This is a genomic window from Pseudoalteromonas sp. bablab_jr011, from assembly GCF_016464045.1.
Taxonomy (GTDB): domain Bacteria; phylum Pseudomonadota; class Gammaproteobacteria; order Enterobacterales; family Alteromonadaceae; genus Pseudoalteromonas; species Pseudoalteromonas lipolytica.
This window is the reverse complement of the sequence record NZ_JACDWU010000167.1, coordinates 1-115343: the sequence shown is the minus strand read 5'-3', so window position 1 is coordinate 115343 and position 115343 is coordinate 1. Positions and strand designations below refer to the sequence as shown.

Below are 115343 nucleotides of genomic sequence, written 5' to 3'. Positions count from 1 at the left end.
TGCAGCGCAGCAATATTTTGATGATTTAGTTGATAAAGCAACCGATGATGAGTTATTTGCTGGTGGCTATTTACGAGGCCATTTTGATTTGGCTGTAGGGTATGCGCAAGTTGAAGAATTAAACTTATCAACCGACGAGCTTAATAACCAAGTCGAGTCGAGCCTGGTTAAAGCATACCGTAATGGTGAGCTTAACGAAGATGATAAAGCATTAGTGGTTCGTTTATGGGATGAAGTAAAAGCATTAGCCTAATCGGTGTTGATGTTATTTAAATAAGCGGCTTTGGCCGCTTTTTTTATATAGTTTAAGTACCCAAATCGGATAGCTTAGTTAACTTAAAATTTACCTCTTAACGCGGATGCGATAAGGTAAGCAAGAAATTTTTCTAGGGAATTCGAAAATGAATAATAACAATGATGTGCAGGCACCAAGCGGAGCAATCGCACGTTTTTTAAATACCATTGAAAGGGTAGGCAATAAGCTTCCTGATCCGGCCATTATCTTTTTAGTGGCCATGTTACTTATTTGGCTGCTGTCGTGGCTTTTTTCGGGCATGACATTTGACGCCATAGACCCACGAACAGGCGAGGCCATTGTTGTCCATAATTTGTTGGCGGGTGATTCCTTAGCCACCTTTTTATCGTCGATGGTAAAAACCTTTACAGGCTTTGCTCCTTTAGGTGTTGTGCTTGTTGCAATGTTAGGTGTTGGGGTTGCTGAGCATTCAGGCTTTATCAATACGGGCTTAAAGCTAATGCTAAAAGTCACTCCTAAGCAGCTATTGACCCCGTCTATTATTTTAGTGGCGATTGTTAGCCACACCGCAACTGATGCTGGCTACGTGTTAGTTATCCCGCTTGCGGGGGTTATTTTTTATGCGATGGGTCGTCATCCTCTTGCGGGTATTGCTGCGGCTTTTGCGGGCGTGAGTGGGGGCTTTAGTGCCAATTTTATTCCATCAGGTATCGATCCATTACTGCAAAGCTTTACCCAAAGTGCAGCACAAATTATTAATCCTGATATGGCGATTAACCCGTTAAATAACTGGTTTTTCACCTCAGCTTCAAGCTTATTCATTATTTTATTAGGCTGGTACATTACCGATAAAATTATTGAACCACGCTTACAAAATACCCCACTTGATGGTGACACCGAAGACTTACCCGCTTTTGATGAAGCGCGTAGCGATGAAAAGCGTGCGTTTTATATTGCAAGCACAGTGATGGTAGCAGGCCTTGCTTTACTTTGGTTTGTATCCGCTCCCGCAGACTCAGCTATGCGCAGCCCCGATGGCTCGCTGACTAACTTCCGTTCACCTTTGATGCAGTCTATCGTGCCACTAATTTTCCTACTGTTCTGGATACCTGGTGCAGTTTATGGCTTTGTGGTTGGCACGTTCAAAAGCTCTAAAGACATGATTGATGCCATGAGTAAAGCAATGGGCGGCATGGCGTATTATATTGTTATGGCGTTTTTCTGTGCGTTATTTATCGCGGCATTTAGTAAATCAAACCTTGGGGCATTACTGGCAATTGAAGGTGCACAGCTGTTAAAAGCCATGCAATTACCCAGTTCTGTAACCGTGATTGGTATTATTTTCTTAACTGCATTCGTAAACTTGTTTGTGGGTTCAAGCTCGGCAAAATGGGCATTACTTGGGCCTATTTTTGTGCCTATGTTAATGCAATTAGGCATATCGCCAGACTTAACCCAAGCAGCGTACCGTGTGGGTGATTCAAGCTCAAACATTATCACCCCGTTAATGCCTTACTTCCCATTGGTTGTCGTGTACTGCCAGAAGTATGTTAAAGGCACAGGTATCGGCACCTTAATTGCCATGATGCTGCCGTACTCTATCGCGTTCCTAATCGGCTGGAGTATCTTCTTACTAGCATATTGGGGCTTAGGCATCCCACTCGGCCTACAGTCAAGCTACGTGTACCCAGCGGGTTCATAACGATTAAGTAATAAAGCCTCAGCCATGCTGAGGCTTTTTTATAGGTTATTAGGAATCTATGGTTTAATCATATGGGGTTGAGTGATTAATTAATTATACAATCAGAATTTAGTAAATATTTACAAAAAGTAGGAAGGATTATGTTGGAAGAGCTAGAAGCTAAAATCGAGAGTTTAGAAAATACAATTGATCAAGCAAGTGAATTGTTGAAAATAACTACTGGTTTAAAGAAGTCTGAAATAGAATCAACAAGCAAAATTACAGACATAATTTCTTCAACAGGCTCTTTTGATGTGTTAGAAGGACCTTCATATTTACTGAGAACTAAACCTATAAATTTAAAATTATCAAAGCCATTAGTTGTTTCTAAAATTGAACTAACTTTGAATTTAGAAAAAGATATAAAGTTAACTTATACAAACACCTCAGGTCATAAAATAAATCAAATTTCTGATAATTTTGAGAAGGATAAAAAATCAGGGTTATATAAATTAGTTTTTAGTATCTTAGCCCCAATTTCTGAATTTTCGATATCTACACTAGATGGAGAAGTAAATATAAAGTGTTTACAAGGATTTGTATTTAATGAGTCTACTACATCTAAAAGCTCTCACAATTCAATATATAAGCAAATCGATAAGCTTTACCTAATCCAAGAGGAGTCTTATGAGCTTTTAAGTAACCTAAAAGATGAATTTCATGATTTATCGAAATTTAAAAATAGCTTAGATGAACTCGAAACTGATCATCAAGAGCATTTAAGTTCTTTAAAAGTTGAAATTGATGAAAAAGATAATTTATTGAGTGACGTTAATGAGAAACTTAAGTCAGTTAACGTAGAGCTTACAGAAAAGAAAGATCTGCTTGCGGAAACAACAGCAACTTTGAAATTAACTAGAGATAAGAATGGTAGTTTAGAACAATCAAATAAAGTATATAGTGAAAATTTAGAGATATTAAAAAAAGACGTTAGAGACCAAACAAACTTAAAACATTACAAGATGATGTAGATATTTTTAGCGAGGACTTCAAATCCTTCACAGGTGAGACCCGAAAACAACAATTATTCTATGGTGCTATTAGCATACTTTTTTTAGGTGTTTTATTTTTTATTACAATTTCTTTGTTTGAAAAAGCTGGTGATTTAATAACCTTTTTTGATCAAGGTAAGATAGAAAGTGTTTGGGATGTATTTTTAAGTCGTATCCCATTTATGTTTGCTGTTTTAGGCATTGTTGCTTTTATCGCAGAAGGGATGAGAAGGTGTATAAACCAAATTATAGAGTTGCATGATCAACGCCTAAGTTTTTTAAGGTTATCGATAGTTTCTAGAGAGGTGATAGAAAGTGCTACAGCTGATATTTCCTTAGAAAGAGAAGAAATAGTTAAACTTAGAACAAAGCTGAAGCTAGCGATGTTGAGACAACATATGGAAAAAGATTTAGGGACGAAAGAAATCAATTTGGGTCAAGATTCACAGAATGTTATTCAAATGGAAGTTAATGAGAAGGATCAAGGTGCTGCCTAAGGCTTAACCACAATTTCAAGGCTTATAAAAAGACACAAAAAAACCTTGTCACTCTCATGACAAGGTTTTTTTAGTCGTTAGCTTTAAACGCTTAGTTTGCTGTGAAGCTTACTGGACGACGCTCTTTACGAGGGCCGCTACGTTTTTCACCACGGTCTTTGTCTTTGAAGCTACGCTTTTTATCACTGCGCTCACCTGCTGGGCGTTCGCTGCGCTCTGGGCGCTCAGAAGCGGCTTCAGCTTTGGTGAGTGTCATTCCCATTGGGCGTTTACAAATAAACACTTTTTGGAAGTGATCAAGCACATCTTTAGGCATGTTTTGCGGTAATTGTACCGTACTGTGACTGTCGTGCAGACGAATGTCACCAATAAACTTGCTTGAGATATCTGCTTCGTTAGCAATCGCACCAACGATATTTTTAACTTGTACACCGTGCTCACGGCCTACTTCGATACGGTATGTATCCATAGGACCCATGCTGCGGCTGTTACGTTCACGCGGCTCACGCGGTTTACGTTCGCGAGCAGGGCGATCACCACGGTCAGCACGTTCGTTACGACGGCGATCACCACCGCGTTCTGTACGTTCGCCACGCGGTTGAACTTTAACTTCTTCAACCTTGATTGGTGATTGTTGCTGCGCTAAACACAGTAAGGCACCTGCTAAGTCTTCGAAGCTTAGTTCAAGCTTTTCAGCCATGTTGGCCGCTACTTGGTTAAAGAACGTGATGTCTTTATTTTCAAGTGCAATAGTCAACTTGTCTTGCAATGCTTTGATGCGTTTTTCTTCAACAACTTTCGCTGTTGGTAAATCTACTTGTGCAATTTCAGACTTCGTATGACGAATGATATTTTTAAGTAAATAACGCTCGTTGTGTTTTACGAAAAGAATCGCTTTACCTGAACGACCCGCACGACCTGTACGGCCAATACGGTGAACGTAGGCTTCAGAGTCTTGTGGAATATCGTAGTTAATTACCAAGCTTAAACGGTCAACATCTAGACCACGTGCTGCAACGTCGGTTGCAATTACGATATCAAGTAAACCACTTTTCAAACGCTCTACAGTGCGTTCACGTGCTTGTTGGTTCATGTCACCATTAAGTGGTGCGGCAGAGAAACCTTCGCGCTCAAGTAATTCAGCTAATTGAACTGTGTCATTACGTGTACGTACGAAAACAATCGCACCATCGTATTCTTCAGCTTCTAAGAAGCGCACGATCGCTTTGTTTTTGTGTACGTGTGCATTCCAAAATACTTGTTCAACAGTCGATACTGTTGAGTTACGCGCTGAAATATGAACTTGCTCAGGCTCGTTCATGTATTTGCTGCTGATATTTTGGATTTGCTTAGGCATGGTTGCAGAGAAAAGACATGTTTGCTTTTCACGCGGTGTTTTTTCCATGATGCTTTCTACATCATCAATGAAACCCATGCGTAACATTTCGTCCGCTTCATCAAGAACAAGGGCTTGTAAGCTCTCGAATTTGATTGTGCCACGGTTAATGTGGTCGATTAAGCGGCCTGGCGTTGCAACAATGATTTGCGCGCCACGACGAAGTGCACTTAATTGGATGCTGTAGCTTTGGCCACCATAAAGGGCTAAAACTTCTACACCACGAGTATGCTTAGCATATTGTTCGAATGCCTCAGCTACTTGGATCGCAAGTTCACGCGTAGGCGTTAGAACAAGGATCTGTGGCTGTTTCACAGACGGGTCAATATTATTTAGTAATGGCAGTGCAAATGCTGCTGTTTTACCTGTACCCGTTTGCGCTAGTCCCAGTACGTCCTTTCTTTCTAGCAATAACGGTATACATTGAGCTTGGATTTCAGATGGAGTCTTGTAACCTAGCTCTTCAACTGCTTTTAAAATTGCAGGAGAAAGATTTAAAGATTCAAACGTGACTGGTTCTGACATTAATACGCCTCAACGAATTTAAAGAGGCGCGCATTGTATAGGAAATACAATGCAATTGCTTGTATAAATTACAACTAATTTGTATGTGGTTGATGTTGGTCATAATTTAATCAGTTGTAATTTACCAAAATCAACCATGTTTACAATTTATTGATATAACCCTAAATTTTCTTTAGCGTATGCTTCGAATTCTGTGAAGCCACCAATGTGAGTTTGGTCAATAAAAATTTGTGGAACGGTTGGGCAAGGTTTGCCAGCAGACTTTTCTAAATCTGCTTTGCTGATACCTTCTTTAATGATATCGATGTAGCGAAATTTAAAATCCTCACGCTCGTTCGCTAGTTTTTCTGCTACGTCTTTTGCGCGTACACAGTATGGACAGCCCTCACGGCCAAAAATTACAGTCAACATATCGCTCTCCTCGATGTAAGTGTGTTGGTCTGGTTATCATATTAACGAATTAGATTCATAAAAACAGTGCATAAAATCGATTACTCTATTCTGTTTTTTCTCTGAGTGCCTCTTAAGTCACTTTCGTGTTCGTATGCGCAGCCCAAGTTCTGTGGAATACCCCATAGAATGAGCTGTAATCGCGAGTTGCTCATTAATAACATAATACGTTGGGTAGGCACTGACTTTGTAATCTTGTCCTGTATACCGCGTCCCTAATAAAACGGGCATCGTTAAGTCTAGTGAATCTGTAAACTGCGTTATCTCGTCAATATTTTCATAATCAAGGGCAATGGCAACCGCGTTCAGTTCGCCTTGTTGATAGGCTTTTTCGAGATTAGGCATACTGTAGCGACAAATACTGCACCAAGGGGCAAAAAAATACAGCACTGTGTTTGTGCCTTTTAAATCGGCAATGGTGACGCGTTGCTGTGGGTTGTCGAGTGTCGCTAAATTGAAATAGGGGGCGGGAGTGTGGTCTGTTGGTAATAAATTTCGTTGCTGAAATAGCGTAACGGCATACAAGATGATAGCCATCAACAGCAGGTTTTTAGTCAAAGCGACTATTTTTTTTAAAACTGAGGGTATTTTTTTCATTTTTATTTTGTACGTGCTTAGCCCTTTAAAATCAACTTATTAAGACCAGAATAAGCCTCAATAAATTTCAAAAAGAGAAAAAAATTGCAATTTTTTTTGTAAAAAATCTTGAAAAGATTTTGCTTGCCCATAAATCGTTTAGTGAGGACGCCTGATGGGTCCCAAACAAACCAAAGTAATTGAAATTTATATAATTAATTTAACTTTGTTAGCACTTGTTCAAAAGAAGAGTACTAACAAAATATCGCTTAAATATGAGGATATTATTATGCGTACAGTAGACTTATCACCACTTTATCGTTCATTCATTGGCTTCGATCATTTAGCATCATTAATGGATGCGGCAGCACGCACAGACAAGCAGCCAAGTTTTCCTCCATACAACATCGAAGCATTAGATAAAGACAAATACCGTATCACTATGGCCGTTGCCGGTTTTAGTGAAAGTGAACTGACCATTGAGTCAGAAAACAATACATTAAAAGTCAGCGGCACAAAAGCTGACAAAGAAGACAATGCAGAGCGTAAGTTTATCCATCAAGGAATTGCTGAGCGCAACTTTGAACGTAAGTTCCAACTAGGTGACCACGTTAAAGTACTCGGTGCAGACCTTGAAAATGGACTTTTAAGCATTGATTTACAACGTGAAATTCCTGAAGCACTCAAACCACGTAAAATTGAAATTGGCAGTGGTAAATTGCTTGAGAATAAGTAATTAAGCTGTAATCAGCATTGTTTCCCCTTGTTATTTGTTAGAAGTAGGCCGCCTCATTTGAGGCGGCCTTTTTTATAATTTCTCTAAATTATCGACGCACCACTTTGCGCGTTTGAGAGTGGCTTGTTGCTGCGATTCGTCTTGTTTATACCAGGTGTTATAAATCATGCCTATACGCGGATTTTTGCTAAGCAATTGTTCGTGCTCTAACATGAAGTTCCAATATAAACTATTGAAAGGGCACGCATCATCGGTGGCTTTTTCTTTCACGTTGTAATGGCAATCCTTACAATAGTCACTCATTTTATTAATGTAATTACCGCTTGCGGCATACGGTTTAGTGGCAATTAAGCCGCCGTCTGCAAATTGACTCATGCCGCGAGTGTTGGGCATTTCAACCCATTCGATAGCATCAATATAAATACCTAAATACCAAGCATCGACTTCATTTGGGTTTATGGCTGTAAGCAAACAAAAGTTACCCGTTATCATCAAACGTTGAATATGATGAGCATAGGCGGTGTCTAAACTTTGCTTAATTGCATGGTGCATACATTTCATTTTAGTGTTTGCGTGCCAAAAATAGTCGGGCAGGGCACGCTTTGCGTCAAGGGCATTTTTGTTGGCGTAGTCAGGCATATTTTGCCAGTAAATACCACGCACATATTCGCGCCAGCCCAGAATTTGTCTAATGAATCCTTCAACTTGGGCAATATCAATTTTTTGCTGTTGTTGTTCAAAGGCCTCAATCACGCGCTTAATAACCTGCATTGGGTGCAGCATTTTAGTGTTGAGAGCAAACGACAAGCGGCTGTGATATAACGACCATTGGTGCTCAGATTGACAGGTCATCGCATCTTGAAATTGCCCAAAGTGAACTAACAAATGATCGCAAAAAAAATCAAGAAGCTGCTTTGCTTCATAACGTGTTGTTGGCCAAAGTATCGAATGATTGCACTCTCCAAATGTCGTTATGTTATGTTTTTTTATGCGTGAAAGAATGTCCTTAACATCGTGCCCAAAGCACAATGGTTCAGGAATTGCGTTGAGATCATGTTGTTTTAACTTGTTTCTATTTTGTTGATCAAAGTTCCACTTGCCTCCGACCGGTTCATTGTTTTCGTCCATTAATATATTAAATCGTTTACGCATTGCGCGATAAAAGAATTCCATTTTTACATGCTTGTCTTTTTTAAAGTGTTGGCATATATCATTAAAGGGAAGTAAAAAATGCTCTGTGTCGTATGCGTTAATCGTACACTCACTGTTTTCTGAGAATGCCTGTAATTGCTGTTTGAGTCGGTATTCATCGGGATACTGGTATTCAATGCGTTTACATTGGTAGTGTTTCGCTAAACGAGTAAGAAGGGCGGGTAATGATTCGTCATCTTTTGTGTCATCTAAGGTAAGATGTAGCACATTAAACCCCGCGCTTTTGAGCGCCTTTGCAAAGTGTTCCATTGCTAAGAAAAAGGCGGCAATTTTTTGTGTATGATGTTTTACGTAATCGGTTTCTTGTTTTAGCTCAGCGATGACATAGAGAGTGGTGTGCTGATCTTCGTCTTTATACCAGCTGTGGCTAGCATTGAGTTGATCGCCAAAAATAAATCGCAAAGTAGAGTAATGCACAATAGTAAACCCATGATAATTGATTTAAATTACTACGTAATACCGCTGAATTTAGATCGTGTTGGCCCACAACATGCTTACAGAAACACAGGATAAACAACAGGGACGATATTATGAAACCACGCTTCTTTACTTTATTTACACTGGTTTTTTTAGGGGTCACTTTGAGCAAGGCGGCCAACGCGGCAATTTATCAATGTGAAAAAAATGGCATTGTTGAGTTTAGCCAACAACCTTGCGGCAAAGATGCAAAGTTGATCACCGTTAAAGAGCAAAACCCCACATTATTAGGCTCGCCAAAACCTGTTTCTGAATCAAGCGATGTAACAGCAGAGATTGATAACTATATTCGATTAAAGCAAATAGACGCCAAAATTGCAGAACACAATAATAAAATAGACTCTTACTCAGAACGGATGAACAATGAAATTGCGGCATTAAGCAGTCAAGCCGATGCGCAACTGCACAATTTGGTCGGAGCAAAAAAAGAAGCCGCCATAGCTAAACAGATGTCTGCCGTTTCAGAACGTTATAATTTATTGATCAACAATGAGCAGCGTAATATAGACAGGTTAAGCACAGAAAAAAGCCAGTTAGTTTTGCAAAGTAACGATACAGAACAGAATGAAATTGACCATTTTATTCGTAGTGAACAGATTAAACGTGAAATCGCAGAGCACAAAGACAAAATTGACCGTTATCATGTTGAGCTAAATCAACAGATTAAGCGCCTTGAGCAACAAGCCTCTACCAGACCGACTAATCTAGTCGATGCGAGTAGCGACCAGGCTTTATCAGACAAAATGTCTGCGGTGACCAGTAAATTTAATACTCTCATTGCTGTTGAGCAGCGCCAAATCGATAGATTGAATAATGAACTTACTCAACATTAATTAGTGTCAGCCCTCAACTACGAACTAAGTCGAGTAGCGCAACGTGTATTGATTGAAATCACATTACTGTAAGCAAACAAATAGCTTTTAACAATGTTGGAAAATATACGAATTGCCTGTGACCACGCTTGTTTTAGGTGGCTGTTTAAGCCTCTTTGCTGGGACTCCAGCGTGTCGAAAAATGCGTCACACAAATGGTCTATATCGTGACTTGATACATTCAAAAAGCTTAGGTTGTTTGCTATATATTGAATGAAAGGCATCACCAAAGGTAAGTCATCAAGGTGTGACACAACCTTATTAAGCGCACAAAATAGTATATAGCTTCGTTTGCTTACACTCTCTTCGCTTGGCATCGTCATTGTTAGATTACGCTGGCTCAAATTGTGGTAAAAGGTGTGCGTAAATTGATGGAAATCAGGTTTTAGCAATTCAACATTCTGTTGTAAAAGCCTTTTTTGAAAAATAGATAGACTCATAGGAAAATCGCTTAATAGCCAACACTATAGTTTGTTCTTCTTATAGTGTTAACTATAGACCTATTTTTCCGGAAATAGGAAATTTTATGACAAGGTTGTCATTATTTTTTTTCGTAAAAAATTGTCCAACTAATTCATGCCCGAAGGTTGCTAATTGAGCGCTACATGCTTATAATAGCCGCCATTGACTTGATGTGCTTGCCACTCAAGCAAACGATATTAAGTAATTTACTTGATATCCATTGGCGCGGGATGGAGCAGCCTGGTAGCTCGTCGGGCTCATAACCCGAAGGTCGTCGGTTCAAATCCGGCTCCCGCAACCAAATTCATGTTAAAACATCGTAAGTTGTCTTTAACATGCACAGTAATTTTTTACTGTATGAAGTCGCGCATTCTGGGTAATGCGCGTTTTGCGTTTAGGCTATTTAGTTTAATTTAGTCAGGTAATTGACCGCAACCAAGCTTGGCCCTAGGCCACACAGTTTTATGCTTTAGGTGTGACGCCCCGCTTGGTTCGGGGCGTTGTTGTATCTGATCTAGCATGATTTTATGAATCATTATTAAACTCAGTATTTCAGGGCTATATGCCCTTTTTTTGTTTGTATGGAGGATTTTCGTGACAAAACTTGAGCAAGATTTAGTAGCCATGCTCTCACCAGCCGTTGAAATGTTAGGCTTTGAGTTACATGGTCTTGAGTTTGTGCAAGCTGGTCGCCACTCTACATTACGTGTTTACATCGATCATGATGCAGGGATCACGGTAGACAATTGTGCCGACGTAAGTCGTCAAGTTAGCGCAATCTTAGATGTCGAAGACCCAATTACAAACGAATACGATTTGGAAGTGTCGTCTCCTGGTGTTGATCGTCCATTATTCAAACAAGATCACTACGAGAAGGCACAAGGAGAAGAAGTACGCGTGCGTACTAAGCTTCCACAAGATGGTCGCCGTAATTTTAAAGGCGATTTAGTATCAGTTAGCAGTGATATGATCACACTTTCAGCAGATGGGACTGAGCATATGATTATGCTAAGTAACATTGAACGTGCGAACATCATCGCAAAGTTTTAATTCGAGTGCGAAGGAATAGGGCAAGCGAGGCATAACCCATGGCAAAAGAAATATTATTGGTTGCTGAAGCCGTCTCCAATGAGAAAGCGGTTCCAAAAGAAAAGATTTTTGAAGCGTTAGAGTTCGCATTAGCGACTGCAACAAAGAAAAAACACGATGGTGAAATTGACGTTCGCGTATCAATTGACCGTAAAACAGGTAATTACGATACATTCCGTCGCTGGAAAATCGCTCCTGTGCAAGAAGATGGTTCACTTGAGCACCCGTATAGCGAAATCACGCTTGAAGCGGCACAAGTTGAAGACCCTGAATTGCAAATGGGTGATTACGTAGAAGAACAAATTGAGTCAATTAAGTTTGACCGTATTACAACACAAATGGCTAAGCAAGTTATCGTACAAAAAGTACGTGAAGCTGAGCGTGCACTTGTTGTTGAAGAATACAAAGACCAACAAGGTGAGTTAGTAACGGGTGTTGTTAAAAAAGCAACGCGTGATGCTATCGTACTTGACCTTGGTAACAATGCAGAAGCGGTTATTTACCGTGATGACATGCTACCGCGTGAAAACTTCCGTCCGGGCGACCGTATTCGTGGTCTTCTTTACGAAGTTAAACCTGAAGCGCGTGGCGCACAGTTATTCGTAACGCGTTCTAAGCCTGAAATGCTCATGGAGCTATTCCGCATTGAGGTGCCAGAAATTGGCGAAGAAATGATTGAATTACGTGCAGCAGCGCGTGATCCAGGTTCACGTGCGAAAATCGCTGTTAAGTCAAATGACAAACGTATTGACCCAGTAGGTGCCTGTGTAGGTATGCGTGGTGCGCGTGTTCAAGCGGTGTCTACTGAACTTGGTGGTGAGCGTGTTGATATCGTACTTTACGATGATAACCCAGCGCAATTCGTAATTAACGCGATGGCACCTGCTGAGGTAGCATCTATCGTGATGGACGAAGACACACACTCAATGGATATCGCTGTTGAAGCTGATAACCTAGCGCAAGCAATTGGTCGAAATGGTCAAAACGTTCGTCTTGCTAGCCAGTTAACTGGCTGGGAATTAAACGTAATGACGGTTGATGAAATGCGTGCGAAAAATGAAGCTGAGTCAGACAAGTTAATCAACTTATTTACTGAGTACCTAGATATCGATGATGAGTTTGCAACATTACTAATCAACGAAGGTTTCTCAACCCTTGAAGAAGTTGCTTACGTACCAGCATCAGAGTTTTTAGAAATTGATGGCTTAGACGAAGAAACAGTTGATGTTTTACGTTCACGTGCGAAAGACGCACTGACAACCAAAGCACTTAAAACTGAAGAAAGCCTAGAAGGTGCAGAACCTGCAGAGGACTTATTAGCCCTTGAAGGTTTAGAGCGTCACCTTGCATTCGTTATGGCAAGTAAAGGTGTTATAACATTAGAAGATTTAGCCGAGCAAGGTATCGACGAGTTAGTTGATATCACTGAGCTTTCAGAAGAAGAAGCTGGCAAACTAATTATGGCTGCGCGTAACATTTGTTGGTTCGCAGACGAGTAATTTATTAACGGAGGTATTACACACTATGGCAGAAGTAAATGTTGAAAAACTAGCCGGAGATATTGGTACAACTGTTGATAAGTTACTACAGCAGCTTGAGCAAGCCGGTATTTCTAAAAAAGCAGGTGATATGGTGAGCGAGGCTGAAAAGTCAACGTTACTTGATCACCTTAGCAAGCAGCATGGCGGCACGGGCTCGGAAGGCCCTGCTCGCATGACTTTGCAACGTAAAAGCAAGAGCACACTGAGTGTGACTGGCTCTACAGGTAAAGCAAAGTCTGTACAAGTAGAAGTACGTAAAACACGTACTTATGTTAAGAAAAGCGCCATTGAGCAACAGCAAGAAGAAGAGCGTTTAGCTGCAGAAGAAGCTGCACGTAAAGCAGCAGAGCTTAAAGCCCAGCAAGAAGCTGAGGAGCTAAAAGCGAAACAAGAGGCAGAACGTAAAGCGAAAGAAGAAGCTGAGCGTAAAGCCAAAGAAGAGGCTAAACGCAAAGCTGAAGCTGAGCGTAAAGCGAAACAGAAGCAGATGACCCCAGAACAAAGTGCTAAGTCTGAAAAAGATCGCGCCGAAGCTGAGCGTCTGCAAAAAGAAGCAGAAGAGGCCGCATTGAGAAAAGCTGAAGAAGAAGCGAAACGTCAAGCAGAAGAGGCAAGAAAGCTAGCTGAAGAAAATGAAGCTCGCTGGAAGAAAGAAGAAGAAGAGCGTAAGCAGCGTGAAGAAAGCGCTGATCACCACCTTACGACTTCAACTTATGCACGTGAAGCAGAAGATGAGTCTGATGCTCGTGAAGAGCAAACTGCTCGCCGTGCTAAGAAAAAGAAAAAAGGTCCAGCAAAAGAAAAATTTGTTGCACCTAAAGGTAAAAAAGGCAAGCTTAAAGCGCCTACATCGTTACAGCATGGTTTCCAAAAACCAACCGCAGACGTTAAAAATGAAGTTCGTATCAGTGAAACTATCACTGTTGCTGAACTTGCATCGCGTATGGCTGTTAAAGGTGCCGAAGTTGTTAAAACAATGATGAAAATGGGTGACATGGTTACCATCAACCAAGTGATCGACCAAGAAACAGCACAGCTTGTTGCTGAAGAAATGGGACATAAGGTTATCATTGTTAAAGAAAATGAATTAGAAGAGAAAGTGCTAAACGACCGTAACGAAGAAGGCAAAGCGCTTCCTCGTGCGCCGGTTGTGACAGTAATGGGTCACGTTGACCATGGTAAAACGTCAACACTTGACTACATTCGTTCAGCGAAAGTGGCATCAGGTGAAGCGGGTGGTATCACTCAGCACATTGGTGCTTATCATGTTGAAACAAATGGCAACATGATCACGTTCTTAGACACACCAGGTCACGCCGCATTTACCTCAATGCGTGCTCGTGGTGCAAAAGCCACTGATATCGTAATCCTTGTTGTTGCAGCAGATGATGGTGTAATGCCACAAACTAAAGAAGCGGTTCAGCATGCGCGTGCAGCTGGTGTGCCTCTAATCATTGCTGTAAACAAAATGGACAAAGAAGGCGCAGATCCAGATCGCGTTAAAAACGAATTAGCACAGCTAGACGTTATTCCTGAAGAGTGGGGTGGCGACACGCAATTCGTCCATATCTCTGCAAAAACAGGTTTAGGCATTGATGACTTACTTGAAGCGGTATTAATGCAAGCTGAGATCTTAGAACTAACTGCACCATCAGAAGGGATGGCTGCGGGTGTTGTAATCGAATCACGCTTAGATAAAGGCCGTGGTCCAGTTGCATCTATCTTAGTTCAGTCTGGTACGCTTAACCAAGGCGATATCGTACTATGTGGCCTTGAATACGGCCGTGTACGTGCAATGAAAGATGAGAACGGTAAAGACATTAAGTCTGCTGGCCCATCTATTCCTGTAGAGATTCTAGGTCTTTCTGGTATCCCTGCTGCAGGTGATGAAGCAACGGTGGTTAAAGACGAGCGTAAAGCCCGTGAAGTTGCTTTATATCGTCAAGGTAAGTTCCGTGAAGTGAAACTAGCGCGTCAACAAAAAGCGAAGCTTGAAAACATGTTTACTAACATGACTGAAGGCGATGTTTCTGAAGTTAACGTGGTACTTAAAGCGGACGTACAAGGTTCAATTGAAGCAATTGCTGATTCATTAACTAAACTATCTACTGATGAAGTTAAAGTGAAGATTGTTGGTTCAGGCGTAGGTGGTATCACCGAAACTGACGCAACACTTGCAGCAGCCTCTAATGCAATCGTTGTAGGCTTTAACGTTCGTGCCGATGCATCAGCACGTAAAGTGATTGAATCAGAAAACCTAGACCTACGTTACTACAGCGTAATCTACAGCCTGATCGAAGAAGTTAAACAAGCCATGTCTGGTATGCTTGCACCAGAATTTAAGCAAGAGATCATTGGTCTTGCTGAAGTTCGTGACGTGTTTAAGTCACCTAAGATTGGTGCTATCGCAGGTTGTATGGTGACCGAAGGTATCGTTAAGCGTAGCGCACCTATCCGTGTACTTCGTGATAACGTGGTTATCTATGAAGGTGAGCTTGAATCATTACGTCGCTTTAAAGATGACGTAGCTGAAGTTCGTAACGGTATGGAATGTGGTATCGGCGTTAAGAACTATAACGATGTTAAAGTTGGCGACCAAATCGAGGTGTTCGAGACGGTTGAAGTACAACGTTCACTTTAATTTCGTCTAAGTCACTATTATAAATGGGGGCTAAGCCCCCATTTGTGTATTCGTAATTAAATTAACTTATTTATATACATCAATAAGTTATAATTTTAGAGTGAAGTATAATGAGAGAATTTTCTCGCACTGATCGTGTTGCACAGCAAATTCAAAAAGAGATTGCTGTTATTCTTCAACGCGAAATTAAAGACCCGCGCTTAGGTATGGTAACGGTGTCTGCAGTTGAGGTATCTCGCGATCTTTCGTACGCAAAAGTATTTATTACAGTATTCAATACTGATGATGAAGATAAAGCCAAGCAGAGCGCTAAAATCCTGAATGAAGCAACGGGTTATATTCGTTCTTTATTAGGTAAACGCATTCGTGCGCGCATTATGCCAGAGTTACGTTTTGTCATTGATAACTCACTGATGGAAGGTATGCGTATTTCAAATTTAGTGGACTCGGTTATTCGTGAAGATAATGCAAAGCATGTCAACGAAGATGATAGCGAAGAAGGCACTAAAGACTAATGGCTAGACGCAGTAAAGGCCGTGCAATTGACGGCATTTTATTACTTAACAAGCCGAAAGGTATCTCGTCTAATAAAGCATTGCAGCAAGCAAAGGGCATTTACTTTGCACAGAAGGCCGGGCACACCGGCGCGCTCGATCCGCTTGCAACAGGCATGCTGCCGATTTGTTTTGGTGAAGCAACTAAGTTTACCCAGTTTTTGTTAGACACGGACAAAACGTATGTCGTACGCGCTAAACTTGGGGAACGTACAACCACCTCAGATTCGGATGGCGAAGTTGTTGAAACGCGTCCAGTAGCGGTAACTCGTGCTCAACTCGAGCAAGAGATCGCAAGTTTTTTAGGTGAGTCGGACCAATACCCATCAATGTACTCAGCATTAAAATATCAAGGCCAGCCTTTATATAAATATGCACGCGAGGGCATTGAGGTACCGCGTAAATGCCGAAAAATTAATGTGTTTAGTTTAACGCTTGATGAGTTTGATGAAGCAAATAACGAAGTGCAAATGACCGCCCATGTATCGAAAGGGACGTATATTCGCACTATTGTGGATGACCTTGGTGAAAAGTTAGGGTGTGGCGCACACGTTATTATGTTGCACCGAAGTGCTGTTGGTCATTATCCGAGTGATAAAATGGTGACGCTTGAGCAACTTGAAGAAAAATTGCAACAAGCTAAAGCCGATGACGTTGCACCGTCTACTTATTTAGATGCGCTTTTGTTACCCATGGATACCGCGTTGGTTGACTTACCTGTGATTGAAATTAGTAAAGAACAAGGTATGGCATTTAGCCATGGTCAAACCGTGGTGATTGGTAAGCCCGTGCCTGATGGTGTGGTGAAAGTAATGGCTGATGGTATATTCATTGGCACAGGCGAGCGTCATAAAGACGGTCACCTAAAATCAAAGCGTGGTTTATCGAATCAACTGCCTGAGTAAAGATTACCTTGTAGTTATTGCTAAAGCTGGTAGAATACGCCCGCTCAATCGTTTTGGCTGAATTAGTGATCGGCTAAGACACAATTTAAATTAATTTTTGGAGTTACTATGTCACTAAGCAATCAAGAAAAAGTTGAAATCATTGCTAAATTTGCACGCGCTGAAGGCGACACTGGTTCACCTGAAGTACAAGTTGCACTTCTAACGTTCGATATCAACAAGCTTCAAGGTCACTTTGCTGATCACAAGCACGATTTCCACTCACGTCGTGGTCTTCTTCGCAAAGTAAGCCAACGCCGTAAACTGCTTGATTACCTTAAAGGTAAAGACATTGCACGTTACACTGCGTTAATCCAAGAGCTTGGCCTACGTCGCTAAGAACTAGATTACGAGAAAAGGGGCTATATAGCCCCTTTTTTTGTGCGCGTATGAAAGGTATACTAGCGCACAACTTAGTAGCACAGGTTGCTAAGTGTTTGAAAAATCATCATTGCCAATTGTAGTACTTAATTGATTTTACTTAAGGTTAATTAAGTACTGTAATTGGTACTTTGATGGACTATTTTTACCAATTCAGAGATGCAGCCTACGGGCTAATTTTTCTGAGTTGCTTCTACATTTAAAGGACATTTTTAAGTGCAAGCAATTATTAAAGAATTTCAACTAGGTCAACACACTGTGACACTAGAAACAGGTGCTATCGCTCGTCAAGCTGACGGCGCTGTACTTGCAAGCATTGGCGACACTTCAGTACTTGTTACTGTTGTTGGTAAGCGTGATGCACAACCAGGCCAAGACTTTTTCCCACTAACAGTTAACTACCAAGAGCGTATGTACGCAGCGGGTCGTATCCCAGGTGGTTTCCTTAAGCGTGAAGGTCGCCCTAACGATGGCGAAACACTTATTGCACGTTTAATTGACCGTCCAATTCGTCCACTTTTCCCGAATGGCTTCGTAAATGAAGTACAAGTTATCGCGACAGTTGTTTCTGTAAACCCTGAAATCCAACCTGATATGGTTGCAATGATTGGTACATCAGCAGCGCTTGCAATTTCTGGTATTCCATTTAATGGTCCTATCGGTGCATCACGTGTTGGTTTCATCAACGGCGAATACGTTCTAAACCCAACGTTAAAAGAACTTGAAGAAAGCCAACTTGATTTAGTGGTTGCGGGCACAGACAACGCGGTATTAATGGTTGAGTCTGAAGCGAACGTGCTATCTGAAGATGTTATGTTAGGCGCTGTTGTATATGGTCATGAGCAATCTCAGGCTATCATCAACGCAATCAATGAGTTCAAAGCAGAAGCGGGCAAGCCTACATGGGATTGGACTGCACCAGAAAAGAACGTTGCACTTGAAGAGAAAGTAGCTGAACTTGCTGCTGATAAAGTGGGTGAAGCATACCGCATCACTGACAAAGTAGCGCGTAAAGAAGCGTTAGGCGCAGCTAAAGACGCTGTTATTGAAGCGCTTTCTGCTGAGCTTGCTGAAGACGAAACACTTGATACTCAAGAAGTAAGTAAAGTATTTGGTTCTTTAGAGAAGAAAATTGTTCGTGGCCGTATCACTGCCGGTGAAAAACGTATCGATGGTCGTGAACCAGATATGATCCGTGCACTAGACGTAATGACGGGTGTATTACCGCGTACTCACGGTTCTGCTATCTTCACACGTGGTGAAACACAAGCACTTGTTACTGCAACGCTTGGTACAGAACGTGATTCACAGTTAATTGATGATTTAACGGGCACGCACAAAAACCACTTCATGCTTAACTACAATTTCCCTCCGTTCTGCGTAGGTGAAACAGGTTTTGTTGGTTCACCTAAGCGTCGTGAAATCGGCCACGGTAACTTAGCTAAGCGTGGTATCCAAGCTGTAATGCCAACACTAACTGAGTTCCCTTACTCAATCCGTGTTGTATCTGAGATCACCGAGTCTAACGGTTCATCTTCAATGGCGTCTGTATGTGGTACTTCTCTTGCGTTAATGAACGCGGGTGTGCCTATTAAAGCCTCTGTTGCAGGTATTGCGATGGGTCTTGTTAAAGAAGAAGAAAACTTTGTTGTTCTTTCTGACATCTTAGGTGATGAAGATCACTTAGGTGACATGGACTTTAAAGTTGCGGGTACTTCAGACGGTATCACTGCACTTCAAATGGATATCAAAATCGAAGGTATCACACAAGAAATCATGCAAATCGCGCTTAAACAAGCAAAAGCTGCACGTTTACACATCTTAGGTGTAATGGACGAAGCGATTTCTGCTCCTTCTGAAGAGTTATCTCAGTTCGCTCCACGTATCTACACGATGCAAATTCCGGCGAAGAAAATTGCTGAAGTAATTGGTAAAGGTGGCGCAACGATTCGTCAACTTACTGAAGAAACAGGCACAACGATTGAAATCGAAGACGATGGTACAATCAAAATTGCAGCAACTGACGGCATTAGCGCAAATAATGCAATCAAGCGCATTGAGCAATTAACAGCAGAACTTGAAGTAGGCACAATCTACACAGGTAAAGTTGTTCGTATCGTTGATTTTGGTGCATTCGTTAATATCCTTCCGGGTAAAGATGGCCTAGTGCATATTTCTCAAATCAGCACTGAGCGCGTAAACAACGTTACTGATCACTTAAGCGAAGGCCAAGAAGTACAAGTAAAAGTACTTGAGGTTGACCGCCAAGGTCGCGTACGTTTAAGTATCAAAGAAGCGATGGCACCGGCTGCTGAAGAAACAGCAGAAGCGCCTAAAGACGCTGAATAAGGTTTGATTTTCCAGTAATTTACTGGATACAAGAAAAAGGGGCTGTTTAGCCCCTTTTTTTATGCTTTAATGAAACTCAATCGCTTCAACTTTGTCTACAGAGAATTCAGGTATTAAGGACTTTAATGATTTTTAAACACTTAGCATTGACAGCTGTGGCTATTTTTTCTTTAAGTGCATGTCAAACAACTTCTCAGCCTGAGTCAGTCCCTATTGTTAATGTGCCGTTCACCGCACCATTAGCGTCTGATTTTCGAAATGAAATTACCATAGCCCGTTATTCAGAGCTGCTTAATCGCACCGATTTAAGTGCAGAACAACAAGCAAAACTTTATTATGATCGCGGTGTGTTATTTGACAGTTTGGGCATGTCGACATTAGCGCGTATAGACTTTAATCGGGCCATTAAACTAAAGCCTGATTTAGCAGAAGTGTATAACTTTTTAGGTATTCATCACACGCTTATGCAACAGTATGAGCAGGCGTATGAGCTTTTTGACTCGGCGCTGGAACTCAATGAACAGCATGAATATGCTTACTTAAACCGCGGAATTGCGTTGTATTATGGAAATCGTCCATTATTAGCACAAGACGACTTACAGCAGTTTTTAGACCGCTCACCCAGTGACCCTTATCGTGTTTTATGGCTTTACCTAGCACAAGCAGACGCTGACAAGCAGCAAGCGCTGATTGATTTAAAAGCCAATTCACAAGGGGTTGACGAATCCCAATGGGGTTATCAATTACTTGCATTGTATTTAGGCGAAATCAGTGAGTTTGAATTCTTATCAGGTATTATTGAAGGGGTTACTTCTGAGCAAGAGTATGCGCATCGTTTATGCGAGGCGTATTTCTATTTAGCTAAATTACATCAAGCAGCAGGTAATGATTACATTGCGGCTGATTATTTTAGGCTTGCCCTTGCAACAAATGTGCATGAGTTTGTTGAATATAAATATGCGCGTCTAGAGCTTGAGTTAATGGCTGGTGAAGACGCGAGCTAATGTTTACCTGATAGGCGGGTTATTACTGAGCTTGAGCACTCTCTCAAGCTCAGTATCTGACTTCACGCCTTCGTATCTTTATTATTTTAATAAAAATCCAACACGTGCTGTGGCCATTTTCTATTTGGCTCCCACTGTTGTGAGTTCAAACCTTACCCTTGTTGATAATGTTCAATTACGGCAACTCGCTGAACTAGGTGAGTTAGATGCTCATTACCAACTCGCATTACGCTTTCTACAACAAGGTAACCCTGCGGCAGCTAAGCTGTGGTGGCAATCCGAGTTTGATAATTATGCTGTGGACCAGCAACAAGCCTTAGCAGACAACTTGATTGCTCAGCAGCAGTGGCAGTCAATTGAATGGTTGTGGCAAACGAATCGTTTGCCACAAGGCGATGCGAGGCAAGCTTGGTTGTTACGCCAGCGCTCGGATGCAGAGTATATAAAGGCCGATTTTGCAAAACGTCACAATTTTTCATTGTCATTACACACAGTGAGTGTCATGCCACAGTGTAAATTTAATGTGTTGATGTTGACTGATCATCATGCAGGAATTAATGCACTGAAATCATTTAAACGTTTTTACCAAGCTAAACCAGAGCCAGAGAAGAATAGTTTTTGCTTTAGTGAAATTGTCTACGTTGGCGATCAGTTTTCTTGCCGTAATCATGATATGGCAGTTCAGTGTAATTGGGAAAACGCTGTTGCATACAATTGGCCTGCAGGCTTTGACTTTATCGTAATGATGTCAGAGTCGGGCGCGGCAAATGTGGTTGGGGGGATTATGCATATTAATTCTCAACAGAGCTATCAAGTGTTTTTACATGAGCTAATGCACTTTAATGGTTTTGAGGATGAATACCCACTTCCAGAGAAAAAACAGCAGTGGTTGTGTAAACAGCAGGGTAAAGTGGCGCCTAATTTATTCATTGCCAATGATGTATTGCCACCAAGTGGTTGGCAGAAGAGCCGCGCATGCAAGAATTCAATGGCGTATAAACCCAGTCCTAATTGGTCAATTATGCAATACCAAACAATGGCGTTATCACAGCAATACAGACAACTTTGGCAAAAACAAATTAACCAGCCCTTAACAAAGCCGATAAGGTTTATTGATTACTTCACGTTTTTAGGTGTAAAGCCAACGATAACAACAACTTCAAGCTTGGATAAATTTTCTGACTAATCGTAGAATTATTGCTATTTTAACACACAAAGCGGTTAAAAAATGTGCAAATAGGCTGCTCTCCTATAGACAAAATAGCACCTGATCAGTATAACTATACGTACTGTAAGCTTTTTTTGAAGCCAACTTTTAACCATCCAAATGAACAGTACGCACCTAACTATAACTAGCAGCGGTATTGATATTCTTATGACACAAAAAGGCTCCTTATTATGACTTTGCTCTGGATACCCCTGTTATCCTTAATCGGCAGTGTTATTTCATCCTGCACTTCAAAACTAACGCGAAATCAAAGTACGGCTTTGACCATGTTAGCGCCTTTGATTGCCCTTGGAATTGTATTCTCGTTTACGCCTGCGGTTTTTTCTGGCGAAATAATCCGTTATAGCGCGGACTGGATCCCGCTACTCAACATGCAAGTTTCATTTAGGCTTGACGGCCTAACCTTGCTGTTTCTGTATATGATATTAGGCATTGGTGTCTTGGTCATATTCTATGCTCGCTATTACCTGAGCAAAGATGACTCTTTACCGAAGTTGTACTGCTATCTAATGCTATTCATGACAGCCATGGTTGGCATTGTTATGTCAAATAACGTGATTCAATTATGGCTATTTTGGGAGCTAACCAGCATTAGCTCGTTTTTACTAATTAGCTATTGGTGGGATAAGTCAGAAGCACGTAAAGGTGCGCGCATGGCATTGGCAATTACTGGTGCAGGTGGTTTAGCGTTATTAGCGGGTTTATTACTCATCGGCGATATTGTTGGTAGTTATAATTTAGATGTTATTTTAGCCAGTAAGACACTGATTCAATCGCATGATTTATATGAAGTGGCATTGGTACTTGTGCTGTTGGGGGCGTTTACTAAATCGGCGCAATTCCCATTCCATTTTTGGTTACCGCATGCCATGGCAGCGCCAACACCTGTGAGTGCGTATTTACACTCGGCAACCATGGTTAAAGCAGGGATCTTTTTACTCGCCCGTTTTTATCCTGCCTTATCAGGAACCGATACGTGGTTTATTTTGGTTGCTATGACAGGGTTATCAACGTTGCTTGTTGGTGCTTACGTTGCGCTCTTTAAGCATGATCTAAAAGGGCTGCTTGCCTACTCAACAATTAGTCATTTGGGCCTTATTACCTTATTGCTTGGTTTAGATACAGAGCTTGCGACTGTGGCCGCTATTTTTCATATTATTAACCATGCGACATTTAAAGCGTCTTTATTTATGGCCACCGGTATTATTGACCATGAAACGGGCACACGCGATATGCGTAAACTCAATGGTATGTGGCGTTTTATGCCATATACCGCCACATTAGCAATGGTCGCAGCAGCGGCAATGGCGGGTGTGCCACTACTGAACGGCTTTTTATCGAAAGAGATGTTTTTTGCAGAAACACTGCATCAACAAGTGCTTGGTTCAATGTCATGGTTAATCCCTGTTTTAGCGACCGTTGCAGGTGCGCTCTCAGTCGCTTATTCGGCGCGATTTATTCATGATGTCTTTTTTAATGGTGACCCAATTGATTTGCCAAAAACGCCTCATGAACCGCCGCGCTATATGCGAGTACCAATCGAAATATTAGTCGTAGTGTGCATATTAGTCGGTATGTTCCCGCATTTTGCGGTCAGCGATATTTTGGCTTCAGCGTCATTTGCCGTTTTAGGTGATGCGGCGCCAGCCTATAAGTTGTCTGTTTGGCATGGTTTAAACCTTCCGCTGTTAATGAGCTTTATTGCGACCTGTTGCGGTATCATCATTTATGTGCAGCGCAAACACCTGTTCCATTTCCAAGCATCGCTCCCCACGCTGAATGCTAAAAAAGGATTCGACCTTGGCTTGTACAGTGTTATTAAGTGGTCGCAACAGAAAGTTAATCGTATCGAAAATGGCTCGCTGCAACGCTATGCTTTTGTGATGATTGCGGTGGTTCTTTTATGTGCAGGTTGGCCACTGTTTGAAATGCGCCAACTAGCAGGGGCAAGTGAACTAACGCCGATTGATTTTCATAATGCGATAGGGGCTGGCTTATTAATTATTGGTGCGCTGGCAACTGTTATTTGGCATCGCTCTCGTATGATTTCACTGATCATGATTTCAATCGTGGGCTTAATGGTATCGGTCGCATTTACTCGATTCTCGGCACCTGACTTAGCATTAACTCAATTAACGGTTGAAGTAGTGACTGTTATTCTACTGATGCTTGCGCTGTTTTTCTTACCACAGCGCACACCAAAAGAATCAAGCTCATTACGCATGTTACGTGACCTAGGTATATCCTCTGCATTTGGTGTTGTTATAGCAAGTATCTGTTATGCACTCCTAACTAGACCGCTTGAGTCTATTTCAGACTTTTTTGTGGCAAATGCAAAAACAGGCGGTGGGGGAACCAACGTTGTAAATGTGATCCTTGTTGATTTTAGGGGATTCGATACATTAGGTGAAATCACCGTGTTAGGTATCGCTGCACTGGGTATTTATAAACTATTAATTAACTTGCCATTATTTATGCCAGCAAGTGACAGTGAAGGGCGACCTTGGGCACGTGAACGATACCCCATTTTACTTGCCAGTATTTCACAAAGCTTATTACCGCTTGCGTTATTGGTGTCTGCGTACATTTTCTTGCGTGGTCATAACTTACCAGGAGGCGGTTTTATAGCGGGGTTAGTGACTGCGATTGCCTTTATTTTGCAATATATGGCTAACGGTTCTAACTGGATTGCGGCACGTTTTGATGTGAATTACCGTAAGATTATCGCTTCCGGTATTGCCATAGCCTTATTCACGGGGTTAGGAAGTTGGGTGTTTGGGCGTCCATTCTTAACAACATGGTTTGATTATTTTGATATACCGCTAGTCGGCAAGACAGAACTTGCCAGTGCTATCATGTTTGATTTAGGTGTGTATTTAACTGTTGTAGGTGCAACGCTGATGATTTTAGCAAGTTTAGGAAAACTCACTGCTGATACACCCAAGCAAGAGGTAAATATTTAATGGAAGTATTGTACGCATCATGCGTGGGCGTGCTTGTCGCGTGTGGAATTTACTTAATTTTAAGAGCACGAACCTTTCCGGTGGTGCTTGGTTTAACCATGTTATCGTACGCGGTAAACCTATTTTTATTCTCATCAGGCCGTTTAACAATCAATAAAGCGGCTGTGCTTGGCAGTGGCAGTGAATATGCCGATCCGTTACCGCAAGCGTTAGTATTAACGGCCATTGTTATTGGCTTTGCAATGACGGCATTTGTGGTGATTTTATCTATTCGTGGTCGCGCAGATTTAGGTAACGACCATGTAGACGGACACCTGGTTAAATCGTCGAAGGAGCAAAAATGATCCAGCATTTAGCTTCATTGCCTATTTTAATCCCTATGCTAACAGGCGTTATACTTTTAATGCCGCCCTGTGGGAAAAACCTCTATATTCGCCGTGTTATGTCGGTGATTATGGCTGTGATCACCGTGCTCATTAGCGCTGGTTTATTAGTGTATGTGAATGATACTACGCCACTTGTGTATGCTATTGGCGATTGGTCAGCACCGTTTGGCATTGTATTAGTGGCCGACAGATTAGCGACATTGTTAGTGCTTTTAACCAGTTTACTGGGGGCTGTTGTTGTACTTTATAGCTGTGCCGGAGATGACAAAAAAGGCAGTTTTTTCCACCCATTAGTGCACTTTTTGATCTTAGGTGTGAATGGCGCGTTCTTAACGGGAGATGTCTTTAACCTGTTCGTCTTTTTTGAAGTATTGCTCATCGCTTCATACTCATTATTAATGCATGCTGGCGACAAACACAACACCCGAGCTGCGTTGCAATATGTGATTTTAAATTTAATTGGTTCAAGCGTGTTCCTGATAGCATTAGGCGTGCTCTACGGTGTACTAGGCACATTGAATATTGCTGATTTAGCCCAAAAAGTGCCTTTGCTTACAGGGGATGATGTTTATTTAGCAAAAGTAGGTGGTTTGTTGCTTATTGTCGTGTTTGCGTTAAAAGGTGCGTTATTACCGCTGCACCTATGGCTGCCGAACACCTACGCAAGCGCATTACCGGTTGTGGCTGCACTCTTTGCTATTATGACTAAAGTGGGTGTATACGCCATGCTGCGTGTATACACCGTTATTTTTGGTGATAATGCAGGCGAGCTTGCGCACATGGCTCAACCGTGGTTATGGGGTTTAGCACTTGCTACCATTGTAATGGGGGCCATTGGTGTCCTTGCCAGCCAAGACTTTAGAAAACTGGTGGCCAACTTAGTCATCGTATCAGTCGGTACGTTAGTGGCACTTGTTGCGCTTCAAAATGTAGCGGCAACTGCGGCATTACTCTATTACTTAGTGCATTCGACTATCGTGTGCGCCGTGTTGTTTTTACTTGCTGACTTGGTCGCGCTTCAGCGTGGTAAAGTTGCAGACCGTTTAGTTGCAGGACGCGCTGTCGCTCAGCCGTTTTTGTTGGGGATTAGTTTTGTGATAGCCGCACTTACAGTTGTGGGTATGCCACCGCTGTCGGGCTTTGTGGGTAAAATTTGGATTTTAAAGAGTACCCTAGATAGCGAAAAAGCCATGTTATTTTGGCCTATTTACCTTTTAGCGAGTTTGGCTGTTTTGGTGGCTATTTCTCGTGCAGGTACAAGCTTGTTTTGGGATCATAAACACAAAGACAGCGATGCAATAAAAGGCGTCAATGCACACCCACTGAAAGTAATTGCATTAATGACGCTATTAATTTGCTCGCCGTTGATGGTTATTTTTGCTGGGCCAGTGTCTGAATTTATGTTGGCGACCTCAGAGCAACTGTTCGACATAAACAGTGGTATCAATGATGTTTTACATGGAGGCCAGTAAATGCGGTTAGAAGCTCGTTTTCGTTGGCTACCTACGCCATTTCGCAGCGTATTATTATTTATTGTGTGGCTGCTATTAAATAATAGCGTGTCACCTGGGCACCTATTGTTGGCTGCTTTCTTTGCTATCACGATCCCGTGGATTACTTTTCCATTTCGTGACCCGCAACCGTTAATTGTAAGACCGGGGCTGGCATTTAGACATTTATTGTTAGTTTTATACGATATTGTCACAGCCAATTTGCAAGTTGCACTTTTAATTTTGGGACCAACTAAAAAGTTGCGTCCGGGGTTTGTTAAAGTGCCTCTCGATTTAAGTCATGAAATGCCAATCACAATTTTGGCAAGCACCGTGTCGCTAACCCCAGGTACGGTAAGTGCTGAGGTGTATCCTATTCCTGAATCACTTGCGGAAGGGGAAGAAGTACAGCAACGCTATTTGTTAATTCATGTCTTGGACTTAGCAGATGAACAGGTGTTAATTAATACGATTAAGCAGCGCTACGAAGCACCGCTTAAGGAGATTTTTCGATGCTAGACACGGTTTTTTTAATTGTTTACGCCATGATCGCAATATCGTTATTGCTTAACTTGTGGCGTTTGATTGCAGGGCCATCAGTGCCTGATCGCATTTTGGCTCTTGATACTATGTTTATCAACACCATCGCATTGATTATTCTGTATGGGATGAGCATGGATACAGGGCTTTATTTTGAAGCGGCTTTACTTATCGCCATGTTGGGCTTTGTGAGCACCGTCGCTGTATGTAAGTACCTGCTACGCGGCGATATTATTGAATAAGGTAACAGATGATGAGTGAGTGGATTGTATCAATCTTATTATTAATTGGTGGTTGCTTTATTTTAATAGGCTCAATAGGGTTAGTTAAAATGCCTGATTTTTTCATGCGTTTACATGGGCCAACGAAAGCAACAACATTAGGTATGGCATCGTTACTCATTGCTGCCATGGTTTATTTTACTTACACCCACGATGGCGTGAGCGTAAAAGAAATTTTAATTTCTATCTTTTTATTAATTACCGCACCTATCAGTGGCTACATGCTCATTAAGTCGGCAATACATCATAAGCTACGGGCTAAAGAAGGCACGAAGGGCTTAGATAATATTGAAGACGATTAATATCTGAGCACACAGCATTGTGTGATCTGCGATGGTGGCTTTTATTGCGCTCGTAGATCGCATAAAATGCCCCGTCATTAAGCACACTAGGTAAATATGTCATTATGCGAGTAGCACTTGGAGTAGAGTACAACGGCGCACGTTATAGTGGTTGGCAGCGCCAGTCACATGTTAATAGCGTACAACAAGAAGTAGAAACTGCGTTGTCGCGCATTTGTAATCACCCCGTTGAAATAGTCTGTGCTGGCCGAACTGATGCTGGAGTGCATGGCACTGGGCAAGTCGTGCACTTTGATACACACGCAGAACGTGAAATGGTCGCGTTTACGATGGGCATGAATACCTTACTGCCTAAAGATATTTCGATACGTTTTGCAAAGCCTGTTGATGAAGATTTTCATGCTCGCTTTAGTGCGACGGCGCGTCGATATCGTTACGTGATTTACAATTACACTTATCGTGGCGCAATTATGAGCGAAGGGGTGACGCACTTTCATCACCCACTAGATGAAACTAAAATGCAAGCAGCCTGTCAGTATTTAATAGGTGAGCATGACTTTACTTCGTTTCGCGCACTGCATTGCCAAGCGAATACGGCAAATAGAACGATTCATCACTTGTCTGTAAAACGTCAGGGTGACTATGTCGTTATTGACATTAAAGCCAATGCATTTTTGCACCATATGGTGAGAAATATCACGGGCTGTTTAATGGATATTGGCTTACATAAGCATGAGCCAGTGTGGTTAAAAGAATTACTTGATTTAAAAGAGCGTGCAAAGGCAAGTGCCACTGCAAAAGCGGCGGGACTGTATTTAGTGGACGTGGATTACCCTGAGCATTTTGGTATTCCTAAAACCCCATTAGGACCTTTGTTCTTACCTGATTCAGATAGTTAACTGCGAAAGGCTCACTACTAAGACCAGTTTTTTATATCGTCTGCGGGTAATTCATGTTTTAATTGAAAAAATCTGTCTGCTTATTTCTTGTGTAAATTACTAAGTGGTATTTCACTTTAGCAGACTGCGACACAGAACAGTATTAAGAGAGTTGCAAATGAGTTGGTTAGAAAAAATCTTACCTAAAACGACTAAATCGTCAGGTCGTAAAGAAATCCCTGAAGGGGTTTGGGCTAAGTGTACAGACTGTGATTCAATTTTATATAAAGCAGAATTAGAAAAAGCACTCAATGTATGCCCTAAATGCGATCACCACATGCGTTTAAGTGGTCGTAAGCGTCTTGAAAACTTTTTAGATGACGCTGACCGCCAAGAAATTGGTGCACAGCATGAGCCAAAGGACGTTTTAAAGTTTAAAGACTCTAAAAAGTATTCAGATCGTATCACGCAGGCGCAAAAAGTAAGCGGTGAAAAAGACGCACTTGTTGCAATGAAAGGCCGTTTAAAAGGTATTCCAGTCGCTGCTGTTGCATTTGAGTTCTCATTTATGGGTGGTTCAATGGCGTCGGTTGTAGGTGCACGCTTTGTTGATGCTGTTGACCAATGTTTAGAGCACAACATGCCGCTTATCTGTTTCTCTGCATCGGGCGGTGCGCGTATGCAAGAAGCATTAATGTCATTAATGCAAATGGCTAAAACAAGTGCAGCTTTAGCTAAAATGAGCGAAAAAGGCTTGCCATTTATTTCAGTATTAACAGACCCAACGATGGGCGGTGTATCTGCATCACTTGCCATGTTAGGTGACGTTAATGTCGCTGAGCCAAAAGCATTAATTGGTTTTGCAGGCCCACGCGTTATTGAGCAAACAGTACGTGAAACGCTTCCAGAAGGTTTCCAACGCAGTGAATTCTTGTTAGAGCACGGTGCAATTGACATGATCGTTGACCGTCGTGAAATGCGTGACACCCTTGCTCGCATCCTCGCAAAATTTATGAACTTGCCTTCTACCGAACAAGAGCATAGAGTAGCGTAAATTTCAGCTTAACTGATTACACGCTATGACAGAAATCCTTCCTAGCCAATCATCGAGCCTTGATGATTGGCTTTGTTATTTAGAAAGTATCCACCCTGCAAATATTGAGATGGGCTTAGAGCGCGTTGCACGCGTTGCTAATCAAGTCGATTTACTCAATAGCCCTAGCAAAATTATCCTTATCGCAGGTACGAATGGTAAAGGCACGACTGCGCGTTGTCTTGAAAGCCTTCTTCTGGCGCAAGGCTTTAGTGTTGGTACGTATGCTTCTCCTCATTTAATTCGATATAACGAGCGAGTGCGTATTAACGGACAAGAGCTGGACGATCAATTTCATGTTGATGCGTTTGATATGCTCGAAAAAGGCCGAGGTGACACGTCACTGACTTATTTTGAATATGGCACCTTAGGCGCGTTAGCTATCTTTAAACGCCATGCTGTTGATTACGTGCTGTTAGAAGTCGGGTTAGGTGGACGATACGATGCAACAAATATTGTTACACCGCATGCCTGTGTGATTACTACCATCGACCTTGATCATAAAGAATACCTAGGTGATACACGTGAGCTTGTCGGTTACGATAAAGCCGGTATTTTTCGTAACAATACTCCCGCAGTTGTTGGCGATTTAAATATTCCTCATACGGTTACCGATTACGGTAATGAAATTAACGCGGATATGGTGTTATCTGGCCGTGATTTTACTTTTGCCGAGGACGCTGACGGGTTTAATTGGCAGTATCAGGGAAATAACTGGCGCTTTGCAAAGCCTGCCATCCCTTGTCAAAACGCTGCAACTGCACTGACGTTATTAAGCAAGCTTGCACTTTTACCACGTGAGCAGCAGGTGCGTGAGTGCTTGGCAAATTTAACGGTAGAAGGGCGCTTTCAACAATTAAGCGACACACCACGTGTTTTTACCGATGTTGCACATAATCCTGAGTCAGCACGTTATTTAGCGCGCAAATTAAGCGTGTATAAAGATCAAGGGTTTAAAATTCATGCATTAGTCGCTATGCTTGCAGATAAAGATAAAGTGGCTGCGATGTCGGCCGTGGCAGATGTGGTTGATGAGTGGTCATTAGCGAGCTTAGATTGTTTTCGTGGAGACACAGTTGAAAATCTAGCGAAGGCACTGGCTGAGACACCATCGACAGCACCCAGCACGCATTACCCTAATGTAGAAGCTGCGTTGGATAAAATAGTGCAAACAGTCGATGCGAATACCTTAGTGATTGTGTTTGGTTCGTTTATCACTGTGGCTGCAGCCATTAACTACTTTAAAAAATAGAGAGGAATTCGGTGAACGCAGGGTTTATTAATCGCTTAGTAGGGACCACCATTGTGGTTGTAGCGGCTATTGTCTTTATTCCAAATATTTTGGATGGAGAGAAGGTTCATTACACAGACGGCTTTAAAGCGATCCCTGAACGCCCAGAGTTCACGACGATTGACTTACAAGAGGCGATTGATAATAAGGTCGCCTCAACAGAGCAGCCCTTAGCAGCGCAGGTAGAAGATATTCAGGCTGATGACGCAAAGCTTGCTTCAGACCACGTTAAACAAATCGATGAACCCGCCAAAATGGTCGAAGCATCGACAGACGACACCGTGACTATTGCTAAAATAGAGCCTAAAGCGGAAGTTAAAACGCAAGTTAAAGCGCAGCCTAAGCCTGCTGAAAAAACAGCAGAACCGGCACGCAAAGCCGAAGAAAACTTGACGCAAATGGCTTATGTGATTCAACTCGGTAGCTTTTCGCACGCTCCAAACGTTAAATCACTGCAAGAAAAGCTAAAAGCAAACGGCTTTAAAACCTTCACTCGTCCAATTAAGACCCCTAATGGCACTTTAACAAAAGTCTTTGTGGGTCCGTCACTGAATAAGAAAGAGCTTGAGAGTAAACTGCCCGAGTTAAAACAGCTAACCAAGTTAAATGGCAAAGTTACTCAGTTTGAAGTAACAAAGTGATCTAACCTAAGTTGCACGCTTTCATACCAATGCGCTTATTTAGTTCCTTAAAGTGATTTAGTCTAATTGCGGATTGGTATAACCCCTTAACCCCTTAACCCCCTAACGAATCCTGTAACAGCGACAAGGGGGCTTTCACCGAACGGGTGGCGATACAGCTCAAGTATCATTTAAGTTGCCACAACACCGTATAGCCCCCCTTGTAACGTGCCAAAGGGCATGGCTAAAACATGTTTTTACTGCCTTGTTGATTTAGCCAAGATATCACTATTGCCTGCAATCAATGCCTTGTCTAAATACGTTTTATATCATGCTGAAATCTTGCATCTACAGGTGGTTTGGGTATAGAATGCGCCCCAAATTAACGACTAGTTGGTTATTATGATCTGGGTTGATTACGCCATACTTGGCATCATTGCACTGTCTACCATCATTGGCTTAATACGTGGCTTTGTAAAAGAAGCAATGTCATTGGCTGTATGGGCTGGCGCATTTATCATCTCTAGCTTGTTTTACCAATATTTAGCATCCTTCCTAACAAGTATTTCAGAACCCCTTTTAAGAAATGCTGCCGCAATAGCCATATTATTTTTTGCGACACTCCTGTTAGGTGGATTACTAAACTATATTTTAGGTGAGCTTGTACAACGTACTGGTTTATCTGGCACCGACCGTGTTTTTGGCATAGTGTTTGGTGCGCTTCGAGGCGTGTTGGTCGTGAGCGCGTTACTCTTCTTTCTTGATGCTTTTACCGGTGCACCTAATACGCATTGGTGGGGCAACTCTATTTTGATTCCAGAATTTGGCTTTGTTGTTGAGTGGTTCTTTTCGTACCTCGAAAACAACTCAAGTTTTTTAAATTCTGTAAACCGTTAATCGGCGAGGATAAATTTAATGTGTGGTATCGTTGGCATAGTCGGAACTTCTCCTGTTAATCAGGCGATATATGATGGCTTAACTGTTTTGCAACACCGCGGTCAAGATGCAGCTGGCATCATTACCATTGAAAACAACACGTTTAGCTTACGTAAAGCCAATGGCCTAGTTAAAGATGTATTTCATACCCGTCATATGAAGCGTCTACAAGGAACGATTGGTATTGGCCATGTTCGCTACCCGACAGCTGGTTCATCTAGCTCGTCTGAAGCGCAACCTTTCTATGTTAACTCGCCATTTGGTATTGCACTTGCGCACAATGGTAACTTAACAAATGCAGAAGCATTAAAGCAGCAATTATTTTCAGAAGCTCGCCGTCATGTTAATACAACATCAGACTCTGAGATCTTACTTAATATCATGGCGCATGAGTTAAGTAAGCCAAATAAATTAAAGCTTGAAGCACAAGACATTTTTGATGCTGTCACTGAAGTAATCAATAAAGTAAATGGTGGCTATGCAACAATTGCAATGATCATCGGCCACGGTATTGTTGCTTTTCGTGACCCGAATGGTATTCGTCCGTTAGTATTTGGTAAGCGTGAAACGGCAAACGGCACAGAATATATGTTTGCATCAGAAAGCGTCGCATTAAAAACAGACGGTTTTGAGTTTGTACGTGATGTTGCGCCAGGCGAAGCGATTTATGTGACTGAAGACGGTCAGCTTTTCTCTCAACCTTGTGCTGAAAAAACGAGTTACTCGCCTTGTATTTTTGAGTTTGTTTACTTTGCACGCCCAGATTCAAACATTGACCGTATGTCAGTGTATGCAACGCGTGTCAACATGGGTACCAAGCTCGGTGAAAAAATTGCACGTGAATGGGCCGATAAAGACATTGACGTTGTTATCCCTATTCCTGAAACATCATGTGATGTCGCACTGGAAATTGCCTCTGTACTTAACTTGCCATACCGCCAAGGTTTCGTTAAAAACCGTTATATTGGTCGTACATTTATCATGCCTGGCCAAGAAATGCGTAAAAAGTCAGTTCGCCAGAAATTAAATGCGATTGACCGTGAGTTCAAAGGTAAGAATGTACTGCTTGTAGATGATTCAATTGTACGTGGTACTACCTCAGCGCAAATCGTTGAGATGGCACGTGAGTCAGGTGCTAAAAATGTATACTTTGCTTCAGCAGCGCCTGAAATACGCTTCCCGAACGTGTATGGTATTGACATGCCTTCGGCTGCTGAGCTGATTGCGCATGGCCGTGAAGTAGAAGACATTAATGCAAGTATTGGTGCAGATGGCCTAATCTATCAGTCACTTGATGACTTAATCTCGGCAGTAAGCCAAGAGAACCCTGAAATCACACGTTTTGAAACATCGGTATTTGATGGTCAGTATATTACGGGTGATATTGATCAGGATTATTTAAACCGCATTGACCGCTTACGTAATGATTCAGCGAAATCAACGCGTGAAAATGCAATGTCGTCAGGTTTAGAGTTACACAATCAAGAAGAGAATGGTGCTGATTAATTAGCAACTCGCTTGAATAATAAAAAAGGAGCTTGCGAGCTCCTTTTTTGTTTGTGGAAAGAAAGGATTTAATTCTCGTTAGGTAAACATAGGATGGACAATGCCGTTAGTCCACAAAATAGCGGTTGCAGCTAAAATAATGACCAATAAAATCAGTCCGCATGTGACCACTGAACTGGCATAAATAAAACCTCGCTCCTCAGGGATATGCATTAAAATGGGCACCCCTGTGTAGAGTAAATATACCGAGTAAGCAAGCGCGACCAAGCCTACACACACGACAAACCACAGCTCGGGTAGAAATGCAGCAAGCGATGACATAAACACCGGTGTTGCCGTATACGCAGCAAGTTCCAAAGTTTGTGTAAAGGTCGGTTTTGCACCAAACGTAACGGCCATCCAATGCGCAAGGTAGGCCAGCGCAAATACGCCTACTATTAGTGCAAAATACATCGCAACCGCGATAAGCAATGCACTATCATGGGTCAAAAAGACTGCCTCACCTGAGCCAATGCTCCAACCCAAATGAACTGAAGAGTAATACCCCATAATAGAGGGGATACACGCGATAAGTAAGATATGTGATAAGCTGTAACGCAAGCTTTCATGCCGATTATCAATGGTTTGCCACTCTTCGAGTGGATGAGCATATAAGCCCCATAGATGGTTTAGAATCATAATTGTTGCCCCTGTAAAAAAGGAATATGAGCTGTTTTATTTTTGTACAGCTTTGATTAAGTTATGGTTCACTTATTAAATCTTGTCAAGAAGCTGAAATAATCGAATACTCAGTTAAGATGTAACTCTTTAGTGCATATAAGAAATTACTTTTGCCCTGATTTGGGTCATGGAGTGAAACGATATTTATGTGGTAAAATGCACGCTTGTTTGACGATGAGAATAGAATCAGTGCCTTACTCTGCATTATTAGCCCCGATACAGTCATTTTTGCAATGCGAAACACCCGATGAGTGGATTGTTGCGGCAACCAAAAAAGAAAACTTAGATATCGTATTAATCGATCACTTAATTTGTGAATTAAAAGCGGCACAGAGTGCGATGTTTTTAATTCGTAAGTATGCGGTTGATAAAGAAAGTGCGGATGCGTTACTTGAGTGGTTAAAGCCCTTTGAAACACTTATTTATAAGCGCGACGGCGATTGGCGTGAGCTTGCAGATAAAAACAAGCTGACTAAGTCGATGATCCCAAAATCGGATTCACCTTATGGGCAAGATCTCATTGATAAAATGGTGATGCTTATTAAAGAAGAGCTGCATCATTTTTATCAAGTGCTTGAGATTATGGATGAATATGGCATTGAGTATAAAAGTATTACCCCATGTCGTTATGCCAAAGGGATGCTGCGCCACGTAAAAACTTACGAGCCAGATGCCTTAGTTGATAAGTTAATTATTGGTGCCTACATTGAAGCACGCTCGTGTGAGCGTTTTGCTAAATTAGCGCCGCATGTTGATAAACGCTTAGGTGATTTTTATATTTCATTGCTGCGCTCAGAAGCGCGTCATTACCAAGACTATTTAACACTTGCGCAAGAGATCAGTGAGTTTGATATCAGCGAGCGTGTCGAATTTTTTGCGCACATTGAAGCTGAGTTAATTTCAACGCCTGATGACGATTTTAAATTTCACAGTGGGGTGCCTGCTTAAGGCATCTCAGTGCGAATAAATGGTGAGTAGAAGGCTTGTTTTTCTTTGTCACTTAGATGATAACGATTAAGGATTATTTCTGCTTGGCCATTGTTAATTATTTCGACCAAGCCTTTTTCTAATTCGTTTTGAAATTCAATTGATTGAGGATGGCTTTTAGCTGAAATGATATAAAGTTGATGAGTCGCAATATTGGGTTTTAACGCGGTAATAACCACATCGCTGTTTTGTAATTTACTATTATGTGCGAGCCAGTATTCAGCCACTTCTTGCGTACCTGCTACGAGGTCAACCCGTTCTTGCTGAAGTAAGTAAAGGCTTTCAACTAAATCACGTGTGGTTGTAATACCTAATGTTGTGTTGTTCGTAAATTCTTCACTACTTACATAATCTTCTCCTTTACTTATCGTGTAAGGCAGGAGAGATTCGAGAGAGCCATCGTATCGAATTACGGCATCTTGGCGCTTAAACAAAACAACATTGGCAAAGCCAAGAGGTTTTGAATAATAAAATACTTTGGCTCGCTCTTCTGAGTAAAAAGCACCTAGAACAGCAATGTGCTTATGTCGTTTGGCTAATTTAAGTGCCCGAGCCCACTGTGTATATTCAATGACGGCTTTTTTATTTTGACTTTTTAAAGCGGCAATAACCACCTCATGAACCCAACCCGGTTTTTCACTATTATCGATTAGAAAAGGTGGGAAAGGCTCTGTGACTAACCGCCAAGTTTGGCTATTGAGTGTAAAGCAAACTAGTAAGCAGCACAGGCATGTTAATCGTGTAATCATAAAACGGCACGCTTTAAACGGAGACTCTGTTCAAGCATAGCTAAAATTCTTACGATTTAAAGGGGGTGTGGACGAGTTCTTGATTGTTGGGGGTTACTCTTAAATATGAGCCTTGTTCATACCAGTCACCTAACACAGTACGAATTAACGTTTTACCATTAACAGTGTATTGATGAACATTTGGGCGGTGTGTATGACCGTGGATCATATTAGCAACGTGGTGCTTTTTGAACATGGCAAGAACAGCTTCTTCGGTTACATCAAGAATTTCGAGTGCTTTACCTGCTTGGCTTTGTTTTGACTTTTCGCGGGCGTTACGGGCAATTTTCTTTCTGTACCATAGTGGCATCGCTAACATGAGCTTAGGCCACCACCAACCACGACTTTTTTTACGAAACTTTTGATATTCAATATCTTGAGTACACATTTCATCGCCATGCAGTAGCACCGTCGGCGTGCCATATAAATCAATAACAACCTGTTCAGGCAGCAACGTCATATTGGCGCTGTTGGCATAGCCGTCACGCATAATAAAGTCTCGATTGCCGTGTATGAAAAAAAGCTCAGTACCACTTTCAGCTGCTTGTCTTAAGTGTGCAGCCACACGTTCTGAAAGTGTCGTTTGATAGTCATCACCAACCCAAACTTCAAAAAAATCACCCAGAATATATAACGCATCTACGTCATCATTAATAATCTTGTCATCAAGAAAATCAAAAAATGCCGTGGTGATATCAGGGCGGTTTTCTGTTAAATGGAGGTCGGCAATAAAATAGCTCTGTTTCATAGTCACTCGCAAAAAAGCGGGCTTAAGCCCGCTTATAAAGACTCACCGTTAGCTTAGCTAACAGTTACTTTTTCGATAATTACATCTTCAAGTGGTACGTCTTGGTGGAAGCCTGCGCTGCCAGTCGCAACACCTTTGATTTTGTTTACGATGTCCATACCTTCAACTACTTCTGCAAACACACAATAGCCCCAGCCTTGTGAAGTTTCGCTGCTGAAGTTTAAGAAATCATTGTCGTTCACGTTAATGAAGAACTGTGCAGTCGCTGAGTGTGGATCAGGCGTACGTGCCATGGCTAATGTACCAACTTTGTTTGCTAGGCCATTGTTTGCTTCATTTTGAATAGGGTTATTAACTTCTTTTTGAACCATACCTGGCTCAAAACCACCGCCTTGAACCATGAAACCATCAATTACACGGTGGAAAATAGTGCCGTTGTAAAAGCCTGCGTTTGCATACTCTAAAAAGTTTTTAACAGTGTTTGGTGCATCGCTTTCGTGCATTTTGATGGTGATATCACCAAAGTTTGTGTGTAGAACAACCATGAGGTTTCCTATATCTGGTTTAATAATGCCGTTATTTTATAGCACTTAGCTAAGATTAACAAAGTGCTTGTTGAGAAGATTAACAAAGTGCTTGTTCAATTGATAAAGCGCTAGAGCAGTGGCTTTGCAAGTGTTACCATAGAGAATCTCGAAACACCGTTAAGGACATTTTATAAATGGTACAAATTTACAACACACTTACACGACAAAAAGAACAGTTTAAACCCCTTGTTGATGGCAAAATCGACATGTATGTGTGTGGTATCACTATTTATGATTACTGTCACATTGGACATGCGCGTACTTTTGTTGGCTTCGACGTTATTGTCCGTTACCTGCGCCATATTGGTTACGACTTAAAATATGTCCGCAATATTACGGACGTTGATGACAAAATAATCAAGCGTGCTCATGAAAACGGTGAGTCTATAAATGACTTAACAGTCCGTATGACTAAAGCGATGCACGAAGACTTTGATAGTTTAAACATGCTTCGTCCTGATGTTGAGCCAACGGTAACCAACCACATGGATGAAATCATCGCCATGGTTGAGCGTTTAATAGCGAAAGGTCATGCTTACGTAGCAGCTGACGGCGATGTATTGTTTGATGTATCAACATTTGAGCAATACGGTGCACTTTCACAGCAAGACTTAACTATGTTGCAAGCGGGTTCGCGTGTTGAAGTTGCGCAAGATAAGCAAGATCCGCTTGATTTCGTACTTTGGAAAAGAGCCAAGCCAGGTGAGCCTTCGTGGTCATCGCTATGGGGTGAGGGTCGTCCTGGTTGGCATATTGAGTGTTCGGCAATGAGCTCTAAACATTTAGGTGAGCATTTTGATATTCATGGGGGAGGATCAGATTTACAGTTCCCTCACCACGAAAACGAAATTGCTCAATCATGCTGTGCAAACAACGGTAAGTACGTAAATACCTGGATCCACACAGGCATGGTGCAGGTAAATAAAGAGAAGATGTCTAAGTCATTGAACAACTTCTTTACCGTACGTGACGTACTAACAGAGTACGATGCTGAGTCGGTTCGTTATTTCTTAATTTCGGGTCATTACCGCAGCCAACTTAATTACTCGCAAGAGAACCTTGAGCAAGCACGCTCTTCATTAGAGCGCATTTACACGGCATTACGCGGTGTAACACCTGTTGAGTGTGAATTAGCCGACAATGAATACGTTACAAAATTCAGAAAAGCAATGGACGATGACTTCAATACACCTGAAGCATTACCTGTGTTATTTGAATTAGCAAAAGAGCTTAACCGTGTGAAAGACAGCGATGCAGAGCAAGCTGGAAAATTAGCTTTTGTACTTCGTAGTATTGCCGAAGTATTAGGTGTTGCGCAGCAAGACCCAGAAGCTTTCCTGCAAGGCGGTCAAGACGATGACGAAGTAGCACAGATTGAGGCCTTAATCATGCAACGTAATGAAGCCCGCGCTAACAAAGATTGGGCCGCTGCTGATGAAGCACGTGATGCGCTAAATGCGTTAGGTGTGGTGCTTGAAGACTCTGCTGGAAAAACAACGTGGCGTAAAGCGTAAACACTAAGCTAAAATTGAAACCGACAAAAGGTTGCCATATTGGCAGCCTTTTTTGTTTTTAGTTTTTTATTTTTAAGTATTGACCTCAATAAAGGTTGAGGTTTTATTTTATCGCTATTGTGCATTTACAAGGACTTACATTGAATATTTTTCTTGCCATGATCCCCGCTTTTTTATGGGGTACAACTTATGCGGTGACAAAATATGCGACCCCTGATTGGCCGCCGTTATTATTAGGTGCGTTACGCGCATTACCCGCAGGGTTACTTTTATTATTAATAAAACCAAGCTTTCCTCGCGCGCGTCAATGGCCCAGCTTACTCGTTTTAGGCGCTATAAACATCGCCCTGTTTTTTGCGTTTATCTTTATTATGGCGATTAATCTTCCTGCAGCAATTGCTGGTGTTGGCATGGTGTCGGTCCCCGTGGTCGCACTTTTATATGCATGGATAGCAAAAGGACAGCGACCCGCAAAGCCTCAAGCTATTAGTGCAGCCGTATTAGTCGTGCTTGCATGGTTATTGTTCGACCCCGCTTATGTCGCTTTAAATGCACTGGGTGTCGGTGCTTTATTGGGGGCATTACTGACGATTGTGATTGGCAGTACCCTTGTACAAACCTTATCAGTCAGTATTCATTGGTGGGTGGTGCTTACATGGCAGTTAATTATTGGCGGTACTATTTTATTACTCGCTGCGGTCATAGACGGCAGCTTCATTAATCCAACAAATTACCACAGCGTTTTTGAGCCTATTTCAACGCTACAATACAGTGCATTATTTTGGCTTATTGTGCCCAATACAGCGATTGCCTATATTTTATATGTATGGTTACTTGGGCGTATGAGTGTGGCTGAATTTTCATTTGGCACGATTGCGAATCCAATTGCAGGGATCATCTGTGCAATTATTTTATTAAATGAGCAATACCAACCATGGCAGTATTTGATTATGTTTACGATGATTATTTTTTCGGTGTTGCCGCAAATGCTAAAACTTAAACGCGTGTAAACGTATTCGTTTCACAATAAAAAAGGGTTGCCATGTGGCAACCCTTTTTACAATCAATCATTATTAGCTGTGATATTTTTCACATGCTTCAAGGGTGTTCTCAATGAGGCTTGCAACAGTCATCGGGCCGACACCACCTGGCACAGGCGTGATGAAGTGCGCTTTTTGTTCGGCAATATCATATTGAACATCACCCACAAGTTTGCCAGATTCAAGGCGGTTAATACCTACATCAATGACGATAGCGCCTTCTTTAACCCAGTCACCAGGAATAAATTCGGGTTTACCTACAGCCACCACCAATAAGTCTGCACGACGCACATGAGTTTCTAAATCCTGCGTGAATTTATGACACACCGTTGTTGTACAACCGGCAAGCAGTAACTCAAGTGACATAGGACGACCAACAATGTTCGATGCACCAACCACAACCGCATGCATGCCTTTATAACGCACACCCGTAGAGTCGAGTAGGGTAATAATCCCTTTAGGTGTACAGGGGCGAAGTGCTGGCATACGCTGTGCTAAACGGCCAATGTTATAAGGATGGAAACCATCAACATCTTTATGAGGGGTAATACGTTCAAGAATCTTCTCTGCATCAAGACCTTGCGGCAAAGGAAGTTGAACTAAAATGCCGTCTACTTCTTTGTCTTCATTAAGTTGATCAATTAATGCGAGTAAGTCTTGCTCTGTCGTGTCGCCAGGTAAATCGTAAGATTTAGAAACAAAGCCGACTTCTTCACAGGCTTTGCGTTTTGAACCTACATATACTTGGCTTGCTGGATCTTGACCAACTAACACGACTGCGAGTCCTGGAGCACGTAAACCGTTTGCAACACGCGCTGCAACTCGTTCTGCCACATTACTGCGTACTTGTTTAGCTATTGCCTTACCATCGATGATGTTTGCCGTCATGGGTGACCTTTCATTGGGGTTAGTTAACTTGATACTGATACATCAAAATATGATCATCCGAATAAGGGGCATGGATATAACAAACACGTTTGTTTGATCATATTTTATTATGCTGCGTATTTTCGCAGAAAAGCTGCATAGCGCCAAGATGCAATATGATATAAAGCGTCTATTTATAAAAAAGAGTTCAAATTTTAGCTTATATTTGCAATATTTAACCATTATGAACTAAAAGTGACCGATTGAATTATTTTCTTAAAAAAATGTTTGACCTGACTCGGCCAAATCACTATTATGCACCCCGTTGTTAACGAGGTCACTCGCAAACAATAGTAAGCATCGGCGATTAGCGCAGTTTGGTAGCGCACTTGGTTTGGGTCCAAGGGGTCGCAGGTTCAAATCCTGCATCGCCGACCACTTCTTCTTCAAGAAGCGGTTGCTTACAGGCAAACTTTTGAAGTTTTCGATGCGCCCGTAGCTCAGCTGGATAGAGCAACGCCCTTCTAAGGCGTTGGTCGAAGGTTCGAATCCTTCCGGGTGCGCCATTTGAAAATATGTAAATGCCGTGGTGATTGTAGCTCAGTTGGTAGAGCCCCGGATTGTGATTCCGGTTGTCGTGGGTTCGAGCCCCATCAGTCACCCCAATTTACACACAGTATCGGCGATTAGCGCAGTTTGGTAGCGCACTTGGTTTGGGTCCAAGGGGTCGCAGGTTCAAATCCTGCATCGCCGACCACTTTCACTGTGGTTGTATTTTTAAAACTTCTCTTTATATCGGCGATTAGCGCAGTTTGGTAGCGCACTTGGTTTGGGTCCAAGGGGTCGCAGGTTCAAATCCTGCATCGCCGACCACTTTCTACTAGTATATTCATCTTGGTAATCTGAGCGTTTCATGCGCTAAATTAATACCGCTTAGTCATTCCCTTTTTAAACATTCTGATTTAATTAATCACCTTACTTTGCTGATGATTTTTACGTTCGTTTTTTGTTCGTTTAAACGCAGATTGCCGCTATATAGACCAAATAATTGCCCCCTAGACTCGACTATCAAAAATATTAGGTTATAATGCCGCGTCTATTGTTTAACATAGTGCCCATAGGGGCAGAGCAGCAATGGTATCTCATGGTTACAATGCGCCGTTTTAAGTTGAATTTTTCAGCGTTAAAACTTGCTATCACTCATGGAGATCACCTTGTTTGTAAGGAAGGCGAACAGTCGCCAAAATTGAAGATTGAGGTAAATCATGCAAGTTTCTGTTGAGACGACTCAAGGCCTTGAGCGCCGTCTGACCATCACCGTTCCTGCAGAGAACGTTGAGACTGAAGTAAAAAAACGCTTACAACAACTGTCTAAAACCCAGCGTATCGATGGTTTCCGTCCTGGTAAAGTTCCAGCGTCTATCATCAACAAACGTTACGGTGCTGCAGTACGTCAAGAAGTTGCGGGCGAATTAATGCAACGCAACTACATCGAAGCAATCGTTTCTGAAAAAATCAACCCAGCGGGTGCACCAACTTTCGCACCAAAAGCGTTAGAAGCAGGTAAAGATTTAGAATTCGATGCAACGTTTGAAGTGTACCCTGAAGTTGAAATTCAAGGTCTAGATAAAATTAACGTTGAAAAACCAGCTGTTTCTGTTACTGACGAAGACCTAGCTAACATGCTAGAAACGTTACGTAAGCAACACGCATCGTGGACTGAAGTTGACGCTGCTGCAGGTGAAAAAGATCGTGTAACTATCGACTTCGTTGGTTCTATCGATGGTGAAGAGTTTGAAGGCGGTAAAGCTGAAGACTTCCCTCTAGAACTTGGTCAAGGTCGTATGATCCCAGGTTTCGAAGACAACATCGTTGGCAAAAAAGCGGGCGAAGAAGTTGTTGCTGAAGTAACATTCCCTGAAGAATATCACGCTGAAAACCTAAAAGGTAAAGCGGCTTCTTTCACTATTACTGTGAAGAAAGTTGAAACTCAAGAGCTTCCTGAGCTTAACGAAGAGTTCGCAACTAAATTCGGTGTTGCTGAAGGCGGCGTTGATGCACTGAAAGAAGAAGTTAAGAAAAACATGTCACGTGAGCTTGACCAAGCGGTTAAAGCTAACGTGAAAGACCAAGCTATCAAAGGTCTTTTAGCGAACAACGAAATCGACGTGCCAAAAGCACTAGTAGATCAAGAAATTGATGCTCTACGTCAACAAGCGGCACAACGTTTTGGCGGCAACGCTCAAAACATGCCTGAGCTTCCAGCTGAGTTATTCCACGAGCAAGCTGTAACTCGCGTTAAAACTGGCCTATTACTAGGTGAAGTGATTAAAGCGAACGAGCTTAAAGTTGATGACGCAAAAGTTGAAGCGTTAATTGCAACAGTAGCTTCTGCATACGAAGATCCAACTGAAGTAGTAGAATACTACAAAGCAAATGATCAACTAATGCAGCAAATGCGCAACGTAGCGATGGAAGAGCAAGCAGTTGAAGCTATCCTAGCTAAAGCAAACGTGACTGACGTTGAAAAAGCATTCGACGACATCATGAATCCACAGCAAGGTGCTTAATAAGTCATTGACTTAAGCTCTCGCTAGCGATTAAATGGCTCGTGTTACACTGTATTTATACAGCGTACTCGGGCCATTTTAGTTTGTGGTGGCCAGTTTCACCAAAACCAACAATACTTATGTTAATGCGCAACATTAAACATAAAGGATTGAAAATACATCTTTGTGTTCGCATATACTTAAATAGATTGAAAATACGCGTAAATTAACATTAGTATAAATGTGCTTTCCTTATAGTAAGGATGAGTCGCAGCGGATAAGGAATTAAATAAGAATGAACAGCGGTATGATAGACCCTCTAAACGCATTAGTCCCTATGGTTGTTGAGCAAACAGCAAAGGGTGAGCGCTCATATGATATTTACTCACGTCTTTTAAAAGAGCGCATTATTTTCTTAACAGGCCAAGTTGAAGATAACATGGCAAACTTGATTCTTGCGCAAATGCTGTTTTTAGAGTCAGAAAATCCAGAAAAAGATATTTATCTTTATATCAACTCGCCAGGTGGCTCGGTCACTGCGGGCATGGCGATTTACGATACAATGAATTTCATTAAGCCAGATGTCAGTACTATTTGTGTTGGTCAAGCGGCGAGCATGGGAGCCTTCTTGCTATCAGGTGGCGCTAAAGGCAAACGTTTTTGTTTACCTAACTCGCGTGTGATGATTCATCAACCACTTGGTGGTTTCCAAGGTCAGGCGTCTGATTTCGAAATTCATGCTCGTGAAATTTTATCAATTAAAGATAAGCTAAATCGCTTGATGGCTGAGCATACGGGTCAGCCGTTAGACGTGGTATCACGCGATACCGACCGTGACAACTTTATGAGTGCAAGCGAAGCGGTTGAATACGGTCTCGTTGATTCAGTATTTTCTAGTCGCGAAACAAAGTAATCTGAATAGCTAATGATATCGTATTATTAGCTATCACCCTTTACTATGCGAAAACTTATATTCTTTGGTATAGTTAACCATAGTGAATTAGCAGCAGTTGCGTGCTGCTGCCAACGTAAAAAATGAGGTAGCTGAATGTCTGACACTCCTACAGACGGCGACAAAAGTAATAAATTGTTATACTGCTCTTTTTGTGGCAAAAGCCAGCATGAAGTTCGCAAATTAATTGCAGGCCCTTCAGTATACATTTGTGATGAATGTGTTGAGCTGTGTAACGATATAATCAGGGAAGAGATCAAAGACATTGCGCCGAAACATAGCGCGTCTGATAAACTGCCTGTGCCGAAAGAAATTCGTAATCACTTAGATGATTATGTGATTGGCCAAGACCACGCGAAAAAAGTACTGTCGGTTGCGGTATACAATCACTATAAACGTCTTCGTAATCAAACCATCAACGCTGATATTGAACTTGGTAAAAGTAATATCTTGTTAATTGGTCCAACAGGTAGTGGTAAAACATTACTTGCAGAAACGATGGCTCGTTTACTTGATGTGCCATTCACTATGGCTGATGCCACAACACTAACCGAAGCCGGTTATGTGGGTGAAGACGTCGAAAATATTATTCAAAAATTACTGCAAAAATGTGATTACGACGTCGAAAAAGCGCAACGTGGTATTGTTTATATTGATGAAATTGACAAGATTTCTCGTAAATCAGACAACCCGTCAATCACCCGCGATGTATCAGGCGAAGGTGTACAACAAGCACTTTTAAAACTGATTGAAGGCACGGTTGCCTCTGTACCACCGCAAGGCGGTCGTAAGCATCCGCAGCAAGAGTTTTTACAAGTTGATACGTCGAAAATCTTATTTATCTGTGGGGGTGCATTCGCAGGCCTAGATAAAGTGATTGAGCAGCGTAGTCACAAAAATACGGGTATTGGCTTTGGTGCTGAAGTTAAACAATCATCTGGCAGCCGCAGCTTAAGTGAGACATTTAAAGATGTTGAGCCTGAAGATCTGGTGAAGTACGGTTTAATTCCTGAGTTCATTGGTCGTCTACCGGTTGTTGCAACGTTAACAGAGCTGGATGAAGCCGCACTGATTCAAATTCTAAGTGAACCTAAAAATGCTTTAACCAAACAGTTCTCTGCATTGTTCGCAATGGAAGATGTTGAGCTTGAGTTCCGTGAAGATGCCTTATCAGCGATTGCGCACAAAGCAATGGAGCGTAAAACAGGTGCACGTGGCTTACGTTCAATCGTAGAAGGTGTATTACTTGATACCATGTATGAACTTCCTTCGATGGATGATGTAAGCAAAGTGGTAATTGACGAAACGGTTATTAAAGGTGAGTCAGACCCAATTTTGATTTACCAAAGTGGTAATCAAGACAAAGCGGCATCTGAATAAATTTGAAATAGTTCAAAATTTAAGCAGTTAAACATAAAAAAGGAGCCAATGGCTCCTTTTTTTATAAATATGTTGAACTTTCCCTTACATATCCCCATATACTTGAGTAATCTTTAAAATAAATGAAGTGCGAAGAGAATATAATGACGCTTGAGAGAACAGATCGAGTTGAAATCCCCGTGTTGGCACTGCGCGATGTAGTGGTATACCCGCACATGGTGATCCCGCTATTTGTTGGTCGTGAAAAATCAATAAAATGCTTAGAAGCGGCGATGGACAAAGATAAACAAATTTTCCTAGTGGCGCAAAAAGACGCCTCTGTTGATGATCCGCAACAAGATGATATCTACCGTGTTGGTACCATAGCCACAGTACTTCAGTTATTAAAGCTACCTGATGGCACCGTTAAAGTGCTTGTAGAAGGCACGCAGCGTGCGAGCGTCGAAACGTTTTTAGATAACGATGATTTCTTCGTTGCTGAGGCGCAGTTCATTGAATCAAGCCACATTGATGAGCAAGAGCAAGATATCTTTATTCGTAGCGCTATTAGCCAATTTGAAGGCTATGTGAAACTCAATAAGAAAATCCCACCTGAAGTACTTACTTCTGTGTCGGGAATCGATGAGGCTGCACGTTTAGCGGATACAATGGCAGCGCATATGCCACTTAAAGTGCCAGAAAAACAAAAAGTACTTGAGATTTCTAATGTAACAGAACGTCTTGAGTACTTAATGGCCTTGATGGAAGGTGAGATAGACTTACTGCAAGTTGAGAAGAAAATTCGTACTCGCGTTAAAAAGCAGATGGAAAAATCGCAGCGTGAGTACTACCTCAACGAGCAAATGAAAGCGATTCAAAAAGAGCTTGGCGAGCTGGATGATGTACCAGATGAATTCGAAGCAATTAAAAAGCGTATCGAAGAATCGGGCATGCCAAAAGAAGCGCAAGAGAAAGCAAGTGCTGAACTTGCGAAGCTGAAAATGATGTCGCCTATGTCGGCAGAAGCCACCGTGGTTCGTTCATATATTGATACGCTTATCAATGTGCCATGGAAAAAACGCTCTAAAGTGAAAAAAGACTTAGCGGGTGCGCAAAAAATTCTTGATACCGACCATTACGGTTTAGACAAAGTCAAAGAACGTATTATTGAGTATCTTGCAGTCCAACAGCGTACTAATAAGTTAAAAGGCCCAATTTTGTGCCTAGTCGGTCCACCGGGTGTGGGTAAAACATCACTAGGGCAGTCTATTGCGCGCTCTACGGGTCGTAAATATGTTCGTATGGCTTTAGGTGGCGTACGTGATGAAGCTGAAATACGTGGTCATCGTCGTACTTACATTGGTTCAATGCCAGGTAAGTTGATTCAGAACATGACCAAAGTTGGGGTTAAAAACCCACTGTTCTTATTAGACGAAATCGACAAGATGTCTTCTGATATGCGTGGTGACCCAGCCTCAGCATTGCTTGAGGTATTAGACCCAGAACAAAACAGCCATTTTGCTGATCACTATTTAGAAGTCGATTACGATTTATCTGATGTAATGTTTGTTGCTACATCAAATAGCTTTAATATTCCGGGTCCATTATTAGACCGTATGGAAGTAATTCGTTTATCGGGCTACACCGAAGATGAGAAGCTAAATATTGCCAAGCAGCATTTAATTCCAAAGCAAGTTAAGCGTAATGGTCTTAAAGATAGCGAAGTTGAGATTGAAGATAGCGCCATCATTGGCATTATTCGCTACTACACCCGCGAAGCTGGTGTGCGTAATCTTGAACGTGAAGTGTCTAAGCTGTGTCGTAAAGCAGTGAAAAATATTTTGCTTAATAAAGACATTAAGAAAGTCACCATTGACGAAGACAACCTAGAAGAATTCTTAGGTGTGCAGCGCTTTGATTACGGTAAAGCAGAAGATGGCGATCGTATAGGCCAAGTAACGGGTTTAGCGTGGACTGAAGTAGGCGGAGATTTATTAACGATTGAGTCAGCCGCAGTGCCTGGTAAAGGCAAACTAACGTACACGGGATCGCTGGGCGATGTGATGCAAGAGTCAATTCAAGCAGCAATGACTGTGGTGCGTAATCGCGCGGATAAATTGCGTATCAATAGTGACTTTTACGAAAAACGTGACATACATGTTCACGTGCCTGAAGGTGCAACACCCAAAGATGGCCCAAGTGCGGGTATTGCCATGGTGACAGGTTTAGTATCGAGCTTAACGGGTAACCCGGTACGTTCTGATGTTGCCATGACGGGTGAAATCACTTTACGTGGTGAAGTACTTCCAATAGGTGGCTTAAAAGAGAAACTTTTAGCTGCCCACCGTGGCGGTATTAAAACCGTTATTATTCCAAAAATTAACGAACGTGACTTAAAAGAGATCCCTGATAACGTTTTAGAGGGTCTTGAAATTCACCCAGTTACATGGATTGATGACGTTTTAAAGATAGCTTTGAAGCACCCAGTAGAGAGTTTTTCAGTCGAAACTGAAAAAAACCAGTAAAAAACAGCAAAAAAGTGCTTTTAGGGGCTTTTCAAATACAAAGGGTATGATAAGTTAAGCACTAGTTTTCAAGCCTAGGCCTTATGTGGCCTAGGGTTGAGAAAAATATAATAACCTGAGCATAAACTTAACTTGCTCATAAATTTTCAAAACAGTGATGTTAATTAAAAAAACAATCGCTCTTGATAATAACAATGAAAGAGGATGATATTGTGAATAAATCTCAATTAATCGATCAAATCGCAGCTGATGCTGACATTTCTAAAGCGGCTGCTGGTCGTGCACTAGATTCATTCATCGAGGCTGTTTCAGGCGCTCTTAAAGATGGCGATTCAGTGGCGCTAGTTGGCTTTGGTACTTTCTCAGTACGTGAGCGTGCAGCGCGTTCAGGTCGTAACCCACAAACTGGTGAAGCTATCCAGATTGCAGCAGCAAACATTCCTTCTTTCAAAGCAGGTAAAGCGCTGAAAGACGCAGTAAACTAATCAGCAAAAGATTAGTAAGGTGAGAGATACCTAATCACACTTAAATTGAATTAGGTAACTTAGCACCAGTTACTTCAAGTGAAAAAGCGTATCTGGTAAGATACGCTTTTTTTACATGAGCAGGGTTAATTTGTACCTGATCAGAATAGAGATAGATAAATGCTTGAGAAAATCAGAGAAGGTTCGCAGGGACCTGCAGCCAAAATTATTTTAGGCGCGGTGATTTTATCTTTTGCTTTAGCTGGGATCGGTGGTTATTTAGGACAAACCACAGAGCAACCCGTTGCAGAAGTAAATGGAGTTAAAATTAGCCAAACCGAATTCAGCCGTGCTTATCAAAATGAGCGTAATCGTTTAGAGCAACAATTTGGTGAATATTTTGCGCAAATCGCAGCCGATCCAAATTACATGGCACAAATCCGCCAAGGTGTAATTGACCGTTTAGTACAACAAGAATTGCAAACTCAACTAGCGGCAGAATTAGGTCTTCGTGTTAGTGACGAAAGTGTTCGTAAAGCTATTTTAGAAATGCCTTACTTCCAAGTGGGTGGCCAGTTTAATAACGACCGCTATCTACAAGTGCTTCGTCAAATGAACTTTCAACCAGATACTTTTAGAGAGTATCTACGTGAAGATATGACGCGTAGCCAACTTGTGGGTGCTGTTGCCGGAACTGATTTCGTATTAGAAAACGAATTAAACAACAGTGTTGCACTTCAACAACAAACGCGCAGTATCGATTACCTTGTTGTTACTAAAGAGTCGTTACAAGAAGGCGTTGAAGTAAGCGAACAAGAAATTGCTGATTACTATGACCTAAATCAACCGCAGTTTTTAGCACCTGAGCAAGTATCAGTGAGCTACATTGATTTAAATGCGGCGAATCTGAGCCTAGATTCAAGCGTGTCAGAAGAAGATGTAAAAGCGTATTACGATCAAAACAGCGCGCAATATATTGAGCCAGAAAAACGCCGTGTTTCACATATCTTAATTGATAATAGTGAAGACGATGATGCTGCAAAAGCGAAAGCAGAAGAGTTACTTGCACAACTTAAAAATGGTGCAGACTTTGCGCAGCTTGCTGAGTCGTCATCAGACGATGTCGTGAGTGCTGAGATGGGCGGTGATCTTGATTGGATAGAGCGCGACATGATGGACCCTGCGTTTGAAGAGGCAACATATGCACTTGCAAACAAAGGTGACATTTCTGATGTTGTAGAATCTGAGTTTGGTTATCACATCATCAAACTGACAGATATTCAAACACAGCAAGTAAAACCTTATGCTGACGTAAAAGGCGAGTTACGTGCTGAGCTGGAGCGTTCTAAGAAAGTGAATGCTTTCTATGAGAAGCAAACAGAAATGGGTGAATTAGCGTTTGAAATCTCTGACACATTAAACGATGCAGCAGAAGCGGCAGGTGTTGAAGTTCAAAAAACAGAGCTAGTAACGCGTAACGCATTACCAGAGCCACTTAATAACCCACAAGTTATTGCGGCAATTTTCTCTCCAGAAGTGTTAGAAGATCGCATGAACTCAGAAGTGATTGAAGTGGGTGATGAGCATGCTGTTGTTGTTCGAGTGAATGATCACAAACCAGCAACGACGAAGCCACTTGCAGATGTTTCAGAGCAAATCAAAGCGACGTTAGTTGCGCAGAAAGCATCTGAACTTGCTAAAGATAAAGCACGTACTCTGTATGCAGATATTGAAGCAGGTAAAAGCTTAAGCGATATTGCGGCAGCTGAAGGCTTAGAAGTTCGCCAAGAAGCGGCGTTAGCACGTCAAGCGTACACCGTTTCACCCGCTATTGTTCAACAGGCATTTAGAATGGCACACCCACAAGGTGCACCCGTGACAGATGTTGTTGATTTAAATAATGGTGACTCTGCGATTGTTGCGCTTAAAGCGGTGAATGAAGCTCAAAGCAGTGATATTAATGAACAACAAAAACAAAACATCACGATGGCGCAAGTAAATAAAAACTATATGGTATTTATTGCTGCACTAAAAGCGCAAGCTGATGTAAAAGTACCTAAAGCTGCTCAACCTACAGAGTAAGCTATTAGTTAGCTAAATGAAGAGGCGCCTTATGGCGCCTTTTTTGTCGTTTAAAAATACCTATAACAAACGCTTTGCTATGAAATACAGTCTTTAGAGTAGGAGGGCGTATACCATTGAGGTTGATGGCCAAGTCCACATTCTTAGCGCACAGCAAGGTTTACATGTCAGCGCAGGCAAAGTTCATCAATTAAGTAATCAAGGCTCTGAAGCGCTTCATTTTATTGTCACTTCAACACCCCCCAGTCACGGTGATAGAGTCGAAGTGTCGCTCAGATGAGGCTTGTGCTGTTACTTAGCCTTGATGGGGCAGGGTTGCGCGTTTTCTTTATACCAAAGTGCATTAGCGAATGCTGCATTCATGGCTAAAGCCATTCCTACCTCGATTTGAAATCGTGCCAAGTGTAGGAGGCGTTTTAACGCCGAATAGCAACTTCTTCGTGACTAAAACCATTCTGGCCGCGATTTGAAATCGTGCCGAGTGTAGAAGGCTTTTAACACCGAATAGCAACTTCTAAGTCGTGCCGAATGTAGGAGGCGTTTTAACGCTAAATAGCAACTTCTTCATGGCTAAAGCCATTCCTACCCCGATTTGAAATCGTGCCGAGTGTAGGAGGCGTTTTAACGCCGAATAGCAACTTCTACGTGGCTCACGCCATTCCTACCTCGATTTGAAATCGTGCCGAGTGTAGGAGGCGTTTTAACGCTGAATAGCAACTTCTTCATGGCTCACGCCATTCCTACCTCGATATAAAATAGTGCCGAGTGTAGGAGGCGTTTTAACGCCAAATTAAGCGTAAAGCGTTAAGGTAAATCAACAACTCAGCAATTTCTGTGTTACGGATGATTGCGGGTTTTGGAAAATCGTTTCAGTTTGGCCGTATTCGACAATCTCGCCGTGATCAAGCACCACAAGTTGATCGCTAATATGGCGTACTAAACTTAAATGATGAGTGATCAGGACATAGCTAAGGCCCGTTTCTTTTTGTAAACGTAGTAATAAGTTTACCGTTTGAGCACGCACAGAGGGGTCTAGCGACGATAAAGCCTCATCAAGCACCACAACCTTAGGATCTAGAATTAAAGCGCGTGCAAGCGCTATACGTTGCAATTGACCACTACTGAACATATGCGGGTAATAATGACGATGGTCTAACAAGAGCCCGACTTTTGCTAACGTTTGTTTAATTTTCTCTTCGCGAGCGGCTTTGTCTAGATCAGTATTATATTGTAAGCAGTCGTTTAGCATGTCACCAATAGTGAGGCCGGGGTTGAGTGAGGCTTCAGAATCTTGGAATATAAGGCGAATATGACGACAGTCATTATCGCGAAGCCCATCATTTTCAATGATGTTACCATCGAGTAAAATTTGCCCTTTATCTGCGTTGTCTGCACCTGCTAATAGTTTTGCAAGGGTGCTTTTACCTGAGCCTGTTTCACCAATAATGGCGATAGTTTCACCTTGGCCTAAACAAAATGAAATGTCTTTCAGCACCGTAAAACGCTTGCGTGAAAAGAGTCCTGCACGCAAATTAAAACTTTTCGATAGGGCTTGCACTTTTAGCAGTGGTTGCATTATTTCATCGCCTTAATTAATGGGAAGTGACACGCATAACTATGACCATGATGTTTCGTCAATTTAGGCGTTACCACACACGCTTTTTGTGCTTGTGGGCAACGGGGGCCAAGTCGGCAACCTATCGGCAAATGTTGCAAGGTTGGAATCGTGCCTTTGAGCGCATAAAAGGGTTCTTTATGTGCCAAACCTTGCTCGTAGTCAGGTAAGCTCTTTAATAATGCTTGTGTATAAGGGTGGTGTGGCTGACTAAAAATACGGCTTGTAGGGCCTGCTTCAACCATTTGTCCGCAGTATAAAACATGCATCCCATGCGACCAGTCTATGATCTCTTCAAGCTCATGAGAGATCATTAAAATTGACATGTTTTTTAACAGGTTCAAACTTTTTAATAACCTAAAAACTTGTGCACGAGTCGTGCTCTCAAGGGCTGTGGTTGGCTCATCGGCGATAAGTAATTTAGGAGTACGAGCAATCGCCATCGCTATCATCACTTTTTGGCAGATACCTTCTGAAAGCTCATGAGGATAGCTGTCGAGCACTTTTTTGTGATCTTTAATTCCCACTTTATGAATAAGTGCTTTTACGCGGTCTTTACGTTGGCGATTTCGTTTTAAGAAAAAGCCACTGGTTGCTTCAACGGGTAAGGTTTCGGCAATTTGATCAAATATTTTTGCTGTGGGGTCCAAACAGCGGCTTGGATCTTGGTAAATCATAGCAATATCTTGACCAACTAATTTACGGCGTTGCTCATTGGATAGACGCATTAAGTCAACACCGCGCCAGTGCATTCTGTCGGCAGTGATATGCCAGCGCTTATTCAACACCCCAACAATGGCTTTCGCAATTAAGCTTTTGCCAGAGCCTGACTCACCAACCAGCGCATGAACCTCACCTTCTTTAAGGGTTAGGCTCACTTTATCAACCGCACGAATTACCGTATCAGAGGTGCGTAACTCTATCGTGAGATTGCGAATATCGAGTAATTGCATAACTAGTCGGCCTTACGTTCTTTAAGCACTTGGCGTAAACCATCACCTACTAAATTGGTAGACAGCACAGCTAAAAATAATAATACGCCGGGTAAACCCACAGTCCAAGGGGCAAGGTAAATTAAACCAAGGTTTTCGGCCAAAATCGCACCCCATTCTGTGGTTGGCGGCTGTGCACCGAGCTTTAAAAAGCCCAGTGCTGAGATATCTAATATTGCTGTAGAAAGTGCCATTGTGAATATAACCACGATATGTTCGTAGATATTCGGGAAAATTCCTCGGGCTAATATGTGCCAGTTAGACGCACCATCTAGTTTAAAGGCGGTGATATAATCTTTATTGAGCTCTTCAACAATCAGATTTCGAACAGAGTGGATAAACTGTGGCAGTAGAGCAAGGATAATTGCCCACACGGTGTTCATTAAGCCAGGACCAAGAATCGCGATAATAATTATGGCTAAAAGTAACGAGGGAATCGACAAGGTAATGTCGAGTAAGTGATTTAAAAAGCTTGAACGAATACCACGACTAATGCCCGCAAAAGTGCCTACCAAAACCCCAATAACCGTGGTGATAAGGGCTGCTACAACAGATAAGCCAAATGTGTAAGTTGCGCCATTCATTAATCGCGACAACACATCGCGACCTAAATCATCGGTGCCTAATAGAAACCGAACATCACCGGCATCATGCCATGATGGCGGCAATAATAACGCATCGCTGTGCTGCTGGTTTACGCCATAAGGGGCAAGTAAAGGGGCTGATGCAGCCAGTAAAGCAAAGGCAATAAATAACCATAAGCCAACAAGTGCAGGGTGGTTGGTTTTAAATTTACGCCAAAATCGCGCCAACGGCGATTTATTCGACTCTTCAGAGAATAAATTAAACTTTGCCATGAGCTTGGTTCCGCGAGAGTGGGTCGAATAGAGTGTAAGTGAGCTCTGCGACAATCGTTGCTAAAATTACGAACATAGACACAGCCAATAAGCCGCCTTGAATAGCGGGGTAATCGCGTTGATAAATACTGTCAATTAACCATCGGCCTATGCCGGGCCATGAGAAAATGACCTCGGTGATCATCGCAAGGGTGATCAGCGTACTAAATTGTAAGCCGATTTGCTTTATCACAGGCAATAACGCATTTCTAAGGGCATGATGAATAATGAGCTGGGCGCGGTTTAACCCTTTAGCACGTGCTGTTTTAATGTAACTTTGATCAAGCACTTTGAGCATTGAATCGCGCGTAAAGCGCACCAACACGGTTGTTGGGTACATAGCCAAAACGATAGTTGGCAATGTTAGGTGGTGTAATGCATCCACAAAAGCCATGCCATGATACGGAAAGTCTCCCGCAATGATATCTATCAAAATGAACCCTGTGACAGGTTCAATCTCGTAAAGTAACCCCATACGACCCGACATCGGAAACCAGCCTAACTGCAGTGAAAACACCATTATTAACAGCAGTGCTAACCAAAATACGGGCATTGAATAGCCAATGAGTGTGCCTGAGTTAATGAATTTATCGGGCCAACGTCTGTAATAAGCAGCGGCTAAAATACCGCTTGGCACGCCGACGACCACTGACACGATAAGCGCATAGGTACTCAGCTCGAGTGTGGCAGGAAATAGGTCAACAATATGCTGAAATACACTTTCACCAGAGGCGAACGATACCCCCCAATCTCCTTGGACGATGCGCTCTAAAAACGCGAAGTATTGCACGGCATAATTTTCAGTAAAGTGGAACTTTTCTTCAAGCACGCTGGTTTGCGAAAAAGTGCTGTTGGTAATACCACTTAAATTGGTTAAGGCATCACCGGGGAATAAATAGCTTAACGAAAAAGTAAAAATACTTAATGTCAGCATCATAAACATTAACAGCGCTAAGCGGCGAAGAATATAATCAAGTATCATTATTCTTTCCTCGCGTTAGCCAGTGAAATACCGCCAAACGGGCTTAAACTTATCCCTTTCACATCGCTGCTAGATGCTTGAAAACGCATGCCGTGGGCAATTGGCAGAATCGGCAACTCTTGTACAATAATGCGCTGAGCTTGATTGTAAAATTGCTTCCGTTTTTCTAAATCGGTGGTGTCGAGCGCTTGAGTGAGTAATAAATCAAATTCAGGGTTACACCAGTTTGCCGGATTTTTACCACTAAAAGTTGCTGTGCAACTTAGCAATGGGCTCATAAAGTTGTCGGGGTCGGGCGTATCGGCTGCCCAGCCGAGTAACACGCTATCGTGGCGGTGTTCACCAACGCGTTGTAAAAAGGTATTCCATTCGTATTCCACAATACTCACGTTAACCCCGATTTTGCGCAGATCACTTTGCATCAGCTCCGCCATTTTACGGGCATTTGGGTTATAAATTCGGCTGACTGGCATGGCCCAGATATTCATATCAAAGCCATTTTTATAGCCGGCCTCTGCAAGCAGTGTTTTCGCAAGTTCAGGATTGAATTCAGGCATCGCTTTTTGTGCTTCAAAAGCCCAAGAGGCTGGTGGCAGTAACGATTGCGCCTTAATACCATTACCGTAGTAAACTGCTTGCATGATTTTGTCGACATCAATCGCGCTGGCCAGTGCTTGGCGCACACGAATATCATCAAACGGTGGACGCTCAGTATTAAATGCCCAATAACCAATATTAAGGTTTTGCTCTTTTTGAACGTTAATATCGTCTCGTTCAGCTAAAATACTTAATTGTGCGCTGCTAGGGTGAGCGGTTACATCGCATTCTTTGGTCAGCATTTTGGCGACACGGGTGGTGCCATTTGGCGTTATGTCGTAAACCAATTGCTCAAGCACCACAGGGTGTTTCCAATAATCAGGATTACGGTAATAGCGAATTAAGCGATCGCGACGGTATTCTCTGTACACATAAGGGCCCGTGCCAACGGGGTACTGGTCAAAGAGGTTTTCTTGCTTTCGCTCTTTTAATTGCATGGCGTATTCTTTTGATAGCACCACGGCAAAATCGGTTGCAAGGTTCGCTAAAAAGCTGCTTTCAGCATTATAAAGTTCAAAGCGCACCTGGTAGTCAGAAACACGCACAATGCGGCGAATTAATTGATCAATACCGACACTTTGAAAATACGGGTAATTGGCATCACCCACAAAATGATAGGGATTGTATACATCAAATAAGCGGCTAAAGGTAAAAATGACGTCATCGGCATTAAAATCACGGCTCGGTGTAAAGTACTTGGTAGTATGAAACTTCACCCCTTTTCGTAAAGTAAAAGTGATGGACTTGCCGTCTGGACTGATTTTCCAATCGGTGGCAAGTTCCGCCTGAAATTCAGCAGACACAGGGTCGATACTCAATAGGCGGTCATAAAGCTGATTAGCAATAATATCAATGGTTGAGCCCGTGGTCGTTACTTGTGGATTAAACGACACCGGGTTAGCCTCAGCGCAATACACTAAGCCCTGATTTTTTTGTTCAGTGGTTTTTTCTTCGCTATCTAGGCAGCCTACTAAGCATACCAAAGACAAAGCAAGTAACGGTTTATACACCTGATTAGCCTCTAACTATTGCTGCTGGTCTAATAAATTGTATTTTTTCAAATAGCCACGTAATTGATGATACGTTAATTCGAGCTGTTCTGCAGTTTTCTTTTGATTAAATTGACTGTGTTCCAATGCTTTTTTTATGACATCAATTTCAAAGTCATTGGAAAGTTGTTTCAAGTTACAAGGAAACTGAATTTCAGGTTTGCTTAGTGATACTGACTCTTGCGCCTGTGAAGGGGGTGTAACCGCATGTTCTATATGTGCAATTGGTGCACTGTTACTACTGCCTTTAATACGTTGCTTAGGTCTGAATTTGCTGGCAAATGGGTCTAAAATAATCTGGTGAACGGGAATATGTTCATTGCCGTGACGATACAAACTTCGTTCAACAACATTTTTTAATTCACGAATATTACCCGGCCAGTCGTATGACTGCAGTGTTTCGGTAGCGCTGCGAGTAAAGCCACTAAATAGCTCCCACTCAAGATCACGCGCCATATTAATCGCAAACTGTTCTGCAAGTAACATAATATCTTCTTGGCGTTCACGAAGCGGGGGCAGGGTAATAACATCAAAAGCGAGACGATCAAGTAGGTCGCTTCTAAACTCACCTTGCTCTGCAAGACTTGGTAGGTCTTCATTTGTTGCGCACACAAGGCGAGTATCTACTTTAACGGTTTGCTTACCGCCGACACGCTCAAACTCACCATATTCAATAACGCGTAACAGTTTTTCTTGCACCATCGCTGAGGTGTTGGCTAATTCATCTAAAAACAGCGTGCCACTGTTGGCGCGTTCAAAGCGACCTTCATGGCGTTTACTTGCTCCGGTAAAAGCCCCGCTTTCATGGCCAAATAATTCACTTTCGAGTAGGTTCTCGTTAAGCGCCGCACAGTTGAGCTTGATATAGTTCTGTTCCCAGCGTTTCGATAAAAAATGTAAACGCGCTGCAATCAGTTCTTTACCTGTACCGCGTTCACCAATAATAAGCACTGGTTTATCTAAACTAGCCAGCTGTGATACTTGATCCAGCACGCTTAAAAAGCTGTCAGATTGGCCGAGTAAATTATCCTGTTGGCGAAATTGGCTCATATTCCCTAACTCTTAGTCATTTTTACTAAGATCTAGTGTATTTCATTATCTGAGAGAACTAAAGAAATTTATAAATTTAGTTTAACTGTTTGAATATATTAAGTTATTCTAGCTTTATAAAAGTTGGCAAGCATATTGATACTAGATATACCAACTGATTAAGTTAAAACACCAAAGAGGTAAATGTTATGGGAATTTTTTCACGTTTTGCAGACATCGTTAATTCTAATATCAATGCCATCTTAGATAAAGCAGAAGACCCAGAAAAAATGGTTCGTCTGATCATCCAAGAGATGGAAGATACATTAGTAGAAGTACGCTCTACGTCAGCAAAAACACTTGCTGAGAAAAAAGAATTAGTACGTCGCGTTGATACATTAAAAGTACAGGTTGCTGATTGGCAAGAAAAAGCGGAGTTAGCACTAAGCAAAGACCGTGATGACTTAGCGCGTGCAGCACTGATTGAAAAGCAAAAGTCTGCGGATGCTGTGGCTGCTGTTGAATCTGAGCTTGAGCATGTTGAATCTCATATTGCAAAGCTTCAGCAAGAAGTAAGCACGTTACAAGAGAAGCTGGCTGATGCTAAATCACGTCAAAAAGCGATTATTTTACGTCAACGTTCAGCTGAGTCACGTTTAGAAGTGAAAAAAGCGCTTGATAGCTCAAAAGTGGAAGATGCGCTAAACCGCTTCGAACGTTACGAAAACAAGATCGATGGTCTAGAATCTCAAATAGAGTCTTATGATCTTGGTAAAAAATCATTAGCTGACGAAATTGCGGGTCTACAGCAAGACGAAAAGATTGATGATGAGCTTGCTGAGCTTAAGAAAAAACTGGCAGATAAAAAATAAAAAATGGGGGCAAGTCCCCCAATGCTTAAACACATAACGGATTGACAGGAGAGAATCATGTTCGACGCAGAAGTTTTGATGGCACCCATTATTGTATTTATGGTGGTTGTTGCCCCACTTTGGCTTATTTTACACTACCGTAGTAAAAAGCAAGTGAGTCAAGGTTTAAGTGAACACGAACATCGCCAGCTGTTAGAGCTTGCACAAAAAGCAGACAAAATGGCAGAGCGAGTTGAAACATTAGAAGCCTTACTTGATCAAGAGGCTCCACAGTGGAGACGTAAAGTATGAGTACCAAACGCGAATTATTCAGAGACGCAGAGCGCGGTAAAATAGCCGGTGTGTGCGCGGGTATCAGCGACTACTTTAATATGGAGCTTTGGCTCGTACGTATTCTTGTCGTCACCGCAGTGTTGTTATCGGGTGGGCCATTTATTGTTGTTGCTTACATTGCTGCGTGGTTTATTTTAGATAAGAAACCATCAGAGAAAACAATGAAAACTGGCGACAGTATTCACCAAGACCCGCTTGAAGTGAAATTTAAAGTATGGCAAAAAGGGGAACCACCTCGCCGTGCACTGCAAGATTTAAAAGAGCGTCTTGCGCGAGTTGATGGTCGTTTACAAGAGATGGAACGCTATGTCACCTCAACAGAATTTACGGTTAGCCGTGAAATTAACAAACTTTAAAGGATTTTAAAGCACCTTGTTTGCAATGTGAAACCAAGCGCAAATAGGGTGCTAGACACTGTATGAGCCAATCATTTGCAAAGAACACCTTTAATAAATTAAAAAACAAAGCCGAAAAAGCGCTGCATCGTGGTTTAGATCAACACGTGAAACTTGCTGTAACAGGATTAAGTGGCAGTGGTAAAACGGCGTTTATAACCGCACTTGTTAAGCATTTAACCAGTCAAGCTGATGATAAAAACCTACCATTTTTTAATGTAATGCGTGAAAAACGCCATATTGCAACCAAAGTGGTGCCTCAGCAAGCTCTCACCATTCCAACGTTTGCATATAATCAGGCTTTGTCATCATTATTGCCCCTGGAAGATGAACCGGCATGGCCAGCATCAACTGAGCGTATCAACACACTGCGACTGGCAATCAAGTATCAAAGTAATGCCGGGCTTCGTGGTCATTTTGCACCGCAATCCACTTTGTATTTAGACATCATTGATTACCCAGGTGAATGGTTACTCGACTTGCCAATGCTTGAGCAGTCATTTGCTGATTGGTGTGAGTTACAATATTCATTGCTTATGCAAACGGCGCGCAATGAAAAAGCTCAGCCATTTTTATCTGCACTTGCAGAGCTCGATTTATCGTCCAGTGTTGATGAAAGTTTACTTGCTGAGGTGGCAGCACTGTACCAGCAGTTACTCACCAGTTTAAAGCAAGATACCAAACTTGCCATGTTACAACCCGGGCGAATGTTGATGCCGGGTGAACTTAAAGGTGCCCCCTTACTGCAGTTTTTCCCGGTCGCAAACGTACCAGAGGAAATCGCTGAAGGGTCAAATTTAGCGCACCTTAAAAAGCGCTATAAGGCCTACGTAAAAGAAGTTGTGAAGCCATTTTATGAGCAACATTTTCGCCATTTTGACCGACAAATTGTGCTGGTGGATGTCTTGAGTGCATTGAACGAAGGGGCCGAAACGTTACATGAGCAAAGTCGTGTAATAAACCAATTGCTTGCACACTTTAATTACGGTGAAGCCAGTTTCTTTAAACGTTTGTTTAAACCTAACATCGACAAGCTGTTGTTTGCTGCAAATAAATCAGACCATATTAGCGCGCAGTATCATAAAGATTTAGCATTATTGCTTGATTCAATCGTGCATGATCAAAGCAACCATTTAAAGTTTGAAGGCGTACAAATTGAAACCATGGCTATGTCGTCAATTTGTGCGACAGAGCCGCGCCAAGTTGTAGAAAAAGGCCAGCAATTAGCCTGTATTTACGGTAAACCATTGGGCGAGCATGAGTGGGTCACTTATTTACCCCCCCAGCCACCTTCACGACTATTGAATAAACACGAGTGGCCAGCACAAGGCTTTGAGTTTTTGTCGTTTTCGCCATTACCATGCCCTGATAAACGGTTAAAGCATATTCGTTTAGATCATGTCATGCAGTATCTGATAGGAGATAAACTAACATGAGTAAACAGCCGAACGAGGTTGATTTTCAAGCTGGGCGCCGTATTGCGAGCTCGGCTGCAAATGAAGCACCGACTGAGGAGCTTACAGCTGCGAAGGTAATTGAAAATGCAGAGTTTATTGAAAACGATGACGAATTAACTGACGACATAGAACTGGCACCGGTATACAGAAAGTCAAAATGGCAAACATTAAAAAGCCTTTTTGTTGTGAGCTTTTTAGTCTTGGTCTTGCTTGAATTTGGTATGTCGCTGTATGTGGCGTTTCAGCAATCGATTATTGTCGGTTCAGTGTATTTAACAGCGGTACTAAGTGGCGTGCTCTTGATTAGCCGTGTTATTTGGCGTGAGTATCGCATGCTGCGTAGCTTAAAGCGCAATCAGCTACATCGTACAGAGGCTGATCGATTACTTAATAGTGAGCAAGTAGGTGAAGCGCTGCCTTGGCTTGAAAAACTCAATAAACATCAAGCACTCACAGGCTTTGATGACTTTAAAACACAAATAGCCAGTCATCATACCGACAAAGAAATCATGACGTTATATGCAGACAGCTTATTAGTCAGCCAAGATCAGCAAGCAAAGAAACTGATTAATCGGTTTGCCACAGAATCGGGCTTATTGGTGGCATTAAGCCCACTTGCACTGGTTGATATGATGGCGGTACTTTGGCGTGGCACTAAATTAATTGAGCAAATTGGTCGTATTTATGGCATTGGTTTTGGTTATGCAAGTCGCATAAAATTGTATCGCTTGTTGATCAAACAAGTGCTTTTTGTGGGCAGTGCTGAACTGGTGTCCGACCTGGCTGCAACGGCACTCAGTGCAGAGCTGTTGGGTAAATTGTCGGGCCGTGCCGCGCAAGGGCTTAGCGCCGGTATTTTTACTGCTCGCATTGGCTATAAAGCCATGGAGTTAAGTAGGCCATTGCCACGTTTAGAGCACAAACGTAGCCTATTAAAAGAAACGGCTAATAGTATTGCGCGAAAAATAGCCTCGCGCAGCAGCGATAAAGACACCGAAAAGACTCAATGACAACATTTGTGTACAGTTAATAAAAACGGTTGAGTGATATTTAGCCATCTGAGCATCCGGCATGCTTGTGGTTAGGCTGTATGTGCGTTTTATTTATGAGTATGAAGTACTGATAATAAAAACGAGAACAGACAATGACTAAGCATCACTTACATACACAATGTATCCATGGTCCAGAAAAGCCAAATGATCCTCACGGCGCACTGAGTGCGCCACTTTATCAAACCTCAACATTTGCGTTCACGAATGCAGCACAAGGGGCTGCACGTTTTGCTGGTGAAGAGCAGGGGTTTATTTACACTCGCTTAGGTAACCCAACCACGCAAGAGTTAGAGCAAAAAGTTGCACAACTTGAAAATTGTGAAGCGGCTGCAGCAACAGCAACGGGAATGGGCGCAGTATCAGCCTCAGTATTAAGCTTTTTACAGCATGGTGACCACCTTGTGGCATCAAGTGCACTCTACGGTTGTACTTATGCTTTTTTTGCTCACATGCTGCCTCGCTTCGGTATAGAAGTCAGTTTTGTTGATATGAGCGATGAAGCCGCGTTACGTGCTGCTGTTAAACCAAACAGTAAAATGATTTTTGCTGAGACGCCGATAAACCCAACCATGACGGTGCTTGATTTAAGCTTAATTGCAGAAGTCGCGAAGCAACATAAGTTGCTCAGTGTTATTGATAATACTTTTTTAACGCCTTTACTTCAGCAACCCACTTCATATGGCATCGATATTGTTATTCACAGTGCGACTAAATATTTGAACGGACATGGCGATGTGGTTGCTGGCATTGTGTGTGGTTCTAATGAGCACATTAATTTAATAAAAATGACCGTGCTTAAAGATATTGGCGCAACGATTAGTCCGCATGATGCCTGGTTAATAAACCGAGGGTTAAAAACGCTTGCAGTACGAATGGAGCGTCATTGTGCGAGTGCCCAAGTGGTTGCTGAGTTTTTAGAGCAGCACCCGTTGGTGAGCAAGGTTTATTATCCTGGCCTTAAATCACATCAAGGTCATAAGTTTATTGGTACACAAATGAAAGCAGCGGGTGGTGTGATCGCGTTCGAAATTAAAGGCACCCTAGAACAAGGTGAAACCTTCATTAATAATACCCAGCTTTGTACGTTAGCAGTGAGTTTAGGTGACGCTGAAACCCTCATTCAGCATCCCGCGTCTATGACTCACTCTCCCTATACACCAGAAGAACGGGCTGCGGCTGGTATTAGTGATGGATTAATTCGCTTATCAGTCGGTTTAGAGAATGTTAACGACATAATTAACGATCTTAAAACTGCATTTACATCTATTGGGTAGGGTGTGAATTTAAGTTTACACCAAAGTGGTGTTTTAGCCCTTATTTAACGGGTTGTGTAAACATTTAGATCTTTTGGTGTAATTTTTTATTTACAGTAGAGGTGTTTCTGCAAACAGTAGAAACACCCAAAACTATTAAAATCTCGCTTACTTTTACATAGTATCGACTTAACAAGTTAAAGTGATTCTTATCGTGCTGATCAAGATTTAACGAAGAAGGTTATTATGGCTAAAGCAAGTAATTACACCTCCAAGCAACCCGATGAAAATGGGGTGATCCATTGGAGCGAAGACGAAAACAAAATATGGTCTGAGCTGGTTGCTCGCCAACTCGCTTGCATTGAAGGCAAAGCCTGCAATGAATACCTTGAGGGTTTAAAAAAAATAAACCTTCCTTCAGATCGTATTCCCCAATTAAGTGAATTAAACGAAGTACTGGAAAAAACCACCGGCTGGCAAGTTGCGCCTGTGCCTGCGTTAATTGATTTTGACGAGTTTTTCCGTTTGTTAGCTAATAAGCAATTCCCCGTGGCTACGTTTATTCGCACACGTGAAGAGTTTGACTACTTACAAGAGCCAGATATTTTCCACGAAATTTTTGGTCACTGTGCAATGTTAACAAACCCTGCATTTGCTGAGTTTACGCATAAATACGGTCAATTAGGGTATGCAGCAGAGAAAAAAGATCGCGTGTATCTGGCACGTTTATATTGGTTTACTGTTGAGTTTGGTTTAATGCAAACAGACCAAGGCTTGCGTATTTATGGTGGCGGTATTTTATCAAGCCCAGGTGAAACGCAATACGTGTACTCTGATAAACCAGAAATCAATGCAATGAATGTACTGGATGTGCTTCGCACACCGTACCGTATTGATATAATGCAGCCTGTGTACTACACCATTAATTCGATTAATGACTTATTTGATATCTCACAAATGGATATCATGTCATTGGTAAGTAAAGCAAAAGAATTAGGGCTTCATGAGCCAAAGTTTCCACCTAAAGAAAAATTAGCAAGTTAAGGATTTATAATGTCTTCATTAAGCACACAAAAGTGTGAAGCGTGTCGTGCTGATGCGCCGAAAGTATCTGATGCTGAGTTAGCAGAATTAATTAAAATGATCCCTGATTGGGTACCAGAAGTGCGCGACGGCATTATGCAATTAGAGCGTGTGTATAAGTTTAAAAACTTTAAACAAGCACTTGAATTTACAAATAAAGTAGGTGATATGGCTGAAGAAGAAGGCCATCACCCAGGTTTACTTACAGAGTGGGGCAAAGTGACTGTTACGTGGTGGAGCCACTCAATTAAAGGCTTACATAAAAACGATTTTATTTGTGCTGCAAAAACTGACGATGTCTTTGCTGCATTATAAAACGCAATAAGTTCTGCCCAGAAGGTGTGACCCAAGGTCGCGCCTTTTTATTTTTGTTGAAAAGAAAAAGCCTATATAGTGTATTTGCGTTATGAAACAACACGGTAGAAAACAATGAAGAATAAAAGCCTAATCATAGCCTCATTACTTATTTTATTGCCGCTTATCGACAGCCTTTTTGTACCTCCTGTATTTGGCATTCAATGGCATAGCCCAAAAATGATGTATCAAATAGGCGTTGCGTTACTCATTATGAAGCTGTTTATGGTCATAACGGGCATTTATTTATTACTCAAAAATAACAGGTGTGACACAGGCAGAGCAGCGCTAGAGACTCAACCAACCGCTAGACGACATCTTTTATTATTCATTGTCGCAGGGCTTCAACTTGTGGTTATGGTGAGTCTGTGTTTTTGGTACCTTGTTGCAGGGACACAGGCAAAGTATTTTAAGCAGCAACAGCATATTAGTGTATTTACAGCCGATTATGGCGTTTTTACAGATGTTTACCATCATATTTCATATATTTGCTATGACCGTTATGGTTTTTATCGCCAGATCCCGGTTGCTTCATTACCGTGGGCAGGTGAATTTAGTTTTAAAGTTCATCAAGATAGTTTACAGATCTATCAAAAAAGTAATGTCGATGAGCAAACTAAACAGATTTCCTTAGAGGGGTTTAATTGTTTATAAAACTAGAATAATTAGGACGATTTTTACTTACATATCAGATATTTCTTAAATTCCCCCCTATTTCCCCTCATAACATATCATTCTCACTGTTGTTTCCTATACTTAATGAGATTTTTAGTAAGGAAGCCATCACGCATAGGGTACTGCAATTAAACAGAGAGAACATTATGTTTACGAAGTTCAGGTTAAATACACAGCTGTATCTTGCATTTGGCGCAATGATTGTTCTGCTAGGGGTAGTCAGTATAGTTGCCTTGTTAGCGCTTAACTCAGGCTATGATAATTTTGTTGATTATCGCGTAAATGCACGCGATAGCAATATCACGGGACGAGTCCAATCAAACGTATTAACTTTACGCTTAAATGCACTCAAATATTTGAAAGATCAAGAACCTCAAGCCATTTCCGATTTTAACGAGCGTCATAATTTACTCAGTGAATTAATCACTCAGAGCAAAAAACAGTTTACTGATGCCGAGAAAGTAAAAGCAATGACAGCGATAGAAAAAGGAGCAAGTAATTATAAGAATGGTTTTGAAGACATCGTTAAGTTAGTAGAAAAACGCAATGATGTAGTCGAAAATAAGCTCGATGGAAACGGGCCGTTTATGCGTGAGGCCTTAACAGAAATTATGCTGCTGAGTAAAAACAAAGAAAACAGCGCAGCATTATTTTTAAGTGCACAATTGCAAGAGTCGTTATTACTTGGGCGATTGTATGCTGCAAAGTTTTTAGTCAGCAACTCGCTGGCTGATTTTGACAGAACAATGAAAGAATTTAAGAGCGTTCAAGCTAAAACTCAGCAATTGTCAGCGGGCCTTTTTGATACAAAAGAGCAGACATTATTGTCTGATTTCAAAACCAGAACGAATGACTATATTACAGGGCTTGAGCTAGTAAAGTCCTTGATTACAGAGCGTAATAATATAATTAGCGGGACACTTGATAAAGTAGGCCCGCAAATAGCTGAGGAAATTGAACGTATTAAACTCGCCAGCCAAAACCGCCAAGATGAAATTGGTCCCATGATACAAGCCAGCAGTGAAAATGCGATTACCACCATTTTAGTCTTTGCCATCATAATTATTACTGTGGGCATTTTCTTAAGTATCTTTATCTCGCGTTTAATAAAAGCGCCTATTGGCGGGGAGCCGAGCGAAATAGCGACCATTGTGCAATCGATAGCTGAAGGTGATTTAACATATCGTTTTAGTCAGAACGGCAACGAAACGGGCATATATTTAGCAATGCGCGAAATGGTGTCAAAGCTTAACGAAATGCTGACTCAGATCAGTGAATCTACCACGCAAGTTTCGCGCACATCACAAGATTTAACAACGATAACGGCGAGTTCTAAAACAGGTGCAGAGCATCAATCTGACCAATTAACACAAACAGCCACTGCAATGCATGAAATGTCAGCAACCATTAATGAGATTACGCAAAGTGCACAAATGGCTGCTGATGCAGCAACAAAAGCCGATAATGAAGTACTGACGGGCACGCAAGTAGTTTCACAAACGCATCTCGCAATGGGCGAGTTGGTTGAGACCATGATGAACGTGAGCAAAACGATTGAAAACTTAGAAGCAGAAACTGAGTCAGTGGGCTCCATTTTAGATGTGATAAGAGGTATTGCTGACCAAACTAACTTATTAGCATTAAATGCGGCCATCGAAGCTGCCAGAGCTGGAGAGCAAGGACGCGGTTTTGCAGTAGTTGCAGATGAAGTGCGCTCTTTAGCAAGTCGGACACAACAAAGTACTGAAGAAATTCAAGTGATGATTTCTAATTTACAGAATGAAGCGAAGCGCTCAGTCGATTCGATGAAAATGAATATGCAAAATGTGGAGCAAACCGCAGAGAAAACTGAGCAAACCGGTGAAGTCCTCGAGCAAATTTCACAATCGGTAGGCACAATTAAAGATATGAATGTACAAATTGCCAGTGCGTCTGAAGAGCAAAATGTCGTGAGTATGCAAATAAGTGAAAGTGTTCAACATGTTAACGAAAAAGCACATGAAACGATGGATGGTGCAGAGCGCGCAGCAGCGATTGCTGATGGCTTAGCGCAAACAGCGCTTGAGCTAGACCAAATTGTGAAGCAATTTAAAGTCAGTTAAAAACCTAGGAGTATAAAGCCAGTGACACTGGCTTTATACTTTACTCATTTTTCATTCGGGCTTTATTTGTACATCAACCTTTTGGCCTGTTTGCAATTGTTCAGCCCCCCTTATTGCCACTTTATCGCCCGCACTAAGAGACGCAGGAGTGAGGGGACTCACCTCAACAAGCTGACCCTTGCCACTGCCAACGATAACGGGAATTTGTGTTGCTGTACTGGCGTTATCAATCTTTACGATATGCGTGCCATTTTTACGTAAAATGAGGGCATCTCGGTTCACTAATAACACATCGCCTTTACTTGTTAATGGAACAGTAACATCGACAAGTTGACCTATCGCCCATACTTGCTCTTGAGATACGTGCAATGCGGCACGTACTTCGAGCGTTTGTGAACGCGGGTCTGTGGATGGGATCACTGCTGTAACTTTAGCGGTTGTTGTTTCAGGTGCTGATAAATCGCCTGCTTTGACCGGCAGTGCAATGTCTTTATGTAAAAACTTAAGGTATTTAACAGGGACATATAAACGCACTTCTAAATGAGTGATATCGAGTAAGGTGACTAATTCATCGGCGCGGTTTATTTCACGTCCAGCACGTTTATAGCGCTCGCTGATAACACCTGAAAAGGGGGCGCTGATGGTCGCACGGGATAGTTTATCGTCGATTACCTTTAACTCTACCTCAGCAAGGGCAATATCAGACAAAGCGAGGTCGTGTTTATTTTGCATTCCATCAACTTGGCTTGCCGCTGCACTGCTCGCTTTAGCGAGTTTTTGTAAACGGGCTAACTCTTGTTCGTATAAACGCAGGTTTATTTTTGCACGGTTAAGCATTTCTTGCTGACGGGCTTTTTCAAGTTCCAGTGGTAAAGTGTCCATGCGCACTAGCGTATCACCTTGGTTGACCAAAGTGCCGGGCTCTACCACATAGAGTAAACGTCCACTAATTCCTGCGGTAAGCGTGACATCGTCTTTGCCGTATAAAGTGCCACTTACTTCAATTTCACTGGTTAGCTGTGCTTTACTCACTGTATCGACCGTGACAGGAACGACCGCGAAAGCATGAAAGGCGAAGGCACATAATACCGCGGTTACAATACGTATATTTTTTATCATCGTTTTATCACTCATTGATTCGATACCAAGCTTAAAGGCGTTTTTTCGGGTTGTTGATTATTGTTTATTGGTGGTAATTGCCTGCCAAGCTGCAATAAACTCGGCATTAAAATAAGCGTAAATAGCGCGCTAATAGCCATGCCGCCTACAATGACAGTCGCAAGACCGCGATAAATCTCTGAGCCAACACCTGGCATTAACATCAGCGGTAACATGCCAAATAAACTCGTTAAGGTACTTAAATAAACGGGGCGTGCTCTAAGTAGCACTGCTTGGCGAACTGCAGCCTCTCGGCTAAGCCCTGCAGACATCGCAACACGCGTTTGGTCGACCAATAAAATTGCATTATTGACCACTAATCCCAGCAAAATGATAAAGCCAATCATGGTCAATAAATCGAGTGATTGGAAAGTGAATAAATTCAGCACAAACAAGGCCAGTACCCCGCCAGCTATCGCCAGTGGCATAACTAACAGTACCAAGACACTGTCTTTTGCAGATTTAAATAATGCTGTCATCAGCAGGAATAAAATAAACAAGGCTAGTAAAAAGTTGAGAGTCATCTCTTGCATAGCTGAATTCATTTTTTGTGCGTTGCCAGCCAAAATCGCGCCAGCACTTTCGGGTAAGCTGGCACGTACTTTTGGCATAACGTGTTCGGCTAAAATAGCTTGTGCTTGTTGCAAACTCATATCGGCAGGTGGTGTGACGACAATACTCACTGTGCGACGTCCGTTAACACGGCGTAATTGTGTAGGGCCAACAGTGCGTTTTATTTGGGCAAGCTCGCCCAGAGTTTGAATGCCAGAGAGCGGTGTAACAATGGGCAAGGCTTTTAGTTCTTCAGGGGTTTGCCATGGAGTGCCTCGCAAAATGACATTCATACGCTCGTTGCCGTCAAAGTATTCGTTAACAAATAAGCCGCCTGTATACGCCTGTACCGCTTGTGAAACGTCACGGCGAGTTAGCCCTGCTTGAGTAATACGGCGGTCGTTAGGTGTAAGCCTGAGCTCTGGTTCGGCCATATCTAAACGCGGTTGTGGTCTTGCTGTGGCATTTGGCATTGCTTCTGTGACTGCTTGCAAGGCGACATTAGCACCTGAAATCAGGTCATCCATGTTCGGACCGGTTAGATCAATATTGATATCTCGGCCATCTCCCCCATTCGCGACTTGGATCATAGAACCTCGAAAGAAGAATACCTGCGTGTCGGGTAAGTCGATGAAAATTTCTTCTCGAGCAACTTTCATCAATTCTTCAACGCGTTGTGGATCAGCCGAATAAATAAATCCGCCAGCGTTGGAGCCAAATGCATAAAAGTTAAAGTCTTTTATTCCTGGCTCTTTCTCGCCTGTGTAGTAAGGCATTAAGCGTTTTTTGATACGCATTAATAACTCTTCTTCCATAAATTGCACATTGCCACCCGGTGGGGTATTCAAGTTAAAGAAAAAGCCATCAGTTGGCGCTCTGGGCATAAAGTCAGTTTTTGGCAGCATAGTCATGGTGGCAATTAATGAGCCGCCTAATAACGAGGCAATCCAGAGCAGTTGCTTAGTGCGGGTGTTAGTGAGTGCCATGATGAAGTTAGTTAGTTTTTGCCAATAAGCACGATAAGGATCGGGTTTTAGTTCAGTGTCAGGCCAAACATGGTTCGCTAATGGAATAAGTGTAATGGCACAGACCATTGAGGCAATGACCGCAATAGAGAGGGTGAGTGCAAGGTCTGAAAACAGCTGACCTTCAATGCCTGCCATAAAGAGAATAGGGAGAAAAATAGCAACGCTGGTGGTGGTTGACGCAAATAAGGCACCGGTGACTTGCGCTGCCCCTTTTAATGCCGCTTTTTTAGTATCAAAGCCTTCGCTTCTGAGTCGGGCTATATTTTCTTGGACTATGATAGCAGCATCTAAAACTAAGCCGACAGCAAAGGCTAGGCCGGCAAGGGAAATAACATTTAAGCTGCGCTCAAAAATATTAAGGGCTAAAAACGCCACCATCAACGACACCGGGATTGTAGCGGCAATCACAAACGTGGCTTTTAACCCGCGGAAAAACAACCATAAGATCAAGCATGATAAAAGTACACCTAATCCTAAGTTACTTTTCACTAATGATAAGGCGTTACGAATATGCACTGAGGCATCAAAGCTTAACTCAATCGATAAGCCATTTTCAGCAAGAGGGCCTTCGTTTAGCTCTTTAATCGCTAAATTTATGTCATCAAGAAGTGCGACAGTATTGGCTTCGTTGGCGCGCGAAATTCGAATGTAATACGCCGGTTTACCATTTCGGCCACTCATGCCTAAACGGTCAGAAAAAGTGCGTTCTACGCGTGCAATATCGCCAAGGTAAATTGGCCTGTCGCCAGAATAACCAACGCGCATTTGTGCCATGCTCGACAAATCATACTGACCCGTAAAGCGCACGGTATATTGACGGCGTCCGACATTAGCAAGGCCTCCTGAGGTATCGCGTGAACTGGCTAATACGTTACTTATTTGGTCAAGGCTTACGCCAAGGGCAGCGGCTTTGTGAGGATCAAAGGTGATGCGCAACTCTTTTGGTCGTTCACTGGCTAAATCAACGCGGGCAACACCGGGAATACGGGCTAAACGTGGCTCAACAAATTCGTCGATTTGTTTTTGAAACTGTGCCATATCAAGATCTAAGCTATCGGCGTTGTAGTGCGTCGGAGTCACTAATAAAGTGGCAGCGGCTTCGCCATTATTGCCGCCTGCAAATACCACAGGGTCGAATGCATCTAAGGGCAGTGGCGGTGCTTGGTTTAGACTTGTGAGTACATCGAGCATGGCTTGCTGCATATTTTGCCCGACTGCAAAAGTAAGGGTGATAGAGCCATTACCTCGGTTGATATTGGTATTCACCTCTAAAGCGCCTGGCGTGTTTTTTACTGCGTTTTCGAGCGGCTCAATAATCACTGATTCTATTTCTTCTGGTGCGGCTTGGCGCCAACCTGAAAAAATAGTGATTTGCGGTTGTTCAATATCGGGTGTAAGTTGAATTGGCAGCTTGAAAATACTCAACATGCCAAACAGCATAATCAGTACTAAGATGACAATAACACTCGCTGGGTTCTTCAGTGAACTGCGCGTCAAATTCATTGTGTGTGTTCCAAAATCAATTTGTGTGCATTGTAATGCGACGTAAAAAAAGTGCCAGTAAGTTTAATGGGATGTATGTCAAAGTAGACGCTGGGTTGCTGTATATACGCGATAAAGTGTGTTTTTGAAATAAGATGTAACAATTTAATAAAGTTGATGAAAATTAACAGGTATAAAAAAAGCGCTATTCCTCATTAAGGAAAGCGCTTTTTAGTCATAACAGACTGTGTAAAATCACTGATTACTCATCAATCGAGCGAAGTAGTGCATTAATGCCTACTTTTTCGCGCGTTTGTTGATCTACTTTTTTTACGATGATGGCAGCGTATAGGCTGTGCGAACCATCTTTAGAAGGCAGTGAACCCGGTACAACAACGGCACCCGCTGGTACGCGGCCGTAGTGAACCTCGCCGGTTTCACGGTCATAAATGCGCGTACTTTGGCTGATGTATACACCCATTGAAATAACGGCGCCTTCTTCAACGACAACGCCTTCAACAATTTCAGAGCGTGCGCCAATAAAGCAGTTGTCTTCGATAATGGTTGGGTTTGCTTGAAGTGGCTCAAGTACACCACCAATGCCTACGCCCCCTGATAAATGAACGTTTTTACCAATTTGTGCGCACGAGCCAACGGTTGCCCAAGTATCGACCATGGTGCCCTCGTCAACGTAAGCACCAATGTTGACGTAAGAAGGCATAAGCACCACGTTTTTACCAACAAAGCTGCCTTTGCGCGCCACAGCGTTAGGGACTACGCGCATGCCGCCTTGTTGGAATTGATCTGGCGTATAGTCGCTAAATTTTAGTGGTACTTTATCGTAGAATTGATTAACACCATCGTTCATTGGTTGGTTATCACGAATACGGAATGACAGCAGTACTGCTTTTTTCAACCATTGATGAACAACCCACTCACCACTGATTTTTTCAGCAACACGAGCCGCGCCGCTATCAAGCAGTTCAAGCGCATCAATAATGGCCTGTTTTACTTCGCTTGATACTGTGCTTGGGCTGATACTATCGCGGTTTTCCCAGGCGTTTTCGATCATGGTTTTTAAATCTGACATAAGATCCTCTTATTCGGTTTCTGCGTTGAGTTTTTTACGCAATGCTTGATGAATTTTTGCTTGTTCTTCGTCTGTTAATGCTTGGTATTCATTATTCGATACCACGAAGAAATCTTCTGCGCGTTCGCCCACTGTGGTGATCCGTGCAGCATGAATATGCAGTAAATGTGCTTGGAATACTTCGGCTATTTTGGTCAGTAACCCCGGAATATCCACTGCTTGAATTTCAATTAGACTGCGGTCTTTTCGTGCATGCGGTCTAAGCACAATTTTTGGTTTAATATTAAAGTCTTTAAAGCGCTGCGAACGATTCTTTTTAAAGCGAATTTTCTTTTTAGGATCATTAATAGCGAGATCCAATGCACGCTTAATCGACTGTGCACGACCACTGGCGATAGGGTCGCCATTCACTTCTAAAATAACAAAACTAAACAACACATAACCGTCTTTGGTCGTTAACACTTGCGCATGTTGGATCTGTGCTTTTTTAGAGCCTATAACACTCACAAGGCGTGCAAATAAGCCACCAGAATAGGGGCTGTAAGCAAATACCTGTGTGCCACCATGCATTGCTGTGTCAGACACCATGACACTGGGTTGGCTTAAGTCTGCACTGTTTAACAGGTGCTCTGTGTGCCATGAAATCTGCTGCTCGCTAAAAGCGGTAAAATAATTAGCTTTAAAGCGACTCCAAATTAAATCAATCTGATCCTCGTTACAGCCAAGATTAAGCAAGCGCTGTTTTGCTTGGCGCTTTTTGTCTCGAATTTGATCTCGTTGGTCCATTGGATTTTCAAGCCCCAAGCGCAGTGCGCGCTGGGTGTGTAAATACAGCTCTCGCAGTAGGGTGTTTTTCCAATCATTCCACAAGTTATCATTTGTAGCACGGATATCAGCCAGTGTTAAACAATATAAATAATCGAGCTGGCGTTCATTTTTAACCTTGCTGGCAAAGTCTTTAATTACATCAGGGTCGTTAATGTCTTTGCGTTGCGCGGTGACCGACATAAGTAAGTGATTGCCAACCAACCACGCAATGAGTTTACCATCTGATGCAGGAAAACGGTGCAGTTTGGCAAACGCTAAGGCATCGACCGAGCCAAGCTCTGAGTGATCGCCACCACGTCCTTTGGCAATATCGTGAAAAATACCGGCTAAATATAACAGTTCAGGTTTATCCATGCGGGTGACGATTTCACTGCACAGAGGAAACTCACTGACTCGAGACTTATCAAAATATTTGTAAATATTATTAATAAGCTTGTGCGTGTGCTCATCCACAGTGTAGGCGTGGAATAAGTCAAATTGCATTTGTCCGAATATATTTCGCCACTGCGGTAAGTAAGCCGCAATAATGCCGTGTTTGTGCATGAGCGTGAATGCTCGGCCCATGCCATTAGGGTGTTTAATTAACCGTAAGAATGCTTCACGACACGCAGCGTAATCTTGTAAATCACCTAATAAACGGCGACGTACTTGGCGCATTGTACGAATCGTGCTTGGGTAAATATGCGTAATTTCGGGGTTGTCGGCAATGTGCTCAAACAACACAAAGAGTTGGTCGCGACGGAAAAATACAGAAGGGTTTTTAACCCGAATCTGATGACCAATACGCTCAAAGTTCCGGTCAAGCTCTACAACGGGTAACTCGCCTGCACCTGGCAAAATGCTTTGCTCAAAGTAAGACAGCAACATTTGGTTAAGCTCTCGTACACGGCTCATAATGCGAAATAAACGTTTCATCATGCGCTCGACCGACGCTTTACCGTCGCTACCAAAACCTAAAATTTCGGCAGCATGAGGCTGGTGATCAAACAATAAACGGTTTTCAGAACGTCCCGCAGCGATGTGCAAGGCAAAGCGGATATTCCACAGGTTTTCTAAACACTCTGAGAGTTCTTGGTATTCTTCATGAGTGAGGTAACCATGATTAATGAGTTCTTGTAATGTTTCAGCCCTAAAGTGCTTTTTTGCGACCCAAATAATGGTTTGTAAATCGCGCAAGCCACCTGGGTTTTCTTTAATATTAGGCTCAAGATTATAGGCGGTTCCATGGCATTTTTTATGGCGTAATTGTTGTTCTTGTACTTTTGCCAAAAAGAATTCATCAGAGCGCCAAATTGGCGTGTCGATTAAGTGCATTTTGAGTTTTTCAAACTCAATGTGATTGCCAAATATTAAACGGCTTTCGAGTAAGCTGGTGGCAAAAGTAACGTCTTCACGTTTTTGCTCCAGTGCTTGTTCAATAGTGCGAACACTGTGACCAATTTCGAGATTGAGGTCCCATAGCATCGTCACGAACTGGCCAATTTTTTCGCATACAGCGTCACTTGGTTGTTCACTAACCAGCAGCATAAAGTCAATATCGGAGTAGGGGTGTAGCTCGCCACGCCCATAACCACCGACAGCAATAAGTGCTAAATCACTTTCGTGGGCAAGGTCAAAGTCGTGAAACAGTTTAATCAATAAGCGGTCAATAAACTCAGCGCGGGCATTGATTAAGTTGCTGACGGGTTGTTTAGAAAATTCGTTCTGTAGCCACTTATAAAAATAACCAGAACAGTCGCGATAATCGCTAAGTTGCTCAGCTTGGCTGAGCAACTTTTTTACTTTGTTGGGTAATGCCACAGGGGCTGGCTCCTAGTGTTCGATGATCCTGTCGATAGTATCATCTGATCGGAGCGTTAAAATTTCAACACCATTTTCAGTCACTAACAGTGTGTGTTCCCACTGAGCAGACAATGAACGGTCTTTTGTAACGACAGTCCAGTTATCTTTTAATAACTTACATTGGCGTTTTCCTGCGTTCACCATTGGCTCAATTGTTAAACACATTCCTGCTTTTAACACCTCGCCTGTACCTGGTTTGCCGTAGTGCATTACTTGAGGTTCTTCGTGGAACTCAGCGCCGATACCATGACCACAATATTCACGTACAATCGAATAATTAAAGCTTTCTGCGTACTTTTGAATCGCGGCACCAATGTCACCTAAGCGAACACCTGGTTTTACCATTTTTATGGCAAGGTAAAGGCTTTCTTGGGTTATATCAGCAAGGCGTTTGCCTTGAATATTGGGTGTGCCTACATGGAACATCTTTGAGGTATCACCATGAAAGCCATCTTTAATTACGGTTACATCGATATTAACGCTGTCACCTTCTTTGAGAGGTTTGTCGTTAGGAATACCGTGACAAATAACATGATTCACTGAGGTGCAGATTGATTTAGGGAAACCGTGATAGTTTAGCGGCGCTGGAATCGCGTCTTGCACATTAACGATGTAATCGTGGCAAATTGTATTCAATTCATCTGTGGTTACACCAGGCACCACATGCGGTTCTATCATTTCGAGTACCTCAGCGGCTAAGCGCCCGGCAACACGCATTTTTTCGATTTCTTCAGGGGTCTTGATCACAGCACTCATTGAGGCTCCAAAGTTGTTTTTCAGGTCATTTTTCAGTGCACAATTTTTGCACTGAATGTTGAGTTTTCAATTTTAATATGGTATAAAGCGCGCCGTCTTTTTACAAATAAATTCTTTACTGATTTTTTGTATTTAAGACAAACACAATTTTATTTTAACACACACACGTATCGTCACATACACTTGGGTGCACATAAGTTACAAATTAACTTAGGTGTTGGTGCTATGGGATATGTGGAGGCCTAACCCTAAACTATTAGAGGAATTTACAAATGGCAAACGTTTCAATGCGCGATATGCTTCAAGCTGGTGTTCACTTTGGTCACCAAGCACGTTACTGGAATCCTAAGATGAAGCCTTTCATCTTCGGCGCTCGTAACCGTGTACATATCATCAACCTAGAGCAAACTGTACCAATGTTCAACGAAGCACTTAAGTTCTTATCGAACGCAGCTTCTAACAAAGGTAAAGTACTTTTCGTTGGTACTAAGCGCGCAGCAAGCGAAGCAGTTAAAGAAGCAGCTCTTCAAAGCGATCAGTTCTACGTAAACCACCGTTGGTTAGGTGGTATGTTGACTAACTGGAAAACAGTTCGCCAATCAATCAAGCGTCTTAAAGACCTTGAAGCACAAAGCCAAGACGGTACTTTCGAGAAATTAACTAAGAAAGAAGCGTTAATGCTTACTCGTGAAATGGAAAAGCTTGAAAAGAGCCTTGGTGGTATCAAAGATATGGGCGGTCTTCCTGACGCACTTTTCGTTATCGATGCAGACCACGAGCACATCGCTATCCGTGAAGCTAACAACCTAGGTATTCCAGTTGTTGCTATCGTTGATACTAACTCTAACCCAGACGGTGTTGATTACATCGTACCTGGTAACGACGATGCGATCCGTGCTATCAACCTTTACACAAGTGCTGTTGCAGCTGCGATCACTGAAGGTCGTGAGAACAACATCGTTGCTCAAGCTGAGAAAGACGACTTCGTAGAAGCTGAATAATTAGCTGTCATCAAGTCTTCATCTTACTTAAGGTGAAGACTTGTTATTCTTGTAAAGCGGCCTATACCGCTTCCCTAATAACAGAATTCAATTGAGGATATTCTAATGGCTGTAACTGCTGCCCTAGTTAAAGAATTACGCGAGCGTACTGGCGCTGGCATGATGGATTGTAAAAAAGCGTTAACTGAAACTAACGGTGACATTGAGTTAGCGATCGAAAACATGCGTAAGAGCGGTGCTGCAAAGGCTGCTAAAAAAGCGGGTAACATCGCTGCTGAAGGTACAATCCTTATCAAAGAAGGCAACGGTTTCGCTGCACTTCTTGAAGTTAACTGTCAAACTGACTTCGTTGCTAAAGACTCAAACTTCCTTGGTTTTGCTAACGAAGTTTTAGATGCTGCTGTTGAATCAAAAGCAGACATCGATGCACTTAAAGCACAGTTCGAAGAAACACGTGTTGCACTTGTTGCTAAAATCGGTGAAAACATCAACGTTCGTCGCGTTGAGTACATCGACGGTGAAAAACTATCTGCATACCGCCACGGCGACCGTATCGGTGTTGTTGTAGTAGGTGATGCTGACGAAGAAACACTTAAGCACGTTGCAATGCACGTTGCTGCGTCTAAGCCTGAGTTCGTAAACCCAGAAGACGTTCCAGCTGACGTTGTTGAAAAAGAAAAAGCAGTTCAAATCGACATCGCGATGAACGAAGGCAAGCCTGCTGAAATCGCTGAGAAAATGGTTGTTGGTCGTATGAAGAAATTCACTGGTGAGATCTCTCTTACTGGTCAAGCTTTCATCATGGAACCTAAGAAAACTGTTGGTGAAATTCTTAAAGAGAAAGGCGCAACTGTTACTAACTTCATCCGTTTAGAAGTTGGTGAAGGTATCGAGCGTAAAGAAGAAGATTTCGCTGCTGAAGTTGCTGCACAAATCGCTGCTGCAAAAGGCGAGTAATTTTCAACGTAAGTGACGCAACGATAATTAGATGAAATTAATCTGCTATTAGCTTTTGCGTCACTGACGAAAATTCTTTAAAATAACCGCGTTTTATGTGTAACCATAAGCGCGGTTATTTTTTATCTCATTATTAAGGCTGGCCCAAATACTATGACTATCAATCGTAAACCTATTTTTAGACGTGTTCTTCTTAAACTTAGCGGTGAAGCATTAATGGGAGACGAAGGCTTCGGCATCGACCCGAAAGTACTTGACCGTATGGCGCAAGAAATTAAAGAACTTGTAGAGCTCGACGTAGAAGTAGGTTTAGTTATCGGTGGCGGTAACTTCTTGCGTGGTGGTTCATTAGCCGAAGCGGGTATGAACCGCGTTGTAGGTGACCACATGGGTATGTTAGCGACTGTAATGAATGGTTTAGCGATGCGTGATGCGCTTCACCGTGCATTTGTTAATTGTCGTCTAATGTCTGCTATTCCACTTAATGGTGTGTGTGATGCATACAACTGGGCTGAAGCGATTAGCTTATTAAAATCTGGCCGTGTTGTTATTTTTGCTGCGGGCACAGGTAATCCATTCTTTACAACAGATTCTGCTGCGTGTTTACGTGGTATTGAAATTGAAGCTGACACCGTGATCAAAGCAACGAAAGTAGATGGTGTTTATTCTGATGACCCAGTTAAAAACCCAGAAGCTACACTATATCGCCACTTAAGCTACAATGAGATCATCGAAAAAGAGTTAAAGGTGATGGATTTGGCGGCATTCACACTTGCACGTGACCACAAAATGCCTTTAAGCGTTTTTAATATGAATAAATCAGGCGCGCTTAAGCGTGTTATTATGGGCGAAGATGAAGGAACGCTTATCTCTTCACAAGCCTCAGATGAAATTGTTAAATAGATTAGGATTGAACCGTGATTAACGATATCAAAAAAGATGCGTCAGAGCGCATGCAAAAAAGTGTTGCGGCACTAGGCAGTCAATTATCTAAAATTCGTACAGGTCGTGCTCACCCAGCATTACTAGACGGCATTCAAGTGTCTTACTACGGTGCAGACACGCCATTAAACCAAGTTGCAAATGTGACGATTGAAGATTCTCGTACTCTTGCAATTAGTGTGTTTGATAAGTCGCTTGCACAAGCGGTAGAAAAAGCAATTATGGCATCTGACCTAGGTTTAAACCCTATGTCAGCAGGTACTGTAATCCGTGTACCACTTCCTCCACTCACAGAAGAGCGTCGTAAAGACCTTATCAAAATTGTGCGTGGTGAAGTTGAAGGTGGCCGTGTTGCCATTCGTAATATTCGTCGTGATGCTAATGGCGATATTAAGAGCTTATTGAAAGATAAAGATATTTCTGAAGATGAAGCGCGCCAAGCTGAAGATGAAATTCAAAAGCTAACGGACAAATTCATCAAAGAGATGGATACACAGCTGGCTGCGAAAGAAGCAGAGTTGATGGAAATCTAAGCAACTAAATTTATTAGTTTTGAAACGCCGTCTGGGGTATACTAGACGGCGTTTTTTTATGGAATACTCGATATTTATGGTTCTTAACGCTGATAAAATTTCCCAGCAAAGTTTGCCTAAGCATGTCGCTATAATCATGGATGGCAACGGTCGTTGGGCGCAAGCGAAAAATCGCCCACGTGTATATGGGCATAAAAAGGGCGTTGATGCGGTTCGTCAATCAGTGCAATTTTGTACTCGCTTAGGTATACAGTCGTTAACACTATTCGCATTTAGTAGTGAAAATTGGCGACGTCCAGAAGACGAAGTAAATACACTCATGGAACTGTTTTTATTCGTACTGGGCAAAGAAGTTAAAAAACTTCATAAGAATAATGTAAAGCTCACTATTATTGGTGATTTATCGCGCTTTTCAGAAAGTTTGCGAAACAAAGTTGATGCAGCCCATGAATTAACTCGTAATAATACGGGTCTACAGTTAAATGTTGCAGCTAACTATGGCGGTCGTTGGGATATAACCAACGCAGCAACCGCACTTGCAAAAAAAGTCGCTGCAGGTGAATTAGCAGCTGAAGAGATTACAGAAGACCTCATGAATGAACACATGAGTATGGCAGGTCAAGGTGAGCTTGATTTAATGATCCGCACTGGTGGTGATTTACGCATTAGTAATTTTCTTTTATGGCAAGCTGCCTATGCTGAGCTTTACTTTACCGATACGCTTTGGCCAGACTTCAATGAAGCTGCTTTTGCTGATGCTGTCGCATGTTACGTTGCCAGAGAGCGACGATTTGGTTGTACCGGCGAACAAATAAAACAATTACTCGCCGAGACCTAATTACTAGTTGAAGGTACACACATTGCTTAAACAACGAATTTTAACCTCGCTGGTGCTGGCACCGCTTGCACTTGTACTGGTTTTTTATACCCCACTAACATTATTTAGTTATATCGCCGCTGGTATTGTTTTACTTGGTGCGTGGGAATGGTCAGCTTTTATGGGCCTGTGCGATAAAATTAAACGTTTTTCATTTGTGGCAGCCACGGCGGTCATTCTTGCTCTTTTCAATTGGCATTGGCCTATTGAAGCGTTGTGGCAAAATGGTCAGCTTGTTGGTGACGCGAACTATTTATTTACCCTTTCATTTGCATGGTGGATTGTTGCGACGTACTTAGTATGGCGCTACCCAGCCATGGCAAAAGCATGGAATGAAGGCATTCTCATGCGCGCGATTGCAGGATTCCTTACTTTAGTACCGTTGTGGCTTGCGCTCAATACCTTAAGAAGTGCAGGGTATACCGAGTCGACGCATTTTGGATCAGTGCTTATTTTAGTCGTGCTAGGTATTGTATGGAGCGCAGACATCGGCGCTTATTTCACCGGAAAAAACCTAGGTAAACGCAAGCTCATGCCGAAAGTCAGCCCAAATAAGACGATTGAAGGTCTATTGGGTGGCATTGTTGCCGCGGTTATTTTTGTTTTGGCGTTTTGTCACTTTACCAATGTAGACATGGCAGTATGGCCTATCTACGCCGTAATGACCGCGTTTATCGCCTTGTTTTCAGCAGTCGGTGATTTATTAGAAAGTATGTTTAAACGTGAAGTCGGCTTAAAAGACAGTGGCTCATGCCTACCCGGTCATGGCGGCATTTTGGACCGTATTGACAGTTTAACAGCTGCGGCGCCTATTTTTGTGCTTTGTTATGCATGGACGTTAAGTTTATGAGCAAAATAGAACAGCTTGTCGTACTTGGCGCAACTGGCTCAATCGGTTTAAGCACCTTAGACGTTGTTTCTAGAAATACAGATCGTTTTGCTGTTTTTGCATTAACCGCCGGGCAAAATGCAGAAAAAATGGCAGAGTTGTGTATTACGCATCAGCCTAAATTTGCAGTGATGGCGGATGAGAACGCTGCAAATAAATTAAAATCGTTGTTAGCTAATACCGCTTGTACAACAGCTGTGCTCGCGGGTGTCACTGCTATGAGTGAGCTGTCGGCGCATGTTGATGTTGATACAGTTATGTCGGCCATTGTCGGCGCGGCAGGTCTATTACCCACGTTAAGTGCGGTTGAAGCAGGTAAAAAAGTACTGCTTGCCAATAAAGAATCGTTAGTTATGTCGGGTCAGTTGTTTATTGATAAAGTAAAACAACACGGTGCAACCTTGTTGCCGATTGACAGCGAACATAATGCTATTTTTCAATGTATGCCAGCAAAACTGCAAGCCTCTGTGGGGTTACTGTCGGACAACGGCGTGAGTAAAATATTACTGACAGGTTCTGGTGGGCCATTTTTGACGCGTGACTTAAAGAGTTTGTCATCGGTGACTGTGGCAGAAGCTGTTGCGCACCCAAATTGGTCTATGGGACAAAAAATCTCAGTCGACTCAGCAACCATGATGAATAAAGGGCTTGAGTTTATCGAGGCTAAATGGCTGTTTAATTGCCATGCTAGCGATATTGAAGTGGTGATCCACCCACAAAGTATCATTCATTCTATGGTGCAATATCAAGATGGTTCGGTGCTTGCGCAAATGGGGAATCCTGATATGCGTACACCGATAGCGCATGCACTGGCGTTTCCTGAACGTGTTGATGCAGGGGTTAAGCCGCTTGATTTTTCTCAGATTGCTGATTTTACATTCACCAAACCTGATTATGCTCGTTACCCTAACCTTAAACTGGCGATTGATGCGTGTGAAATGGGACAGGGTGCAACAACAACAGTCAATGCTGCGAATGAGATTGCCGTTGCTGCATTTTTAAATGGGCAAATCGGTTTCACTGATATTTACCGTATAAACTCACAGACACTCAACGCGACTGAGGATGTGAACGTACACACGCTGGAAGAGATTTTAGCGTGTGATGAAGCTGCACGTATCAAAGCGAGTGAGTTTATAAAAAGGGGTCTGAACTAACATGTTTGATTTTTTCTGGAACCTTGGTTCGTTTATCTTGGCACTGGGTATTTTAGTGACTGTCCATGAATATGGGCATTTTTGGGTAGCCCGTAAAGCGGGTGTAAAAGTGCTACGTTTCTCAATAGGTTTCGGTAAACCACTGATTAAGTGGTACGACAAACACAAAACAGAATATGTTATTGCTGCTATTCCCCTTGGTGGCTACGTTAAAATGCTGGATGAGCGTGTCGATGAAGTACCTGCTGAAGAGCGTCATTTATCATTTAATGCTAAGTCAGTGAAAGCGCGAATTGCGATTGTAGCAGCAGGTCCTATGGCCAATTTTTTGTTCGCTATTTTTGCACTTGCTGTAATGTACATGGTCGGTGTGCAATCATTAAAGCCTGTGGTGGGGTCTGTAACCGAGGGCAGTCGTGCTGCAGCGGCTAAGATCGAACCTAATCAGCAAATTATCAAAATTGGTGAAGATGATATCAGCACTTGGCAAGATGCCACATTCTCATTAATGAGCCGTTTAGGTGAGCAAAGTGTGGTCGTCACATTACGTGATCAGAATTACCAAAAACATGTCCGCACTTTAAATCTAGATGGTTGGAAACTTGATCAGCAAGATGTCCCACCATTGACCTCAATCGGTATTGTGCCCTTTAGACCTGAAGCAACATTAACCGTTGCGCAAATCACTAAAGACTCAGCCGCTGAGCTGGCTGGTTTACAGGTTAATGACACAATTGTGGCTGTGAATGGCGAAAATATCAGCAGTTGGACCCAGTTAGTTTCAGTTATTCAGCAATCACCTAACAAATCCTTACAATTTAGTGTACAAAGGCAAGATAGTATAAGAAAGTTGACTGTGACACCTCAGAGCAGAACCAATGCAGATGGTGTAGCGCAGGGCTTTTTGGGTGTGGCTCCTGTAGTTGAAGCATGGCCAGAAAATTATATTGAAACTAGACATTATGGCCCTGTCGATAGTATTGTGCTGGGCATACAAGAAACATGGCGTTTAATCACCCTAAGTTTTGACATGATTGGTAATTTAATTACAGGTCAAGTCTCGGTTAAAAATTTAAGTGGCCCTGTAGGCATTGCAGTTGGAGCGGGAACTAGCGTAAGCTATGGCTTGGTTGCATTTTTAAGCTTTTTAGCTTTGATCAGTGTAAACCTTGGCGTATTTAACTTGTTACCGTTGCCAGTGCTTGATGGTGGGCACTTAATGTATTACATAATTGAACTTTTTCGCAAAAAGCCGGTCTCTGAAAAGACGCAAGAATTTGGTTTTAAAGTGGGTGCCTTGCTACTCATATTTTTAACATGTTTCGCTTTGTTCAATGATGTATCGCGTTTATAACAAATAAGTGAAAAATTCCAATTTGAACACGATTGTAAAACACCGCAAAAGTTTAATTTATAAGGTGTTGAGCGGTAATACAGTTGTAAAGGATAAAGATAACAAAATGGCTATAAAAAAACATTTGGCAGTTTCAAGTTTATTAGGTGCAAGCTTTGCAGCCCTAGGCCAAAACTCCTTTATTGTAGAAGATTTAAAAGTTGAAGGTTTACAACGTGTTGCTCTAGGTGCAGCGCTAACCCATATTCCGATCAACGTGGGCGATAATATTGATGAGTACACAATTTCAAGAACCATAAAGGCTCTCTATCGCTCTGGTCACTTTGACAATATTAAAGCGTTACGTGACGGTAATAACGTCATTTTTCGAGTAACTGAGCGCCCTACGATTAGCCTCATTGAGTTTGATGGTAACAAAGACATCAAAGATGAGCAGTTAAACGAGTCGCTAGACCAGCAAGATATTCGTACTGGTGAGCCGCTTGATAAAACGGTACTTGATAACATTGAAAAAGGCTTAGTTGAGTTTTTCCACAGTATTGGTAAATACAATGCAAAAGTGGAAGTTAGCATCACAAAGCTGCCACGTAACCGTGTAAAATTATTATTTAAGTTTGATGAAGGTGACGCCGCGTCAATTCGTCAAATAAACCTCGTGGGTAACGAATTATTCTCTGACGAAGAATTGCTAAAACTTGCTGAGTCACAACAAGACTTGCCGTGGTGGAAGTTTATGTCGAGTGACCGTTATCAAAAGCAAACTATCGAAGGCGATTTAGAGAAAATTCGTAGTTACTACTTAGACCGTGGTTACCTGCGTTTTAATATCGATTCAACACAGGTATCGGTTAGCCCTGAGCGCGACTCTGTTTATGTAACCGCTAATATTAGCGAAGGTGTAAAATACACCGTAAAGGGTTTTGACTTCATCGGTGATTTATTAGGTCGAGAAGAGCTAATTAAGAGTGTTATACCGCTAAAAACTGGTGAGCTTTATAATGGCTCAGTGGTTACGTCATCTGAAGAATTTATCAAAAGCTACTTAGCACGTTTTGGCTATGCAAACGCAGAAGTGCGCACCATTCCTGAGATTGATGATGAAAAGAAAGAAGTGCAACTGACACTGTCTGTTAATCCAGGTAAGCGTGTGTATGTTCGCCGAATCATTGTTGGTGGTAACCAAAATACTGCGGATGAAGTTGTTCGTCGTGAGATGACACAGCTTGAAGGTGCATGGCTTTCAAATCAAAATCTTGAGCGTTCAAAATTACAAATTCAACGTCTTCCATACATGGAAAGTGTTGATTTTAATGTGGTGCCAGTTCCCGGTGTTGACGACCAAGTTGATGTAGACTTTACGGTTAAAGAACAATCTGCTGGTAGCTTTAATGCGGGCCTTGCGTATGGTTCATACTTGGGTTTGCAATTTAATATTGGTGTGAGTGAATCAAACTTCTTAGGCACCGGTAACCAAATTGGCTTTAACATTAATACCTCACGTGGTTCTGAGCGTATCAGCTTGTCGTATACCGACCCTTACTTTACGCCGGATGGTGTATCGCAAGGAAGTAGTATCTTCTATAGCAACTATGATGCGAGCAAATTTAGTCTTATCGACTATAAATCGAAGAGTTATGGTATTGGTACCAATATTGGTTTCCCAATTGATGCGGTGAACCGTATTAACTTTGGTTTCCGTTGGATTCAAGAAGAACTGTCTGATATTGCAGAATATGAGCAAACACGTGTAATGCGTGAAACCTTCTTAGACCCAGAAAATCCAGATGCAGGTTTCGACTTTACCAAGTTTGAGCTGAGTGCAGGGTGGTCGCGTGTTACTGTAAACCGTGGTTTATTCCCAACAGCGGGTTCGCGTCAGTCACTGAACTTAACTGGTACAACGCCGAATTCAGATTTAACTTACTTTAAGCTAAATTATGATTCACGTTTTTACTGGCCAATCAGTAATGACCATCGTTGGGTATTCTCAACGCGTGCAGCCCTTGCTTATGGTAATGGTTATGGCACGACAAATGGCTATGACCAAACGCTGCCTTTCCAAGAGTTCTTCCGTATCACCGAGATGGAACTGCGTGGTTTTGACCGTAATACAATTCTACCGCGCGCGGTATCTCGTGAGCCACAAAGTATTCCGGGCACACCACTGCCAGATGGCACAACAACAGGCAGTATCGGTGGTGCATCAGAATTTGATGTATTAATACCTCGAGGCCGAATTGGTGGTAACGCCAAAGCTGTTGCAGGTATGGAGCTTATTGTTCCTACGCCTTTCTTAGATGAAGAAAACACCAGCTCTGTACGTACAAGCTTCTTCGTGGATGCTGCGAACGTATGGGATACAGAGTTTAACATTGACCGTTATCAAAACTTGTTACCTGATCAACGCGCTAAACTAGAGGATTATTCAGATCCTATGCGCTTTAGGGTGTCAACCGGTCTATCACTACAATGGATCTCTCCAATGGGTCCAATGCTGATCAGTTTTGCGTATCCATTGCAAAAAGAAGAAGATGACGATACGAAGACCATCAGCTTTAATATTAGTAATACATTCTAAAGGAGTTTTTTGTGAAAAAATCATTTAAATCAACAGCGTTTGCACTTCTTGCTACATTGTCTATGGGCCTATCTACTAATGCTTTTGCGCACAAGGTAGGGATTGTAGACATGCAAGAAATCTATAAACAAATCCCTCAAATGGCGAAAGTTGAACAAACACTTGAAGCTGAATTCTCAGAGCGTCGTCAGGAGCTTGAAAAGCTGCAAGGTGATATCCGTTTTGAAGCTGAAAAGTTCAAGCGTGAAGCAACGACAATGAGCGACAAGCAAAAAGAAGAATTACGTACTAAGATTCAAGGTATGCAACAACAACTTGCAGAAAAAGGCCGTCCTTTAGAGCAAGAAATCAAAATGCGTCAAAACCAAGAATTAGCGAAAGTACAAAAGCTAATCTTAGATGCAATTGAAGAAGTTGCTAAAGCTGGCAAGTTTGACGAAGTAAAAGTGAAAGAAACCACAATTTACGTTAACTCTAAAACAGTATCTGATTTATCAGATAAAGTAGTTGAAAAAGTAAGTAAGCAATAGAAACCATATATGCAAAACTACACGCTTTCGCAGATTGCGGATCTTCTGGGCGCCGAACTTCAGGGTGATGGCGCTACAGAGATTAAAAAAATATCAACACTTGCAAATGCCCGTACTGGGCATATTGCATTTTTAGCGAACAAGAAATATCGCTCGCAGTTAGATGATACACAAGCCAGTGCGGTGATCTTATCACCTGCCGACGCTGAGTATTTTGCGGGTAACAAGATTATTGTTGCTAACCCGTACGTGTGCTACGCCAAGCTAGCTCAATTAATGGACACGACGCCACGCTCTGCTACGACAGGTGTTCATCCGAGTGCAGTCATTCACGATTCAGCCTCAATTGGTGATAATGCCGCGATTGCTGCTAACGTCGTGATTGAAGCCGGTGCCGTGATTGCAAATGATGTGCAAATTGGCCCAGGTTGTTTCATTGGCGAAAATGCAAAAATAGGTCAAGGCACTAAACTTTGGGCTAATGTCACTATTTACCACGACGTTGAAATTGGCAGTGACTGCTTATTTCAGGCGAATACCGTGGTCGGCAGTGACGGGTTTGGCTATGCAAATGAGCGTGGCGAGTGGGTGAAAATTCCGCAGCTGGGTCGCGTTATTATAGGTGATAAAGTTGAAGTTGGGGCATCGACCACCATTGACCGTGGTGCACTTGACGACACACTCATCCATAGTAATGTAATTATCGATAATCAATGTCAAATAGCGCATAATGTCGAGATCGGTTCAGGTACAGCCGTTGCTGGTTGCACTGTTTTTGCTGGCAGTACCGTGATTGGTAAGAATTGTCAGATTGGTGGCATGGTCGCAATTAATGGTCACATTAGCGTATGCGATGGTGCTATAATCACGGGCATGAGTATGGTGACAAAGGCAATCACTGAACCTGGGATCTACTCATCTGGTTTACCGCATCTAACCAATAAAGAATGGCGACGCAGTATCGCCCATATCCGTAATTTAGGTGATATGAAAGACCGCATTAAAGCACTTGAGTCACTGACAAAGTCACTCAATATTGAAGACAAATAAGGAAGCTATTTTGGCAAATGAATTAAATAGTCTTGATATCCAAGATATCTTGAGTTTACTTCCGCATCGTTATCCGATGTTGCTTGTTGACCGTGTACTAGATTACACGCCAGGCGAGTCGTTACATGCTATTAAAAATGTAACAGTGAATGAACCTATTTTTACGGGACATTTTCCTAATCAACCAATCTTCCCAGGTGTGTTGATTTTAGAAGCAATGGCTCAAGCGACTGGTTTACTTGGTTTTAAAACAGTTGAAAACCGCAGCGAAAATGAACTTTATTTATTTGCTGCGATTGATAATGCGCGATTCAAGCAACCCGTTTTACCTGGCGATACGATGCATTTGCATGTAGAGTTTGTAAAAGAGCGCCGCAATATATGGAAATTTGCAGCAGAAGCAAAAGTTGACGGCAAAGTAGTGTGTACTGCCGAAATCATGTGTGCGAGAAGAGAGTTTTAACAGTGATCCATCCTACGGCGATAATCGAACCAGGTGCGAAGCTTGGAAATAATGTTTCAGTTGGCCCATACAGCTACATTGGTAATGATGTAGAAATTGGTGATAACTGTATCATTGAGTCTCATGTGGTTGTTAAAGGCCCATCGACAATAGGTTCTGGTAACCATATTTTTCAATTTGCATCGGTTGGTGAAGCTTGCCAAGACAAAAAATATGCTAATGAGCCAACTACGTTAATTATCGGTGATAACAACGTAATTCGTGAATGTGCAACAATCCACCGCGGTACTATCCAAGACCAAGGTGTTACTAAAATTGGTAGCAATAACTTGTTTATGGCGTACACCCATGTTGCGCATGATGCCGTTATTGGCGATAACGTTATTTTTGCTAATAATGCATCTGTTGCAGGCCATGTACACATTGGTGATTGGGTTATTCTTGCTGGTAACTCGGGTATTCATCAATTTTGTAAAGTGGGTGCACATGCATTTGTTGGCATGTATTCAGGCGTTAACAAAGATGTTCCTCCGTTTGTTACAACGATTGGTACCCCAGCAGGACCCGTTGCTATCAATACAGAAGGCATGAAACGTCGTGGCTTTGATAGTGATGAAATAATGGCAACACGCCGTGCGTATAAAACACTTTACCGTAAGAGCCTAGGTGTAGAAGAGGCAATCGCTGAACTCAGCGAAGATGCAGCAAAATACCCAGCCGTTCAGCTTATGATCGACTTTGTGAAAAGTTCTGAGCGCGGAATCATTCGCTAATCAATAGCGATAGACGAAAAGCCACCGACAGGTGGCTTTTTTGTATCTGTAGTTCAGGTTTTACTAAGCAAGGATTTGCTAAATTTATTGATTAAAAAGGACAATCAATATGAACAAACTCTTTATTTTAGTGTTAGCGACCTTGCTAATGAGTGGCTGTAGTAGCGCACCTTCCGTACCAAAGGGCGCGATAGAAAAAGGTAAAGCGAGTTATTACGCTGACAAGTACCATGGTCGAACGACAGCAAGCGGGGAGGCTTTTAATCAACAAGCCTTGAGTGCTGCTCATAAAACACTTAGGTTTGGCAAACGGGTCAAAGTGACGAACCTTGCCAACAACAAAAGTGTGATTGTTACCATTAACGACCGCGGCCCATTTATTCGCGGTCGCATTATTGATTTATCTAAGCAGGCGTTTTCAGAAATTGCTTCCTTAAAGCACGGTGTGATTGACGTTACCGTTGAGCAGCTCGATTAAAAGCGCGTGATCAGCTCAACATAATCAGCTTCGTTTGCAAGCAACTCTGCATGAGTGGCCACTGCTCTTATTTTCCCTTGCTCTAACCAAATGACCTTATCAACCCGGCTAAGCATGGCTGGGTCATGGGTAATAGTGAGCATCGTTTTATCTGCCCAAACTGTCTCAAGTGTATTAAGCAAATGGTATTTAGTGTGGTTATCTAAGCTTTCTGTCGGTTCGTCAAGAATGACTAAATTACCGTGCCTTAATATGGCTTGAGCAATTGCAATACGGCGTGATTGACCGTGCGACAGCTTTCTACCTGCTATGCCTAAACGGGTATTGAGCCCAGCCTTTAAATTGTTAAGCCAAGAGCTGAGTTCTGCTTGTTCGCAGGCTTGAATAAGCATTTCATCTGTTGCATCAGGCGCTGCATAGAGTAGGTTTTCACGCAGAGTGCCATCAAAAATATGATGCTGCTGCGCAACAATTGTCAGTTGTTTAAAGCGTGCTGAAGGTGTCATGCTCTCAAGCTCAAAACTGTGCTCGTCTGTGGTCAGCTTTAAAGAGCCTGATTGCAGTGGCCAAAGACCGGTGAGTAAATTAACAAGCGTGGTTTTACCACTGCCACTGGCACCAACCAGCGCAACCTTGCTTGCAGCACAGACAGACACGTTGATGTTATTAAGTGCCTTATGTGTGCTTCCAGCGTATTGATAACTGACATTACTTAACGTAAGACCGAGCGCTGATTGATTGTCTATTTCATTTTGCTGTGTATTGGCTTTGCTGTGATTGTCTTCAAGTACGAACAGGCGCTCTGCGGCGCTTAAGGTCAGAGGTAATTCTATAAACGCTGTAGGCAGGGTGAGTACAGTTTCAAAGCTTGCTAGAACAAATAATGCCAGCATAGCCAGTTCAACGTTTTTCATGGTGCCCAGAGAAACCAATGGAATAATCATAAACACACTTGTCAGCATAGTCAGTTGAATAACTAAGGTGCTTAAACCATTGCTGTTTGCAACCGCTTTATGGCGGCTATAAAGCTGAGCATTGTATTGTTGGCTTAAAGAATCACAATGCGTGAGTTGAGCGTTTTGTGCTTGATATACAGCAAGCTCTCTTGCCCCTTTTAATGTATCGGCAAGTTCAGCTCTTAATTCTGCACTAAGTTGTGTTTCGACATGCGCTTCTTTATGAAGTTTACGGCTTAGTAAAGCCGGGAGTAGCACCCCTATAACCATTAATGAAATAAAGCATAGCAATGCAACGTCGGCGTTATACGCTGCCATAAACGCCAGCACAATTGGGATAGTAAAAAGCGCAACGATGATTGGTAGCAGCACATTTAAGTAAAACTTATCGAGCGCGTCGACATCGTTTTGTAATCGATTGACTAAATCGGCACTGCGGCTCATTGCTAAATCGACATTATTGAGCCGACTCAGTGTTGCGAACATTTTTACGCGAATCTCGCTCAATAATAAAAATGTCGCGTTATGTGTAATCATTCGCTCGCCATAACGCGATGCGGTTCGCACAATCGCTAAAAAGCGGATCACGCCTGCTGGAGTAAAATAGTTCATCTGCACACCGGCAATGCCAGCGGCAGCCATCGCGGCCAAAAACCAGCCTGAAATAGCCAGTAAACCCACATTAGCCAGCACGGTTAAGCTTGCTAAAAAAGCCCCCAGTAACAGCATGCCAGCATGCGGTTTGCATAGTTTAAGTAAGCGTACAAAATTATGCAGGGGCTTCACCTCGACTTACCAGTTTTGCAAATAGCCCCGCGTCGTTGACCAGTTGTTTATAACGGCCCGATTCTACAATGCTGCCTTGCTGCATTACGTAAAGGGTATCAGCGTGCTTTACCGTATTAAGTCTGTGAGCAATGACCAAGACTAAATGATTTTTCGCATATTCACAGATTGCTTGGTTGATAAGCTGTTCTGTTTGGCTGTCTAAATGTGCTGTAGGTTCATCGAGTAGTAGAACTGGGGCATCTTTTAAAAATGCACGGGCAAGCGCTATGCGCTGTTTTTGCCCACCGGAGAGGCCTTCACCTTGCTCACCCAGTAAGGTATCAAAGCCATGTGGTAAAGCGTTAATAAATTCAAGTGCGCCCGCTTTACTGGCGGCTTCAATGAGCTCGTCTTGGCATGCATCAGGTTTGGCTAGACGCAGATTGTCGGCAACACTTCGGTAAAATAAAGTGGCGTGTTGAGGGATCCATGCAAGCTGTGCATACCAATCACTTAAAGCCGTGTCACTTAAGGGTTGTCCGTTGATGTTAATGGCGTGGTTAGCGTGATGATGAAAACCTAATAGGCAGTCAAATAAAGTACTTTTCCCTGAGCCACTTTCGCCAACAAATGCAATTAAACCCGTGTTAGGTAATGTTAAATTGATATCTGTCACCCCTTCGTTTGTTTCGGGGTAGTGATAGCTGAGAGCGGTTAGTTTTATGTCTTCAAGTGGTAATGGGAGAGGGGATGTACCCGTGTGATCATCTGCTTCACTGTGATTAATAATCTCGACCATATCAGCAGCAGCGCTGATACCTTCAAGTTTTGCATGGTAGTGGGTGCCCATTTGCCTAAGCGGTAAATAAAACTCAGGAGCCAGTAATAACACCACAAAACCAGTGGCAAAGTCGAGCGTGCCAAAAAACAGCCTAAAGCCAATAATAACGGCAACAAGGGCAACACTAATGGTGGCTAAAAACTCAAGGGCGAAAGATGATAAAAAGGCGACTTTCAACACCCCCATGGTCGCACCACGGTAATCATCAGAAATCTGACTTATGCTATTTAGCTCACGCTTGGTTGCATTAAAGAGCTTGAGTTGAGTCAGTCCTTGTAATCTGTCAAAAAAGTAATTTCCTAGTACCGCTAGCTTTTGCCAACGCTCTTGGTTTAACTGTTCAGCCTTATGGCCCACTAAAATCATAAAAAATGGGATAAGCGGGGCTGTTAATAGGAAAATGAGGCCTGCTTTGTAATCGGTTGGAAAAATCACCACTAATATCGCAAATGGAATAAGTGCACTGTAAGCCACACTTGGAATATAGTTGGCGTAATATTGATGCAGTGCTTCAACACCATTGTGTAAGGTATTAAGTGTAGCGCCATGACCTTTTTGTTCACTGTAGGCTGGCCCAAGTTTGGTGAGCTTTTCTAGCAATGTATTTCGCATCACGTTTTTTATTTTTAACGCGGCAAGGTTACTCACGCGTTCACTTAGCGCAACCAACAAAGCACGAACTAAAATTAGCCCAGCAAGAGGCCATAATAAAGGGCTTACGGCTTGCAAGTTTGCTTGTTCAAATATGACTTGATGAACTGCATTCGCAAGAAGGTAACAAGAGGCAATCATTAACAGGGCATTGAAAGTGCCCAGACTAATGCTTAATTTAAGCAGCCCAGAAGCGGACTGACTATACTGCTTTAAAAAAGCGCGCAGCGTTTGCTGCTGCGCGCGATTTGGTCGGGGTTTAGTTGTCATCGTTGTTTTTGAGTCTCGCGTACAGCTCTAGCTCATCATCAGCGATAGAATCTTTATGTTGATGAAATTCGTACCACATCACGTTAATTACCCCAAGTGTACAGGCTAATAGAACACCTAATATCCAGGCAAAATACCACATAATTAAATCTCCTTAATAGCTACCGTGAGTGTTGTTTTCGATTTCAGCGATAGTGACTTTTCGCCACATCTTCACATAACACCAGGTCGTGTAAGTTAAAATTAAAGGAACAAAAATAATGGCAACAACAAACATAACATTGAGGGTCATATGGCTCGAAACCGCATCCCACATAGTAAGACTAATATTAGGGTTGTTGCTTGAAGGCATAATAAACGGGAACATTGACATGCCTGCTGTTAAAATAACTCCAGCCAACATGATGCTTGATGAAACAAGTGCTAACGCAGGCTTTTGTAATTTAGATAACACAATAGCCAGTGCCGCCATCACAAATGTTAGCGCTGGGAAAAGCATCGTTAGTGGCATTTTTGTATAGTTATCAAGCCATGCACCTGGTGCCTGCGTTACTTTTTTAGCCAGTGGGTTCGCATAGCCTTGAGTGTCGCCCATGCTGACGATTGTATAACCGTCAATTTGCGATATCCAAACACCTGCTAAGGCAAACAATACAATAAACGCCATAAGTGCATATCGGCCATATTGTGCTGAGCGTTTGGCTACGTCTGCATCGGTACGAAGTTGCAGCCACATACCCGCATGACCAACCAACATAAGCACACTTATTAAGCCAGCAACAATGGCAAATGGATTAAGTAAAGCAAAGAATGAGCCCTGATAGCTTACACGTAATAAATCGTCAATATGATAAGGCACACCTTGTAGCAAGTTACCAAAAGCAACCCCAAATACGAGTGCAGGAATAAAACTGCCTGCAAACAAGCCCCAATCCCAGTTATTTCGCCAACGAGCTGACTCAATTTTTGAGCGATAATCAAACCCAAGTGGTCTGAAAAACAGCGCAAATAAGACCAACATCATTGCAAAATAAAAGCCTGAGAATGCAGCAGCATACACCATAGGCCATGCAGCGAATAATGCACCCCCAGCGGTAATAAACCACACTTGGTTACCATCCCAGTGAGCCCCGATGGTATTTATAACGGTTCGGCGCTCGACATCTGTTTTGCCAACAAGGCGGAGCAAAATAGCCACCCCCATATCCATGCCATCGGTAACAGCAAAGCCAATCAGGAGCACACCGATTAATACCCACCAGATTAATTTTAGTGTTTCGTAATCAAAGATCATGACTGTACTCCTTGGCCTGCTAGCGAGTCTTCTTTAATGAGTTCGTGATGATATTTACCTGTGTGCAAAGAGCTAGGCCCTTGTTTAACAAAGCGCAGCATCAACCAACCTTCAACGGTTGCTAGACCGGTGTAAAATACAATAAAGCCCGTAATGCTGATCAGCAAATCATTTACCGTTAACGAGGAGGTTGCTAAAAATGTGGGTAATATTTCTGAAATAGCCCATGGTTGACGTCCATATTCAGCAACAATCCAACCGAACTCAATAGCAATCCAAGGTAATGGAATACTCCACACGGCGGCCCAGAGTAACCAACGCTTATGCTCTATAACGCGTTTGGCGTTATAGTAAAAGGCCAGTACAAAGACCCCTAACATAATCACACCGCAGCCAACCATTATCCTAAATGACCAAAACATGGGCCCCACTTTCGGAAATGAGTCTTTCACCGCTTTCTGAATTTGCGCTTCTGTGGCATCAACCACATTAGGAGTGTAGCGTTTAAGCAACAGACCATAACCGAGGTCAGCTTTCAGTGTATCGAACTTGGCAATGTTCTCGGCGGAGTCATCACCACCACGCAATTTTTCGAGATACTCGTATGCTTGCATACCGTTACGAATACGTGTTTCGTGTTGTTTTTCTAAATCTTTGATACCCGTGACTTGTTCATCAATCGAACGTGTCGCAATAATGCCCAGCGCATAAGGTATTTTAACCGCAGCATGGGTGACTTGCTGTTCAGAGTCAGGAATACCTACCAGTGTAAATGCTGCGGGCGCTTCTTCTGTGTGCCATTCAGCCTCGATTGTAGCCAGTTTAACTTTTTGCACTTCGCCTACTTCATAACCAGACTCATCTCCTAGTAAAATAACGCATAAAATAGAGGCAAGGCCAAAACCTGATGCAACAGAGAATGAACGTTTCGCAAAGGCCAAATCACGACCTTTGAGTATGTACCAACTACTGATGCCGAGTACGAACATTGAAGCCGCGACATAACCGGCAGACACCGTATGAATAAATTTAACCTGTGCGACGGGGTTGAATACTAGCTCCGCAAAGCTGGTCATTTCCATGCGCATGGTTTGATAGTTAAACTCTGCGCCCACAGGGTTCTGCATCCAACCATTGGCAATCAAAATCCACAATGCCGAAAGGTTAGTGCCTAAAGCCATTAAAAAAGTCGCTGCAAGGTGTTGGCGTTTTGTGAGTCGCTCCCAACCAAGGAAAAACATGCCGACAAAGGTCGATTCTAAAAAGAACGCCATCAACCCTTCAATAGCCAGAGGAGCGCCAAAAATATCACCCACATAGTGAGAGTAATAAGACCAGTTAGTACCAAACTCAAACTCCATAGTGAGACCAGTAGCCACACCAATCGCAAAGTTTATACCAAACAACTTACCCCAAAATTTAGTCATATCACGGTAAATTTCACGACCTGTCATCACATAAACGGATTCCATGATCACCAAAATCCACGTCATACCTATAGTGAGTGGTACAAATAGAAAGTGAAAGAGGGCAGTAATTGCAAATTGCAATCGCGATAGATCCACAAATGTTTCATCTATCATTGTTTAGCTCCTTATTAAAGGGTGCGGTAGACACGACAAAAAAAATAGCTTTCAAAGTTTCAGTAATTACTGAAACTTCGTGAATATTAACCTTGTATCTATTTTAGTCAATAGAAAATAGGAAATTAATATGATAGCGATTGTTCGTTAATTCTACAGATTAGAGATAAAAACTAAATATTTCAAATGATTAATCTATAGTTTAAGAAAGTAATTAATTACTAATTCAACCCCTTTGACTTACTCAAAAGTGAGTAGCCCCCTGTGCTGGCATTGTTTTTATCTATTTTATAAACGGCTTTTAGAGCAACTTTTAATCGCAATTTTAATTTCTAGTATTTATTAACTCTGTGACATTTATCCGATTGCTAAAACACGGTAAACTCATTTTTATTAGTGCAGAAAGTTGCGAATTATCAACGAATGAAAGAACAAACAAAGCCGTTACGTATTGCCTTGGTGGCAGGTGAGTTATCAGGTGATATTTTAGGTGAAGGGCTCATTAAAGCACTTAAAGTACGTTTCCCAGATGCTATTTTTGAAGGAATTGCAGGGCCGCGTATGCAAGCTGCGGGTTGTACAACGTTATTCGATATGGATGAGTTGTCGGTAATGGGGCTGGTTGAAGTGTTGGGGCGCTTACCGCGCTTATTAAAAATTCGCAAACAACTCGTGCAACATTTTATAGATAATCCGCCTGATGTGTTTATTGGTATCGATGCGCCAGACTTTAACTTACGTGTTGAAAAGCCGCTAAAAGAAGCAGGTATCAAAACAATTCAATATGTGAGCCCCTCTGTTTGGGCGTGGCGTGAAAAGCGTATTCATAAAATCAGCGCAGCAACTAATTTAGTGTTGGCTTTATTACCATTCGAAAAAGCATTTTATGACAAACACAACGTGCCTTGCACATTTGTTGGTCATACGCTGGCTGATGATATTGCGCTGGAGCATGATCAGAGCAAAGCGCGTAATGCACTCGGTTTATCAGATTCAGACAAAGTATTGGCGCTTTTACCGGGCAGCCGAGGCTCAGAAGTGGGTCTTTTGAGTGACACTTACATTCAAACAGCCGCTAAACTACAGGCAGAAAACCCAGCACTGAAAATAGTGGTACCACTCGTTAACGAAAAACGAAAAACTCAGTTTTGTGACATTCTAGAAAAAACAGCCCCTCATTTAAAATTACAGTTACTCGACGGCCAGTCAAATCTTGCTATGCAAGCTGCCGATGCGATTTTACTTGCCTCAGGGACCGCGACATTAGAAGGCATGCTCTATAAAAAGCCAATGGTAGTAGGGTATAAAATAAAGCCAATGAGCTATTGGATATTTAAAACGCTGTTTACCTTTAACATCAAGTACTTTTCGCTACCGAATTTACTGGCCGATGAAGAGCTTGTCCCCGAGTACCTACAAACAGAATGTAATGTTGATAATTTAACAAATGCACTCACACCTATGTTAAATTCAGATAATAGTGAACTAAAAGCACGCTTTTTAGCGATTCATAAAGAAATTAGGTTAAATGCCAACGAACAAGCTGCAACAGCAGTCGCGGAGTTACTAAATGCAGATTGATCGACCACATGTAAATTATATTGCCGGTGTTGATGAAGTAGGACGTGGCCCGCTCGTTGGTGACGTAGTAACCGCCGCGGTGATCCTCGACCCTGCAAAACCGATTGTGGGACTAGCCGACTCAAAAAAATTGTCGGATAAAAAACGCCAACTTTTAGCTGCAGAAATTAAAGAAAAAGCCCTGTGTTATGCCATTGGTCGTTGTAGCCCAAGCGAGATTGACGAGCTTAATATTTTACATGCCACTATGCTGGCAATGAGCCGTGCGGTTGAAGGACTCAGTGTAAAACCTGAGTTTGTATTTATTGACGGTAATCGCGTTCCTAGCCAATTAACCATACCTGCGCAAGCGGTAGTTAAAGGCGACAGCTTAGTGGAAGAGATTTCGGCTGCATCAATTCTTGCGAAAGTGGCCCGAGACGACGAAATGATTGAACTCGATAAACGCTATCCAGAATACGGCTTCGCAGGACATAAAGGTTACCCTACCAAAGCGCATTTTGCTGCACTAGAACAGTATGGTGCTATTAATGCGCATCGCAAAAGCTTTAAACCTGTGCAGCGCATTTTGGCGTTAAAAGGAGAGCAACGCTAATGCCTGCGCCGCAATTTGTTCATTTACGTGTTCATTCTGATTTTTCAATGGTGGATGGCCTCGCAAAAACAAAACCAATCGTTGCCAAAGCAGAAGAGCTACAAATGCCAGCGCTGGCCATAACAGACCAGATGAACTTATGTGGTTTGGTGCGTTTTTATGGGGCTGCACATGGCGCTGGAATTAAGCCAATTGTGGGAGCTGATTTTTGGTTACGAAGCCCAGAATTCGAAGATGAACCATGCCGAATAACTATTTTAGCCAAAGATAACGAAGGCTATAAAAACCTCACGTTATTAATCTCTAAAGCGTATCAACGCGGGCATGTTTTTCATCGTCCCGTGATTGACCGTGAATGGCTGGTGGGGCTCAAAAATGGCCTCATAATTTTATCAGGCGCAAAAGATGGCGATTTAGGCAAAGCATTACTTAAAGGCAATGCCGGCCTGATTGAGTCGGTGGTGAGTTTCTATAAGCAACACTTTAGTGACCACTATTATATTGAGCTTATTCGGACTGAGCGCCCGTTTGAAGAAGATTACCTTCATTTAGCGGTAGAATTAGCAAGCCAAGAACAACTGCCCGTGGTGGCCACTAACGAGGTGGTGTTTTTAAAACCTGAAAACTTCGAAGCCCACGAAATTCGTGTTGCAATTCATGATGGTTACACCCTTGAAGATAAGCGCCGACCAAAACGTTTTTCTGATCAGCAATACCTAAAAACAGCTGAGCAAATGGCTGAGCTCTTTAGTGATATTCCTGAAGCGCTCGAAAACACCGTTGAAATTGCAAAACGCTGTAACGTAACCGTGCAGTTGGGCACCTATTTTTTACCCGATTACCCAACGGGCTCGCTCAAAATCGATGAATTCTTAGTTAAAGTATCGAAAGATGGTCTTGAAGAGCGATTGCAGTTTTTATTCCCCGATGAAGAAGAGCGAAAAGAAAAGCGCGTAGAATACGATGAGCGCTTACAAATCGAGCTCGATGTAATTAACCAAATGGGGTTCCCGGGTTACTTCCTAATCGTAATGGAGTTCATCCAGTGGAGTAAGGATAACAATATTCCAGTGGGACCGGGACGTGGCTCGGGTGCGGGCTCGTTGGTTGCATATGCACTTAAAATTACCGACTTAGATCCGCTTGAATTTGACTTACTATTCGAACGTTTCTTGAACCCTGAACGTGTATCCATGCCCGACTTTGACGTTGACTTCTGCATGGACAGACGTGATGAAGTGATTGATCACGTATCGGCATTGTATGGCCGCGACGCGGTATCGCAAATTATCACCTTTGGTACCATGGCTGCAAAAGCGGTTATTCGTGATGTGGGGCGTGTACTTGGCCACCCTTATGGGTTTGTCGATCGCATATCAAAACTAGTCCCTGGCGACCCCGGTATGACGCTTGCGAAAGCGTTTGATGTAGAACCGCGTTTACAAGAAGCCTATGACGGTGACGAAGAAGTAAAAGAGCTTATCGACATGTGTCGCATTCTTGAAGGGTGTACACGTAATGCCGGTAAACACGCAGGGGGGGTGGTAATTTCACCCACCACGATCACCGATTTTGCTGCACTTTATTGCGACGATGAAGGCAAGTTCCCGGTAACTCAATTTGACAAAAATGACGTTGAAACCGCAGGCTTGGTTAAGTTCGACTTCTTAGGTTTAAGAACATTAACCATCTTGCAATGGGCGCTCGACATGACCAACGAGCGTTTAGCGCGCGAAGGTAAAGACCCCGTTGATATCAATGCAATCCCGCTTGATGATAAACCCAGCATTGACTTATTGCTCCGTGCTGAGACGACCGCGGTTTTCCAGCTAGAATCGCGCGGCATGAAAGACCTTATTCGTCGTCTAAAACCTGACTGCTTTGAGGATATGATTGCACTCGTGGCATTATTCCGACCGGGTCCACTGCAATCAGGCATGGTAGATAACTTTATCGACCGTAAGCATGGGCGTGAAGAAATATCGTACCCCGATGTACAGTGGCAACATGAAAGCTTACAGCCAATATTAGAGCCGACCTACGGCATCATCCTGTATCAAGAGCAGGTAATGCAGATTGCGCAGGTATTGGCAGGGTATACCCTTGGTGGCGCAGACATGCTTCGCCGTGCAATGGGTAAGAAAAAACCTGAAGAAATGGCCAAGCAGCGTTCAACCTTCGAAGAAGGTGCAGAAAAGAACGGTATTGACGGCGAACTAGCGATAAAAATCTTCGACTTGGTCGAAAAGTTCGCAGGTTACGGCTTTAACAAATCTCACTCCGCTGCTTATGCATTGGTGTCGTATCAAACTCTGTGGATGAAAACGCATTATCCGGCCGAGTTTATGGCGGCCGTAATGTCGGCTGATATGGATAACACCGATAAAATTGTTACCTTGGTCGACGAATGTGAAAACATGAAGTTAACCTTGCTACCGCCTGATGTAAATGCGGGTGAGTACAAGTTTACGGTTAACTTAAAAGGCCAAATTGTTTACGGTATTGGTGCGATTAAAGGGGTGGGTGAAGCCCCAGTAGAAGCCATTTTAGAAGCGCGTAAAGAAGGCGGCCCGTTTAAAGACTTATTTGATTTTTGCGCTCGCGTTGATTTAAAACGTTTAAATAAACGCGTAGTAGAAAAACTTATTTATGCGGGGGCGCTGGATCAGTTAGGCCCTGATAAAACCCAGCCTGGTCGTGCAACATTGTTAGCTAGTTTAAAAGATGCCATGCGAGCGGCAGACCAGCACCATAAAGCGGAGTCGCTTGGTCAGGCTGATTTATTTGGTTTATTAGCCACAGAGCCAGACGAAGTTGAACAAGCCTTTATTAAAGCCCCAGACCTTACGGATAACGAATGGTTAGACGGTGAAAAAGAAACGTTAGGGCTGTATTTAACGGGTCACCCGATTAATCAGTACCGAAAAGAGCTTAAATATTATACTTCGGGGCGTTTGGTTGATTTGCAGCCAACGAATCGCGATGTGCAGTCAACCGCTGCAGGCTTAGTCATTGCGGCGCGTACGCTCATAAATAAAAAGGGAAATCGTTGGGGTCTTGTAACTTTAGATGACAAGAGTGCCCGTATTGATGTACGCTTATTCCCAGAACAGTTTGAAATGTACCAAGATATGCTGCAAGTTAACAATATCTTGGTAATATCTGGACAGGTCAGCTTTGATAACTTCTCCGGTGGCATTACAATGACCGCCAGAGACATATGCACCATTGCTCAAGCGCGAGAAAAGCGTATAAAAGCGATTAAAATGACGCTGAATATGGTGCAGATCGAGGCGAACTTCTTCGATAATTTACAAAAAGTGCTTGAACCTTATAAGTTTGGCACGTGTCCTATTAAAGTATTCTATCAACGTCCTGATGCGTTGGCTGAGATTACGTTAGGAACCGAATGGTGTGTTACGCCTAGTGATGACTTAATTCACAAGTTATCACTGATGGCGGCGCAAGATGTAGAACTAGAATTTAATTAATTAGGTAGTTTAGAGCATGAGCCTCAATTATCTTGATTTTGAGCTTCCAATCGCAGAATTAGAAGCAAAAATTGAAGAGTTACAAAATGTAAGCCGCGCTGGCGAATTAGACCTTGGATTAGAAGAGGAAGTCAGTCGATTAAAAGAAAAAAGCGCTGAAATGAAAGAGAAAATTTTCTCTGAGTTAGGTGCTTGGCAGGTTTCACAGTTAGCCCGTCACCCGTTGCGTCCTTATACTCGTGATTACATCGAGCGCATTTTCACGGAATTTGACGAACTAGCAGGTGACCGTACTTTTGCTAACGATCCCGCTATTTTAGGCGGTGTTGCGCGTTTTGAAGGCCAACCAGTCATGGTTATTGGTCAGCAAAAAGGGCGTGATACAGCTGAAAAAATCAAACGTAACTTTGGTATGCCAAAACCAGAAGGCTACCGTAAAGCATTACGTTTAATGGAAATGGCTGAGCGTTTCAAAATGCCTATCATGACATTTATCGACACGCCGGGAGCATACCCAGGTGTTGGTGCAGAAGAACGTGGTCAATCAGAAGCGATTGCACGTAATCTTAAAGTGATGGCTGCATTAAAAGTACCGACGATCTGTACTGTTATTGGTGAAGGTGGTTCGGGTGGTGCATTGGCAATAGGCGTGGGTGACCGCGTAAACATGTTGCAGTACAGCACTTACTCAGTAATTTCACCAGAGGGTTGTGCATCAATCCTTTGGAAGAGTGCAGATAAAGCGCCTATCGCTGCAGAAGCAATGGGTGTAACAGCTGCACGTGTTAAAGAACTAGATTTAATCAACAACGTGATTGAAGAGCCTCTGGGTGGCGCACATCGTAACTACGATGCAATGGCGCGTAACCTTAAAAATCAACTAAAGCGCGATTTAGCTGATTTACAAGGCTTGTCACTTGATGAAATGCTTGATCAGCGTTACAAACGTTTAATGTCGTTTGGTTATTGCTAATTAGCATAATGATGAAAAAGCCGCTTTTGCGGCTTTTTTTGTTTTATAATACAACGCAATTTATTTTAAGCGTGCCAGTCGATGTTAACTTTGCCACTTTATACTGATTTTCGTAAAGAACTTGAGCCTTTAATTACAAAGGGGCACAAGGCGTATACTGTTGCCTTGTCTGGTGGTGTCGACTCTGTGGTGCTTTTGCATTTAATGGCTGAATTACACCGTGAAAATACGGCACTGAGTGTAGATGCTGTGTATGTAAATCATGGCTTGAGTGAATATGCAGGGCAGTGGCAATCATTTTGTGAAACGTTATGCCGCTCTCTTGCAGTGCCATTTAAAGCAATAAAAGTGAACATTGAAACACAAGCACGAACCAGCCTCGAGGCGCAAGCCCGAGACGCACGCTATGATGCGCTCGATACGCATAGTCCAAAAGGCAGCGTGTTGTTACTAGGTCAGCATTTAAATGATCAGCTTGAAACGTTCTTTTTGCGCCTAAAGCGTGGCTCAGGCTTGCAAGGGTTAAGTGCAATGCAGCAGCAAAGAGTGTTGTCATCTGGGCGTGTTTGCTTTAGACCCTTGCTTAATGTGACACGCCAGCAAATAGAGCTATTTGCTGAACAGCGTGGAATTCAACATATTACAGATGACTCAAACAGCGACGAGCGCTTTGACCGTAATTTTTTACGTCATCAGGTGATCCCCGTTTTAAACGACCGCTTTCAGGGCTTTGAGAAAAGTGCTGCGCGCAGTATTCGCTTATTACAGCAGCAACAATCACTGTTAGATGAATACACAGAAACAGACCTTGCGCACTGTCAAAATAAACACGGCGGATTAAGCTGTTGTGCGATTAAAGATTTTTCTGATACGCGTAAAGCAAACCTTGTACGCGCGTGGCTCAAGCAATTTACACATCAAATGCCCTCTGAAAATCAGCTTAAGCAAATTATTGAACAGGGCTTAAACGCACAGGCCGACGCCCAATTAAAAATCTGTTTAGCGAGCGGACAAGTTCGTCGCCATCAACATTACTGGTATTTCGTTACAGAACAGCCAATACCCAAATCATGTGATATAAATCTTGAAACCGTAACCTTATCGGATGGCCGAACTTTAAGACTTAAAACCGGTAAAGGAATTCGATTGCCAACGGCTGATGAGCAGGTGAAAGTGGTGTTTAATTGCCCGCAAGCGCGCATAAAGCCGCTTAAAAAGCCGGGGTCAAATACGCTCAAACATTGGTTTAAAGATGCGAAGGTCGCTCCTTGGGTTCGTGCACAAGTGCCGCTTATTTTTTATAATGATCAGCTTGTTCAAGTGGTTGGCTATTTTATCAGTGCTACGCACAGTTCAGATGAAGGCATTTTTTGGGAGAGTGAAAATGAGTGAACAGGCTCATGTTGGTTTATCGCTAGTTAATAAAGCACCGCTGGGTTTTATTGTGTCGATTATAGTTGCGGTTATTGCCGGTTTTTCGTTTGCTGAGCTTGAAATGAGTACCTTGTTTTATGCGCTAGCGGGGGGCGTTGCGTGCTCGTTATTGCTGTTAGGGTATTGGTCAGGCAAAGGCGGCGTGTTTTTTATTTTAGGGGTGTTAACACCCCTCGCCCTCGTGGTTGTGTCGCCACTAACGACAATGGCTGCTTTACTTTATTTACTGAGCGGTTTTTTTGCAGGTTTTTGGTTGGTATTACTCGGTTATAAATTGGCTACAAAAAAGCCTAGCGGGGGAAGCTAGGCTTTTCGTAACGATATTTGCGAATTGTTTTGCGCTTTAAAAATGTGACTTTTAGTACGCTTTTGCGCAGTTTCTACCCGCGGCTTTAGCACGGTATAGGCCTTTATCTGCGCGGGCAAACACTTCATTTTCGCAGTCTTGGTTATTCGCAAGCGTAAACCCTATGCTCGATGTTACAGCGTATTGGGCCATTATGCTTGATTGCGAGACTAAACGCATAACGCGATCTGCGATGACTTTGTTAGTGGTAAATTCAGGGTCGTCAATTAACAGCGCAAATTCATCGCCACCAAAGCGAAAAATTGAATCTGTGCCTCGTACACAGTTACGTAAAACGTTAGCAAATTCTTGTAGTACGTCGTCGCCAATTTTATGACCGAAATTGTCGTTCACTTGTTTAAAGTTGTCTAAATCGAGCAACATTAAGCTAAATGGACGATGCTGACGGCGACAACGCTCTAGTCTTTGTGCCAAGCTGTCATTAAATTGACTACGGTTATTTAACCCCGTTAGCGCATCTTTTGTTGCCAAGCGTAATACACGTGTATACATAATTGCATTACGAAGCGGGTAAACAAGCGCAGCATGTAATTGCTGTAGTTTGGTTTCGATAGCTTGCCCCATAGGAAATTGGCTAAAATAAATTAGCTGACCTAAACGCTCACTTTCTAAATCTAAATCAAACGAGTAGGGAGTGTGCGTGGTATCGCTGTCGACACTTTCAGACACACCCAAAGCCGATTGAAACTGCAACCCAGACAAATTGATGAGCTGTTTTGCATGCTCGGCAAAAATAGTCAAAATCCCCTCAATCGACAGGGTTGTTTGTAACTTTGTCACTAAGTCATGTGTATTGTGCTGTTCACTTATTCGGTAACGTTCTGCCGAAAACGGCATAAAGTCGCCTCTTGCAGTCACTCGCTGCGTCAAAATATGGACATTTTCCATGATTGTTCTCCCCCCGGAGTGTTAGATACTCCTTAATAAAGCGAAATTTGTGCCACTTTTTTAAACTGGCTGAAAAACATATGGTTGCTATATTTAAACGAGGGTTCGGCTTTATCATTAAGTAGAAGGAGGTAATTGCTTGCAAAATGTGCTGATTCAAGCCTTTGGGTTACTCGTAGCTGCGGTCATTTTTGTTTGGTTTTTCAAGCGAATTGGCTTACCTCCTATTCTGGCGTACCTCGCAACGGGTTTATTAGCGGGGAGTCATGGTATTGGCTGGATGGCACAAAGCCACGAAATGCACTTTGTAGCTGAGCTAGGCATTGTTTTTTTGCTGTTTAGCTTAGGGCTTGAGTTTTCAGTACCGCGCCTAATGGCAATGCGCAATATTGTATTTGGCTTAGGGTCACTGCAAGTGGTGATCACAAGCCTAGTGTTCATGTTGATTTTACTGTTACTTGAGTACAGCCTACTTAATAGCTTTACGATTGCGAGCTTAATGGCTTTATCATCAACGGCAGTGGTCGTGAAGTTACTCAAAGAATCAGGTGAGTTAAATCAGCGGCGTGGTCAGTTAGCAATTGGCGTATTGTTGTTTCAAGATATCGCTGTCGTGCCCTTACTAATTATTTACCCCTTACTTGCTCAAAGTGGCTCTGATGAAATTGTTGGCGCACTTGCCTTTGCATTAACCAAAGGTGCTTTTGTGTGTATTTTGTTATGGGCTATAGGCAAGTGGGTGCTGCCTAAAGTCTTTAGAGAAATAGCGCTTGTTAGAACCGACGAGCTCTTTGTGCTCACCACATTGTTAGTGGCATTGTTTGCAGCCGGTTTAACGTATTTGTTTGGTCTTTCTATGGCGCTGGGAGCGTTTTTGGCCGGTATGATGCTCGGTGAAAGCCAGTACCGTCACCAATTAGAAGCCGATATTAGACCGTTTCGCGATATTTTAATGGGGCTGTTTTTTGTTACCGTAGGAATGCAATTAGATATTTTGTATGTGCTGCAAAGTTGGTATTGGATTATTGCGGTATTAGTCGGTTTATTATTTTTTAAAATTGCGGTTCTGGCTATTTCTGCACAGCTTATAGGCGAGCGAAAGCAAGATGCCGTTGCAGCAGGTATTATGCTGTGGCAAATGGGCGAATTTGGCTTTGTGTTGATTGCACTCGCTTCACAGCATTTATTGATAAGCTCAGAGCAAGCCTCATTTTTAATTGCGGTAGGCGTGTTGTCTATGGCACTGACCCCTTACCTTATTGAAAAAACACCTGTTTTACTAAAGCGTTTGGGTTTGCTTTCTCAGCCAGGGCAGTATTGGCAACAGCCAGCTAATAGCAGCCCCTTGTATCATAACCATGTTGTTATATGTGGGTTCTCGCGGGTAGGGCAAACAATCGCTCGCTTTTTAAAGCCCGAAGCCATTGATTACGTTGCAATAGAAAGCAATCCCATTTTATTGCAAGAAGCAAAAGCCGCAGGTGAGCCAATTATATTTGGTCATGTAAAACAAAAAGATATTTTAAAATCTGCAGGGGTTGAACGCGCTCGTTTAGTGATCATAACGTTTACAGACTTTGAGCAGACGCAAGTCGTGGTAGATGCGATAAAACAAATTGCACCCACCGTTAAGATACTCGTACGTATGCGTGACGACTCTCAGCTCGAAACCCTAAAAGAGTTAGGTGTCACAGAAGTGGTACCAGAAACCCTTGAAGCAAGTTTAATGCTCGTATCACACGTACTGTATATGTCGGGTGTACCAATGACCCGTATTATTCGCAGAGTGAGCAAAGAGCGCCGCAATCGTTATCAGTTTTTAAATGGATTTTTTACCGGTGATAAACTCGACAGCGAAGAAAGCAGCTCAGACCGATTAGAGTACTTACATGTTATCGCTTTACCTGAACACGCATTCGCTGTGAATCACATGATAAGCGAACTTAAGCTTGAGCAGCGCCGAGTATCAGTTCGTGCATTACGTCGTCAAGACCGTGAAATAGAATCGCCCTCAGAGCAAACGGTTTTGCTCGCCGGTGATATTTTGGTATTGCAAGGCAAACCACGCAGGGTAGAGCGCGTTGAACGCTTTTTACTTGATGGATTAGACTAACAGATCAGTTACTCTAATTCTAAAAATTTCCGTATTTCGGGCAGTTTTTTAAGCCCATCTTGATAACCAATCTCGATCAATTTTTGGGTGTAACGTTTTTCGAATAACAAGTAACTCGTTAAACTTGATTGAGAACGTTTTTTCACCCCGATCATGCGCAGCAACACTTTAATAGCTAATGGCATATCATCGTAATACTGCGCAGCAATCATATTAAAGTTTTGTGATGGATTGATAATACAGGTTTCAATTTGTTTCAGTTCTTGGTGCTTGTCACGCGCTGGTAATAACCCAAGCGTACGATTAATACGCTGTAAACGTTCTAAATCAGACTGCAATGTGTCGGTAAAAACACTATCTAACAGGTGACCTGCAATATTAGACAGTCCCGGATAGTGGGGTTGATAACCAGGTGGGTGCAACTCTTTGGGTGCATCGACACCAATAATAAATATTTTTTCAGCCCCTAAATGCACAGAAGGACTTAACGGCGACAATTGGTGAATTGAACCATCGCCAAAGTAATGGTTGTACACATTAACACTTGGAAACACCATTGGAATGGCACTGGATGCCATTAAGTGTTCAACATTAATGCGGGTCGCTTGTCCCTCGCGTTTAGCTCGCTGCCAAGGCTGTTGGGTTAACGACTGAAAAAACGCCACAGAGTCACCCGTTGTATAACTAGAGGCTGTGATTGATACCGCATCAAGGTAGTTTTTGTGAAGATTACGCTCAATGCGTGCTAAATCGAGTATCTCGTTAAGCAGCTTTCTTAACGGTTGATTATTTAACAAGCTTGCGGGTGGGTGGTTAATATGTTCAGACTGAAAGCTCGTTAAAATATTGCGAGTGAGGTGTGAAAATACACTTAAAAAATCACTTTTATAAACTTGCGAGGTGGAAAAATTGCGCCATACCCATTCAAGCTTTTTACTTGCTAAGTGAGCACAAGAAGCATAACAGGCAAGCGCAGCGGAATTAATTGCGCCGGCTGATGTCCCATTAATAATGGTAAAAGGTAAAGGCGCAGTGCGAGGCATACTTTGTGTGATGGCTTTAAGCACACCCACTTGATAAGCCGCTCGGGCACCACCACCTGTTAATAATAAAGCGATTTTTGAGTGTTGTGTTTTTTTTAACTTACTGCTCATGGTTGCATTTAAATCGTTGTGCGTCTTTACTTTATTTATCAACTGTAAGTCTTTAAGCTAGAAGAAGCAAAGTTTACCTTACTGGTAATATTAATTTTGTCGTGTTTTTTTGTCTGTTTTTTATATTAAGGGAGTGTGTATGTCAGAGCATTCGTCAGATACCGAATTAGAAAAGCGTCCTGGGAATAACAATCTCATTTTTGCAGTTGTTATTGTTATTATTGTAGCCTGTGTTGCGGCGTTTATTTTTTTACAGCCAGACGACAAACCGACGCAAGTAGTCGAAGACGTTGTTATCGAAGAAACGCCAATGGCTGAATATAACGAGCCAGCGCCAGAACCCGAAGTAACAGAGCCAACCCCAGACCCTGTTGCGGTTGAACGCCCAGAGCAACGAGCTGTTGAACCTGAGCCAGAGGTTAAGCCTTTGCCTACATTAAACGACAGTGATGAGGTCGTGGTGGCTCGTATGGATGAATTATTAACAGATCAAGTCATGAGTTTAATGGTGACCGATGATCTTATTCGCCGTGGTGTGGTTTATGTTGATAACCTAGCCAAAGGCAAAGTTGCATTGAGCCATGCGCCCGTTGAGCGCCCTAAAGAATCATTCATGGTTATCGAAGGGGATATTTTAACGATTGACCCAAATAGTTATGAGCGTTACACCCCGTATGTAAAATTATTTACCAGCTTAAGTGCTGCACAAGCGATTCGTATTTATGACGAATACAAACCGCTTATTAATGAAGCATACGCAGAAATTGGTTATCAAGGTGATGCCTTCACGCAAACACTTGAAGAAGCGATTGATGTGCTACTCGATACCCCAGAACCCAAAGGTGATATGCCGTTAGTGCGTAACTCAGTGACTTATCAATATGCTTATTCAGAATGGGAAAACTTACCCGATGCGCAAAAACAATTATTGCGTATGGGCCCAGAAAATATGAAAAAAGTAAAAGCAGCATTGCGTAACATAAAAGCTGAACTTGAAAAGTAAGCATAAAAGCCCCTAAATACAGTGCGATTGTATACCAAGTATGCAATCGCACTTTCTTTTTCGAATACCCCTTGAATAACGAGCCAAAAGTAGAGATAATCCTCCCGCGCCAAACAAGGCCCTCAATGGTAGTCTTATTGGTCCTCTCGCAACACTAGCAGGTGAACCTGGTCAGGCCCGGAAGGGAGCAGCCACAGCGTGTGACGTGTGTGCCGAGATGTGGCTGGTAAGACTGCCACCCAAATTCTTCTTGGGTTGTTGTTTGAAGTATAAGTCTGCAAATTTGTATCAAAACCCTGCATAAAATTTGAATAATAATCCTGCATAGTCTAATTTTATATCATCTCACATCGTTGGTGATGATTATGATAAGGCGTAAACTAAAGCACTCTAGAGTCAAGAATCTCTATAAGTTTGCAAGTCAAAAGATTAATGCTACTTGTTTAGTTGAGTCATCTTTAGAATTCGATGCATGCTTTCACTTTGAATACTCTCGTGAAATTAAAACCTTTGAAGCACAACCGCTAGGGTTTGAATATGAGTTTGAGGGTAGAATTTGCCGTTACACGCCTGACTTTTTGATTACGCATAATGAGAACTCGCAAAAATTTATTGAAATTAAGCCTTACAGTAAAATAACGAACCCTGAATTTAGAGTACGTTTTGCGCAAAAACAGTTGATTGCCAAAGAACGAATAGGCATTGAACTAATATTAGTCACCGACAAGCAAATTCGTGTTTATCCCGCCTTAGACAATTTAAAGCTGCTCCATCGTTATTCGGGATTTCAGTCTTTAACCGACCTTCAGCTTTCCATTATTCAGTTACTCAGCCAGTGGCGAAAACTGACTATTCAAGATTTGGTGAGTACCCTAAAAGCCTCCATTGGTGAAGTACTTGCCTCTGTATATCGTTTATTGTCTCTAGGCAGTGTTAATTCAGACTTAAACACAGAACTTACTTTAGAGTCGGTGATTTGGGCTAATGAAGTTTGAAGACGAATTTAGCTTTGAAGAAGCACCGCAAAAGTTAGCTGAGACCGCTAAACCGGAAGAGCATAAACATCAAGATCGTGATTTAGAATCACTACCCAAGGAAGTTCAGGAAGCTACACTTGCTCGACTTAAATACATCAAGTGGCTTAAACAGCGTTTAATTGGTGGTTGGACACATAAAAACTTAGTGCCACTACTTGCTGAAATGCCTGAATTTCAAGGACAAGAAAAACCAAAGTGGCGCACGGTTGCTGGTTGGCACGCGGACTATATTAAAGCTGAAGAAGACATTCATGCTTTGATCCCAAAGTATTACCGCAAGGGCAACCGCAAACCTCGCACCGATACAGACAAATTCTTTGAACTTGCCCTTACTCGTTACCTTACGAAAGAGATCCCAAATGTTGCATCTGCACACCGTTTTTATTGCGACCAAATTGTTTTAGAAAATGACAAGGTGCTAGGTGAGCCACTAAAACCACTCACCTATAAAGCGTTTAAAAACCGCATTGATAACCTACCTCAGTATGAGGTGATGCTTGAACGCTATGGTAAACGCTTAGCCGATATTGAATATAGTAAAGTGATGAGCCATAAAAGACCCACTAGAGTGCTTGAGCGTGTTGAAATAGACCATACACCACTGGATCTCATTCTATTGGACGATGAGCTTGATGTGCCACTGGGGAGACCAACCTTAACCTTGCTTATTGATGTTTATAGCCACTGCGTTGTTGGTTTCTATCTTGGTTTTCAGAGCCCATGCTATGATGCTGTGCGCAGAGCTATCAGTCATGCGATGAAGCCAAAAAGCTATCTTAAAAGTATTTATCCAGAAGTCGTAAATGAATGGCTATGTTGTGGAAAAATAGAAACTTTAGTGGTTGATAATGGTGCTGAATTTTGGTGCCAGTCGTTAGAGCTTGCGTGTGAAGAGGTCGGAATAAATATTAGTTATAACCCAGTTGGCAAACCTTGGCTTAAGCCCTTCGTTGAGCAGTTTTTTAAAATCATTAACGAAATGATGCTTTCATCATTTCCCGGTAAAACATTCTCTAACATGCTCGCAAGGCACGATTATAACCCGAAAAAGGATGCCATATTGCGTTTTGGCACCTTTACGATGTTGTTTCATAAGTGGATTGTTGATGTATATCACAAGAGCCCTGATGCGAGATTTCGGTACATCCCCTATGAAGACTGGAACAAGGGGTTTGCTTTACTGCCTCCAGCTCAACTAACAGAACAAGATACAGACAAGCTTGATGTTGTTATGTGCATGGCTAAAGAGAAAACATTGCGCAAGGGGGGAATTAAGAATCTACATATTAACTACGACAGTGACGAACTCTCTTTATACCGTAAGCAGTACAGCTCCAAAAAGAGTATAAAGGTTAAAGTTAAAATAAACCCAGATGATCTGTCGTATGTGTACGTCTACTTAGACGCGCTAGAACACTATATAAAAGTGCCAAGCATTGACCCAGAGGGCTACACAATGGGTTTGTCGCTGATCAGGCATAAAATCCATCTTAAGTTTCATAGAGACTATATTCAAGGCAAAGTCGAGCTATTGGGACTTGCCAAGGCGCGGCAATTTATTGATGAGCGAGTTAAAGAAGAGGCCCGGCAGCTTAAAAACGTAGGATCAAAAACTAAGCTTACTGGCACCAAAGCAATTGCTCGGGTGCAGGGCATAGATAATACTCAAGTTAAATCCATTGCTAATACGCCCGAAACAAAGCAAGCAGAACCAACCCCAGCTGACACTAAGCCTAAAAAAGACGAAGGTAGCTGGGATGACTTTATCTCAGATCTTGATGGGTATTGATTATGCTGACCGATCAACAAAAAGAAAGGCTAAATGAATTTCGCAATGTATTTATTGAATACCCAATAATAACCACTGTATTTAACGATTTCGACAGGTTAAGACTTGGTAAAGGGTTAGCAGGTGAAAAGCCTTGCATGCTTTTATATGGCGATACAGGCACAGGCAAAACAGCACTAATAAAACAGTATAAAGAACGCCATTTACCGCAATTTATTAATGGAGTGGTGAATCATCCTGTATTAGTAAGCCGCATACCCAGCAACCCGACACTAGAATCCACTTTAGCTGAGCTTCTAAAAGACTTAGGGCAACTAGGCAGCACAGAGCGAAAACTACGAATGAACGGCACAAGGTTAACGTCATCATTAATAAAGTGCCTAAAAACGTGTGGCACAGAGCTTATAATTATTGATGAGTTTCAAGAACTGATTGAGCACAACCAAGGTAAAAAACGCCGAGAGATTGCTAATCGATTAAAATATATTAATGACGAAGCGGGTGTATCAATTGTATTGGTAGGAATGCCGTGGGCAGAAAAAATAGCAGACGAGCCGCAGTGGTCATCGCGTTTATTAGTGAGGCGGCAGCTGCCTTATTTTAAATTATCAGAAAATCCAAAGCATTTTGTACAACTAATAATTGGCCTAGCCAACCGCATGCCATTTACCGAAAAGCCAAATTTAAGTGAGCAAGCAACAGTATTTGCTTTGTTCTCATTATCAAAAGGCTGTTTTAGAACACTCAAATACTTTTTAGATGATGCCGTACTTTACGCATTAATAGACAACGCGAAAACCCTCACAGCCCAGCATTTAGTTAAAGCATTTGAAGTACTGTTTCCTGATGTATCAAACTTATTTACCTTGCCCGTTTCAGAAATCACAGCCAGTGAAGTCGAGCGCTATTCACTATACAAACCTGAAAGCGACCAAGATGAAGATCCGTTTATAGCAACCAAGTTTACTGACCGAATGCCGATTAGTCAGTTGTTGAGGAAGTAATATAAAAATCAGTTAATCATCAGTTTTAAATTGGCTCCCAAATATGTGGTTCAAAGAGTCAACTTTGTACTTTTTGAGTCGATATTTTATTGAGGGTTTTTTCAAATCAACTCCTACTAGATGTTTAATTTTTTTATGTGGGAATTTCTTAATATCAGTGGGCTTTTCTATTAAACCAACCTCTTTTAAAAACTCTTTCTGTTCGTGCATATCTATAAAATCACTTTTATAAGTTTGATCATAAAAAAGTGGAATATTGAATAGGCACATATTCATATGCAGAGCGTTATTATCAGTATCGACACTTACTTCTACATTTTCAAGCTCAAACTCTTTACTGAAAATTTCTTTAAAAAAGAATAAACTTTCATCAGCTTTTACAGCATCATGGTATGGATTTGCATAGCCAATCATTGATTTAGCTTTCTTATAATCTTCATTACAGCGTTCACCTGATGGTACTAAGTTACTCAAGGTTGTTGCTAAAAAAGGGAATTTAGATTTGGGGTAAAAGTGGTCTAAGCTTGGCCTTGTTTTAGCTCCATCAACAACAATTGTTGGTATTTCTTCCTGATTACAATAAGGACAAACGTCAACCCCAAGAAAATTTGTTATGTCGTATCCAAATCCTTTAGACATTAACTCATAGTCAAAAATACTTGAAAAACTTTTGACCCAAAAAGGGAATTTCATTTGTTCTGAAAGCTTAAGTGTACCTTTTTTCAATTTATAAATGTCGAGTAACTTTTTTTTCTTTTGTGCAGTGGTTACCCTATGATCTTCAGTGAAAAGGAACTTTATTAATTGTGTGGCCTGATATTCTCTTAGAGTTAAAAGCAAGTTATTCTTAGTTTCATCAAAGAGTTCGTTTATTACATCAGTATTTTCTGGTTTTCTTAAATCAAGTTCATTTATATCAGACTTTGTGTAGTTAAGTTCGAAGTTTACAAAGAAATACTCTGGGCAAGGCGTTGTTTCCTAAAAGTTTGAACTATCTTGCCAGCCTGTGATCAGATCATCTATATCCTACTAGCCCGTGCAACAACAATGAGCAAAATCACAAACTGGTCTCACTATAATCAAGCCCTCGTTAACCGCGGTAATAT

99 protein-coding genes, 6 tRNA genes and 1 other RNA gene (1 of these 106 running past the window's edge) are annotated in these 115343 nt (G+C 42.3%); 78 read left to right on the top strand and 28 right to left on the bottom strand.

The features are described from left to right. The 4 genes from JIG41_RS08915 to JIG41_RS08900 form a co-directional block, all read left to right on the top strand. Positions 1-253: the 3' portion of a YfcL family protein gene (locus tag JIG41_RS08915; RefSeq protein ID WP_036969913.1), read on the top strand. 23 nt of this gene lie to the left of the window's left edge; only the last 253 of its 276 coding nucleotides appear in the window; its start codon lies beyond the left edge, outside the window; the stop codon is at positions 251-253. Between the two features lie 148 nt (positions 254-401). Beyond that, complete coding sequence (locus JIG41_RS08910) at positions 402-1958, top strand: AbgT family transporter (RefSeq protein ID WP_065978787.1); 1557 nt, start codon at positions 402-404, stop codon at positions 1956-1958. 140 nt (positions 1959-2098) lie between these two features. Next, positions 2099-2968 (top strand): hypothetical protein, encoded by an 870-nt coding sequence (locus tag JIG41_RS08905; RefSeq protein ID WP_199524580.1) that lies wholly within the window; start codon positions 2099-2101, stop codon positions 2966-2968. A gap of 113 nt (positions 2969-3081) precedes the next feature. Next, entirely contained in the window at positions 3082-3486 is a 405-nt protein-coding gene (locus JIG41_RS08900; protein ID WP_199524579.1) for a hypothetical protein, read from the top strand. Positions 3487-3577: 91 nt separating this feature from the next. On the opposite strand, the gene JIG41_RS08895 is transcribed toward JIG41_RS08900, so the two are convergent. The 3 genes from JIG41_RS08895 to JIG41_RS08885 all read right to left on the bottom strand — a co-directional run bounded on the left by JIG41_RS08895 (position 3578) and on the right by JIG41_RS08885 (position 6415). Beyond that, the gene (locus JIG41_RS08895; protein WP_036969910.1) at positions 3578-5407 is read right to left on the bottom strand and encodes a DEAD/DEAH box helicase; all 1830 of its coding nucleotides are present in this window, start codon (positions 5405-5407) and stop codon (positions 3578-3580) included. A 147-nt stretch (positions 5408-5554) separates the two neighbouring features. Then, the gene (locus JIG41_RS08890) at positions 5555-5818 is read right to left on the bottom strand and encodes a GrxA family glutaredoxin (protein WP_036969909.1); all 264 of its coding nucleotides are present in this window, start codon (positions 5816-5818) and stop codon (positions 5555-5557) included. A 117-nt stretch (positions 5819-5935) separates the two neighbouring features. Beyond that, positions 5936-6415, bottom strand: coding sequence for a TlpA disulfide reductase family protein (locus JIG41_RS08885; protein WP_249406633.1), 480 nt, complete (start codon positions 6413-6415; stop codon positions 5936-5938). Between the two features lie 307 nt (positions 6416-6722). Here JIG41_RS08885 and JIG41_RS08880 point away from each other — a divergent pair, with 307 nt between their 5' ends. After that, positions 6723-7169, top strand: a complete 447-nt coding sequence (locus JIG41_RS08880; RefSeq protein ID WP_036971655.1) for an Hsp20 family protein — start codon at positions 6723-6725, stop codon at positions 7167-7169. A gap of 72 nt (positions 7170-7241) precedes the next feature. On the opposite strand, the gene JIG41_RS08875 is transcribed toward JIG41_RS08880, so the two are convergent. After that, the gene (locus JIG41_RS08875; protein ID WP_065978790.1) at positions 7242-8801 is read right to left on the bottom strand and encodes a cryptochrome/photolyase family protein; all 1560 of its coding nucleotides are present in this window, start codon (positions 8799-8801) and stop codon (positions 7242-7244) included. Positions 8802-8911: 110 nt separating this feature from the next. On the opposite strand from JIG41_RS08875, the gene JIG41_RS08870 reads away from it, so the two are divergent. From JIG41_RS08870 to purF, 23 genes are all read left to right on the top strand, one after another. After that, entirely contained in the window at positions 8912-9691 is a 780-nt protein-coding gene (locus tag JIG41_RS08870) for a hypothetical protein (protein ID WP_199524577.1), read from the top strand. 725 nt (positions 9692-10416) lie between these two features. Continuing rightward, positions 10417-10493: transfer RNA gene (locus JIG41_RS08865), tRNA-Met, on the top strand. Positions 10494-10786: 293 nt separating this feature from the next. After that, the gene (gene rimP, locus JIG41_RS08860) at positions 10787-11242 is read left to right on the top strand and encodes a ribosome maturation factor RimP (protein WP_036969905.1); all 456 of its coding nucleotides are present in this window, start codon (positions 10787-10789) and stop codon (positions 11240-11242) included. Positions 11243-11280: 38 nt separating this feature from the next. Continuing rightward, a complete protein-coding gene (gene nusA / locus JIG41_RS08855) occupies positions 11281-12780 on the top strand; it encodes a transcription termination factor NusA (protein ID WP_065978792.1) in 1500 nt (499 codons plus the stop codon). A 25-nt stretch (positions 12781-12805) separates the two neighbouring features. Further along, a complete protein-coding gene (gene infB / locus JIG41_RS08850) occupies positions 12806-15463 on the top strand; it encodes a translation initiation factor IF-2 (RefSeq protein WP_065978793.1) in 2658 nt (885 codons plus the stop codon). Positions 15464-15573: 110 nt separating this feature from the next. Continuing rightward, the gene (gene rbfA, locus JIG41_RS08845) at positions 15574-15978 is read left to right on the top strand and encodes a 30S ribosome-binding factor RbfA (RefSeq protein WP_036969898.1); all 405 of its coding nucleotides are present in this window, start codon (positions 15574-15576) and stop codon (positions 15976-15978) included. Then, positions 15978-16922: a tRNA pseudouridine(55) synthase TruB gene (gene truB / locus JIG41_RS08840; RefSeq protein ID WP_199524576.1), complete on the top strand. Its 945-nt coding sequence runs from the start codon at positions 15978-15980 to the stop codon at positions 16920-16922. Before rbfA ends, truB begins: the two co-directional genes overlap by 1 nt. Before the next feature lie 108 nt (positions 16923-17030). Next, the gene (rpsO, locus tag JIG41_RS08835; protein ID WP_036969894.1) at positions 17031-17300 is read left to right on the top strand and encodes a 30S ribosomal protein S15; all 270 of its coding nucleotides are present in this window, start codon (positions 17031-17033) and stop codon (positions 17298-17300) included. 258 nt (positions 17301-17558) lie between these two features. Beyond that, complete coding sequence (pnp, locus tag JIG41_RS08830) at positions 17559-19691, top strand: polyribonucleotide nucleotidyltransferase (protein ID WP_036969884.1); 2133 nt, start codon at positions 17559-17561, stop codon at positions 19689-19691. Between the two features lie 125 nt (positions 19692-19816). Beyond that, positions 19817-20695: a lipoprotein NlpI gene (nlpI, locus tag JIG41_RS08825; RefSeq protein WP_036969883.1), complete on the top strand. Its 879-nt coding sequence runs from the start codon at positions 19817-19819 to the stop codon at positions 20693-20695. Between the two features lie 31 nt (positions 20696-20726). Next, a complete protein-coding gene (locus JIG41_RS08820; protein WP_199524575.1) occupies positions 20727-21881 on the top strand; it encodes a hypothetical protein in 1155 nt (384 codons plus the stop codon). 212 nt (positions 21882-22093) lie between these two features. Next, on the top strand, positions 22094-24886 hold the full coding sequence (locus JIG41_RS08815) for a monovalent cation/H+ antiporter subunit A (RefSeq protein ID WP_036969881.1): 2793 nt from the start codon (positions 22094-22096) through the stop codon (positions 24884-24886). Then, positions 24886-25230, top strand: coding sequence for a Na+/H+ antiporter subunit C (locus JIG41_RS08810; protein ID WP_036969879.1), 345 nt, complete (start codon positions 24886-24888; stop codon positions 25228-25230). Before JIG41_RS08815 ends, JIG41_RS08810 begins: the two co-directional genes overlap by 1 nt. After that, positions 25227-26744, top strand: a complete 1518-nt coding sequence (locus JIG41_RS08805; RefSeq protein ID WP_118844120.1) for a monovalent cation/H+ antiporter subunit D — start codon at positions 25227-25229, stop codon at positions 26742-26744. The genes JIG41_RS08810 and JIG41_RS08805 overlap by 4 nt, the downstream gene beginning before the upstream one ends. Then, positions 26745-27281: a Na+/H+ antiporter subunit E gene (locus JIG41_RS08800; RefSeq protein ID WP_036969871.1), complete on the top strand. Its 537-nt coding sequence runs from the start codon at positions 26745-26747 to the stop codon at positions 27279-27281. After that, entirely contained in the window at positions 27275-27544 is a 270-nt protein-coding gene (locus tag JIG41_RS08795) for a K+/H+ antiporter subunit F (RefSeq protein WP_036969869.1), read from the top strand. Before JIG41_RS08800 ends, JIG41_RS08795 begins: the two co-directional genes overlap by 7 nt. 8 nt (positions 27545-27552) lie before the next feature. Beyond that, complete coding sequence (locus tag JIG41_RS08790; protein ID WP_036969868.1) at positions 27553-27885, top strand: Na+/H+ antiporter subunit G; 333 nt, start codon at positions 27553-27555, stop codon at positions 27883-27885. A gap of 104 nt (positions 27886-27989) precedes the next feature. Beyond that, positions 27990-28784 carry a tRNA pseudouridine(38-40) synthase TruA gene (truA, locus tag JIG41_RS08785; RefSeq protein WP_036969860.1) on the top strand — a complete coding sequence of 265 codons (795 nt, stop codon included), beginning with the start codon at positions 27990-27992 and terminating at the stop codon, positions 28782-28784. Between the two features lie 157 nt (positions 28785-28941). Continuing rightward, positions 28942-29817 (top strand): acetyl-CoA carboxylase, carboxyltransferase subunit beta, encoded by an 876-nt coding sequence (accD, locus tag JIG41_RS08780; RefSeq protein ID WP_036969857.1) that lies wholly within the window; start codon positions 28942-28944, stop codon positions 29815-29817. Positions 29818-29842: 25 nt separating this feature from the next. Next, positions 29843-31108, top strand: coding sequence for a bifunctional tetrahydrofolate synthase/dihydrofolate synthase (folC, locus tag JIG41_RS08775; RefSeq protein WP_065978798.1), 1266 nt, complete (start codon positions 29843-29845; stop codon positions 31106-31108). Between the two features lie 11 nt (positions 31109-31119). Next, the gene (locus tag JIG41_RS08770) at positions 31120-31788 is read left to right on the top strand and encodes an SPOR domain-containing protein (RefSeq protein ID WP_036969853.1); all 669 of its coding nucleotides are present in this window, start codon (positions 31120-31122) and stop codon (positions 31786-31788) included. A 381-nt stretch (positions 31789-32169) separates the two neighbouring features. Next, complete coding sequence (locus tag JIG41_RS08765; protein ID WP_036969851.1) at positions 32170-32664, top strand: CvpA family protein; 495 nt, start codon at positions 32170-32172, stop codon at positions 32662-32664. An 18-nt stretch (positions 32665-32682) separates the two neighbouring features. Further along, the gene (gene purF / locus JIG41_RS08760) at positions 32683-34209 is read left to right on the top strand and encodes an amidophosphoribosyltransferase (RefSeq protein WP_065978800.1); all 1527 of its coding nucleotides are present in this window, start codon (positions 32683-32685) and stop codon (positions 34207-34209) included. Between the two features lie 78 nt (positions 34210-34287). On the opposite strand, the gene JIG41_RS08755 is transcribed toward purF, so the two are convergent. After that, a complete protein-coding gene (locus JIG41_RS08755; RefSeq protein WP_036969848.1) occupies positions 34288-34887 on the bottom strand; it encodes a Yip1 family protein in 600 nt (199 codons plus the stop codon). 231 nt (positions 34888-35118) lie between these two features. Here JIG41_RS08755 and miaE point away from each other — a divergent pair, with 231 nt between their 5' ends. After that, positions 35119-35877: a tRNA isopentenyl-2-thiomethyl-A-37 hydroxylase MiaE gene (gene miaE / locus JIG41_RS08750; RefSeq protein ID WP_036971653.1), complete on the top strand. Its 759-nt coding sequence runs from the start codon at positions 35119-35121 to the stop codon at positions 35875-35877. Here miaE and JIG41_RS08745 read toward each other — a convergent pair. The 3 genes from JIG41_RS08745 to JIG41_RS08735 are packed head-to-tail and all read right to left on the bottom strand — an operon-like array spanning position 35874 to position 37997. After that, on the bottom strand, positions 35874-36665 hold the full coding sequence (locus JIG41_RS08745; RefSeq protein ID WP_036969846.1) for an ABC transporter substrate-binding protein: 792 nt from the start codon (positions 36663-36665) through the stop codon (positions 35874-35876). The two genes, miaE and JIG41_RS08745, sit on opposite strands and share 4 nt — an antisense overlap. A gap of 49 nt (positions 36666-36714) precedes the next feature. Beyond that, a complete protein-coding gene (locus JIG41_RS08740; protein ID WP_036969843.1) occupies positions 36715-37452 on the bottom strand; it encodes a UDP-2,3-diacylglucosamine diphosphatase in 738 nt (245 codons plus the stop codon). Positions 37453-37505: 53 nt separating this feature from the next. Next, entirely contained in the window at positions 37506-37997 is a 492-nt protein-coding gene (locus JIG41_RS08735) for a peptidylprolyl isomerase (RefSeq protein WP_036969841.1), read from the bottom strand. 176 nt (positions 37998-38173) lie between these two features. Between JIG41_RS08735 and cysS the strand changes: the two genes are divergently transcribed. After that, complete coding sequence (cysS, locus tag JIG41_RS08730; protein ID WP_199524574.1) at positions 38174-39553, top strand: cysteine--tRNA ligase; 1380 nt, start codon at positions 38174-38176, stop codon at positions 39551-39553. A gap of 140 nt (positions 39554-39693) precedes the next feature. Further along, positions 39694-40563: a DMT family transporter gene (locus JIG41_RS08725; protein WP_036969839.1), complete on the top strand. Its 870-nt coding sequence runs from the start codon at positions 39694-39696 to the stop codon at positions 40561-40563. Between the two features lie 63 nt (positions 40564-40626). Here JIG41_RS08725 and folD read toward each other — a convergent pair whose 3' ends face one another. Continuing rightward, positions 40627-41481 (bottom strand): bifunctional methylenetetrahydrofolate dehydrogenase/methenyltetrahydrofolate cyclohydrolase FolD, encoded by an 855-nt coding sequence (folD, locus tag JIG41_RS08720; RefSeq protein WP_036969836.1) that lies wholly within the window; start codon positions 41479-41481, stop codon positions 40627-40629. Positions 41482-41821: 340 nt separating this feature from the next. On the opposite strand from folD, the gene JIG41_RS08715 reads away from it, so the two are divergent. The 11 genes from JIG41_RS08715 to ppiD all read left to right on the top strand — a co-directional run bounded on the left by JIG41_RS08715 (position 41822) and on the right by ppiD (position 51391). Next, positions 41822-41898 (top strand) — tRNA-Pro (locus JIG41_RS08715). A gap of 51 nt (positions 41899-41949) precedes the next feature. After that, positions 41950-42026 (top strand) — tRNA-Arg (locus tag JIG41_RS08710). Between the two features lie 23 nt (positions 42027-42049). Beyond that, positions 42050-42125, top strand: a tRNA-His gene (locus JIG41_RS08705). A 15-nt stretch (positions 42126-42140) separates the two neighbouring features. Further along, positions 42141-42217 (top strand) — tRNA-Pro (locus JIG41_RS08700). Positions 42218-42256: 39 nt separating this feature from the next. Further along, positions 42257-42333, top strand: a tRNA-Pro gene (locus JIG41_RS08695). A gap of 392 nt (positions 42334-42725) precedes the next feature. Then, complete coding sequence (tig, locus tag JIG41_RS08690; protein WP_036969831.1) at positions 42726-44030, top strand: trigger factor; 1305 nt, start codon at positions 42726-42728, stop codon at positions 44028-44030. Positions 44031-44304: 274 nt separating this feature from the next. Then, positions 44305-44922 (top strand): ATP-dependent Clp endopeptidase proteolytic subunit ClpP, encoded by a 618-nt coding sequence (clpP, locus tag JIG41_RS08685; RefSeq protein ID WP_036969828.1) that lies wholly within the window; start codon positions 44305-44307, stop codon positions 44920-44922. Between the two features lie 135 nt (positions 44923-45057). After that, positions 45058-46341, top strand: coding sequence for an ATP-dependent protease ATP-binding subunit ClpX (clpX, locus tag JIG41_RS08680; RefSeq protein ID WP_036969827.1), 1284 nt, complete (start codon positions 45058-45060; stop codon positions 46339-46341). Positions 46342-46484: 143 nt separating this feature from the next. Then, positions 46485-48845, top strand: a complete 2361-nt coding sequence (gene lon, locus JIG41_RS08675) for an endopeptidase La (protein ID WP_036969826.1) — start codon at positions 46485-46487, stop codon at positions 48843-48845. 188 nt (positions 48846-49033) lie between these two features. Beyond that, complete coding sequence (locus JIG41_RS08670) at positions 49034-49330, top strand: HU family DNA-binding protein (protein WP_256213542.1); 297 nt, start codon at positions 49034-49036, stop codon at positions 49328-49330. Positions 49331-49489: 159 nt separating this feature from the next. Further along, positions 49490-51391: a peptidylprolyl isomerase gene (gene ppiD, locus JIG41_RS08665; protein WP_075593898.1), complete on the top strand. Its 1902-nt coding sequence runs from the start codon at positions 49490-49492 to the stop codon at positions 51389-51391. An 814-nt stretch (positions 51392-52205) separates the two neighbouring features. On the opposite strand, the gene JIG41_RS08660 is transcribed toward ppiD, so the two are convergent. Genes JIG41_RS08660 through pspF form a run of 6 tightly spaced genes read right to left on the bottom strand, consistent with a single transcriptional unit; the run spans position 52206 to position 58572 of the window. Beyond that, positions 52206-52967, bottom strand: coding sequence for an ATP-binding cassette domain-containing protein (locus JIG41_RS08660; RefSeq protein WP_036969818.1), 762 nt, complete (start codon positions 52965-52967; stop codon positions 52206-52208). Further along, entirely contained in the window at positions 52967-53959 is a 993-nt protein-coding gene (locus tag JIG41_RS08655; protein ID WP_036969815.1) for an oligopeptide/dipeptide ABC transporter ATP-binding protein, read from the bottom strand. The genes JIG41_RS08660 and JIG41_RS08655 overlap by 1 nt, the downstream gene beginning before the upstream one ends. A 2-nt stretch (positions 53960-53961) precedes the next feature. Next, positions 53962-54855, bottom strand: coding sequence for an ABC transporter permease subunit (locus JIG41_RS08650; protein WP_036969812.1), 894 nt, complete (start codon positions 54853-54855; stop codon positions 53962-53964). Next, a complete protein-coding gene (locus JIG41_RS08645) occupies positions 54842-55876 on the bottom strand; it encodes an ABC transporter permease subunit (RefSeq protein WP_036969807.1) in 1035 nt (344 codons plus the stop codon). Before JIG41_RS08645 ends, JIG41_RS08650 begins: the two co-directional genes overlap by 14 nt. Further along, entirely contained in the window at positions 55876-57483 is a 1608-nt protein-coding gene (locus JIG41_RS08640) for an ABC transporter substrate-binding protein (protein WP_036969802.1), read from the bottom strand. The genes JIG41_RS08645 and JIG41_RS08640 overlap by 1 nt, the downstream gene beginning before the upstream one ends. Before the next feature lie 15 nt (positions 57484-57498). Continuing rightward, entirely contained in the window at positions 57499-58572 is a 1074-nt protein-coding gene (gene pspF, locus JIG41_RS08635; RefSeq protein ID WP_036969799.1) for a phage shock protein operon transcriptional activator, read from the bottom strand. A gap of 188 nt (positions 58573-58760) precedes the next feature. Between pspF and pspA the strand changes: the two genes are divergently transcribed. The 10 genes from pspA to JIG41_RS08585 all read left to right on the top strand — a co-directional run bounded on the left by pspA (position 58761) and on the right by JIG41_RS08585 (position 68127). After that, positions 58761-59423, top strand: coding sequence for a phage shock protein PspA (gene pspA / locus JIG41_RS08630; RefSeq protein ID WP_036969796.1), 663 nt, complete (start codon positions 58761-58763; stop codon positions 59421-59423). A gap of 57 nt (positions 59424-59480) precedes the next feature. Next, positions 59481-59714, top strand: coding sequence for an envelope stress response membrane protein PspB (pspB, locus tag JIG41_RS08625; protein ID WP_036969793.1), 234 nt, complete (start codon positions 59481-59483; stop codon positions 59712-59714). Beyond that, positions 59711-60112 (top strand): envelope stress response membrane protein PspC, encoded by a 402-nt coding sequence (gene pspC / locus JIG41_RS08620; RefSeq protein WP_036969787.1) that lies wholly within the window; start codon positions 59711-59713, stop codon positions 60110-60112. Before pspB ends, pspC begins: the two co-directional genes overlap by 4 nt. Positions 60113-60174: 62 nt before the next feature. Then, positions 60175-61587 carry a YcjX family protein gene (locus JIG41_RS08615; RefSeq protein ID WP_199524573.1) on the top strand — a complete coding sequence of 471 codons (1413 nt, stop codon included), beginning with the start codon at positions 60175-60177 and terminating at the stop codon, positions 61585-61587. Continuing rightward, entirely contained in the window at positions 61584-62618 is a 1035-nt protein-coding gene (locus JIG41_RS08610; protein WP_036969781.1) for a YcjF family protein, read from the top strand. Before JIG41_RS08615 ends, JIG41_RS08610 begins: the two co-directional genes overlap by 4 nt. 134 nt (positions 62619-62752) lie before the next feature. Further along, complete coding sequence (megL, locus tag JIG41_RS08605; RefSeq protein WP_199524572.1) at positions 62753-63934, top strand: methionine gamma-lyase; 1182 nt, start codon at positions 62753-62755, stop codon at positions 63932-63934. Between the two features lie 225 nt (positions 63935-64159). Beyond that, positions 64160-64957: a phenylalanine 4-monooxygenase gene (gene phhA, locus JIG41_RS08600; RefSeq protein WP_036969774.1), complete on the top strand. Its 798-nt coding sequence runs from the start codon at positions 64160-64162 to the stop codon at positions 64955-64957. Positions 64958-64966: 9 nt separating this feature from the next. After that, the gene (locus tag JIG41_RS08595) at positions 64967-65311 is read left to right on the top strand and encodes a 4a-hydroxytetrahydrobiopterin dehydratase (RefSeq protein ID WP_036969771.1); all 345 of its coding nucleotides are present in this window, start codon (positions 64967-64969) and stop codon (positions 65309-65311) included. Between the two features lie 114 nt (positions 65312-65425). Further along, entirely contained in the window at positions 65426-66004 is a 579-nt protein-coding gene (locus JIG41_RS08590; RefSeq protein WP_074988624.1) for a hypothetical protein, read from the top strand. A 167-nt stretch (positions 66005-66171) separates the two neighbouring features. Next, positions 66172-68127, top strand: coding sequence for a methyl-accepting chemotaxis protein (locus JIG41_RS08585; RefSeq protein ID WP_065979752.1), 1956 nt, complete (start codon positions 66172-66174; stop codon positions 68125-68127). Between the two features lie 51 nt (positions 68128-68178). Here JIG41_RS08585 and JIG41_RS08580 read toward each other — a convergent pair whose 3' ends face one another. From JIG41_RS08580 to map, 5 genes are all read right to left on the bottom strand, one after another. Further along, positions 68179-69261, bottom strand: a complete 1083-nt coding sequence (locus JIG41_RS08580) for an efflux RND transporter periplasmic adaptor subunit (protein WP_249406632.1) — start codon at positions 69259-69261, stop codon at positions 68179-68181. Next, positions 69258-72368: an efflux RND transporter permease subunit gene (locus tag JIG41_RS08575; RefSeq protein WP_074988622.1), complete on the bottom strand. Its 3111-nt coding sequence runs from the start codon at positions 72366-72368 to the stop codon at positions 69258-69260. Before JIG41_RS08575 ends, JIG41_RS08580 begins: the two co-directional genes overlap by 4 nt. A gap of 241 nt (positions 72369-72609) precedes the next feature. Next, entirely contained in the window at positions 72610-73437 is an 828-nt protein-coding gene (gene dapD, locus JIG41_RS08570) for a 2,3,4,5-tetrahydropyridine-2,6-dicarboxylate N-succinyltransferase (RefSeq protein WP_199524571.1), read from the bottom strand. 9 nt (positions 73438-73446) lie between these two features. Next, entirely contained in the window at positions 73447-76065 is a 2619-nt protein-coding gene (gene glnD, locus JIG41_RS08565) for a [protein-PII] uridylyltransferase (protein ID WP_036969758.1), read from the bottom strand. 12 nt (positions 76066-76077) lie between these two features. After that, on the bottom strand, positions 76078-76887 hold the full coding sequence (gene map, locus JIG41_RS08560) for a type I methionyl aminopeptidase (protein ID WP_227006846.1): 810 nt from the start codon (positions 76885-76887) through the stop codon (positions 76078-76080). A gap of 248 nt (positions 76888-77135) precedes the next feature. Between map and rpsB the strand changes: the two genes are divergently transcribed. From rpsB to JIG41_RS08490, 14 genes are all read left to right on the top strand, one after another. Further along, a complete protein-coding gene (gene rpsB, locus JIG41_RS08555; RefSeq protein ID WP_036969753.1) occupies positions 77136-77864 on the top strand; it encodes a 30S ribosomal protein S2 in 729 nt (242 codons plus the stop codon). Between the two features lie 105 nt (positions 77865-77969). Next, positions 77970-78821, top strand: coding sequence for a translation elongation factor Ts (tsf, locus tag JIG41_RS08550; protein ID WP_036969749.1), 852 nt, complete (start codon positions 77970-77972; stop codon positions 78819-78821). A gap of 153 nt (positions 78822-78974) precedes the next feature. Beyond that, positions 78975-79724 (top strand): UMP kinase, encoded by a 750-nt coding sequence (pyrH, locus tag JIG41_RS08545; RefSeq protein ID WP_036969747.1) that lies wholly within the window; start codon positions 78975-78977, stop codon positions 79722-79724. A gap of 14 nt (positions 79725-79738) precedes the next feature. Continuing rightward, complete coding sequence (gene frr, locus JIG41_RS08540) at positions 79739-80296, top strand: ribosome recycling factor (protein WP_036969745.1); 558 nt, start codon at positions 79739-79741, stop codon at positions 80294-80296. Positions 80297-80354: 58 nt separating this feature from the next. Next, a complete protein-coding gene (locus JIG41_RS08535; RefSeq protein ID WP_036969734.1) occupies positions 80355-81134 on the top strand; it encodes an isoprenyl transferase in 780 nt (259 codons plus the stop codon). 22 nt (positions 81135-81156) lie between these two features. Continuing rightward, positions 81157-82023 (top strand): phosphatidate cytidylyltransferase, encoded by an 867-nt coding sequence (locus tag JIG41_RS08530; protein WP_036969733.1) that lies wholly within the window; start codon positions 81157-81159, stop codon positions 82021-82023. Beyond that, a complete protein-coding gene (gene ispC / locus JIG41_RS08525; RefSeq protein WP_036969732.1) occupies positions 82020-83219 on the top strand; it encodes a 1-deoxy-D-xylulose-5-phosphate reductoisomerase in 1200 nt (399 codons plus the stop codon). Before JIG41_RS08530 ends, ispC begins: the two co-directional genes overlap by 4 nt. A gap of 1 nt (position 83220) precedes the next feature. Beyond that, entirely contained in the window at positions 83221-84573 is a 1353-nt protein-coding gene (gene rseP / locus JIG41_RS08520; RefSeq protein WP_036969731.1) for a sigma E protease regulator RseP, read from the top strand. A gap of 106 nt (positions 84574-84679) precedes the next feature. After that, the gene (gene bamA, locus JIG41_RS08515; protein ID WP_199524570.1) at positions 84680-87151 is read left to right on the top strand and encodes an outer membrane protein assembly factor BamA; all 2472 of its coding nucleotides are present in this window, start codon (positions 84680-84682) and stop codon (positions 87149-87151) included. Positions 87152-87162: 11 nt separating this feature from the next. Further along, positions 87163-87681, top strand: coding sequence for an OmpH family outer membrane protein (locus tag JIG41_RS08510; RefSeq protein ID WP_036969722.1), 519 nt, complete (start codon positions 87163-87165; stop codon positions 87679-87681). A 9-nt stretch (positions 87682-87690) separates the two neighbouring features. Further along, positions 87691-88731 (top strand): UDP-3-O-(3-hydroxymyristoyl)glucosamine N-acyltransferase, encoded by a 1041-nt coding sequence (gene lpxD, locus JIG41_RS08505; protein WP_065979755.1) that lies wholly within the window; start codon positions 87691-87693, stop codon positions 88729-88731. 10 nt (positions 88732-88741) lie between these two features. Beyond that, on the top strand, positions 88742-89194 hold the full coding sequence (gene fabZ, locus JIG41_RS08500; protein ID WP_036969715.1) for a 3-hydroxyacyl-ACP dehydratase FabZ: 453 nt from the start codon (positions 88742-88744) through the stop codon (positions 89192-89194). Between the two features lie 2 nt (positions 89195-89196). Continuing rightward, a complete protein-coding gene (lpxA, locus tag JIG41_RS08495; RefSeq protein ID WP_199524569.1) occupies positions 89197-89967 on the top strand; it encodes an acyl-ACP--UDP-N-acetylglucosamine O-acyltransferase in 771 nt (256 codons plus the stop codon). 103 nt (positions 89968-90070) lie between these two features. Next, positions 90071-90445 (top strand): septal ring lytic transglycosylase RlpA family protein, encoded by a 375-nt coding sequence (locus JIG41_RS08490; protein WP_143474501.1) that lies wholly within the window; start codon positions 90071-90073, stop codon positions 90443-90445. Here JIG41_RS08490 and cydC read toward each other — a convergent pair. From cydC to JIG41_RS08465, 5 genes are read right to left on the bottom strand one after another with little or no spacing between them, the layout of a single operon-like run. Next, positions 90442-92178 carry a thiol reductant ABC exporter subunit CydC gene (cydC, locus tag JIG41_RS08485; protein ID WP_199524587.1) on the bottom strand — a complete coding sequence of 579 codons (1737 nt, stop codon included), beginning with the start codon at positions 92176-92178 and terminating at the stop codon, positions 90442-90444. The genes JIG41_RS08490 and cydC overlap by 4 nt on opposite strands. Then, positions 92171-93931 (bottom strand): thiol reductant ABC exporter subunit CydD, encoded by a 1761-nt coding sequence (cydD, locus tag JIG41_RS08480; protein WP_199524568.1) that lies wholly within the window; start codon positions 93929-93931, stop codon positions 92171-92173. The genes cydC and cydD overlap by 8 nt, the downstream gene beginning before the upstream one ends. Then, positions 93921-94073 carry a cytochrome bd-I oxidase subunit CydX gene (gene cydX, locus JIG41_RS08475; RefSeq protein WP_036969707.1) on the bottom strand — a complete coding sequence of 51 codons (153 nt, stop codon included), beginning with the start codon at positions 94071-94073 and terminating at the stop codon, positions 93921-93923. The genes cydD and cydX overlap by 11 nt, the downstream gene beginning before the upstream one ends. A 12-nt stretch (positions 94074-94085) precedes the next feature. Then, positions 94086-95225 (bottom strand): cytochrome d ubiquinol oxidase subunit II, encoded by a 1140-nt coding sequence (gene cydB / locus JIG41_RS08470; protein WP_206770737.1) that lies wholly within the window; start codon positions 95223-95225, stop codon positions 94086-94088. After that, the gene (locus JIG41_RS08465) at positions 95222-96808 is read right to left on the bottom strand and encodes a cytochrome ubiquinol oxidase subunit I (protein WP_036969704.1); all 1587 of its coding nucleotides are present in this window, start codon (positions 96806-96808) and stop codon (positions 95222-95224) included. The genes cydB and JIG41_RS08465 overlap by 4 nt, the downstream gene beginning before the upstream one ends. Before the next feature lie 423 nt (positions 96809-97231). On the opposite strand from JIG41_RS08465, the gene lpxB reads away from it, so the two are divergent. The 6 genes from lpxB (at position 97232) to JIG41_RS08435 (ending at position 105189) form a co-directional block, all read left to right on the top strand. Then, complete coding sequence (lpxB, locus tag JIG41_RS08460; RefSeq protein ID WP_036969702.1) at positions 97232-98389, top strand: lipid-A-disaccharide synthase; 1158 nt, start codon at positions 97232-97234, stop codon at positions 98387-98389. After that, a complete protein-coding gene (gene rnhB, locus JIG41_RS08455; protein ID WP_199524567.1) occupies positions 98379-98984 on the top strand; it encodes a ribonuclease HII in 606 nt (201 codons plus the stop codon). Before lpxB ends, rnhB begins: the two co-directional genes overlap by 11 nt. Further along, positions 98984-102475: a DNA polymerase III subunit alpha gene (gene dnaE / locus JIG41_RS08450; protein WP_074988618.1), complete on the top strand. Its 3492-nt coding sequence runs from the start codon at positions 98984-98986 to the stop codon at positions 102473-102475. The genes rnhB and dnaE overlap by 1 nt, the downstream gene beginning before the upstream one ends. A gap of 16 nt (positions 102476-102491) precedes the next feature. After that, positions 102492-103448, top strand: a complete 957-nt coding sequence (gene accA / locus JIG41_RS08445) for an acetyl-CoA carboxylase carboxyl transferase subunit alpha (RefSeq protein WP_036969697.1) — start codon at positions 102492-102494, stop codon at positions 103446-103448. A gap of 81 nt (positions 103449-103529) precedes the next feature. Next, the gene (tilS, locus tag JIG41_RS08440; RefSeq protein WP_199524566.1) at positions 103530-104840 is read left to right on the top strand and encodes a tRNA lysidine(34) synthetase TilS; all 1311 of its coding nucleotides are present in this window, start codon (positions 103530-103532) and stop codon (positions 104838-104840) included. Beyond that, positions 104833-105189 (top strand): hypothetical protein, encoded by a 357-nt coding sequence (locus JIG41_RS08435; RefSeq protein WP_036969693.1) that lies wholly within the window; start codon positions 104833-104835, stop codon positions 105187-105189. The genes tilS and JIG41_RS08435 overlap by 8 nt, the downstream gene beginning before the upstream one ends. A 51-nt stretch (positions 105190-105240) precedes the next feature. Here JIG41_RS08435 and JIG41_RS08430 read toward each other — a convergent pair whose 3' ends face one another. Beyond that, positions 105241-106137, bottom strand: coding sequence for a GGDEF domain-containing protein (locus JIG41_RS08430; protein WP_036969691.1), 897 nt, complete (start codon positions 106135-106137; stop codon positions 105241-105243). Between the two features lie 139 nt (positions 106138-106276). Here JIG41_RS08430 and JIG41_RS08425 point away from each other — a divergent pair, with 139 nt between their 5' ends. Then, positions 106277-108250, top strand: coding sequence for a monovalent cation:proton antiporter family protein (locus JIG41_RS08425; protein ID WP_199524565.1), 1974 nt, complete (start codon positions 106277-106279; stop codon positions 108248-108250). Positions 108251-108258: 8 nt separating this feature from the next. Here JIG41_RS08425 and JIG41_RS08420 read toward each other — a convergent pair whose 3' ends face one another. Next, positions 108259-109404, bottom strand: coding sequence for a patatin-like phospholipase family protein (locus tag JIG41_RS08420; protein WP_036971648.1), 1146 nt, complete (start codon positions 109402-109404; stop codon positions 108259-108261). 139 nt (positions 109405-109543) lie between these two features. Here JIG41_RS08420 and JIG41_RS08415 point away from each other — a divergent pair, with 139 nt between their 5' ends. From JIG41_RS08415 to JIG41_RS08395, 5 genes are all read left to right on the top strand, one after another. Beyond that, a complete protein-coding gene (locus tag JIG41_RS08415; protein WP_036969689.1) occupies positions 109544-110407 on the top strand; it encodes a DUF3014 domain-containing protein in 864 nt (287 codons plus the stop codon). 135 nt (positions 110408-110542) lie between these two features. Then, positions 110543-110639, top strand: an RNA gene (ffs, locus tag JIG41_RS08410) — signal recognition particle sRNA small type. A 133-nt stretch (positions 110640-110772) separates the two neighbouring features. Continuing rightward, a complete protein-coding gene (locus JIG41_RS08405; protein ID WP_199524564.1) occupies positions 110773-111402 on the top strand; it encodes a TnsA endonuclease N-terminal domain-containing protein in 630 nt (209 codons plus the stop codon). After that, complete coding sequence (locus JIG41_RS08400) at positions 111392-113233, top strand: Mu transposase C-terminal domain-containing protein (RefSeq protein ID WP_199524563.1); 1842 nt, start codon at positions 111392-111394, stop codon at positions 113231-113233. The genes JIG41_RS08405 and JIG41_RS08400 overlap by 11 nt, the downstream gene beginning before the upstream one ends. Before the next feature lie 2 nt (positions 113234-113235). Then, positions 113236-114237, top strand: a complete 1002-nt coding sequence (locus JIG41_RS08395) for a TniB family NTP-binding protein (RefSeq protein WP_199524562.1) — start codon at positions 113236-113238, stop codon at positions 114235-114237. A gap of 12 nt (positions 114238-114249) precedes the next feature. Here JIG41_RS08395 and JIG41_RS08390 read toward each other — a convergent pair whose 3' ends face one another. Continuing rightward, entirely contained in the window at positions 114250-115077 is an 828-nt protein-coding gene (locus JIG41_RS08390) for a hypothetical protein (RefSeq protein ID WP_199524561.1), read from the bottom strand. Between the last annotated feature and the right edge of the window lie 266 nt (positions 115078-115343).

What these genes read in the sequence shown, in the direction of transcription:
- tilS (WP_199524566.1), top strand. Translation starts at nt 103,530, where the DNA reads ATGTTAACTTTGCCACTTTATACTGATTTTCGTAAAGAACTTGAGCCT.
- JIG41_RS08585 (WP_065979752.1), top strand. Translation starts at nt 66,172, where the DNA reads ATGTTTACGAAGTTCAGGTTAAATACACAGCTGTATCTTGCATTTGGC.
- folC (WP_065978798.1), top strand. Translation starts at nt 29,843, where the DNA reads ATGACAGAAATCCTTCCTAGCCAATCATCGAGCCTTGATGATTGGCTT.
- JIG41_RS08805 (WP_118844120.1), top strand. Translation starts at nt 25,227, where the DNA reads ATGATCCAGCATTTAGCTTCATTGCCTATTTTAATCCCTATGCTAACA.
- cysS (WP_199524574.1), top strand. Translation starts at nt 38,174, where the DNA reads ATGGTACAAATTTACAACACACTTACACGACAAAAAGAACAGTTTAAA.
- rpsO (WP_036969894.1), top strand. Translation starts at nt 17,031, where the DNA reads ATGTCACTAAGCAATCAAGAAAAAGTTGAAATCATTGCTAAATTTGCA.
- JIG41_RS08765 (WP_036969851.1), top strand. Translation starts at nt 32,170, where the DNA reads ATGATCTGGGTTGATTACGCCATACTTGGCATCATTGCACTGTCTACC.
- JIG41_RS08735 (WP_036969841.1), bottom strand. Translation starts at nt 37,997, where the DNA reads ATGGTTGTTCTACACACAAACTTTGGTGATATCACCATCAAAATGCAC.
- JIG41_RS08800 (WP_036969871.1), top strand. Translation starts at nt 26,745, where the DNA reads ATGCGGTTAGAAGCTCGTTTTCGTTGGCTACCTACGCCATTTCGCAGC.
- dapD (WP_199524571.1), bottom strand. Translation starts at nt 73,437, where the DNA reads ATGTCAGATTTAAAAACCATGATCGAAAACGCCTGGGAAAACCGCGAT.
- nlpI (WP_036969883.1), top strand. Translation starts at nt 19,817, where the DNA reads ATGATTTTTAAACACTTAGCATTGACAGCTGTGGCTATTTTTTCTTTA.
- accA (WP_036969697.1), top strand. Translation starts at nt 102,492, where the DNA reads ATGAGCCTCAATTATCTTGATTTTGAGCTTCCAATCGCAGAATTAGAA.
- JIG41_RS08660 (WP_036969818.1), bottom strand. Translation starts at nt 52,967, where the DNA reads ATGCAACCACTGCTAAAAGTGCAAGCCCTATCGAAAAGTTTTAATTTG.
- rseP (WP_036969731.1), top strand. Translation starts at nt 83,221, where the DNA reads ATGTTTGATTTTTTCTGGAACCTTGGTTCGTTTATCTTGGCACTGGGT.
- rpsB (WP_036969753.1), top strand. Translation starts at nt 77,136, where the DNA reads ATGGCAAACGTTTCAATGCGCGATATGCTTCAAGCTGGTGTTCACTTT.
- accD (WP_036969857.1), top strand. Translation starts at nt 28,942, where the DNA reads ATGAGTTGGTTAGAAAAAATCTTACCTAAAACGACTAAATCGTCAGGT.
- lpxB (WP_036969702.1), top strand. Translation starts at nt 97,232, where the DNA reads ATGAAAGAACAAACAAAGCCGTTACGTATTGCCTTGGTGGCAGGTGAG.
- pspA (WP_036969796.1), top strand. Translation starts at nt 58,761, where the DNA reads ATGGGAATTTTTTCACGTTTTGCAGACATCGTTAATTCTAATATCAAT.
- JIG41_RS08465 (WP_036969704.1), bottom strand. Translation starts at nt 96,808, where the DNA reads ATGATAGATGAAACATTTGTGGATCTATCGCGATTGCAATTTGCAATT.
- JIG41_RS08430 (WP_036969691.1), bottom strand. Translation starts at nt 106,137, where the DNA reads ATGGAAAATGTCCATATTTTGACGCAGCGAGTGACTGCAAGAGGCGAC.
- JIG41_RS08790 (WP_036969868.1), top strand. Translation starts at nt 27,553, where the DNA reads ATGATGAGTGAGTGGATTGTATCAATCTTATTATTAATTGGTGGTTGC.
- tig (WP_036969831.1), top strand. Translation starts at nt 42,726, where the DNA reads ATGCAAGTTTCTGTTGAGACGACTCAAGGCCTTGAGCGCCGTCTGACC.
- tsf (WP_036969749.1), top strand. Translation starts at nt 77,970, where the DNA reads ATGGCTGTAACTGCTGCCCTAGTTAAAGAATTACGCGAGCGTACTGGC.
- ispC (WP_036969732.1), top strand. Translation starts at nt 82,020, where the DNA reads ATGAGCAAAATAGAACAGCTTGTCGTACTTGGCGCAACTGGCTCAATC.
- nusA (WP_065978792.1), top strand. Translation starts at nt 11,281, where the DNA reads ATGGCAAAAGAAATATTATTGGTTGCTGAAGCCGTCTCCAATGAGAAA.
- JIG41_RS08655 (WP_036969815.1), bottom strand. Translation starts at nt 53,959, where the DNA reads ATGCAATTACTCGATATTCGCAATCTCACGATAGAGTTACGCACCTCT.
- pspF (WP_036969799.1), bottom strand. Translation starts at nt 58,572, where the DNA reads ATGAGCCAATTTCGCCAACAGGATAATTTACTCGGCCAATCTGACAGC.
- cydD (WP_199524568.1), bottom strand. Translation starts at nt 93,931, where the DNA reads ATGACAACTAAACCCCGACCAAATCGCGCGCAGCAGCAAACGCTGCGC.
- JIG41_RS08595 (WP_036969771.1), top strand. Translation starts at nt 64,967, where the DNA reads ATGTCTTCATTAAGCACACAAAAGTGTGAAGCGTGTCGTGCTGATGCG.
- JIG41_RS08405 (WP_199524564.1), top strand. Translation starts at nt 110,773, where the DNA reads ATGATAAGGCGTAAACTAAAGCACTCTAGAGTCAAGAATCTCTATAAG.
- JIG41_RS08890 (WP_036969909.1), bottom strand. Translation starts at nt 5,818, where the DNA reads ATGTTGACTGTAATTTTTGGCCGTGAGGGCTGTCCATACTGTGTACGC.
- JIG41_RS08910 (WP_065978787.1), top strand. Translation starts at nt 402, where the DNA reads ATGAATAATAACAATGATGTGCAGGCACCAAGCGGAGCAATCGCACGT.
- rnhB (WP_199524567.1), top strand. Translation starts at nt 98,379, where the DNA reads ATGCAGATTGATCGACCACATGTAAATTATATTGCCGGTGTTGATGAA.
- truA (WP_036969860.1), top strand. Translation starts at nt 27,990, where the DNA reads ATGCGAGTAGCACTTGGAGTAGAGTACAACGGCGCACGTTATAGTGGT.
- cydB (WP_206770737.1), bottom strand. Translation starts at nt 95,225, where the DNA reads ATGATCTTTGATTACGAAACACTAAAATTAATCTGGTGGGTATTAATC.
- megL (WP_199524572.1), top strand. Translation starts at nt 62,753, where the DNA reads ATGACTAAGCATCACTTACATACACAATGTATCCATGGTCCAGAAAAG.
- purF (WP_065978800.1), top strand. Translation starts at nt 32,683, where the DNA reads ATGTGTGGTATCGTTGGCATAGTCGGAACTTCTCCTGTTAATCAGGCG.
- JIG41_RS08395 (WP_199524562.1), top strand. Translation starts at nt 113,236, where the DNA reads ATGCTGACCGATCAACAAAAAGAAAGGCTAAATGAATTTCGCAATGTA.
- JIG41_RS08870 (WP_199524577.1), top strand. Translation starts at nt 8,912, where the DNA reads ATGAAACCACGCTTCTTTACTTTATTTACACTGGTTTTTTTAGGGGTC.
- JIG41_RS08615 (WP_199524573.1), top strand. Translation starts at nt 60,175, where the DNA reads ATGAGCCAATCATTTGCAAAGAACACCTTTAATAAATTAAAAAACAAA.
- JIG41_RS08895 (WP_036969910.1), bottom strand. Translation starts at nt 5,407, where the DNA reads ATGTCAGAACCAGTCACGTTTGAATCTTTAAATCTTTCTCCTGCAATT.
- rbfA (WP_036969898.1), top strand. Translation starts at nt 15,574, where the DNA reads ATGAGAGAATTTTCTCGCACTGATCGTGTTGCACAGCAAATTCAAAAA.
- JIG41_RS08645 (WP_036969807.1), bottom strand. Translation starts at nt 55,876, where the DNA reads ATGATACTTGATTATATTCTTCGCCGCTTAGCGCTGTTAATGTTTATG.
- JIG41_RS08740 (WP_036969843.1), bottom strand. Translation starts at nt 37,452, where the DNA reads ATGAAACAGAGCTATTTTATTGCCGACCTCCATTTAACAGAAAACCGC.
- JIG41_RS08810 (WP_036969879.1), top strand. Translation starts at nt 24,886, where the DNA reads ATGGAAGTATTGTACGCATCATGCGTGGGCGTGCTTGTCGCGTGTGGA.
- JIG41_RS08435 (WP_036969693.1), top strand. Translation starts at nt 104,833, where the DNA reads ATGAGTGAACAGGCTCATGTTGGTTTATCGCTAGTTAATAAAGCACCG.
- JIG41_RS08755 (WP_036969848.1), bottom strand. Translation starts at nt 34,887, where the DNA reads ATGATTCTAAACCATCTATGGGGCTTATATGCTCATCCACTCGAAGAG.
- JIG41_RS08580 (WP_249406632.1), bottom strand. Translation starts at nt 69,261, where the DNA reads ATGAGTGATAAAACGATGATAAAAAATATACGTATTGTAACCGCGGTA.
- dnaE (WP_074988618.1), top strand. Translation starts at nt 98,984, where the DNA reads ATGCCTGCGCCGCAATTTGTTCATTTACGTGTTCATTCTGATTTTTCA.
- clpP (WP_036969828.1), top strand. Translation starts at nt 44,305, where the DNA reads ATGAACAGCGGTATGATAGACCCTCTAAACGCATTAGTCCCTATGGTT.
- pspB (WP_036969793.1), top strand. Translation starts at nt 59,481, where the DNA reads ATGTTCGACGCAGAAGTTTTGATGGCACCCATTATTGTATTTATGGTG.
- JIG41_RS08905 (WP_199524580.1), top strand. Translation starts at nt 2,099, where the DNA reads ATGTTGGAAGAGCTAGAAGCTAAAATCGAGAGTTTAGAAAATACAATT.
- JIG41_RS08795 (WP_036969869.1), top strand. Translation starts at nt 27,275, where the DNA reads ATGCTAGACACGGTTTTTTTAATTGTTTACGCCATGATCGCAATATCG.
- JIG41_RS08420 (WP_036971648.1), bottom strand. Translation starts at nt 109,404, where the DNA reads ATGAGCAGTAAGTTAAAAAAAACACAACACTCAAAAATCGCTTTATTA.
- JIG41_RS08535 (WP_036969734.1), top strand. Translation starts at nt 80,355, where the DNA reads ATGGAATACTCGATATTTATGGTTCTTAACGCTGATAAAATTTCCCAG.
- JIG41_RS08815 (WP_036969881.1), top strand. Translation starts at nt 22,094, where the DNA reads ATGACTTTGCTCTGGATACCCCTGTTATCCTTAATCGGCAGTGTTATT.
- lon (WP_036969826.1), top strand. Translation starts at nt 46,485, where the DNA reads ATGACGCTTGAGAGAACAGATCGAGTTGAAATCCCCGTGTTGGCACTG.
- cydX (WP_036969707.1), bottom strand. Translation starts at nt 94,073, where the DNA reads ATGTGGTATTTTGCCTGGATATTAGGTGTTCTATTAGCCTGTACACTT.
- JIG41_RS08590 (WP_074988624.1), top strand. Translation starts at nt 65,426, where the DNA reads ATGAAGAATAAAAGCCTAATCATAGCCTCATTACTTATTTTATTGCCG.
- JIG41_RS08415 (WP_036969689.1), top strand. Translation starts at nt 109,544, where the DNA reads ATGTCAGAGCATTCGTCAGATACCGAATTAGAAAAGCGTCCTGGGAAT.
- JIG41_RS08575 (WP_074988622.1), bottom strand. Translation starts at nt 72,368, where the DNA reads ATGAATTTGACGCGCAGTTCACTGAAGAACCCAGCGAGTGTTATTGTC.
- JIG41_RS08400 (WP_199524563.1), top strand. Translation starts at nt 111,392, where the DNA reads ATGAAGTTTGAAGACGAATTTAGCTTTGAAGAAGCACCGCAAAAGTTA.
- clpX (WP_036969827.1), top strand. Translation starts at nt 45,058, where the DNA reads ATGTCTGACACTCCTACAGACGGCGACAAAAGTAATAAATTGTTATAC.
- folD (WP_036969836.1), bottom strand. Translation starts at nt 41,481, where the DNA reads ATGACGGCAAACATCATCGATGGTAAGGCAATAGCTAAACAAGTACGC.
- JIG41_RS08745 (WP_036969846.1), bottom strand. Translation starts at nt 36,665, where the DNA reads ATGATTACACGATTAACATGCCTGTGCTGCTTACTAGTTTGCTTTACA.
- ppiD (WP_075593898.1), top strand. Translation starts at nt 49,490, where the DNA reads ATGCTTGAGAAAATCAGAGAAGGTTCGCAGGGACCTGCAGCCAAAATT.
- pyrH (WP_036969747.1), top strand. Translation starts at nt 78,975, where the DNA reads ATGACTATCAATCGTAAACCTATTTTTAGACGTGTTCTTCTTAAACTT.
- JIG41_RS08610 (WP_036969781.1), top strand. Translation starts at nt 61,584, where the DNA reads ATGAGTAAACAGCCGAACGAGGTTGATTTTCAAGCTGGGCGCCGTATT.
- infB (WP_065978793.1), top strand. Translation starts at nt 12,806, where the DNA reads ATGGCAGAAGTAAATGTTGAAAAACTAGCCGGAGATATTGGTACAACT.
- bamA (WP_199524570.1), top strand. Translation starts at nt 84,680, where the DNA reads ATGGCTATAAAAAAACATTTGGCAGTTTCAAGTTTATTAGGTGCAAGC.
- phhA (WP_036969774.1), top strand. Translation starts at nt 64,160, where the DNA reads ATGGCTAAAGCAAGTAATTACACCTCCAAGCAACCCGATGAAAATGGG.
- lpxD (WP_065979755.1), top strand. Translation starts at nt 87,691, where the DNA reads ATGCAAAACTACACGCTTTCGCAGATTGCGGATCTTCTGGGCGCCGAA.
- truB (WP_199524576.1), top strand. Translation starts at nt 15,978, where the DNA reads ATGGCTAGACGCAGTAAAGGCCGTGCAATTGACGGCATTTTATTACTT.
- pspC (WP_036969787.1), top strand. Translation starts at nt 59,711, where the DNA reads ATGAGTACCAAACGCGAATTATTCAGAGACGCAGAGCGCGGTAAAATA.
- JIG41_RS08880 (WP_036971655.1), top strand. Translation starts at nt 6,723, where the DNA reads ATGCGTACAGTAGACTTATCACCACTTTATCGTTCATTCATTGGCTTC.
- JIG41_RS08650 (WP_036969812.1), bottom strand. Translation starts at nt 54,855, where the DNA reads ATGGCAAAGTTTAATTTATTCTCTGAAGAGTCGAATAAATCGCCGTTG.